Raw genomic sequence first — 115,343 nt, forward strand, 5'->3', positions numbered from 1 at the left:
GCGCCCGTAGTAGTAGCCCTGCGCGTACTGGTACCCGAGCCGGCGCAGCGCCGCCGCCTGCTCCTCGGTCTCGACGCCCTCCGCGACCGCGCGCAGCCGCAGGCCGTCGGCGATGCCGATCAGGGCCTCGGCGATGACCGACCGCTCGCCGGCGTCGGTCACGTTGTCCACAAAGGACTTGTCCACCTTCAGCACGTCGACCGGGCAGGTGCGCAGCAGGCCCAGCGACGAGTGTCCGGTGCCGAAGTCGTCGAGCGCCACCTGCACCCCGAGCCGCTTCACGGCGTGCAGCTCGTCGAGCGCGGACCCGCCGTCGAAGACCGCCGTCTCCGTCACCTCGACCATGAGGCAGGACGGCGGCAGTCCCGCGGTCCGCAGCTCGTCGCGCAGCGTGGCGGCGAACCCGGTCTCACGCAACTGGCGCGGGGAGACGTTGACGGAGACGTACCGCAGAGCATCGGGTCCCAACTCTCTTCGCCACTGCGCGGCCTGGCGCAGCGCCTCGGTCAGCACCCACTGCCCGACCGGCACGATCATCCCGGTGCGCTCGGCCGCCGGGATGAACAGGTCGGGCCGGATCATGCCGCGCTCCGGGTGCTCCCAGCGCACCAGCGCCTCCACGCCGACCGGGCCGCCGTCGTCGAGGCGCACGATCGGCTGGTAGAACACACGCAGCTGGCCGAGGTCGAGCGCGGTGCGCAGCTCGGCCGCGACCCGGGCCTGCTCGGCGCCGCGCTGGTCCATCGCCGAGTCGTACGCGACCTGGCGGCCCTTGCCCTGGACCTTCGCCGCGTACATGGCCACGTCGGCCCGGCGCAGCAGCTCGTCGGCGTCGCTCAGCTCGGACTCGCCGACCGCCACGCCGATGCTCGCCTCGACGACGAGCGCGTGGCCGGCCGCGTCCACGGGCAGGCGCAGCCCCGCGGCCACGGTCCGCAGGACCCGCAGCGCGGCGGGCTCGTCGGCGGCCGGGAATACCAGGGCGTACTCGTCCCCGCCGAGCCGGGCCACGAGCGCCCCCGGCATCAGCTCCCGCAGCCGGCCCGCGACCGCGCGCAGGAGCGCGTCGCCGGTGGTGTGCCCCAGGTCGTCGTTGATGGCCTTGAAGTCGTCGATGTCGACGAGCGCGACCGCCACCCGCTCGCCCCGCCCGAGCTCGTCGGTGATGTGCTGGGTGAGCAGCCGCCGGTTGGCCAGGCTGGTGAGCGAGTCGTGCCCGGCCTGCCAGGCCAGCGACCGCACCAGCTCGGCGTTGTCGCGCAGCGCTGTCACCTGGCGCGCGCCCACGAGCAGCACCTGGGTCACCGCGCCGATGGCGACGCCGAGGATGTCCGCGCCGTGCATCCAGGCGTCGGCGAGCAGCAGCAGGCAGGTGGCGAGGACGCCCGCGTAGGACACGAAGCCGGGCCGCTCGCGCTGCCGTGGCGTCGCCGGGACGACGCGGGCGGCGCGGCGCTGCCGGTCGGCCGCGAAGGTGAGCACGAGGCAGGTGATGGGCAGGAGGATGGGGGTGCCGTTGAGGTACGGCCGCGGCCCCAGCAGCGGTGCCAGCGCCCCGCCGAGCCCACCGACGGCACCGGCCGAGGCGAGCAGGTAGAGCGCCCGCCGGTCCAGCGGCCCGGTGCCGGTGAACGCGATCTTCACGAACGCGAACACGCACACGGCGAGACACCCGAGCAGCGCCATGATGGCGCGGACCCCTGTCACGTTGCCGCCCGACCACGACTGCCAGTCGCTGAGCAGGAAGTGCCAGGCGAACGTGGCGACGGTGACGAGTACCGTGCCGCAGTCCAGACCGAAGCGCAGCCACTCACCGCGGGTCCGCGGCGCACCCGGGATGCGGAACATGGCCCACAGCAGCACCACGAGGCCACCCACGTAGATGCCGGCGGTCAGCGAGCCCACGTGCCCGGTCCGGGCGATCCCGCGCGCCATGTCGGCTCCGTTGCTGACCGCTCCGAGCCCGATGAAGGCCATGGCCACCGCGACGTGCCGCCAGAACCGCGCCGCCCCCGGCGCGATCCCGGGCGCCGCCGCGGCCCGCAGGCAGGCGGCGATGCCGAACCCGACAGCGCAGGGCACGGCGATCCAGCTGACCGCGGCCGGCGTGGGCCGCACGAGCCCCACCGCGAACCACCCCTCGGCCAGCAGGGCCAGCACCGAGGCCGCGATGAGCAGCCGTGTCGGTCGCCAGGGCGCCACCCTCTCCACGCCGCCGAGATCGGCACCACAGCCCCGTTCATGAAACAAACCCGAGATTCGGCGGTTGCCGGGGCCCCTTCGCTCCCGTCCCGGGCGCCGGAGCCGGGCCGGCGCGGGCGCCGCGGGTGCACGGTCGTTCGGCCGGGACCGAACGATCGCGGCCCTACCGTGCCGGCATGGAGTATCCGCAAGTCACCGAGGCCGACGTCACCACCCTGATCGACGCCGCCGTCGCGGAGGTGCTGAGCATCGCGGCGGGCTGGCTCGGGTGGGACGGGCGGCCCGTGGTGTTCGACGGCAATGCGTGGACGCCGCACAAGGCGCTGCGGCGGGTGACCGATCACCTCATCGACCACCTGGCCGAGATCGAGTGCCGGCTGGCCGGGATCGAGCCGCTCGCCGATCACTGGCATGGGCGGGCGGTCACGACGCACGCCGACGTTGCCCGGTTCACGGAGTCCGACCTGGACGAGGCGACGAGCCGGTTGACGCGGCTCGCCGTCACCTACCGGGCGCGGCTGCGGGGCCTGGCCCCTGACCGGCTGGACCTGCGGCCCGACGCCGCGACCTGGACGGTGCGGGAAGTGGTGCACCACGTCTCGGAGGTCACGTACTACGCGCGGACCATGGCCACGGGGTGACGCACTGGCGGACGCCGATCCGGCGCGGGCTAGGTTGGACGGATGGTGACGGCGAAGCCCGCGGCCGGCGGCGGGCGGTGGGTGGAGATCTCGCCGGAGCGGCTGCGCGGGTGGCTCGACGGGTTCTACGGGCGCCATCAGGGTGCCGACGAGTCGGGACTGGTGCTGACCGGGACGAACAACGGCGACCGGGCGACGCTGTTCCCGCCGCCCGGGCTGGACGGCGTGGCCGACATCGACGCGCTGCTCACCGGCGTCGCCACCCCGCCGCGGATCGGGCTGCTCCTCGCGCGCAAGGGTGCCATGGCGGCGGGCATCGTGGACGGCACCGCCATCACCGCCTCCAAGGTGGAGCGCTTCCACGTGCACGGGCGCACCGCGGCCGGCGGCTGGTCGCAGCAGCGCTACGCCCGCCGGCGCGACAACCAGGCCGACCAGGTGGCCGGCAAGGCCGCGGACATCGCCGAGCGGATCCTGCTGCCGGAGGTGGCGACCCTCGCCGCGCTCGTCTGCGGCGGCGACCGCGGGACCGTCGACGCGATCCTCGAAGACCGCCGCCTCGCACCGCTGGCCGCCCTGCGCCACGAGCGGCTGCTCGAGGTGGCCGAGCCCCGCCTGATCGTGCTGGAGGAGGCGGCCGTGGCCGCGCGCAAGGTGCGCATCCACCTGGTGCCGTAACGAAACGGGCCGCCCCGGAGGACGGCCCGTCTCGTGAACACGTGCTGCTTACGGGAAGCTGATCACGTTGTGCGGGACGACCGCGCTCGGCAGCGCCGCATCACCCGTGTCGTTGATGACGTGGGTGATCGAGCCCTTGCCCAGGGACACGGTCAGGATGTTGTGGAACTTGACGTTGGCGTTGACCGGCGTCTCGTACGAGTGGTACGCGGCGATGGACTCGTCGGTCGTGAAGACGCAGTAGCTGCCCATGCCCCACGCCTCGTGCGAGGTGACGGTGTTGGCGACCTTGTACGCGGCGTAGCCGGTGATCCCGTCGTGGGACCAGGCCGCGGCCGACGGCGGGTCGTAGGGCAGCTCGTTCTGGAAGAAGATCGTCTTGCCGCCGTTGCCGTTCCAGATGACGTTGTACTTCTCGAAGTGCTCCACGAACAGCCCGTACGCCGTCACGTTCTGCCCGTTGACGATCAACCCGGTGTCCGACGGGTTGGACGTCCAGCCCGCCCCGGCACCGTGGTCGGCCCGCCACGCCCAGATGTGGTCGATGATCGTGTTGTTGTTGTTCACCACGAGCGCGTTCGTCACCTTCGCCGCGCCCGCACCACCGACCCGCAGGAACACGTCGGAGATGAGGTTCGGAGCACCCGCGTGGTTGCCCGAAGCCCCCGCCGGACCGACCTGCAGCAGCGCCGGGGAGTTCGTCGGACCCGCATCGAACAGCAGCGACGCGATCTTCACCCCGTCGACGTCACCGACCTGCATCGGCAGCACACCGTTGTCGGCCACGATCGTCGCGTAACCCAGACCCAGCACCACCGTGTTGGCCCGGTTCACGTTCACCGTCTGGCTCAGGTGGTACACACCCGGCGTGAACAGCAGGTTCAGACCCTGCGCCACCGCCTGGTTCAGCGTCGCCGCGGTCACACCCGGCTTCGCCACATAGAACTGGCTCAGCGGCAGCGACGTGCCCGGGGTCTGCCCGTTGATCCAGGTCGCACCGCTGCTGTTGGTGCGCAGCGACGGGACGAAGACGCGGTAGCCCGAGGCGTCGGCGTAGAGGTACGGCTTCTCCTGGGTCACCGGCGAGGTGGCCAGGGTGGTGTACGGCGGGTTCGGGAAGCTGTTCGCCGGGGCGCCCTGCACGCCGGAGAACACCATGTTCCACACGGAGCCGTTCCAGCTGCCGATGGTGGAGTCCCGGGTGAACCACTGCTGCTGCGAGCAGGGGTTGATGTTGCCGCTGACCCGCGAGTCGGCGATGTACCCGCCCGAGGCCCAGCCACAGTTCGGGCTGGCCAGGGTCATGCCGCCGTGCACGTCCATCCGGCGGAACGGCGCGGCCTGGGCGACGGCCCAGCGGTCGACGCCGGAGACCGGGTAGACCGACAGGTTCTCGGCCGAGCGCCAGAAGTTCTGGGTCGCGTTGCCCTGGAACCAGCCGGCGTCGACGGTGACGTCACCGTGGATCTGCACGTCCTGCGGGTTCTGCCCGAGGCCGTTGATCGACGTGTAGAAGCCGATCTGGGCGTTCAGGCCGCTGTAGGAGCCCGGCTTGAACAGGAACTGGTAGCGCTCGGTGCCGAACTGGTTGGTCTCCTGCTGGGTGAAGACCTGGTCGAGCTTCGCCTGGATCGTGGCCGACGACTGGCTCGGGTCGAAGACGATGACGTTGGAGCCGAGGTCACCGCCGCCGGGCAGAGCCGGGCCGGTGCTGGTGCTCGGCGTCGGGCTGACGCTCGGCGACGGGGACGTGCTGGTCGGCGTCGTGCCGCCGGTGTTCACGATGAACTCCCAGGCCGAGTAGCCGTATCCGGTACCGCGGGCGGTGCCGTACAGCCGGACCCAGCGCCCGGAGCCGCTGAGGCCGCTGAGCACCTGGTTGCCGCCGGTGCCACCGGTGACCGACTTGATGGTCGTCCACGCGGCGTTGTCGGTCGAGGTCTGGATCTGGAAGTCCTTGCCGTAGGCGGCCTCCCAGTTGATCGTCACCTGGCAGATCGACTGGACCGAGCCCAGGTCGACGCGCAGCCACTGCGGGTCGCTGGCGGCGCTGGACCAGCGGGTGCCGCCGTTGCCGTCGACGGCCGCGGAGGCCGGGGTCCCGGCGTTCTCGGTGCTCGACGCGTCGGCCGTCTTGCCCTGCGCGGCGTTGGTGGCGGTGTTGCACGGGCCGCCGGTCGGGTTGGTGCCGGTGAACGAGCCGAAGACCTGGAACTCCCACAGCGAGTAGCCGTAGCCGGTGCCCCGGGCCGTGCCGTACATCCGCACGTAGCGGCCGCTGCCGGTGACGCTCAGGGTCTGCGTGCCGCCGGTGCCGGTCGTGGTCGAGTAGACGTTCGTCCACGTGTTGCCGTCGGGGGACGTCTGGATCTGGAAGGACTTGCCGTAGGCACCCTCCCAGAACAGCTTGACCTGCGAGATCGTCGCGTTCGCGCCCAGGTCGACGCGGATCCACTGCGGGTCGGTGAAGGCGCTCGACCAGCGGGTGCCGGTGGTGTTGCCGTCGAACGCGGCGGAGGCGGGGGTGCCGGCGTTCTCGTCGGACGACGACGTGGCCGTCTTGCCCTGTGAGATCAGGGTGTCGGCGGCCGAGGCGGACAGGGTCGTCGTGATCGCGTACGTCACCAGCACCACGAGCGCGGCGACGACGGCAATGATCAGATTTCGGCGGCGGTGGCTCGCCGTTGGCGGTGCGGCGGTGTGCATCTCTGCTCCTGATTCAGGGCATGGCGGCAGCCCGGGACCGTCTGCCGCGGGGGTGCGGCGACGGGCCTTGTGTTCCGGCAGCCGGGGTGTCAGGCTCACGAGACCGGGAACGGGCGGCCCGGGAACCGGGGGTGGGGTTGGGAGAGCGCTCTCCAACCACGAGGGTTATCCCCAGCAGCCTCGGTGTCAAGAGGGCTACGGTTCCGGAACTGAAAACTTAGAGAGCGCTCTCTAGGAGAGAGCCTTCGGATCGCACCCTGTATTCGATGCCCGCAGCCCGCGCGAACCGGGCCGCGGCCTCAGCGAACGCCGCTTTGTCCGGCGGCTGCTGGCCGGCTTCCTCCCGCAGCTGCGGGTCGACGATGACCGCGGTGAAGGGCAGAGCCGAGAGCAGGTCCAGCCGTACCGTGCCCGTGCCCGTCTGGTCCAGCGCCAGCCCGAACCCGGCCGCCCGCAGCTCACGCATCACCCGCTGCAGCACCGCGTCGTCGGCCAGCTGCGTCGCGGGCAGCGCCAGCGTCACCCCGTCCGGCGTCCGCCCCGCCTCCGCGAGCAGGCCGGTCAGCTCGGCCGCGAACCCGGGCGCCACCAGCGCCGCCCGCCCGACCTCGAGTGTGTCCGGCGGCCGGGCCGCGGCGATCGCCCGCCGCAGATCCGCCGCCCGGGACTGCGGCGTCAAGAGCAGACCGCTGAGATTCGGTGTGTACCGCGCGTGCGTCCCCTTGCCCCGCCGCTTCGCCGCGTACATGGCGATGTCGGCGTGGCGGAGCAGGTCCTGCGCGCTCTCGCCCTCAGCCCGGGCCGCGACCCCGACGCTCGCCGTCGCGGTGAGCACGTGGCCGTGGGTGTGCACCGGCGCGCTCAGCGCGGCCAGGATCCGCTCGGCCACGGCGTCGTCGGGCGGCCGGTCGGTGGTGAGCACCGCGAACTCGTCGCCGCCCAGCCGGGCCACCAGGTCGCTGTCGCGGACCGCGGCCCGCAGCCGGCGCCCGACCTCGACGAGCAGCCCGTCGCCGACCGGGTGGCCGAGCGTGTCGTTGACCGCCTTGAAGTCGTCCAGGTCGATCAGGACGGCCGCGGCCGCGTGCTCCAGGCGCTCGTTGAACAGCGCCCGGTTGGGCAGGCCGGTGAGCGCGTCGTGGGTCGCCTGCTCGTGCAGCAGCCGCTGGGTCTCGCGCAGCGAGCGGACCAGGTCGTCGTTGTCGTGGAAGGCGAGCAGCTGCCGGGCGACCACGACCCCGGTCGCCGTCACCGCGCCGACGAGGACCGGCAGCGTCGCCGCGCCGCTCACGTAGACGGCCACCAGCAGCAGGTTCACCGCGGCCACGGCCAGGTACGGCAGGACCGAGTAGGGGCGCCGACGCTCGACGGGTGTCGAGGAGGCCCGGCCGGCCCGGCGCGCCTGCAGGATGCCGGCGATCGCCACCATCAGGGCCTCGCCCATGGTGACCAGATCGGAGAGCCCGGCCAGGCGCGGATCGGACAGCAGCGGGACCACCGCGGAGCCGAACGACCCGATCAGCACCACGACCGCGAGCGCCCACAGGGCCCGGGAGTCGACGGCCGCGGTACCGGCGAGGAGCAGCTTCACCACGGCCAGCACGGCGAGCAGGCAGAGCACGCTCAGCACGGCGAGGCCGAGGACCTTCGCCAGCGGCGCCCCGGCCATCGGGCGCAGCAGGAAGTGCCACAGGAACGTCGCCGAGCACACCAGCACCGTGGCCGCGTCGAGCCCGAGCCGCAGCCAGCCGGAGCGCCCGCGGACCCGCGACGGCAGCCGCAGCAGCGCCCACAGCACCAGCAGCAGCGCCACGGCGAGCAGGCCGACGGCGGCGTAGAGCAGCGGGCCGCTCTTGCGCCCGCCCAGGCTCGCCTCGGTGAACGGCCCGGTCGACGGCGCGATGAGCAGCGCGGAGATGGCGAGGTGGCGCCAGAAGCGGCGACCGGCCGGCGTGAGCCCCGGCGCGTTGGCCGCGACGAGCAGATACCCGCCGCCGATCGCGATCCCGGCCGCACCCGGCAGCCAGCCCAGGACCAGCGGCCCCTCGAAGCCGGCCAGCCGGAACAGGGCCCAGCCGGCGGCGATCGTGAACAGGGGCGCGTACAGGGCGATCAGCCGGCTCGTCCTCACCGCCCGTATCACCGCCTTCACCATCGGCCGCGGGAATCCGGCCGCTTTACCTTCGGCCGATCCGGGGCCGAGATGAGCGGTATCGCCCATTGATCGGGGGCAGTGCGGACAGGGTAGCGTCCTGTGCATCCCGCTGAACAGTGCAGCTTGCTCAGCTCGGCCCGCTGTCCGCCGATGGGCAGGCATGAGCGGTACGCAGCGCAGCGGAGTGGCCGCTCATCAGTGTTGCAGCTCGGAGCTCAGGCCGGCGCCGGAGCCTGCGGAGGCGTTGGCATGAGCGGTACGGAGCGCAGCGGAGTGGCCGCTCATCAGTGTCACAGCCCGGGGCTCAGGCCGACGCCTGGGCGCGCGGAGGCGGTGGCATGAGCGGTGGTTTTGGGCTGCCGGGGGCGCTTGACGGGCGGATCCGCTGGTTGTTTCTGATGTTCGGGGTGTGCTGTCTGGTGCTGGTGCCGCCGCGGGTTTTCATGGGCACCGGTGGCGGGTCCGGGCCGGCCCGGGTGGCGGCGGCTGTGGCCGCGGGCGTTCTCGGGGCGTGGTGGCTGTACGGGTACAAACGGGAGGGTTTTCCGCTCTGGTCGTTTGCCCTTGAGGCTTTGGCGCTGGGTGTCATCGGGCTCGGGCTGCGCGAGTGGACGGGCACGCTCGGGCTCGCCGGCGCGCTCGTGGCGTTCCGGGGCCTGTACGGAGCGTGGCCGCAGGTCCTCGGGTACACGCTCGCCGTGCTCGTCGCCGTGACGGGCGTGGTCGCGCTTACCGAGCCCGGGGCGCTCATGCCGATGCTGCGGCAGGCGCCCGGGGTGCCCGTGCTGGCGCTCTTCACCGCCGTCATCGCCGAGACCAGCCGCCGCCAGGGGCGCGCCGCCGCCCGGGAGCGGGTCTTCGCCCGGCTCGGCGCGTCGCTCGGCACCACCACCGACGCCCGGGTCGTGAGCCGGCACACCGTCGAGGCGGCCGTCGGCCTGCTGACCGGCGCGCCGGGCGCGTGGGCGGCCACGGTCAGCCCGGACGGGGAGGTCACCGCCGTCGCCGGTCCGGCCCCGGCGTCGCTGCTGGCCGGCCCGCGGACCGAGCACTTCGCGCTGGTGATGGCCACGGTTCCGTACGGCACCCTGGTCGTCGGCTCGGCGCTGCCCCTCGCCGACGAGTCGCGCCCGGCCATCGCGTCGCTGGCCGCCCAGGCGTCGCTGGGCCTGGCGTGCGCCGAGCGCTCGACGGCGCTGCAGCACCACACGTTCCACGACACGCTTACCGGCCTGGCCAACCGCCAGCTGCTGCGCGAGCACCTGGGCCGGGCCATGGCCCGCGCCCGCCGGGGCAGCCCGCTGGCCGTCCTGCTCATCGACGTCGACGGCTTCAAGAAGATCAACGACACGTACGGGCACATCGCCGGCGACCAGCTCCTCGCCGCCGTCGCCAAGCGCCTCCAGGACACGATCCGCGGCGCCGACATCGCGGCCCGCCTCGGCGGCGACGAGTTCGCCGTGATCCTCGACGGGATGGGCTCCCCCGGCGACGCGGTCCACGTCGCCGGCCGCCTGCAGACCGCCATCGCCGGCCCGCTCCACGTCGCCGGGGTCACGCTGAGCCCGTCGGCCGGCATCGGCATCGCCTGCTGGCGCAACCACGCCGAGATCGACCAGCTCCTGCACGACGCCGACGCCGCGCTGCAGACCGCCAAGCAGGCCGGCCCCGGGCGGCTGGCCGTGTTCGGCTCACCAGTGAAAGCTGCGGCCAAGGTCTGACCCCGTGGTGGGGTCGACCGGCGTGGGGTGGACCCGCAGCAGGGACCGCACGCTGGCGAGCAGGGTCTCCAGGCTGAACGGCTTCACCATGTGGTGCACCGCCCCGGCCATGACGCCGCTGCGCACGACGTCGGGCTGCCCGAGCGCGGACAGGAGCATCACCGGGATGCCCGCGGTCGCCGGGTCGGCCCGCAGCTGCTCGCACGCCGTCAGCCCGTCCTGCCCCGGCATCATGATGTCGAGGATGACGAGGTTCGGCAGGCAGGCCAGCGCGGCGTCGACGGCCGCGAGCCCGTTGTCGGTCTCGATGACCTCGAAGCCGGCCTTCACCAGTTTGTGCGCGACGAGCCCCCGCAGATCCGGATCGTCGTCCACGATGAGGATCCGGGCGGTCTGCTTCTCGGATGCGACAGCGGTACCCATGGCGTTCATGGTTGGCTCCGATCCTGCCCGGGCCGGTCGCGCGGCGGTTGCCATATCGTTCGTTTCAGCGCCCGGATCTTCGCCTGCTGGTCACGGATCAGCGCGTCCGCGGCCTCCTCGATCTCGCGCGCGGTCGGCCGCCCGGTGATGGCGACCCGCCAGGTACGCATGCCGCGGACCTGGATGTGCACGGAGCCGGACTGTCCACATGCGACGATCCCGGCCCGCCGGCGCACGTACTCCTCGGCCCGCCACCCCGCCGGCCGCGGCTCCCGCTCCAGGCCGGCCCGCCCGAGGAACGCCCTCGTCCGGCGGGCCCAGAGCGACCGCCCCAGCCGTTCGAGGTCGCGCTCGTCCACCGGCCCGCGCAGGGTGACCCGGACCCGGTCGCCGCTGACCGCAGCCTCGACGTTCATTGCCATCCGAACAGCTCCGGCCGGTCCCGCACGGTCTGCCCGGTGGTCCGCAACGCCTGCGCCGTGGCCTCCCAGCGCTCGTGGATGCCCGCGCGCAGCCGGGTGACGGCCTCCCGGACGCGCTCGGCCACCTCCACCGGGTCGTCAGCGCTGAACGTGGTCTGCGGTGCGTCCTGCGGTCCGGTGGCCGCCGCGATCTGGGCCAGCCCGGCCACTCCCCCGGCGGCCAGCGCGAGCCCGCCGGTCAGCGGGACCGCGGCCACCGCCGCCACGGAGGCGAGGACGGTGAAGGTGATTGTCCATTCTGTGCGGGTACAGTCGCCGCTTGCCCGCATTGCTCCGAGCCCCTGCTCGCCGATCTGGTCGGCGTCCTGCCGGGCCCTGACCCAGATCTCGCGCTGGGCCTCGAGGGCCTGCCGCAGCACGAGCCCGACGGTGTACTGATTGCGGATGTAAGCCGGCCACGGCTCGAGAAACCCGTCCCGAAACCGCTCGGCCGCAGGCCCCGTCCAGTTCCGCAGGGCGCCGGTGAGATCCCGCAGCTGCGGGTTGGCCCGATGCCCGTCACCACCCGTCGACAGTCCGCTCAGGACACTGTCGATACGATCGATTTTTCCTTGGTACCGCGCCGGGTCCGGCAGATCCAGCAGCGGCCGGAACGCATCGGGCAGGTCGGCGAACTCCCGCTCGACGAGGGCCCGATCCCCTTCGGGCCGCCCACCCATGGCCACGGCCACCGCCACGCGCCGCATGTCCTCGGCGTGCCGCCGCAGCATCTCGTAGGTCACAGCTGACTCCGGCTCTCGTCGCCACGCAGCCGCTCGAAGTCCAGCCCGGCCACCCGATCGGCTTCGGCGTACCGGGCCACCGCGATCCCGACCGCCACCCCCGCCTCCCGCACCTGCCCGGCCGCCGCCGAGAGCACCGCAGCCAGCTCCAACTTCAACGCCACCCAATCGGCGTCGTCATGCGGCACCTCCTGCAGCTCGAGCGCCGCCTCCGCATACACGTGCGCCAGCGCGGGCAGCTGCACCCGCCCGGCCCGCCACAGCTCCAACAACTCCACACCAAGCACAGCGCCGGACGATAGGCCGCCCACCGCCGCGCCGGCCACAGCGTTTCGCCCGTTTTGCGGGCCTAGTCGGCCGGTCCCAGCAGGTCCCAGCGGTTCCCGGCAATATCCCGGAACACGACGATCTTGCCGTACTCCTCTACGCGCGGTGACCCCTCAATCACCACTGTGTGCTCAACCAGCCGAGCAAAGGCCGCATCAAAGTCCTCCACCCGCAGGAAGAACCCCACCCGCCCGGCCGCCTGCTCCCCCACCCCTTGCCGCTGCCGCTCCCCATCCGCCTGCGCGATCAAGATCCCGGTCCGAGCCCCCGGAGCCCGCACCACCACCCACCGCTTGGCCCGCCCCCCGACCGACGTACTGGCGGGCGAGTCCTCGACCAGCTCGAACCCCAGGGCGTCAACGAAGAACGCAATAGCCGGGTCGTAAGCCTCAACCACGATGGTGACCAGCTCAAGATGCATCCGGCGAGCGTAACGACCCTCACCCGCCGGGAGGGGGATACCGCGTGGCCGCCGCGGGAGGGCATAGGCTACGCTGTAGCGGCTGCGGACGGGAACGTCGGCAGCACCGGGACATAGCGCAGCTTGGTAGCGCACTTGACTGGGGGTCAAGGGGTCGTGGGTTCGAATCCCGCTGTCCCGACGTTGCGAAAGGCCAGCCCAGCTGGCCTTTTTGTCGATCCCGATCAATGCAGTGGCCGTGGCATGACACTTGATTTACACGTACGCGCGTACCGTTTCCGCGAAACTCGTGCTGGATAGCCTTTTGATCTTGTGCAGGCCCCTGGCGCATGGGTCTGCGCAAACCGGTCCAGATGCCGTGATGATCGGGCGAACTGCAGCAGGCTGCGCCGGTCGCGGGTCTGCGTAGATTGTGAGCATGGCAGGTCGGCCCAGGCCCGGGTGTTCGAGCGGTTGCTGGCCGCGTGGGGGTTGCCCGAGCCGGACCAAATACAAGGCAACCATCGTTCCGCGAACGCGTCGTACTACAGCGGCGGGCTGCGCCGCAGGGTGTCCATCATGCACCACCGAAGGCAAGGCGAACCGCCCCTACGAGCGCCTCCTGTCCGCGGCGCTCGCCAGCTTGCCGCCAAGCCACCGCCATACCGCATCGAGGCGCCGTAACCCCCTGCGGCCGGAACCAACGCCGCAGCAGGTCAACCACAGCGCGTCAGCCGTTCCCGCACGTCGCGTTGATTATCAGGACTTGCTGCTTGCCGGCGGTGACGTCCTCCGCCTGACGCTTCGAGAGGCCCCAGTTCTCGAACGGAGGCTCTCCGGCTCGCAGCCGGTCCACATAGACTGAGCATTCCCTGCCGTTCGGCGCCTTACCTTTGCCGGCGTACAGCGCCTGCTGGGCCTTCGATACAGTGCCGGCCTGGGCCGGACCGAGGCTGACCTGTCCGCCAGAAATTCGCGACCGCACGTCGTCGACCGGTGTGCCGACGTAGATGCCTTGGGCCGCGTTGTCGACCGTGCCCATCTGCACGCGACTGAAGCCGTCGACCTTGATCTGGCTGAGCATCTCCTCCTGGGCCTGGTACAGCTGGTCCTGCGGGCTCCGCTGGCATGCCGTCAGTGCCAGTAGGCTCGCGGAGACCAATAGGCCGGACAGCCTGGATCTCAACATGTGTACAGCCCCGAATGGCAGATGATCTTGTCAGAGGAACCATAGTAGTAGGACATCGCGGCATTGCCGTAGCTCTGCCCGAGCTTTCCCAGCTCGCCACGGGCGAACGAGTCAGTCATGTTCGTCGTGCGATATGTAGGTGGCCGCGGCGAACTGCTCGGGCGAGTGGTCCCCCATTGATCATGGTTACCGGATCCGACGAGCGGGTGCTGTGGTGGGCCACCCCGGCCGGGCGAAGTTGCGATCGCACGACAGCATGCTCGGCATGGCAGTGAAGATTCGCCCGATCCGGCGACAGGATGCTCCGCGCCTCACCGATCTGATAGGCAGCCTGGGGTATCCGACCACCGAGACGGTCGTGCATGAACGACTCGACTACTGGTTGGACGACCACTCGAGCTGGCTCATCGCCGCCGAGGACGATGGCGACCTTGTCGGCGTCGCGGCGCTCAGCGTCATGCCGTTGCTTGAGGTAACCGGAAAGCTGGGGCGTCTGCTCGCGCTTGTCGTCCACGAGCGCTACCGCGGTCGAGGTGTGGGCCAATCGCTCGTCAGGGCCGCCGAGGAGCAGGCCCGTGCCGCCGGCTGCGTCAAGATGGAGATCACCAGTAGTCGTTACCGCACGAGAACCCAAGCGTTCTATCGGCAACTCGGATACGACGATATATGCACAGCCTCGGCGCGCTTCATGAAGAGCCTGACTGCTGTCAGCTCGGGCTGATGCTGTCCGCGAGTCCATCTCACATAGACATCCGGCTACTCGTAGCGTCCCCATCTGCCGCCGATCGTGCGCCACGGCCGGGTCGAGCTTGTCACCGACGGTGACCAGATCAGCGGGGCCCAGGCACACTGTCGTGCCGATGGGCGCGGACCCGGTTCTGGCTACGGTGCATGGGGACCGAACATCATCCTGTGGATGCGAAGACTGCCGCCGGCTCGCCGAGGCCGTGTCATCATGCTGCAGTGGCTGGGGAGCGGGCTGACCTGAGCAACCTACTTGCCGGCATCGACTGGGCCGGCCCAGCGGACGAATACTGGCCGTCGCACGCCGGCACGCAGGCGTTGCTGCACGGCCTGGCCACTGACGATCCGCAGTCCGTCACGCTGGGCCTGTCGCATCTGTGGACGGCGTTCATCGAGTATCCGAATGTGTTCCCGCCGGCGGCGCCGGCAGTCCGTTACGTGCTGGCGCTGCTGCATCTCCAACCGAACGTCGAGATGGTGATCCGGAGCCCGAGCGGCCGGCTCCGGCCGTTGCGAGCCCATCTGCTGACCTGGCTGTGGGCCGCGGCCAACGCGGTCAGTGACGTCAACGAGCGCGAGTTCGTGGAGCTCGCCGGATACTCGCCGTTGGCGTACCCGTCCTCGGTGTGGCACACGATTCGGCAGCTCCGTCCCCGGATGTACGACACCGCCGCCGCATTTCTGGACGACCCGCACCCGGGCGTCCGGCAGGAGGCTATCGCCGCGGCAGTGGTGCTCGTACGAGTTCCGGAGCTGGCCGTCCATCGTCAGCGCATCGCTGCTGCGGCGCGAGACTTTCTGGACGCATGCACCGACCCGATGCGCAGGCGATGAGCGGAAGAGGCATTCCACGAGCTGAGCCCCACATACGCCGCCGACGAACCGGCACCGACGTAGCCAGAACCGATTGGATGCACTGATCTGCCGCGATTCGCGCGCCGCTCCGCGCCGAGGCCCGGCGCTGCGTTGATCATCTGCCGACGGGTTCGCAGCCAGGCGGTGCCGGTGGTGACGCGCGAATCGCCGCCGGCTTGCCCGCAGGCCGCCCGGACGCAACTGGAACCGGACCGGTCGGGCCGGCAAGCTCCTGATCAGCCGTCGTTGCGCGCCCGGACCACGACCACCGGACAGTCGGCCTTGTGGACCAGGCGGCTGGAAGTGCTGCCGAGCAACAGTTCGCTGATGCTGCGATGGCCGTGTGTGCCGACCACAATGCCCAGGCCGTGCCGCTCCCGGGCGAGCCGGATCAGGGTGTCGGCGACGGTCCGGTCGTCGGCGACGGTGAGGCCCTCGGCGTCGCTGTAGCCGGCCTCCCGGGCGATGCGCACACCCCGTTGCGTGGTCCGCCTCGCCGGCTCGTACAGCTCCAGTTCGGCCTCGATCGCGCCGCGGATGTCCAGCGCGGTCGGCACCTCCAGCCCGGTCATCGGCAGCGTCGCCGTCTCGAAGGCGCGGCCCGCCTCCCACACCGTGACGACGAGGGCGTGCCGAGGCCCGAGCAGTGCCGCGGAGTCCCGCAAGGCCCGCTCGGCGGCAGCCGAACCGTCGAACCCGATGATGACCGGCGCCGCCTTCGTCACGCGTCCCACGGTACCCACGGATCCGGCCTCCGGCAGGGCACGAGGAGGCGCGGCGGGGTGAGGTCAGGGGTGGTCCGAATGATGCGGTACGACGCCACGCCGTCGCGGGAGGCCTGACGGACGCGATCGTCCGGCGCCGGCGCTGAGTTACTCGTCCTCGTCAACACCGTCGGTACGGTGCGGGCTTGAACGTTCGGCAGGCGTATGTTCCGGTGACCGGCGAAGCGGTCGCGGCGCCCCCATCGTCGTTCCGGCGGCTGACGCCGCCAGGACTATGGCCCAGGCGACGGGACCCAGCGGGCGGCAGCCGAAGAACTGGCTCAGCCCGGGGGTCTGCACGACGCCGACGAGCGCCGCCGCGGAGGCGCCGGCCGCGGCGAGGACGACCGGGTCACCGTTGGAGAGCAGCGCGGTCTGGCCAAGTTGCGCGCCGACGAGGGAGGCGAGGGCCACCGTGCTGGCTCGCGCGGTCGTCCCGGTCGCCTTGGCCGTCAACCAGGCCGCCGCCGTTGCCGTCGAGGTCGCGACGGCGCGGCGGGCGATGTCCGCCGTCAGCGCCGCGCCGAGTGATGCCTCCGGTCCTTCGCGGATGAGTTGGTCCGCGGTGACGTGCTTCGCCGGCCTCGCGGCGATCGTGATCGCGGGCAGCAGGTCGGTCATGAGGTTGACGAACAGGATCTGCCGCGCGTTCAGCGGTGGTGTCGTGGAGACCAGGGAACTGCCGACGGTGAACAGGATCTCCCCCAGGTTGCCGCCGAGGAGCAGGGCGAGCGCCTCACGTACTGACGCCCACATGGCGCGTCCCTCGACCACCCCGTCGGCGATCGTCTCGATGCGACCGTCCATCACGATCATGTCCGCTGACTGGCGGGCGGCGTCTGTGGCCCGCCCGCCCAGCGCGATACCGGCGTCCGCGAGCCGGATCGCAGGCGCGTCGTTGGCACCGTCACCGGTGACCGCGACGGCCGACCCGGCGCGCCGCAACGCGCGGACAACCGCGACCTTGTGCCCCGGGCTGAGCCGCGCGAAGACCGAGGCCTTGGCCACCAGCGCGTCGACTGTCGCGTCGTCGGCGCCGTCGAGGTCCGGCCCGGTCACCAAGGTCCCGCCGTCGAGCAGGTCGAGCTCGGCGGCGATGGCCGCCGCCGTGCTGGGATGATCACCGGTCAGCATGAGCACCTTGACGCCGGCGCGTCGCAGCCGGTCGACCGCCTCGGCGGCGGTAGCGCGGGTCGGGTCGGCGAGCCCGAGGAGGCCGAGGAACTCCAGGTTGTCGACGCGCTCGTCGTCGAGGCGGCGCCGCGGCGACGCGGCCCGCTCCGCGATCGCGAGCACCCGCAGGCCCTGCCGGGCCATCCGGTCGACCTCCGCCTCGATCTCCTCGCGGTCGGCCGGCGTGACCGGCCGGGTGGTGCCGTCGCGGCGCCAGGTCGAGCAGCGCGGCAGCGTGATCTCCGGTGCGCCTTTGACGCTGATCACGTGGCTGTTGCGGGCCGTGCCGAGGACCGCATGAAACCCGCGTGCCGGTTCGAAGGGCAGCTCGCGGATGGGCCGCCAATCCTTGACGCCCCCGTCGGTACGGACACCCGCGGCGGCGGCACCAGCCACGACCGCCTGGTCGGTGGGGTGCGGCAACGCTTCCTGCCCGCTGGGCGCCGGGCTCGCACGGAGCCCGGCGGCCAGGATCAGCCGGTGCCGGGGGGTGAGCCGCTCGGTCGGCACCTGCACACAGCCGTCGGAGACGGTGCGCAACGCGATGCGCCCCTCGGTCAGCGTGCCGGTCTTGTCGAAACAGATCACGTCGACCCGCCCGAGCGCTTCCATCGATCGAGGATCGCGGACGAGGATGTTGCGTTCGGACAACCGGCGGCTCGCGCTCAGTTCGGCCGCGGTGGCAATGAACGGCAGCCCCTCGGGGATTGCGGCGAGGGCGAGCGCGACCGAGCTGCTGATCGACTCGGCCAGCCGCCCCCGCAGCAGACCCGTGGCGAGCAGCGCGACCGCGGCGGCACCCGCCGCCGGCAGCGACGCCTTGGTCAGCTCGTGCAGCCGGTGCTGCACGCCGCTCGTCGGCGGCTCCTGCAGCTGGAGCCGGGCGCTGCGGCCGGCCTCCGCCTGCTCACCCGTCGCCACGACGATGCACGTGCCCGACCCGGCGGCGACCGTCGTCCCCGCGTACACCATGCTGCTGCGCTCGGCAACGGCGCTGGCCCGGGTAGCGGCAACGCTCTTGGCGACCGGCACGGATTCACCGGTCACCGGGGACTCGTCCATCTCGAGGCCGGAGGTGGCGATCAGGCGGCAGTCTGCCGGCACCGCATCCCCCGGCTCCAGGAGAATGACGTCGCCCCGCACGAGCTCGTCGATGCTGCCGTCCCGATCCACGCCGGCCCGGCGCAACCGGACCCGCGGCGTCGCCGCGCTCACCAGCCGGCTCAGCGCCCGCCGGGCGGTCACGGACTGCACGCCCGACAGCAGCGCGTTGGCCAGGATGACGGCGACGACAAGCACCGCGTCGCTCTTCGCACCGATCGTGGCGGAGACACCGGCGCCGGCGGCGAGCGGTAGCGTCAAGGGCGTGTCCAGCTCGGCCATGACCGTGTCGAGCAGCCCCCGCGCCCCCGGCGCCGTCTCGTCGTCCGCCGGAGCCTCGGCGCGCCGGCGGTGTTCGGCGGCCTCCTCGCTGATGCCGTCCGGAGACGTGGCCAAGATTCGCATGATCTCGTGGACGGGGAGCGCGTGCCAGGCAACGTCGACCGCGGGCACCGGCGCCGCACGGCGGCCCAGGGTGCGCGCCGACCACACCGCACCGAGAACATTGGCGGCCAGCGCGACACCCGTAGCGAGCGTTCCCCGGTGCGCGCCCCGCGGCGCCAGGTCGGCGTTTCCCAGTAGCGCGCCGGCCACCGACCCGGACGCCGCTACCAGGGTGCTGCGCCTGCTGACCGCCTTGGCCACCGTCGCCGCCTCGAGCAGCAGCCAGGCCGTCTCCAGTCCGGGCCCGCCCATCAGGTGAGCGCCCCACGGAGGTCGACGATCCGCCCGCAGCACGCCGAAGCCGCAGTCGGCCGAACCGAGCGCGGTGTCGTTGTGCTCGCCGATGAGCACGACGACGTGGCCGTCCCGTTGCAACGCGCGGATGGACCCGGCCAGCCGTGAGCCTCCGGGCACGGTACCGTCCGCCGGCACCCGGTGGCGGATCTCGGGCGGCGCTCCGGCGAGCAGCACCCGGCCAACCCGGCGGCCGGCCGCGATCACGGCGGCCGTCAACGGATCCAGCGCTGACTCGGCCAGGACGACCGCTTCGGGCCGCCGGTTGCGGGTCAGCACGTACACCTTCCCCTTTTTGCCGCCGGAAGTGCGTACATCGTCCAGGACAGCCTCCGGGATCGCGGTGTCGAGACGCTGCGGGACGGCGAGTGCCCAGCCGTCGGCATCTTCGTCCGTCGGCAACGTGCCGCGGTGCGCGTCGACAAGGCGGCTCGCGGCCTCCCAAGCGTCCTGCGCCGTGCCGTTGATGGGCGCCACGTGCGTGATGACGTGCCGGCCGCCGGTCAGCGCCCGGGCATCGATCACCACCGTGTCGACCCGGTCCAGCTGGCGCAGCGCGCCTCGATCGCGGACGAGCACGTCCCGGCGAGCGAGAAGCCGGCCCAGCTCACCTGCGTACGTCTCCCGGCCGGCGGGCGCGGGGACCGGTGAACCCGCCGCGAGCACCCGGGCCGCGCGCCGGACGCCGCCGGGGAACAGCGAGACCGCGCCGGAGGCGAGCAGCGTCAGGATGCTGATCCGCTTGGCGTAGCGCTCGATCGGCCCGTCCGGCAATGCAGCCGGCCGCGCGCCGTCGAGGCTGCCGGCGCGGCTCACGCCGGCCTCCCGGGCCAGCCCGGCCGCTCTGCGCTGCCACGTGTCCCGCTGCGCAGATGCCTCCCGCAGCAGCACGACCCGCATGGCGGCGTCCGCAAGTGCGGACAGCCCCGTCTGGCTCGCGGCGCCGATCCCCGCGCTGGCCACGGAGACGGCCAGATCGGTCCAGTTGCGGCCGATGTGCCGGCGCAGCCAGTCGCGCACCCCCGGCACGTGGTCGACCATCGCGATGATGGCGGCCAGCTCCCGCGGCGCCGCGGGTATCCGCAGACCCCGCGCCACAAACCCGCCGGCCGCGCCGAGCAGGTCGAAGGCGAGCGTCACCAGATGACGGGTCTCCGCGTCCAGGTATGGCGCTCCGGCGGCCTGCTCCGCGGGGATGAAGTCGGATTCGACGGACGCCACCAATTCGACGAGGTCGTCGAGCCCGAGTGTGCCCTCGTCGTAGCTGATCAGCAGCTGGCCCAAGGCGGCGTTCCAGGCCGCCCAGTCAACACCGCGCAGCCTTTCAAGCGCCTTCTCCAGCAGTTTTCCGTACTCTGCGCTGATCAGATGGTCTCGGGCGCCGCGCACCTCGACGTGGGCGAGGCCGTCCCGGGCCCACGCCTTCCTCCGCCGCCGAACGGCCGGTCCGTCGCCGTCACCGTCCGGCATCACTGCCACGTGCCATGGTCCGCGTCTCACCCTCCCGCCGATTTCGGCGGTTCGGCACGCCCGCGGCTGTGGGTCGCCACCCACACACCGGCCGCCGCCGCGACGGCAACGGGCCATTCCAGGACGCCGAGCGTTGCCAGCACGCCGACGCCGCCGTAATACAGCAGTTGCTTCGGCTGTGGTACGGCCATGTGGAGAACCGGCACCTTGACGTGCGGCACCGGGACGTCCTGCCAGGTCACCAGCTCGGACTCGCCCGTGGGCTGTCCGGTCGTGCCGGCGGTCGGGAGTTCCTCCTTCGCCGGGCGGCGCCGAGACTGCGTCGTCGACCCCCCGGCAGCACGCTTCCGCGGAAGGGCTTGCGAGCCCGCTGGTGTCACGGTCATGAGTACGCACCTCCACCTGAGTCGTTCCGCAAAGGCGCAGCTACCCGGACGATCCGGAATCAATCCACCGGCCCGGGTTACGACCTCGGCGGCGAGACCACATCCGGTTCAAGTGGCACGCACCCGTCATCGACGCCCTGGGCTGACGGGCCGGAGTACGCCTGCGAGCTCCTCCAGCTCGTGCAGCGCGCCGCGGATGTCCTTCGCCAACGGCTGGATCAGGACGTGATCGGCGCCGGCGTCGTGGTGTGCGCGGACCCGGGTCGCGATCGTCGCCGGGTCGCCCCACGCCACGATCGCGTCGACAAGCCGGTCGCTGCCCGCTCCGGCCACGTCCTCGTCAGTGAAGCCGAACCGCTTGAGGTTGTTCACGTAGTTCGGCAGTCCCAGGTAGAAACTGGTGTGCTCGCGGGCGGTCGCCCGGGCGGTGGCCGGGTCGGTCTCCAGGCAGATCGCCTGTTCGGGAATCAGCAGGCGATCGGGGCCCAGGATCTGCCGCGCGTCCGCCGTGTGCTCGGGCGGGACGAAGTAGCTGTGCGCACCGTCCGTACGGTCCCGAGCCAGCTCCAGCATCCGGCGGCGCAGCGCTGCCAGCACCCGCGGAACCGGCCTGGGAGGCGCGGTGACAGTGGCCCGGTCCATCCCGTCGAGATACTCACGCATACGTTTCAGCGGCTGGTCGTAGGTCATGCCGGTCTTGTCGATGACCGGGCCGTGACTGACACCCACACCGAGCACGAACCGGCGCGGCCACGCGTCGCCGAGGGCCACTGCGGCGGCCTGCGCCGTGGCGGGGTGGCGCGCCCAGATGTTGGCGATTCCGGCCCCGGTCACGATCCGGGAGGTCGCGCACAGCCACGCCGCCTCCTGGGCGAAGACATCGTTGCGGCCGACGATCTCGCCTTCGAAGATCGAGCCGTAGCCCAGTGCCTCGATGCGGCGCGCGGCGGAGCGCTGGGTCTCGGCCGGCTCGCCTTGCAGCGCGCCCAACCAGACGCCCACCGGGCCCAGGGCCTGTCTCGTCTCAGTGACGGTCTCGGATACGGCCACGGCGCACCTCCAGGAATCGCGGCTCTGCGTACGTCAGTCAGACCAGCAGAGCGGCGGGCAGTCCACACCCGATCCGGCCGAGACTCATCCGGTTCGACCCCGGCGGTGGCACCAGATTCACTCGCCACGACCGGCGGGAGGGGCGAAGGTCCGGACGTACAGTGGAAATGTCCGAATCCGGACGACGTCCGGCCGGGGCCCGAGCCCCGGCCGGAGACACTCCGGTCAGGAGACCGTCGCGATGTCCGGTGCCTGGGCCGGGTCGCTCGGCCGGTCGACGTCCCGGACGGCGTCGGCCGTCACGACCCGCAGGAACGGGATGATCAGCACAAGACACGCCACCCCGAACACACCGAACGCCACCCGGTAGGACACGAGCTGCGCCAGCCCGCCGGCGAGCAGCGCCGCGACCGGGGCCATCCCCCACGACACCAGCCGGGTCGCCGCACTGAACCGGCCGAACATCTCGTTGGGCACCAGCGCCTGCTGGATCACCCGCGAGTTGACAGTCCACATCGTCCCTCCGATGCCGGTGAGGAACGCCGCCGCGCCGATGATCCAGGCGCTCTCCGGACGCTGCGGCAGCACGGCCGGCACGCCGACCATGGCCGCGGTGCCGATGATGTCGACGAACATCGACCAGCGCCGGCCCAGGATCCGGTTGACGCGGCCGACGAGCAGGACTCCCACGATGCCGCCGGCGCCGAGACAGGTGAGCAGGAGGCCGTACGCGCCGGGGCTGAGCCCCAGGGTGCCGATCGCGTATGCGGCGATGAGCGCATACCAGACCGCCCAACTGCCGGCCATCACCGCGACGAGCAGCGACATGGTGCGCAGCAACCGGTGCCGGAGCAGGAACCGCAGCCCGTCGCGGAGTTCACCGTGCACCGTGCCGCGTGGTGTGGTGGGCTGCACCGCGAAGTTGCCGACAAGCATCATCAGCAGCACGGCGCCCACCACGTACACGGCGGCGGCGGTACCGAAGGCATAGCCGAAGCCGGCCGCCACGAGCAGACCGCCGAACGGTGCGCCGACGAAGCCGTGGCAGAGGTACTCCACGCCAGTCATCCGCGTGTTGACCCGGTCGCGGCTGCCCAGGGGGACGGCGGCCGGCACGATCGACGCCCCGGCCAGCAGCGCGAACACCTCGGCGACGCCGAGCACGAGGGCGGTGACGAGGATCTGTGGCACGGTCAGGAGGTCGGTGAGGTACCCGGCGAGCAGGGTGCCCACGGCGACCGTCCGGGCGATCTCGGCGGCGACCATGAGTTGCCGCCTGTTGAGCCGGTCGACGACGACTCCGATGTGCAGCGCGCCGAGCAGCCACGGCAGGCTGCGCAGGGTTGCCACGGCGGAGATGAGCAACGGCGAACGGGTGAAGTGCAGCATGAGCACCGGCAGCGCGACGGTGCCGATGGCGTCGGCGATGCTGGTGGTGCCGGTGAAGAACACCAGCAGCCATTCGTTGCGCCGGACCGTGGTCCGGGCGGCGTCCGGTGTGTCCACTGTGGCGGTCACGGGTCACGTCCTCGTGGCGTCGATGAGGGAGCGGATGGCGGCGATCCCGCGCCGCGTCCGCTCCGGCGACTCGGTCCCGACCGAGATCCGGATATGGCGGTCGCACGACTCGCCGTAGGCTATGCCGGGCACGACGCAGACGCCCCGTTCGCGCAGCAGCCGGGTGGCGAACGCGTCGGAGTTCAAACTGGACTCGCCCAGCGAGCCGAACAGGTAGAACGTCGCCTCACCGGGAAGGGTCTCGATGCCCGCGTCGGCGAGCCAGCCCGCGGCGGTGTCGCGCATCGCCACGGCCTGCTGGATCTGCGGCCTGGTCCGGCTGATCAGCTCGTCGAAGTGCCCGGCGAGGTAGCCGGCGAGGATGGTGGGCGCGCAGGTGACGAGGTGCTGGTTGAGTTTGAGTACCTCGTCGACGATCCGGCGGTGCGCGATGAGGTAGCCGATCCGCCAGCCGGAGATGCCGAAGTTCTTCGACATCGAGTTGACCGTGACGGTGTGCAGCCGCTCCGGGTCGCCGACGGCGGCCGACACGAACGCGGTGCCCGGCGCCACGAACTCGTTGTACGCCTCGTCGACGAGCAGCAGCAGCCCGTGCCGTGTCGCGAGGGCGTGCAGGTGGTCCAGTTCGGCCGCGGTGTACACCTTGCCGGTCGGGTTGTTGGGGTTGTTGATGATGATCACCCGGGTCCGGGCGGTGATGTGCCGTTCCAGGTCGAACAGGCTCTCCTGGTGCGCCACCATGACCGGTTCGCCGCGGCAGAGCCGCACGTGCGCGGGGTAGCTCAGCCAGAACGGCTCGGTCATGATGACCTCGTCGCCGGGTTCGAGCACCGCGAGCAGGGTCATGTAGATCGCGGCCTTCGACCCCGCCGTGATGATCATCTCCTGGTCCGGGTCGACTGACGGCCCGAACCGGTCCTCGTAGTACTTGGCGAGCCGCCGGCGCAGCTCCGGTACGCCCCGCGAGTGCGAGTAGTGGTGCAGCTCGGCCACGTCGAACCCGCTGAAGTCCGGCGCTGGGATGTCGAAGAACGCCTCGCCGAGCGACAGCGTGATGATGTCGTGCCCGGTGGCCTTGAGCTCGTAGACGAGGTTGTTGTACTTGATGGAGATCGCCTGGTCGATGCTGCTCATCAGCCGGCTCGGCCGGGTCGCGGCCGGGGTTCTCATGCGACGGTCCGGGTCTGACCGGAGCCCCACACCACGTTCTTGACAGTGGTCAGCGCCTCCAGGCCCATCGGGCCCCGCACGTGCAGCTTCTGTGTCGACACGCCGATCTCCACCCCGTAGCCGAACTCGCCGCCGTCGGAGTAGCGCGGCGAGGCGTTGACGAACACGCTGCCCGAGTCGACGAGCCGCGCGAAGCGGCGGGCCACGTCGATGTCGCGGGCGACGATGCCCTCGGCGTTGGCCGTGCCGTGCCGGCGGATGTGCCCGATCGCGGCGTCCACGTCGTCGACCACCCGCACGGCGAGCACCAGGTCGAGGTACTCGGTGTCCCAGTCCTCCTCGGTCGCGGCCAGCGCCTTCGGCCACGCGTCGCACACCTCGGCCGAGCCGCGGATCTCCACGCCGGCCGCGGTGAGCTCGTCCAGCACGCCGGGCAGCCAGTCGGTGACGAGCTCGCGGTGCACCAGCAGGGTCTCGATCGCGTTGCACACGCTGGGCCGGGAGGTCTTCGCGTTGATCGTCACCGCCGTGGCCATGTCCCGGTCGGCGGAGGCGTCGATGTACAGGTGGCAGTTGCCCGCACCGTCGATGACCGTCGGCACTGTGGCGTCGCGCTCCACCGACTCGATCAGGGCCGGCCCGCCGCGCGGGACGAGGAGGTCGACGAGTCCCTTGGCGCGCATCAGCTCCGTCGCCGAGGCCCGTGACGGGTCCTCGACGAGTTGGACGGCCGCCGCCGGCACCGCCGGGTGCCGGGCGATCGCGGTGTCCAGCGCGGTCATGATGGCGCGGTTGGTGGCGGCGGCGATCGACGAGCCGCGCAGCACGGCGCAGTTACCCGACTTGAGGCACAGCGCGGCGACCTCGGCGGTGACGTTGGGCCGTGCCTCGTAGATGACGGCGACGACCCCGAGGGGTTCCCGGACCCGCTCGATGAGCAGCCCGTTCGGTCGGGTCCAGCCGCCGGTGACCTGCCCGACCGGGTCCGGCAACGCGACAACGGTACGGATCGTGGCGGCGAGCCCGGCCATCCGACGGTCGGTGAGGGTCAGCCGGTCGACGAGCGTCGCGGAGACACCGCTCCTGCGCGCCTCGGCGACATCCTGCCGGTTGGCTTCGAGGATCGCGTCGCGGTGCTGCTCGATGGCGGCTGCCATGTCGAGCAGCACCAGGTCCTTCTGCCGGGTGCTCAACGCCGCGACGGCCGTCGCAGCCGCCGCGGCGGCCTCGCAGGTCTGGGTGGCGGTCATGGTCATGGTGCATCCCTTCTGATGCGTACGTAGTCGGAGCCGACGAGCAATGCGGTGCCGGGTTCGCAGCCGAACTCCACGGCGCTCGCCGGGTAGCGGATGCTGCCGCGGGCGAGCAGCGTGGCATCGGGGCCGGTGATGTCCACGACGTCGCCCGCGTGGAACTGCCCTCGTGCGGTGGTGACCTGGATGCGCCGCAGCGCTTGGCGGTGCTCGATGGCCATCAGCCCGGCGGGGGCGCAGGTGACCGCCCCGCGCGGCGGGGTGCGGAACGCGCGCCACAGCCGGCCCGCGTCCGGCCATGCGCCACGCACCGGCCGCGGGGCGAACGCGGTGCCGATGTCGGCGCCCTCGCGCGCCGCGACGAGGACGGCTGGGTCGGCGGTGTCCGCAATGACCGTGCGGACCCCGGAGTAGGTGGCGATCCAGCAGGCCGACAGCTTCATCTGCATGCCGCCGGTGCCGCCCGCCACGACGGTGCCGCCGGCGAGCGCCTCCAGTTGCGGTGTGAGCTCGGCGACCTTGCCGATCCGAGTCGCCTTGCCGCCGAGTTGCGGGTCCCGGTCGTAGAGGCCGGGCACGTTTGTCAGCAGTACCAGCAGCCCCGCCCGCAGGAACCCGCTGAGCAAGGCGGCGAGCACGTCGTTGTTGCGTACGCCCAGCGCGTCGTTCTCGTTCACGATCGGCACGACGCCGAGGGAACGCATCTCGTCGAAGGTGGCCCGGACCCGTTCGCCGCGGTCGGCCTCGATGAGGTCGTAGGGCGTGAGCAGTACCTGCCCGGTCTCCAGGCCGTACGAGGCGAACGTCTCCTGCAGCGCGCCGTAGAGCAGCCCCTGGCCGATCGCGGCGGCGACCTGCTGGCCGGCCCCGTTCGCATCACCCAGCGCCGCGTGCCGGGTCCGGCCGATGGCGATCGCGCCCGAGGTGACGACGACGGGCGCGAGCCCGGCCCGGATGCCCAGGCGCACCGCCGCACACAGCCGTTCGACCTTCTCCGGCTCCAGCCGGCCGTCCGTCACGAGCGACGTCGTGCCGATCTTCAGGACCACCCGGTCCTCATCGGGGGTCACCACATGAACTGCCCTCCATCGACGATCAGCTTCTGGCCCGTCATCTGGGCGCTGCCCGGGCCGACCAGGAACTCGAGTGCGTCGGCCACCTGCTCGGTCGTGCCGAGGCGCCCCTGCGGCACATCCGCGAGGAATTTCGCGCGCCCGGCCGGGTCGTCCAGGCCGAACCGGGCGACCAGCTCGTCGGTCTCGGTGTTGCCCGGGATCAGGGAGTTGACCCGCACCTGCGGCGCCAGCTCCAGCGCGAGGCACTTGGTGAGCTGCAGCAGCCCGGCCTTGCTCGCGCAGTAGTTCGCGCCATCACGACGGGGTCGGATGCCGGTCGTCGCGCCGACATTCACGATCACCCGGTCGCCGGTCGTCGCGAGCATCGCCGGCAGCAGCGCCCGGGTGAGGTAGAAGACGCCTGACAGGTTGGTGTCGAGCACCCGCCGCCAGTCTTCGACGGACATCGCCAGCACAGGCCGGTCCACGTTCACGCCCGCGTTGTTGACAAGCACCGACGGGCCGCCGTAGATGCGGACGATGTCGTGGACCGCGGCGTCCACGGCCACCGGATCGGCGACGTCGACCTGGACCGGGACGAGCCCGGCCGTCGCCGCGGCGTCCGCAGCCGTCTTGTCGTGCCGGTACAGCGCCACCACCTGGTAGCCGAGCCGCTTCAGCCGGCGGCTGAAGGCCAGTCCGATGCCCCGGGTACCGCCACTGACGACCGCCGTCCTCATCGCAGCGTCCCCGCGCCGGCGCGGATGGCGGCGGCGATGCCCGCCACGGTCGGCGCGGCGTACAGGTCGGCGACCGGGACCGTGACGCCGTAGGCCGCGTGTATCGCAGTCAACGCATCCAGGACGGTGAGCGAGCTGGCGCCGTGGTCGAACACCGAGTGGTCGTGGGGGATGTCCCCCACCCCGAGGATCCTCGACCACAGCGCGGCGAGGTCGCGTTCCAGTGCGCCGAGGTGTACCGGTGGTCGCGCGGCGTCGCCGTGGCCGCCGGCGGCGAGCAGCTCGTCGAGCCGGTGCAGCAGTGCGGCCCGGTCGGTCTTGCCACTCGTGGTGGTCGGCACGGCCGTCACCGGAACAATCCACTGTGGACGCATGTGGGCGGGCAGCGTCGCGGCCAGATGCTCCCGTACCCGCGACGGGTCGGGGGCGGCACCCGGATGGGGCAGCAGGAACAACGCGATCTGCTCGCCGCGCACGGCCGCGACCGCTTGGCGCACGCCGAGCACCCGGGCCGCGACGACCTCGATCTCGCCGAGCTCGACCCGCTGCCCCTGTATCTTCACCTGCGAGTCGAGCCGGCCGAGGAAGACCAGTTCATCGCGGTCGTTGCGGACGACGAGGTCGCCGGTGCGGTACATCAGGCCGCCCGCCGGGCCGAATGTGTCGGGCACGAACCGTGCGGCGGTCAACTCCGGGTCGTTGAGGTAGCCGGCGGCGAGGCAACGGCCGCCGAGGTGGAGCTCGCCCACGACGCCGGGTGGGGCGAGGTGCCCGGTGGCGTCCACGACGTAGGCGGCCACCCCCGGCAGCGGTACGCCGATCGGCACGTGCCCGGGCCACGCCGGGTCGTCGCCCCGCAGCCGGTATGTGGTGACGGCCTGCGTCTCGGTCGGCCCGTAATGGTTGACAAGCGTGCAGTGCGGATGCCGGCGCAGGAACTCCCGCTCCTGCTCGTCGACGGTGAGCTGCTCGCCGGAGACACACAGGTACCGCAGGTCCGGCAGGTGCGTGCCGCGGTCCCCGATCAGCTGCACCATCGGGCGCAGCGCGGCGGTCGGCAGGTAGACGTGGGTAGCCCCGGTGTCGGCGACGTGTCGCAGCACCGCGAGCGGGTCGCGCCGGTCGGCCGGGGCCAAGGACAGCACGGTGCCGCCGCAGAGCAGCGTCGGCACGATCTCCTGGAAGCAGACGTCGGAGCTGAGCGGCGCGTACTGCAGGAACCGGCTGTCGCCGTTCATCGCCAGCGCGTCGATCTGCCACGCCGCAAGTTCGGCCAGCCACGCCTGTCCCATCAGCACACCCTTCGGCGCGCCGGCCGAGCCGGACGTGTACATCACGTACACCGGTGCGTCCGGGTCGGCCGCCGAGGCGACGGCCGCCGCGGTGGCCAGCTCAGCGACCGGGACCGCGGGCGCCGCCGACGCCACCGGCGCGCCGATCACCAGGCGGCACGAGGCGGACCGGACCATGTCGTCGAGCCGGCGCCGCGGCACGGTCGCGTCCAGCGGCAGGAACGTGGCGCCCAGGCGCAGCACCGCCACGATGGCGGCGACGCTGTCGGCGAGCCCGCTGTCGACGGCGAGGCCGACCACGTCGCCGGGGCCGACGCCGCGCGCTGCGAGGCCGCCCGCCATGCGGCCGGCCGTGGCCAGCAGGTCTGCGTAGGTCAGGTCGCGGCCCGGCTCCCGCACGGCGACCGCCGTGGGCTGCTGCCGCGCCACTGCCTCGACGGCCTCGTACAGCCCGGCCGTGGCCCGCGGGTGCCGGCCGTCGGAGCGGACGCTGGCCGCCGTCGAGGCGTCGGTGAACAGCTCGGCGAGAGTCCGCGTGCGGTCGTCGACGGCGCGTCGCACGGCGGTCCGCAGCGATGCGAGCAGGCCGTCGGCGACCGCGGGCGCGATCAGCTCCCGGTCGTACTCCAGCTCGACAAGCCAATGCCCGTCCTGCGGGGTGACGCCGAGCCGCAGGTCGGATCGCACGGTGCCGTTGCCGAGGCGGCGCACAGCCCGGACCGCGGCGTACGCGCGGTGCGGTTCCGTTGCCGCGACGGCGAGCACCGCCGCGTGCAGCGGGCCGCGTCCGGTTTCGGCGGTGAGCTGCGCCAGGCTGATGTCGGCGTCGGCCCGGGCCGCCTCGACCGCGGGTCCAACCACTGTGGACAGGTAGGCGTCGACGGTGTGGGCCCAGTCCACCTCGACGATGACCGGCAGGGGGTCCGCGGAGCGGCCCACCTCCGTGCCGATGACGACCTGGGACGTGTTGGCGTGCCGGGCGAGCGTCGCCGCGTAGAGGCCGGCGAACAGCACCTGCGGCGGGAAGCCGAGGCACGCTCCCGCGTCCACCTCACCCCGCACCTGCCCGCCGGTGAGTGAGGTCCGCGCCGGACGCCCCGGCACCGGGGCGAGTTCCAGCGAGGGTACGCGGCGCAGCCGCCGCGCCCAGGCGGCGGACCGGTCCCGGGCCGTCGGCGCCGGGGACGCCTCCAGGTGCTCGACGTGCGCAGCCTCGCGATCGGCGACCCGCATGGCCAGTTCGGCGGCGGTCGGCGGCGCCGTGAGCAGGTCGGCGAGGTCGTCGGCGAACGGACCGATCGAGACCGCGTCGAGCAGCAGACAGTGCACGGCCAGCAGCACGGTGCAGGCAGTGCCCTCCTCGGCCCGCACGACGGCGCACCGGTGGGCCGGCTCGGTCCCGGGGTCGAACGCGGGCTGGCCGATCTGCCCGGCCACCGAGCTCACCGCGTCCGCGAAGTCGACTGCGGCGACGGCCACCTGGAGGGTCACCACGTCGGCGACCGGCGCCACGAGTCGCGCGTGCGGGCGGGGCAGCAGCCCGAAAATCTGCCGCATGGTGGGCCGGAGCGCGACGGCGCCGCTCAGTGCCCGAGAAACCGCCTCGGCGGAGTACCGCGGGTCGAGGTCGAGCCGATAGAGCGTGTGGTAGGCCGACGGGCCGGCGGCCCGGGCGTGCGCCACGAGCAGACCGAGCTGTGCCGGGGTAACCGGCAGCTCCGTCCGCACGGTGCGTTCGAGAGTGGCATCCACTGTGGTCAGTCCCTCCGGTCGCCGGACGTCAGTTCTGCGGCGAGGCGGCTGCGGTCCACCTTGCCGCTGGCGTTGACGGGGAACCCGTCGACCCGCAGGTACCGCCCCGGCAGCATGTAGCTGGGCAGCTGCCGCTGGAGCGTCATGGCGACGTCGGCCTCCTCGACCCCGTCGCCGCAGTAGAGCGCCTGCAGCGCGACGGAGTCGTTGCCGTCGGGCAGCGCGAGCACGACGGCGTCGAGCACGCCGGGGTGCCCGCGCAGCACCGCTTCGATCTCGGCGAGCTCGATGCGGTAGCCGCTCACCTTGATCTGGTCGTCGATGCGTCCTACGTGGACCCAGGCACCGTCCTCCAGGCGCACCCGGTCGCCGGTGCGATACCAGTCGGTGGATGCGGGTGTGGGCGCGGTCGATGGGACCGACAAGCCGTCGCGGACGGTGACGAACCGGCCGACGTCGTGTGCCGGGTCGAGGTACCCGTCGAACCGTTGCGGGCCGCGTACGCACAGCTCACCGTCGTCGCCGACCCGGCCGTCCTCGGCCAGCGCGATCCCCTCCAGGTGCGGGTAGGGTCGCCCGATCGGCACGGTGCCGTTGGACGTGCGTGGCCACGCCGCGACCTCGGCGGCCAGCCGGTAGCCGACACAGGTGATGGTCAGCTCGGTCGGGCCGTAGAGGTTCTCGACAGTGCTGCCGGGCGCGGCGGCGGCCCAGGCGGCGGCCTGGTCGAGGGTGAGCTGCTCGCCGGCGAACAGGCTCCACCGCAGATCTGGCATGCTGTTCGGGCGCAGCTGACGCATCCGGCGGGCGAGCGAGACGACCGAGGGCACCGAGAACCAGTGCGTGATCCGCTTGTCGCGGACGAACCGGGCCGGTTGCAGGATCTCGTCCGGTTGCGGCACCACCAGCGTCGCGCCGGCGCTCCACGCGACGAACAGGTCGAACACGGACGGGTCGAAGGTCAGGTCGAACGTCTGCGAGAGCCGGCACCCCGGGCCGACCGCGTAGCGCTCGACGCAGTGTCGCAAGTAGGGCCCGACGTTGCGGTGCCGGATCGGCACCCCCTTCGGCACGCCTGTCGACCCGGAGGTGAACAGCGTGTACGCGACGTCGTCCGGGGTGCCCTGGTAAGGGTCGGCACCGGCGGCGGGCAGGTCGGCATCCCACCGGTCGCCGACCAGCGGGACCGCGGTACCCACCGTGAGGTCGGTCTGGGCGTGGTCCAGGACCAGCACGTCGACTGTGGACTTCGAGCAGATCAGCTCGTTGCGCGCCAGGGGGAAACGCGGATTCAACGGCACGACGACGGCACCCAGTCGCAGCGCGGCGAGGTACCCGGCGTAGGCCGCCAGGCTGCGCGAGGCGAGCAGCCCCACCGCCGTCGGGGGGCCGCCGACCGCCGCGCGCAACCGCGCCGCCAGCCGTTCGCTGACGTCGAGCAGCTCGCGGTAGGACAGGGTCCGACCCGCCACCTCGAGTGCCGGCGCGTCCGGCTGGGCCAGGGCCTGGTCTCGGAACCAGGTGTGGAGCGTGCCGTCCGGCGTCATCGGGTCGCCGCCGTCAGCCGCTGCAACGCCTCGGCGACCTGCCCGGTGAAGGGCGCCCGCAGCACGCCGTGGTGGTCGGCCGCCACCCGCAGGATGTCCGGTGGCCGCCGCAGCCGCTGCGCCCACTCGTCGAGCTGCACATCGAGCAGCCCCGCCCCGACGACGAGCGCCGGCGCGTCGACCTGCTCGGTCGTGACGAAGGACGCCACGGCGACGGCGTGGCGGTGGTACGTGGCCCAACGTTCGAGAAGCACCGCGGTGGGCACGGGCTGCCCGGCGGCGGACAGGTAGGCGGCGAGCGCCCGCAGCGCGAGATCCGCGTCGGGCTCGTCGTCGCCCGTGCTGGGTGCCGGCCCGGTGAGCTCCACCGCGCGCAGTACTCCGGTGATGAACGCGTCGAGCCGGAGCCGGTCGATGTCGGCCGGGATCTCGTACCCCACCGGCGGCGTGGAGTCCAGCAGCAGCAACGCGGGCGCCTCAGCGCCGTACCCGGTGGCCATCGCGAACGCGATCTGGCCGCCCATCGACCAGCCGCCGAGCACGTCCGGCCGGGCGCCGGTGGCGTCGAGGTCGGTGCGGTAGCGGGCCGCCATCGCCGGCACCGATTCGTGCGGCTCACGCTCCTGCGACAGGGTGACCCGCCAGTCGGCCGGCAACGCGGCCAGCAGGTCGCGGTAGTCCTGCACCGCGCCACCGGCCCCGTGTACGAGGTGCAGGTGCGGTCCGGTGCCGGGGCGCAGCAGCACGACGGTGCTGTTCGCCGGAGTCGTCTCCGCGGTGCCCGACTCGAGCTGAGCGACGGCCCGGCGGGGTGACGGCTCGGCGAGCCAGGTCACCACGTCCAGCGGCGTGCCGGCCTCGGCCTCGACGGCGGCGGCCAGCTCCAGCACCTTGAGCGATCGGCCGCCGGCCGCGAAGAAGTCCTCGTCCGGTCCGCGCGGTGGCGCGCCGAGCACCTGCGTCCACGCCCGCGCCACCTGGGTCATGGCCGCCGACGCGGGCAGCTCCTCGGTGTCTGGCGCGGCCTGGCGGTGGTCGAGATAGCCCGCCGTGGCCCGGGTCTGGACCGGTAGCGAACCCACCAACCGGTCCGGGTCCGCGCCACCCGCGGCGAACACCGCGTCGAGGTCGTGCAGCAGCCGCAGCACGGTCTGCTCGTCGTAGCGCCCGGTGTTGTACTCGATCTCCATCAGCAGGGTGCCGTCGTCGTCGAGCAGGCCGAGCCCGATGTCCGCCCGCGCCGCACGGTTGGGCGTGGGGTGGACCGTCATGGCCACGTCCCCTATGGACAGTCCGCGGCCGATGGGGCCCAGGTAGTTCAGCAGCAGGGGAACCGACTCGCGGAGCATCGTCTGGGTGTCGTCGCTGAGCGCCGCGAACACGACCGGGTAGGGCACCGCCTGGTGTACCAGCATCTCCCAGCCGGCGTCGCGGGCTCGGCCCACCACGTCGCCGATGGTGTCCCCCGGCGAGACAGTGGCCCGGGCGACACACAGGTTCGCGAGGTACCCGACGAGCTGCTGGTCGCGCGGACCGTTCCGGTTGGCGGCCACCACCCCCACCGAGATGTCCGCGTCGGCGTGCGGCGCGCAGGCCCGGGCCAGGACGATCTGCACCCCGGCGAGCACCACGGCGAACGGCGTGGCGAACATGCTCTTCGCGAGCGCGGCGATGCCGTCGGCGGCCTCGCCGCTGAACGCGTACCGCAGCATCGCCCCAGCGGCACCGGTGCTCGCGTACCGCTGCCGGTCCGCCACCACCGTCGTGGCGGTCGCGCCCTCGAGCACCTTGCGCCAGTGCTGCAGGCTGTCCTGCCACCGCCCGTCGTCCCGGGCCTGCGCCACCTCGCGGGCGTACACCGAGAACGGCACCGGCGGCTCGGCCGGCCACGGCGGCGCCTCGCCGCGCAGGGCCGCGGCGTAGGCCACGGACAGGTCGGCGACGAGCAGCTGGATCGCCCAGCCGTCGGCCACGACGTGGTGCACGGTCAGCACCAGCTCGTGCTCGTCGCCGACCCGGACCATCGTGAGCCGGGCGAGCGGCGCCTCGTCGAGCGCCGTGGTCCGTTCCTGCAACTCCTCCGCGATCAGCCGCAGCAGCACGCCGACCGGTACCGAGCCCGGGTCGTCGAGTGTCACGAGCTGGACCCGGGCGGTGGCCTGCGGCACGACGATGAGGGTCACCACGTCGTTGTGCCGCGCCACCCGGGTCCGCAGCGCCTCGTGCCGGTTCACCAGCTGCTGCCACGCGGTCCGCAACGCGTCAGCGTCGAGCGGTGCTGCGCACCCGAGCCGCCAGGTGATGTTGTAGACCGACTTGTTCCTGGCCCGCTGGTGCACCCACCACAGCGCCTCCTGCATGGGCGTCGCGGGGACGGTGAAGGGTTCTGTGGTCACGGCAAAGCGCTCCCTGTCTGCGGTGGGCCCGGCAGCTCAGCCGGCGGCGGCGGTGACGAGGTCGTCGGCGAGGCGCCGGCGGTCGACCTTGCCGGAGGTGGTGAGCGGGATCACGCCCCGGTGGTGGAATGCACGCGGCCGCATGTAGAGCGGCAGCTCGGCCAGCAGGTGGTGGAAGTCGGCGTCGGGCACCGGCGTGCCGGTGTAGACGGTGTGCAGGTCGACCTCGCCGTCGGGGGCCTTGACGGTCACCACGACGACGTCGCCGACCGCCGGGTGGCGGCGCAGCGTCGACTCGATCTCGCCGAGCTCGACCCGGTTGCCCCGGATCTTGACCTGCCCGTCGATGCGTCCCAGGTGGACGAGCTCGCCGTCCTCGACCCGGATCCGGTCGCCGGTGCGATACCAGTGCGCGGCGGTGAGCGGTTCGCTGCCGTCGTAGAGCGTCGCCCGGCCGCCGGGCTCGTAGCTCACGAACCGTCCCCGGTTCTCCGCGGCGTCCAGGTATCCGGGGAACCGCTGTCCACCTCGGACACACAGCTCCCCGTCGGCCCCCGGCAGCAGGTTGTCGTCGAGCAGCACGTATTCGAGGTGCGGGAACGGGTGCCCGATCGGCAGCGCCCCGGTGGAGGTCACCGGCCAGTCGGCCCGGTCGCGCGGGAGCCGGTACAACGTCATGATCACCGTGGTTTCGGTGGGGCCGTAGCCGTGGTAGACGGACCCGTTGGGCGCCGCGGCGGCCCACGCCTCGGCCTGCGCCACGGTGAGCGACTCGCCGCCGAACATGCCGTGCAGCAACGTCGGCATGCTCCCGGGCGGCAGGGCCCGCAGCCGGGTGGCGAACGAGATCAGCGACGGCACCGACATCCAGTGCGTCAACCGCTTGTCGTTGATGAACCGCACCGGCGTGTACGTCTCACTCTGCTGAGCGACGCACAGGGCCGCGCCCGCGCCCCAGGCGCTGAAAATTTCCAGGATCGAGCCGTCGAAGGAGATCTCCATCGTCTGACCGACCCGGCTGTCCGGACCGACCTGACCACGCACCACGATGTCGGTGATGAACGACGACACGTTGCCGTGCGTCGTCGGCACCCCCTTGGGGCGGCCGGTGGTCCCGCTCGTGAAGATGATGTAGGCGATGTCGTCCGGACCGCGGACCACCCGGGGTGGCACCGGGACGTCGGCGCCCCGGTCCAGCAGCGGCAGCCACCGGTCTCCGGTCAGGTCCAGCACCGGGATGCCAGAAGTTTCGCGGTACTCGGCCAGGCCGGCGCCCGACGTGTCGTCGATGACGGTGAGGTCGAGGCCCGCGGTCTCGGTGACCGTCACCATCCGCACGGCCGGCGCGGCCGGGTTCAGCGGCACGGACGCGGCGCCGAGCCGCTGTGCCGCGAGGTAGGCGATGTAGCTGACGAGGCTGCGCGAGGTGAGCAGGCCGACCCGGACCGGGTTGTGGCCGAGCACCTGGTGCATCCGCGCCGACATCTGCTCGACCGCGGCCTTCAGCTCGGTGTACGTCAGCTCGGTCCCGCCGACGTCGAGCGCGACGCCGTGGGGGTTGGCCTCCGCCGAGGCCAGGAACCAGTCGTAGAGCGTGCGGTCGGTCATCGGTTCTCCCTTTCCGAGGTACTTCGTTCGGCAGATGCTGTGTCCTGGAGGGGTCGGTGGGCGCAGCTCAACGGCGGCCCGGCGCGGTCGCGCAGGCTGTGCCACCGGTAGCCGCGCCAGGTGCCGTGGTGCCCGTCGACCGGGACCGGAACGGTCCACGGCCGGCCGGCGAGGCCGGTGCCCTCGGCCTTGACGCACGCCTCCTGAACCGTCCAGATCCAGGCGAACGCGAGGTCACGATCCAAAGTGGGCAGCGCATCGAGCACCCGCGCCGCGTCGGGGGTGCAGCAGCGCCTGATCAACGCCGGTGTGACAGGCGCGGGCAGCTGCACGTCGACGCCGACCGCGGCGTCCACGCCGACCGCCACCGCGACCCAGCCGCCGTCGTGCGACAGGCTCACCCCGAGGTCGGGCCGGTCCGGCAGGTAGGGCCGTCCGTTGTCGGTGGCCGCCACCGGCAGCGCAGCGGCGGCCGGACCGGCCACCTGGGCGAGCAGGCCGCGCAGGAGCGCCCGGGCGGCCAGCGACTGGGCGGCACGGGCGGCCGCCGGATCGTGGCCGCCGGCCGCAGTGTCGCCGGCCCGGGCGATCGCCACGTGGATGCCGGGCGCCACGGAATGGCTCGCCGCCGGCCGTCCGTCAAGCAGCGTCCTCATCGCGGGGATCCGGCGGGCGACCCGGCGACGCGGGCGAACGCGGCGCACAGCGAGTCCACGTCCCGCAGGCTCGCGGGACCGAAGTCATCGGGGCCGAGCTCGACGCCGAGCCGGGCCTCGACCCGCTCGATCACGTCGACGAGCCGGAAGGAGTTGAAGTTGGGCAGGTCCCGCAGCAGGCCGCCGGTGGTGGCGCCGGCCGGGAGCCGCAGCACGGCGGCGAGCGCCTCGACGACCGCGAGCCGCACCCCGGGAACCTCGTGGGCCGCGGGCCCGGGCCCCGAGGCGGTGGGCGCAGGCCGGACGGTCGTGGCGTCGGCCAGGCGGGCCGCGAGGGCCACGTCGCCGTGCAGCAGCCCGGCCAGGTGGTCGACGAGGAGCGCCGCCGGGCCGCCGCGTGCGGCCGCTACGAAGACGCGGGTGGCCAGGTCCCGCCAGGACTGTGCGTGGGCCTCGGCGTCCGACAACGCGTCCGGCGTGAGGTCCGCCGCCGCCGCGAGCCAGGCCGCGTGCAACGCCCGGGACCGGCTGAGCGTCCAGGTGTCCAGGACCAGCCGGTCGACCCCGGCAGCACCGCTGACGGCGGCGAGGTAGCGGTCGATCGCCGGCCGCCCGTCGGTCAACGCCCGGGCGTTGGCCGCGAGCACCGCCCGGACGTCGAGGCGCGGCCGGTCCCCGGACTCGAGGACGACAACTGTCGCGGCTCGCACTGTCGCGTCGAACCGGGCCGCGGGCAGCCGCCACACCCCCGGCCGGGCCGGGCCCCACCGGGTGTCGTCATGGTAGGCATCGACGACCGTTACCGCCGCGCCCACCCCGGCGACGAGGAAGCCGTGCCGCAGGTGCTGACGCTCGACGAACGGCAGCCACCCCATCGTGTACGCGTCGGCCACGACGTAGAGCGGCGCGCCGCCACCGGCGCCGGCCAGGTCCCGGATCGCGGGCCCGTCGAGCCCGTCGTGCCGTGCCACGGCCCGCAGGCCGAGCAGCTCCGCCGCCTCGGCGAGCCGCTGCTCCAGCGACGCCTCGACCGACGGCTGTCCTGCGGCGTCGGCGAGCGTCGCGAACCGCAGCGGCGCACCGAGGTCGAGGTGGCTGCCGGCACCGTGCCACAGGTCGGCGAGGGCGGCGACGCCGGTCTGCAGGCAGTCCAGCGCGTCGGCGCGCAGCCCGGCGACGACCGGTGACCATACTGCGCTGCGGGTCGGGATGGGTGCGAGGTGTACCACGGGTCAGCTCACTTCCGCGCGGCCCGCCGCGTCAAGCGCGAGGAAACCGTCGAGCGCACCGGTCAGTTGCGCCAGGTGCTCCGGGTCGAAGACCGCGTAGTGGCCGGCGTCCAGCCGGTCCTCGCGGAGGTCGGCGGCGAGCATCCGCCACCTGCGTACGGCGGCGGGCCGCACGTCGGTGCTGTCGTCCTGGCACATCAGCAGCAGGACCCGGCCGGCGTAGGTGCGCTGGGCCGAATAGCCGGCCAAGGCGTCGCCATGCGCGCGGAACGCGCTGCGGACCCGCTCGCGGGTGCGCGGATCGGGCCGGGGCCCGAGCATCGCCACGATCTGCTCTCTGACCAGCGCGTCCGCCTCCACGTCGGACACCCGGGGCAGCGGTGAGCTGTCCACGATGACGAGGTCGGGCCGATGCCCGTCGCCGGCGAGCCGCACGCACATCTCCCACGCCACGGCACCGCCCAACGACCAGCCGAGCACGAGCCGCGGCACGATCGCGGGGCGACCGGCCGGGGCGAGCGCTCGAAGCGCCGAGTCGGCCATCACGGCGATGTCGTCCTCCGGCTCCTCGCCCTCGACGAGCCCCGCGCCGCGGACCGCGAACACGTTGTAGAACCTCCCGAGATGCCCGGCGAGCCGCAGGTAGGGGTTGATCCCGCCACCGGCGCCGGGGAGCAGCACGCAGGCCGGCCGATCACCCCGGCGCACCAGCGGCACGAGCCGCCCCATGTCGACGGCCGCGCTCACGACGCCACCGCCGGGCCCTGGCCGGCGCGCACGAGATCGCCGAGAGTCGCGATCGTCGGTGACCGGAAGAACGCCAGCATCGGGACGCTGACGCCGTACCGCTCGTCGATCCGCGCGAACGCCGTGAACATGTTGAGCGAGTGCGCGCCGTACTCCAGCAGCGAGCGGTCCCGCGCGATGCCCTCGACGCCCAGGATCTCCGCCCAGATGGCGGCGAGCCCACGCTCGAGCTCGTCGAGGTGCTCGACCCGGGGTGCCGGCTCGGCCGCGCGCTGCGACACGAGCTCCTCCGCGAGGGCGGCAAGCGCGGCGCGGTCGGTCTTGCCGGTGCCCGAGACGGGCACCAGGTCGACGTCGAAGCAGCGGGCGGGCACCATGTAGGCCGGCAGAGCCCGGCCGAGCGCGGCCCGGACCTCCTCGTGGTCGACTGCGCCGCCGCCGGTGTGCTCCGCGACCAGGAACAGGACCAGCTCGCGGTCCGCGCCGGTGCCGCGCACGACCGCGACGGCCTCCCGGACGCCGGGCACGGCGTTCGCCACCGCTTCGAGCTCGCCGAGTTCGACCCGGTTCCCGCGGATCTTGACCTGGTTGTCGTTGCGGCCGAGGAACACCAGCTCGCCGTGCGGGCGGCGGACCACCTGGTCGCCGGTGCGGTACATCACCGCGGTCGGCCCGGTGACGAACCGGTCGGGCAGGAATCCGGCCGCCGTCCGCTCGCTGTCGCCGGCGTAACCGTCGGCCACGCAACGCCCCCCGAGGTGGAGTTCGCCGGGGACCCCGGCCGGCGCGAGATGGCCGGTGGCGTCGACGACGTAGGCCGCAACGCCGGCGAGCGGCATCCCGATCGGTGCGTGCGCCGGCCAGTCGACGTCGGTGCCGCGCCGCCGGTACGTGGTGACAGCCTGGGTCTCGGTCGGGCCGTAGAGGTTCGTCAGCCGGCAGTGCGGGTGGTCGATGAAGAACCGGTGGATCTGCTCGTCGAGCATCAGCTGCTCGCCGGAGACGCACACGTGTCGCAGCGCCGGGAACAGCGTCCCGCGCCGCTGTGCACTCTGGACGAACGGCCGCAGCGCCGCCACCGGCAGGTAGACGTGGGTGACCCGGGTGTCCGCGACCCGGTCCACGAGGGCCGCGAAGTCGCGGCGGTCGGCCGGTTCCCGGGACACCACGGTGCCGCCGGCCGCGAGGGTCGGCACGATCTCCTGGAACGACACGTCGAAGCCGAGCGGCGCGTACTGCAGGAACCGGGTGCGCGGGGTCATGTCGAGCGCCGCGAACTGCCAGCCCGTCAGGTTGAGCAGTGCCGGCTCGCCCATCCGGACGCCCTTCGGCTGTCCGGTGGAGCCGGACGTGAAGCTGATGTACCCGCCGGTCGCGGCCGTCCCCGCGGACGGTGCTGCACCGGCCGGCAGGTCGTCGAGGCCGACGACCCGCACACCGGGCAGCTCGGGCACGGTGCCGAGCACCAGCCGGCAGTCGGCCCGGCCGACCATGTACCGCAGCCGGTCCACCGGCAGCGTCCGGTCCAGCGGCAGGTAGACGCCGCCGACCCGGAGCACCGCAACGATCGCGGTGGCGGTGTCGGCAAGCGTGTCGAGCGCCAGGCCCACCACGTCGCCGGGCTTGATGCCATGGGCCGCGAGGGCACCGGCGAGCCGCCCGGCGGCCGCGTCGAGCGCGGCGTAGGTGAGCGTACCCGCCGGGTCCTCGACAGCGACCGCTTCCGCGGTGCACGCCGCGGTGGCGCCGATCCAGCCGGCCAGGGTCGCCGCCGGGACGACTGCGGGAAAGCCGTCGGTGCGCAGGCTCGCGAGCGCCGAGGCGTCCTCGAACAGGTCGGCGAGCGGCCGGGATCCGTCGGTGATCGCCCGGTGCAGCGCGGCGCGCAGCGAGTCGAGCAGCCCGTCGGCGACCTCGGGCGCGATCAGCTCCCGGTCGTACTCGACCTCGAGCAACCACCGCTCGTCGACGCGGGTCGCGCCGAGCCAGAGGTCGAACTTGGCGGTGCCGTTGCCCATCTCCCGGACCCGGGTGATGGCGCCGCCGCCCACCGTGTCGATGGTGTCCTGCATGGCCAGCATGCAGGAGAACAGCGGGTTGCGGGTGCCGGTGCGGTCGGGCCGGGCGCGCGCGACGAGCTGGTTGAACGAGACGTCCACCGCGGCCCGGCAGAAGTCCACCGAATCGCGGACGACCTCGCCCAGGTGGGTGTCGACGCTGCGGGCCCAGTCGACCTCGACGGTCACCGGCAGCGTGTTGACGAAGAAGCCGCACAGGTCGAACGCGCGGATGGTGCGCCGGGCCGTGAACGGGCTGCCGACGAGCACCGTCGACACCCCGCCGTGCCGGGCGAGCACGGCGCCGTATACGCCGGTGAGCAGCACGAACGGGCTGATCTTCAGCCGCTTGCAGGTGTCCTGGAACGCCGCGGAGTCAGCCTCGTCGAGCGTGAACGACACCCGGGCGCCGCTGAACGCGGTCTCCGTCGGACGGCCCGGTCGCGGGTCGAGCACGAGCGGCGGCACCTCACGCAGCCGCTCGGCCCACTCCTTGACCCGGTCGGTCGTCTGTGCCGATGCGGAGCTGCGTTGCTGCGCCTCGAGCTCCTTGCGGAACGCCAGCTCCCGTCGCTCGCGCAGAGCCTGCACCGCGTCCGGTGCGGCCGGGTCGGTCAACGCCGACTCGAGGTCGCGGCGGAACGCTGCCAGCGACACACCGTCGCCGACGATGTGATGGGTGCACAGCAGCATTGTCGCGGCGGTGCCGTCGGTGGTGCGGACGTACCCGAATCGGTAGGCGGGCCGGGCCGCGAGCGCGAACGGGGTACGCCCGACCCGCCCGCTCAGCTCGCGCACGGCCTGTTCGAAGTCGGGCGGGGCCACCTCGAGGTGCTCCAGCGGCAGCTCAGGGAGCGCCGGCGGGTCGGTGAGGCGGGCGTGCGGGTGCGGGAGCCGGCCGAAGACCTGCCGCAACGACGGCTGTACGGCAACCACAGTGGACAGGGCCGCGGTGATGGCGGCCAGCGTGACGGTGGGATCGAGGTCGAAGCGGGTCACCTGATTGTAGAGCTCCGGGGTCGGCACGAGCTCGTCGACGACGAGCAGCCCCTGCTGCGACTCGGTGATCGTCAGCAGGCCGGCGGCGGTGTCGGTCCTCACCGGACCACCTCGGGCTCGACGAGTTCGCGGAGCCATACCTTGAGGTCGCCGACCGTGCGGACGTCGACCAGCCGGCTGGCGTCGATCTCGGCGTTCTCGTCGGTCGCGACCTCGACCGCGAGGCGCAGCAACGACAGCGACTCGAGGCCGGCCTCCAGCAGCGGAGTCGAGTCGTCGAACGCGACCGTCGCATACCGGGCGATCATGGGGTCCAGGTCGAGGGTCGTCATGCCCGTGCCTCCACGTCGTGCCTGTCGGTGGCCGGCTCCGCCGGGAGTTCGCGGGGCAGCTCCTCGATGACGGAGATGCCGGTGGAGCCGTCGAAGCGGCGCCAGTGCTCGTACAACCGCACCCGGGCGTCGGGCAGGAGCTCGGGTCGGCTGGTGCAGACACCGGCGACGACCTCGCCGTCGTCGAGGACCTGGGCGTAGGCGAGGCTCAGCACACCGTCGGCGTCGCAGGTGCCGGTCAGGCTGCCGCGCTGGACCCGGCCGCCGACGAACTCGGCCCACACGATGTGGCCGTCCTGGTGGTAGTGCCCGATGGGGCTGCCGCCGGCGACGGCGGTCTCCGCCGCGGTCGACCGGAACTGCCGGCCGTTGTAGTCGATCACTGGATATCTCCTTGCCGGCTCAGAGCCACTCGGTGTGGACGTGTTCGTCGCGCAACTGGTAGACCGTGCGCTCGAAGAGCGAGTTGATGACCATGGCGCTCCGGGTCGGCAACAGGCTCAGGTTGGCGTCGGCCGGTCCGTGGCTGTCCCGCGCCCGGTTGAGGGCGAACATCCGGTGCTGGCCGCTGCGCTTCCAACGCACCGAGTAGTCCGGCTCGACGATCACCTCGCCGTCATCGGTGAGCTCGATCTCGCTGAGCAGTTCCTCGGTGACCGGCAGCGCGGCCGAGGTGCGGCCGGTGGCGAGCACGGCCCACCGCACGGGTACGACCTGCCGCCGGTCGTCGGCGGCGCAGGTGAGCCGCAGTTCGCCGGCGGCGGCCTCGGCGCCGACCACCGTGCGACCGGGCATCAGGCGCAGCGGGGCGTGCTCGTCTGCGAGCAGCCGGTCGTAGTTGAGCTGGTAGATGCTCCGCAGCGTGTGGGCCGAGACGCCGTCGCTGGTCAGCACCTGCGCCTGGGCCATCTTGCGGTAGTGCACCCGAGGAACGGTGTGCAGATGCTTCTGGTACGCGGGCCGGTAGAACTCGTTGGCGGGCGGGGACTCGTCCAGCGGCGCGAACCACGGCCGGCGCCCGATCCACCGCACGTCCTGGAATCCGCGTCCGAGCAGGCTCAGCACCGCCTCCGCGCCGGTCTGGCCGCCGCCCACCACCGCGACGGGCTGGTCGCGCACGTCCATGAACGCGCCGACCCGTTCGGCGAGCCGGTCCGCCACGACCACCAGGTTCTGGTCGGTCTCCCGGAAGAACGACGGCACCGAGGGTACCGTGCCGATGCCGAACACGACGTGCTCGCAGGTGGCGAGGGTCTGGCCGCCAGCGCGCAGCACGAACCGGTCGTCGCAGAAGGCGACCTCGTCGACCCGCTGGCCGTAACGGACGGTGCGGAGCTGCTCCGATGCCCATCCGAGGTAGCGCACGTACTCCTGCCGTGGCAGCGAGTCGTACTGGGCGTTGAGGTAGGCGTAGAGCCGCCCGGTCGACACCATGTAGTTGAGGAACGACAACCGATGGGTAGGGTCCACAGTGGACACCAAGTCCTTCATCCAGGACGTTTGCATGCGGACGCCCTCGTGTAACAGCCCATCGTGCCAACCAGGCCCGCTCTGCTGCTCGAAAAGGACGATCCGGGCCGGGGCGACCGCCTCGAACAGGGCCGCCAGGCTGAGGTTGGCCGGGCCGGCACCGATGCCGATCGTATGGACGTGCGGTGATCCGGTCAGAGGCTGCGTTGGCATTCGTCCACTTCCCGTCGAAGTGAGTGGCTGATCCCGGCCGACTGCGGCAGCCGGGCCGAGCTGAGATGCCTCGCCGCGGCGAGGCTCGCCGCCAACGCGGTCTTCGCCGAACCGCCGCTGCCGCCGGTGAACGTGTAGAGACCGTCCTGCGACCCGAGCGGTCGCAGGGTGAGGTGACCGTCCGGGCCGTAGCAGTCGACGCCGACCACGGTGCGGCGCAGCGCCCCGAGCCGTAGCCTCGGCAGCCGCGCGGCGGCGAGGCGCTCGGTCTCCCGTTGCAGGGCGGGGATAGCGACCGGCCGATCCGCTGGATCCCAGCTCGTGCTCGGTACTCCGAGCAGCATCCCGCCGTCCGGCGTCGGCCGCCCGTAGAGCCCGGTGAGGTCGTCGATGAAGGAGGGTGGCCGGGTGCCGGTGGCGGCGTAGAGGCCGTACTGGATGTGTTTGCGGCGGAACCCACCGTCGGGCAGCCCGCTCGCGGCGAGCAGCGCCACCGTACCGGCGCCGGCGGCGAGCACCACGACGTCGTGCGCGCCCGCGCCGGGCACCAGCCCGACGGTCTCCCGCCGCACAGCGACACCGAGGCCGGGCAGCGCGTCGAGCACGGCCCGGCGCAGCGCGGCCGGGCTGAAGTAGCCGGCGGCGCACTCGACCACGGCGTGGCTGCCGTCCGGCAAGCCCGCCCAGTCCGGCAGCGAGGCGCCCGGCACGACCTGCGCCGTCGCCGGTGCCAGCCGATCGAGGTCGGCGCGACGCACGTCGGCACCGCACAGATAGACCGAGCCCACCTCCTGGTACTGCGACCAGGCCCGCAACCGCGGGTCGGCGACGAGTTCGGCCAGGCTCTCCGCGGCGAGCGCGGCGGCTGCCGGGTCCACCTCGAAGCCTCGCACCAGGCCACCGGAGGCGGCCGTCGCGTCGGCCCCGTCGCTCGGGCCGGTGATGAGGTCGACACGCAGGCCAGGAGACAGCGTGGCCAGGCGCCACGCGAGCAGGCTCCCGGCCAACCCCGCACCGACGATCGTGATCCGCATGTCAGGCCCCGGCCGGCTCATCGCCGGCAGTCGCCGGCAGGCGGCCCCCGGCAATCAGTTCCAGCAGCGGCCTGACCCGCTCCGGCCGGTACGGCAGCACCGGAAGCAGGCAGCGCAGGGCCAGCCCCGGGTCGAAGGACGTGAGCCGCAGCGCGTGCCGGCCCCGGGTCAGCTGCTGGTCGACGAAGACGTCCGGAACCGTCGCCCGGTCGTCGGCACCGCTGTGCAGCGCCGCCGCCAGGTAGCCGGCGAACGCCGACAGGCCCGCGTGGGTGAAGTCGCTCTCGTAGCGGTCGGGCCGGTCCCAGCTCAGGTACATCCGAACGAGGCCCGGGTCGAGGTCGCCGGCGAGCGCCTCGTGCGCCCAGATGGCGTGGTTGCGGCTGGTGGAGAACTTCTTGCCGTCGAGGCGGTAGAACTCGTTGACCACCATGCCACCGAGCCGGTATCCGGGCACCTGCGCGGCGATGGCGAGGGCCGGGAACAGCACGGCGTAGTAGAAGGCGTTGTCGATGCCGAGGAAGTGCCACAGCGGGCCGGCCTGTTCCCACGCCCGGCGGTATCCGTCGAGGTCGCTCGCCCCCGGGTCCAGATGTCGCCCGATCGCGTGCAGGTAGCCCAGGCCCATCTCCGACCAGACGTCGACCCGCAGATCCCCGCCCAGATGGGAGTCGGTCGCGATGCCCCAGTCGGTCGGGTAGGCCAGCGGGACGTCGGGCAGCCCCTCGGTGACGTAGCGGCCGATCAGTTGCCGGACCCGTGGCGAAAGCACAGCCGCCGACCACATCGCGGTCAACTCCTCGCGGTACCGTTCGAGCCGCAGGACGGGCAGCATTGCGGACCCGGCGACGGGTCGGCCGCCGCAGCCGCACACCGCGTCGAGCAGGTCGCCGGCAAGCAGGTAGCTGCCGCAGCCCTCGCAGGTGCCGCCGCCGGCGGGCTGGCCGCAGCAGCCGCACTTCCCCGACACGTAGGCGTGGTGCATCGTCCGTCCACAGTCGACACATCGGTACAGCGCGATGTCGGCCAGGTCGACGGCCTTGCGGTCCACCAGCTCGGTCAGCAGGCCGCTGACGCCGCGCCGGTATGCAGGGTCGTTGGCTGGGTCGACGAACACGTCGTAACCGACCCGGGCCCGCTGCCACGCCTGGGTGATCAGGCCCGAGTACTCCGCGGCGACCTCGCCGGCCGGGCGGACCGCCTTGTCCGCCCGGGCGACGACGTAGTTCTGATGCGGGTCGAGGCCGCCGACGGCGAGCACCGGCGTGCCTGCGGCCCGGGCCGCCCGCACGGCGATGTCCGCGGCGACATAGGGCCCGGACAGGTGGCCGAGGTGCAAACCGCCGTTCGGGGTCGGTGCGGTCGCCGTGACCAGCAACGGCTTCGCGTCCGTGCCGGTCATCGGGCGTCCTGCGCGGTACCGTGCCAGTAGATCGACAGCAGCACCAGCGGGTCGGTGCTGGACGGGTTGCGGATGACGTGAGCCTCGTCGGAGTCCAGCAGGAACGACTCTCCGGCTGCGACAGCCACCTCCCCGGACGCGGTGCGCACCGTACCGGCGCCCCGCGTCACCGTGACCAGCTCCCGCTCGGGGTGGCGGTCCTCATCGGTCGACGTCCCGGGCGTGACCAAGCACCACATCGCCTGGAACGGCACGTGCCCGAGGTCGCCGTACTGCTCCCAGCGCCCGGCCAGGATGCCGAACTCGGGGGACAGGTCGGCGGCGTCACTGCTGAACTGGCGCACCGGAAACCTCCAAAGGGAAACGTCGACGACGATGCAGGGCATTGGCACAGCGCACCTCCTGGCCCGTCGGAGGTGCCGTTCGACGCCCGGCCGGGCGTGCCATGCACAGGAATGAGTCAGGGCAGCCGCGGATCAATGCCTGTCTTTGCTGACAAAAATTCGACCGTCGTCGAGCGGTCCTGTGACAGCAGTTGCGCAAGGCGTCGCAGCGCCCGCCGGCGGGCGGGGCCGACCGTGCCGACGGCGATCGACATGCGCCGTGCGACATCGTCGTAGGACGTGTCGGGGTCGGCGAACAGCACCCGGACCAGTTGTCCCTGACGGTCGGGCAGGCGGTCGACCGCCTGCCATAACTGATGGTCGCGCTCGGTGCGCAGGAGGCGGTCCTCGACAGTCTCCACCTGCTCGGCGCGCTCGCGGTCGGCCCACTCCACGTCGGTCCACTCCGCGACCGGTAACTCCCTGCGGGCCCTGCGTACGAGCCGCAGGCAGTTGCGTCGCATCGAGGTGGCAAGCCAGCCGCTGACCCGGCTGGGGTCGCGCAGGGTGTCGAGGTTCTGCAGCAGCCCCAGCCAGGTCGTCTGCGCCGCGTCCTCGGCGTCCCCGGCTGCCATCCGCAGGCCGGCCGCGACCGACCGCAGCAGTCCCGTGTATTGCCGCACCAGCTGCAGCCACGCATCCTGGTCACCCTCGGCGGCACGATCAAGCAGGGCGGCCGGGTCGACATTGTCGAGTGTCAGATCACTCACTTCGGCTTCCTCTCTTGCGCCGGACCGGGAAGGCCGGCCGGCAATCGGTGTCATCGACGCGGGGCAGCCCGCCCACCTTGTCGTCACCCCTGAGGCAAGTCCGCCACCCTTGCGGTGCCGGCTGACCCCGGTCGGATCGTTGCTCGCCGGGCTGTTTCAGGTCCTGCCCCGGAGGCTCGCGGCGCGATTGAACGACAGCGCATTTGTCGGTGGAGACCCGCGTTCCGCGCGATGCCATGGCGGGCATGGCATGGTGCCGGCGCACGGTGACGGCGATCGTAGCAAAGATCGAAATATGGCAATATGTAAATATCTGACTTGTCGCACCCTCCCCCGGTGGTCGCCGGAAGGGATCCGCGATCCGGTCGGCATCGTGAACCGACGTCGCGCCGATCGTGAAGGAACTGCCGTCGGGCGCGAGCAGGCGAGGTCGTCCGACCGAACCAGCTGGGCCAGGTGGACGCCGCAGCACATCACTCGCTCGAATCCGGCGTCGAGCTCCGCAGGGGGCGGCGGTATGGTCACGCCGGCTCCGGGCGCAGTCCGTTGACGACCTCACGGGCGTAGCCCCGCGGCTTGCAGCTGCAAGCCGACTCCCGGCCGAGCTGTACCAATGCCGAGCCGGCGAGCTGGGACAGCCGCCCGATCAGGCCAACCGGCGCGGTCGGCCAAGGCCTTCGATGTCCGTGAAGGTGAACCGGTCGGGGTCTTTTCCCGGTCCGGCGCGGGAGCTTACGTTGCCCCTCGTTGAGCAGCGCGTCGAGCGGGCCGGAGCGCATCCGCAGCGCCTGCCGGGTCCACCCTACGACCTTTCGCTTGACCATCAACGGCTCGCGGAGGTTGCTCCTGGCGATCACGTAGACAGGCCTCCTGGCTCACCTCGGGCGCTCGTCCGGAGCTCACCGACCCGGGCGCGCGCCGGTCAGGAAGTTCACGCTGGACGGGCGTACGGACGCACTGACTTGGCATGCGAATATGACCCACTTTCACCGTCACGGCGGTCACCGGCCGGCGGTGGTTGATTCCGATAGTCGGGCGTTCCAAACCGTTCCATTGAGCTCTACTCACTCGACCCGGTCGCGATTTGTCAAATGATCGACAAACGGCAATATTTTTCTTGCTTTGCCCGCTGTCGGACTGCCGACAGCAACCGCCGCGATTTGCCTCAACCGCATCATCGGCGCACAGCACGACCTGTTCGTGAGCCTGGACGGTCACCACGTTTCCAGAGCTGCCAACGAGCTGGCTAGATCGATGACTCATCCACGCGAACTCGAATCAGCGCGGACAAATTGGTCATCTGGGAATTGGTACAGCCCACCAGGAAATTCGGGCGCACCTCAGACGAGGAGGCCTTGGCCTGGGTCATGATTTTCAATTCGCGGGCGATATGGTTGATGACCGGCCTGCGCCGGCCGACTGCGTCTGCGCTCATCCAAGAGCGTTCACGGGGTCACCGAGTCGGCGGGCCCTCAAAGGGCGGAAGCCGAGCGCGCGCGGATGCAGGCCGGACGCAGCAGGATCGTCACCGACCAGGCCGCCCTGGCCGAGTACCGGCGGCTCAGCCGGCAACGCGACGCGCGTAGACCGCGGCCACGGCTGTAAGCGGCGGTGCTCACAGCGGACGGGGACGCTACGGCGCTGAGCGACTCGGCGGCGAGCCGGCGCAACTTGTCGATCACCGCGCACACCTGGGTCCAGCGGCTCTTGTCCGCGCGGCCTTTCCTGACGCCTAGCCCCCGTGAGCACCGAAACCTGACCACACTCGGTGCATCACCACAAGATTCGAAGGTAAGCGACAGGAGTCAGGCCCGGCGACCTCGACATCAGTGATCGTTATTGTATTTACGTCGGCTGATGTCAGAGGCTTTGGCCCGGAGCGACGGCCGCTATCTTGCCCGACGGTACCGGCCGGAAGCGAGCTCGCCTGGCGCGGACTGATGTGATCGAGTATTCCTTGCCGAACGGAAGGCTTGCGGAGACTCGCCCGGTGCAGAGCCCGCCTTCGACGGCCACGACATGAGCAATGTGTTTGAAGGACGATGTTCGATCAGCCATGGGGGAATCATGCGAAGCCGCGTATTCGGACAGCCATGCCCGGAAGGTGCCATGTGGAATCCTCGTCGACTCGGGACGCCCCAATCCGAAATTGCGGCTCATCAGCCGCTTCGCCGGCGAGGCAATGCGGTGGTCACAGCTCCTGACAGCGCCGGAGCGCAGTTCTCATGAGGACAGCAGCAGTGAACGCTGGAGAGCTCGACCTTGAGCGGCGTCATATCTCCATGTGGCAGTCCGTCTTCGACGCCACCTACACCTCGTCGTCGGTCGGCCTCGGCGGCGGCTTCGACACGATCGTCCTGATCCGCCCGCGCACCGCGATGGCCCGGTTCCGGTACGACGTCGCCCTGACCGTGGACGGCCGTCGGCCACGGAGCACCGACGCCTCCCGGGCGTGGCAGACGGCCGATGTGATCGTGGTGGTGGATCGCGGACGGATCGTTTGAGGTCGGCCGCCACGCCGATCTCATGGACAAGGGCGGGCGCTACGCCGAGCTGTACGGCATCCAGGAGAAGGGCTACGCCACCTCGTGATCCGGCGGTGTCCGGCATTCTCCTGAAGGTCGAGCATGCAGCTCATTCTCGTGCGTCACGGTCTGTCCACCAACAACGTCCGGCTCGCCGACGCCGTGGCCGCCAGAGCCGGTAGCGCCATGAACGACGAGCAGATCCGCGCGGACGCGAGTGACTACCCGGGCCGGGTGCCCGATCCCGGGCTCTTCGCTCTCGGCCGGCGGCAGGTCGAGGCATTGGCAGGGGCGCTGCTCGACGATCGGTTGGTGCGGGCGGTCGACCAGAGCTCGTCACCGCCAGTGACCCGCGTGGCGAGGTCCCCGCTCACGGACATGCCGATGCTCAGCCACTCCTCCAGCGCCGGCAGCACGGCGCGTAGGTCGCCACCTTCGACCGAGACATGCGCGGCCTGACGGGCCTGCGCTGATGCGTTGAATGCGACCGCGAGCCCAACCACCCCGAACAACGGGACATCCGAACGGCCATCACCGACAGCCGCACAATGCAGGACGTCCACACTCATCTCAGCCGCCAAGGCCAGCCCGAAGTCCCGCTTGTCTGATTCGTCAAACAGTTCGGCGACCTCCCCGGTAAAGCGGCCGTCTACCAGTTCCAACCTCGGACCACATGCGCGAACAAAGCCAAACCGATCACACAGATACCGGCTGACCGGCTCCCAGGCTAGCGTGGCGAGCACCGGCACGAGACCTCGCCGACGGCACCATTGCACCGTCTCCGCAACACCGTCCACCAACGGAAGCGATTCAAGGAACCCCCAGACTTGGGCAGGGGCAAAGGTGGCCCAGCCGCGAGCCTCGAGGATGGCAGCCTCTCGGCTGCTCAAGGTACCGGCGCCGTATCCGGCGTGCACCTCCTGAACTACCTCGGCCGACCCAAACAACTCCGCCAGATACAGGCCGCTGCTCGTCGGCGCCAACGTCCCGTCAATGTCAAAAAAGACCAGGCCTAAAGCCACGATCGAACATCTTATCCATCAATCGATGGCATGAAGCCTGTTCCAGGTCCAGTGTGGTCTGGGCGACGGCGGACAGCAGTCAGCCCACGCGGCCTGCCCGTTGCAAACCCGGACCAGCGGACGGGCACGGTCGACATCGGCCTCGGCCGGACGGCGTGACTGCGAGCGGCAGTCACCCGAAGCGGCCCCATGGCGGGGCGTCCCGGTGATCGCGGACGTCTTCCTCCTCATCGGCGCCTTGATCGCTTTCCTGTCCACAGCCGCCAGCGATCGCCGGAGAGTTGCCCGCGAGGACCGCCGCCAATGGGACAAAGCGATCCGCGATGCCGGCGTGGACATCGCAGCCGAGGGCAGATGAGCTCTCCTCACCATCAACATGACCGCAGGCGGGCGCTCACGAGGTGCCGCCGAGCCAATGCCCGATCCGCGGGCACGCGTCGGCCCACGGCCGTCAATGTATGGGCGTGGCATATTTCCGCAATCTGCGATTTGACCATTCACTCCCTTGACATTTTCGTCGCACGTCTGAAATTCTGTCTGGCTCCGCGCCGTCGCTAGACGTCAATGTATGCGCTGAGCATCGTCCGACGATTCGCGGAGGAGTGAACTGCGTGGTGGAGTCCGGAAGCGCACAGCCTGAGACGCTCGCGACCCGGTCCCGGAGAGCGCCACGGCCGATGCCGGTGATCGTGCTGGCCGACGCCAGCGGCAGCATGGACGGCGATAAGATAATCCGGCTCAATGAGAGCATCGGAGCAATGATTCGCGCCTTTGCCATGGAGGACTCCGGGCGAGGCGAGATCCACGTCGCCGTCGTGGCCTTCGGCGGCGCTGAGGCCGTCCTGCACCAGCCCATGACACCGGCGTCACGAACCGCATGGAACGACCTCGCCCACGGCGGACGGACGCCCATGGGCAGCGCGTTCCGGTTGGCTCAGGAGATCCTCGACGACCCGGAGCTCGTTCCGGACCGGGCCTTCCCTCCGGCTCTGGTGCTGGTTTCGGACGGCATGCCGACCGACGCGGACTGGGATTCCCGCCTGGATGCGCTGCTTTCGTCGAAGTGGGGCAGCCGCGCGCTGCGGGTAGCCGTCGGCATCGGAACCGACCGGACGGACGAGGCCGAACAAGTGCTGCGCACGTTCAGCACACCCGGCGTCGGCGTCCTGCGCACGGACCAGGTTCACGACATCAACGGCCTGTTCCGGTGGGTGACGGCCACTGTCACAAGCGCGCTGCACGAGCGAACGGGTCAACGGGCCGTGCGGCTGGAGGAGTTCGACTGATGGCCGTTCAGTCGCCGGCGCCGTGGCCGGCGCGAGTGCGGACGGCGCGCACCGGTCGCCACTTGAATCTGGTCGTCGATGCGCCGCTCGGACGGGGCGGTGAGGGCGTCGTGTTCCGAACTCACCACGGCGGGCTCGCGGTCAAGCTCTGTACCGGCGCCTCGATGGAGCACCTCGAGGACCGGCTGGCGCGGCTGCGCTGGCTGCCGCTGCACGACGTGCCGATCTGCCGGCCGCTCGAACCCCTCGCGGAGCCGCACGTCGGCTACGTGATGGAACTGCTGGAGGATATGGTCGCGTTCCGGGAGATCTGCGGGCCGACGGCGGACGACGTTGCGCGGTGGTACGGCCAAGGCGGCGGACTGCGTCGCCGACTCCGGCTGCTCGCCAAATGCGCCACGATCCTCGGCGTTCTGCACGACCGGGGCATTGTCTACGGCGACGTCTCACCCGGCAACGTACTCATCTCCGCTCAACTGGCCCATGACGAGGTGTGGCTCGTCGACGCGGACAACCTGCAAACGGAGAGCGTCCCGGGCCCCTATCGTCTAGCCACCGCGATGTACACGGCGCCCGAGGTGCTGCGCGGAACATCGGGCAATACGGTTTTCAGCGACGTGTTCTCGTTTGCTGTCCTGGCGTACGAGACGCTCACCACGAACCACCCGTTCATCGGCGACTACGTCGACCAGGGCCCGGCGGACCTGGAGGAGGACGCCCAGCGCGGGCTGCTGCCGTGGATCGGGCACAGCACCGACAACCGCAACCATACTTCGTTCGGCTACCCGCCCGAGACGGTGCTGACCCGGCAGCTGCTGGCCCTGTTTCGGCGCACCTTCGAAGACGGACTGCACGACCCGCGGGCACGGCCGGGTGCCGGAGAGTGGGCCGCTGCCCTGCACAGCGCGGCCGATCGATGCGTCAACTGCTCGAACTGTCCGCACAGCTACATCGTTGCCAGGGAGCAGTGCCCCTGGTGCCGAACCGCCCGCCCCCCAGTCGTCCCGGTGCTCGTGTGGGAACAGCTCACGTTGCCCGGCGACCACCGGCCCGTGACCGTCGAAGACAAAGGCCTGACGCTGTTCGTTCAGGCCGATCGGCCGCTGCAAGTCTTCGCCCGAACCACACACCGGGGGACGCCGGACCCGCTGGCGATGGTCGCCGAGATCGACTGGGACGGCGGCGATGCGCTGGTTCTGCGCAATCGGGGCACTGATGTGATCCGCCGGGTTCCGCGGAAGGGCGGCCTGGGCAGACTGGTCCTCCCAGGCAGCCGCGTTGACGAGTCCGTGTCTGAGGCGTGGACGTGGCACTTCGGTGACGAGCGCCGATCACATCGGATCCTGGAGGTGGCGAGTGTTCGCTGAGGAGCTCCGTCCGGGTGAGATTCGCATCGTGTCGCTGTCCTCCGGGCCGGCCGGACCTGTTCCGAACTGGCTGAGGCGACTTGCGAACATGAAGGCCTCAACGGATCCGACGGATCCGACGTCGTCGCGAGAGGTCGTGCTCCGGCACCGGCCGGCCAGCTCGGAGTTCGACTTGGCGCCCGCCTTCGGCGGTGAACGTCCGATCCGGCTGCGGGTCGCAGACCGCGACAACGTTGACTGGCTCACCGCCTTCGGTAGCACCTTCGTGTGCTGGATCACCGCCGCCACAGACCAAGAGGTCGATGTGCAGTGCCACGCGTTCATCCCCGCAGACGTAGGCCCGAGCATGACGGTCGGCGTCGATGACCGTGTCGCCGAGCAGGTCCGAGTCGCGGGGCACTTGGCGTCAGCCGGTTTCGAACAGATCCGGAGCTGGCTGCGGGCGGAGTTCGCCCTCCCCGCGGTTGCGGGCCAGCCCACCCCGCGATACGTCCACAGTGGCGGACCGAACGGTGACTCGGCGGCCGGCATCCGCTCGCTGACGCTGCTCGGCCGGAGGTGGGTCGCCGACGTCGCTCTCGTCGACAGCGCCCTGCGCGTCGTGCGGCTCACTGACGCGCCGTCACGGCAGCGTGACCGCTGGGTCCGGCTCAGCCCGGTCGACCTGCGGTTCGTCGATCGCGGTGACGAGGCCGCGGCGAGCGAGGCCATCAAGGCTGCGCTGCAGGGCCTCTCGTCGGACGGACACCGGTACCTCGACCTGTGGCAGCAATACAACGAGATCGAACGCGAGTCTCTGGTCGAGGACGCCCAACGGATGAAGTCGGCCCGGTACCACTCGTGCCACGTGACCGCCGGTGGTCTCTGGCGCTTCCAGCTGCAGCCCGACGAACGAGCCGCGGTGTTCTTGCACGCGGTGTCTGCAGTCTCCGGGAAGCTTCAACTCGAGGCGTCGACTGAGCTGCCGCCCGAACTGCAGGAAGGACGCGGGCGACCCGCCGCCGGAGTGCACGGCGAGGTCCGCGACGCGAACAAGCCGAACTGGACGGTCGACCTCGCGGTGGACGGGGACGAGGCCCCGCCATCGGCCGGGCACCTGTTCCGCTCGCTGTCCGGGGACCGCACTCGCCTGCGCCGACGCGATGTGGCCCGAGAGCGCATCGCGACGGATCAGGCCGAGTTGCCCGGGCTGCGGCTGCTCATCGAGGGTGAGCAGCGGCCCGGCGCGAAGCAACGCGAGGGCAACCGCTTCCGCAAGGTCATCAGTAAGGTCGTCAATCCCTCCGGAGACGCGGCGTCGTACGGGCCGCAGGCCGACGCGCTTGAATTGGCGCTGCGGACACCGGACATCCTCCTTGTCCAGGGACCTCCCGGCACCGGCAAGACCCGCTTCATCGCGGACCTGCTCCGCTGCCTGGACGAGCTCGGGGAACGAACGGTCACCATGCAGCGCACCCTGCTCTCCAGCGTCCAGCACGACGCGGTGGACAACGTCGCCCGAAAGGCGCGCCGGCACGGCCTGCCACCGTCCCGGGTCGGTGCGCGACGCGGCCGGGACTGGGAGAGCGCCCGCGAGTGGCGCGACGAGGTCGTCGCATCGCTCGATCAGTACTTGCGGGAGCACCGTCCGGCGTCGGCCCGCAGTGACGCCGCCCGGCGGCTGCGCGAGCTGGCAGCGTCGTACGAAGGGCACCCGATGACCGGTCCCGATCTGGTCGGGCTGCTTCGCACCGTACGGGAGCTGGCCGGCCCCCGGCTGCCGGGTGAGCTGCGTGACGAGCTTGACCGGCTGCTCGCCGACCGGTCGGTCGTGGACCGGGTCGCCGCTTCGCTGGCCGACGCCGAGCGGCAGCGCTTGTCCCGAGAGGCACGATCGATTCGGGTCACGGCAGCCGCATTCGCCGACGACGGTCCACAGCGCGCCGCCCGCGCCCGGCAGGAGCTGGACCGATTACTTGACGACCGGGCCCGTCTGGCGCTGCGGGCGGCCGTGGAGGCCGGTCCCGAACCGGCCGCCGACCTGCTGACCGAGCTGGCCGAGATACGGGTCGACGTCCTCGGACGGCTCGCCGACGACGCGTCGGTGCTGCACACACCGACATACGATCCCGACGTTGAGGCACTACTGCATCTCGTCGCGGAGGCCGCGGCCGAAGAGGTGGCCGGCACGGCCGACAGCGCCGACGAGGTCCTCCTCGCCTACCGCGAAGATCTTCGACAGGACCTGCCATTGGTCGAATCGACGCTGGCGCGGTACAACGCGGTACTCGCCTCGACCGTCCAGCACGCGAACTCAGATGAAATGTCGCGACTCATCGATGCACCGCTGCCCGTGTTCGACACAGTCGTCGTCGACGAGGCGGCTCGGGCCAACCCGCTCGACCTGATGATTCCGATGGCACTCGCCCGCCGGCGCATCATCCTCGTCGGCGACCACCGCCAGCTGCCGCATGTACTGGAGCAGAAAATCGAACGAGAGCTGCGCCGCAACCGCACGCTCGAGGGCTCCGAGCTGGCCAAGAGCCTGTTCGAGCGGTGGTTCGAGCTGTTCGAGGGAACGACGCCGGTGCGGACCATTCAGCTGAGGACGCAGTTCCGGATGCACCCTGAGCTCGGCCGTTTCGTCAGTGAGGTCTTCTACGGCGGCCCCAACATGATCGACTCGGACCCGTCGACGAAGCGCCTGACGCATGAACTGTCCACGTATGCCGGCAAGCTGGCGGCATGGATCGACGTGCCGGCCGCGGCCGGAGGCGAGGAGCGCAACGGAACGAGCTGGACCCGACCGGCTGAGGCGAAACGCCTGGTCCGGGAGCTTTCAGCGCTGTCCGCCCTGGACTGTGACCGGAAGCTTTCGTTCGGGGTGATCACGTTCTACAAGGCCCAGCAGGAGCTGTTGGAGGCGGAGCTCCAGCAGGCCGGGCTGGCCGTGGCTGACGACGACGGAGCGTTCGTGCCCGTGCCGGCGATGGAGCTCACCGCCGAGGATCGGCCGCGGCCTCGGCTGCGGGTCGGCACCGTTGACGCGTTCCAGGGCATGGAGTTCGATGTTGTCCTACTGTCCGTGACGCGCAGCAGCACGGCACAACAGCCGCTCGGCAGTCCTGCCGACGCCGTTCGACGGTACGGACATCTGCTCAGCGACAGCCGGATGTGCGTGGCGATGAGCCGGCAGCGGCGCTTGCTCATCGCCGTCGGCGACGCGGCCATGGCTGAGCGTTCGGCCACACCGGAGATGCCGGGCCGGCCGGGCCGGTCGGTCGCCGAGGGCATCGTCGCGTTCCGCGAGTTCTGCGAGGGGGTGCACGGTGCCGGCATTCGGTCCTGAGTGTCCAGTCGTCCGGCCTGAATTTGCCGAGGTTCGCGGCGCACAGCGGTGGCTGCTCTGGCCCGCGCTGCGGTACCGAGTGGTATCGCCGCTGGTGTACCAGGATCGGCTCAACGTATTCCAGGTCGCCGTGCTGGGCCTGGCTCGGGCCGGATTCCGCGAGCCGGGCGACATCGGACCGCTCCTGGGTCTGGATGGTGAAATCGTCAAGCTGGTCCGCTCGGACCTGCAGGTACTGGGCCACCTCGACAGGTACGGCGTGCTGACGGCCAACGGCCGCAACGCCTTGCATGACGGGTTTCCCGACCCGACCCGGACCATTACGACGTACGTCTATCAAGACGTCACCACGGGCACCCTGTGGCCGGCCTCGACCGTCGAGCCGGAGCACTGCCGGTGCGACTGGCGGAGCCCGCGTTCGGCCACACTCCAGCTGCGCACTGCCGGGGCGCCGCTGCGGGTCTCGGCATTCGCCGTCCACCCTGAGGGTACAACCAATACCGAGCCGCCGGCGCACGAGCAGGTCGTGGAGGCGGTCGCACGGGGCGAGGCAGCGAAGCGGCAGGGTAGCGGCCACACCCGGCGGTTGCGGACCGACGCACCGCAGCGAATCGTTTCCCGCGTATCGGTGATGACCGAGGGGCAGCCCGTGTGGATCCCGCTGCCGCTACGGACGCACAGCCAACGTGGCGGCGCCGACAGCGCGGTGACATGGGACGCGATCAGCCCGTTCGGCGGACACGCCAGCCCGTACCTTCGGCGGCTGGTGGCGATCCAGATTCAGCGGTCGCCGTCGCTGCGTGAGCACGTTGAGCGGTTCATCGGCCGACGGACCGAGGGCCTGCTGTCCGAGTTCGACCTCCTGGACGTCAAGCTGCGGCGCAGCATCGGCGAGACGCTCGAACAACGCTTCACCGACCGCATACGTTCCGAGAAGGAGCTGTTCGAGGTGCTCACCCTGCTGGAACAAGCTATCGACCAGGCGCGCCGGCACGGTGACGGCAGCCGCGAGGTCGCCGAGGCCGCCCGGTTCGCCTGGAGCGTTCACGAGCTCGTACTGCGCCGCATCGTGGCCCAGCATCGGCCGCCGCAGAGCGAACTCGACCGGCTCCGCGACCCGCTCGTGCGTCAGCTCGGCGAGTGCTGCCAGCGGCTCGGTATGTCGTTCGGCGAGCAGGCTCCCCTTCGACTCATGAAGGCCAGTCAGGTGAAGGAGCTGTTCAACGCCGGAGCCGAGAAACGGCCGCCGACGGCCCCCTTGTTGCTGGCTGCCTCACTCGTCAGCGCCGCACACGGTGGACCCGACCATCCATTTCGTCAGATAGCGGCCGCCCGGTCGACGTTGATCGGCGACCTGATTCACCTGTCAGGGGACCGGAACAGCGGGTCGCATGCCGCCCCGAAAGCCATGAATCTCGAGTTCGGCGAGACCGCCTGGCGGCTCGCCCAGGACACCGCAGCGGCCTACCTCGGCATGCCGCTGCCGGATCTGAGCACACGCAGCGAAAGGGACAGCTCTACGCATGGGCGGTAGGCGAAAGACGTCGAACATCCCTCCGGGCCAGCGGCGGCCGGCGCTGCAGCCGGCTGCCGACAAGCTGGATCTCGCGGCGGCGGCCAAGCGCGCCGCGGACGACACAGAGGTCCGTGCGGCACTCGCCGAGCAGGGCATAGAGCCTCCGGCGAACGACGACAAGGCGGTGCTGTCTGCGTACGACGAGCTGTTGCGCCAGGCATCCGCATACGAGCGGGCAGCGGCCGCCGCACGGGAGCGGACGGGCGCCGCCGCTGATGCCGAGGCCGTCGCCCGCGAGAGGGAGCAGTTGGCCGCGGATGCCAGAGCGGCCGCGGAGGCTGATCGCCGCCGGCTCGCCGCGGCCGAGGACGAGCTCAAGGGGCGCCTGTCCCGGTTCACCGCCGACGAGGCGCACCTCAAAGTGCGCGGCGATGAGGTGACGGCCCTTGAGCGGGAAGCCCGGGACGGCTTCGCCGCGCAGGCCCGGGCGGCACGGCTCGAACTCGAGGCCGAGCTGGACCTCCGTCGGCAGACCGCACAGCTCGAGGCCGAGCAGCAGCGGCGTCAACTCGCCGAGGAACACGCCAAGCAGACCGCGCTACTTGAGCGGGACCGCGCGGCGCTGCGCCGGTCGGAGGAGGAGCTGCGCTTCGAGAAAGGGGCGTTGCGGGGACAACAGATCCTGCTGGAGCGCAAGCTCGACGACCTGGACAAGGAGATCCAGGCCCGTGCCGCAGCTGACATCGCCGCCCTCGACCGCGACCTGCAAGTCCTGCGGATCCAGCACGACGCCCAGGTCGACACGATCGCCGAGCTCCGCAAGCTCGTATCCGAGCGCGACGAACAGTTGCTGCGCGTCGGCGGCACCGACCCTCGCTACCTGATCGACGAACGCGACCGGCTGGCCGCGGACAACGCCGAGCTGCGTGGGAAATTGGCCGAGCGGCTGTCCGACGACGACCATCACCGGCTGCGCTGGCTGGAGCAGCAGTACCGCGAGGCCGCCGGCGACCGCGACCGCCTGGCCTATCGGGTACAGGAGCTGGAGGCGGACGTTCTCGCCGGCCGCATCAACAACCTGCAGATGAAGCAGCTCAGCGACGCCGAAGCGCATTACGCGTTGCTAACCCGCGGGTACGAGAGCCGCATCGCCGAGCTTCAGGGGGTCCTTGAGCAGCTGACCCAGGACCGCCCCGACCCCGGTACGCCGCTGTTTCCACGCTGCGTCGCGATGGACGACGACCCGTTGCTGAGCGAGCGGGGCGCGATAAGTGCCGACCGGCCTGACCTGTCGCGGCTCGCGCGGTCGCTGCAGACGGTCATGTTCGCCGACAGCCAGCGCGCGTATCGGCTCAACGACGTATGTGTCCTGCTCGGCGGGCTGGCGATGAGCCGGTTGCACCTGCTGGAGGGTATGAGCGGCATCGGCAAGACGTCGCTTCCGGTCGCACTGGCCAAGGCTCTTGGCACCGAGTGCGCCGTCGTGGAGGTACAGGCCGGCTGGCGCGACCGGACAGATCTATTCGGCCACCACAACACCTTCGAGCGGCGATTCGAGGAGTCCGAGTTCCTGCAAGCGTTGTATCTGGCGCAGACGCCGCGTTACCGGGAGCGGCCGTTCTTCATCGTCCTCGACGAGATGAACCTGGCCCGGCCAGAGCAGTACTTTTCTGTGCTGCTCTCACAGCTGGAGCGGGCGGGTGCCCCGATCCAGCTCGTCACCCGAGGCGCTGGTCGGGCACCGAAGGGGCTGGTGAACGGCACGCACATCAGCCTGCCGGACAACGTGTGGTTCATCGGCACCGCGAATCAGGACGAGTCGACGCTTGAGTTCGCTGACAAGACCTACAACCGGTCACATGTGATGGAATTGCCGGCGCAGCGCCCATGGTTGGCGTCACATGGAACGATCCCGGACATCGAACGGTACAGCGCCGAAGAGCTGCGCCGAACCTTCCGAGAGGCGAAACGGCAACACATCTCGGATGTCCGCGAGGTGCGCGGATTCCTGGGCGAGGTCGCCGACGATCTGCGCGAGCACGGCCGGCTCGTTGTTGCGCCGCGACTCCAGCGGCAGCTGGAGATGTTCGTGCCCGTCGTCGTCGCGGCACACGCCGGCAACCCGGTCGAAGAGCGGCCCGACGCCGAGGACGCCGCGCAAGACGGTCGGTCACTTGCGGCCGACCACTTTCTGGCTCGCAAGGTTCTCCGGTCTTTGCGGGGTCGCTACGACGTCACCCCGGGCGGCCTGGGCAAGATCCGTGACACCATCCGCACCGCGTGGGAACTGTGCGGCCTGAGCGGCGTTCCGGTACGGTGCGTCGCGCTTCTCGACGACGAGCAGCGGCGCCGGGAAGGCTGATGGGCGACCGACCGGCTGATCCGGATCCGCTCGTTGTGGGCACCGTCGTCGACGTCGCCCGAGCGCTGCGCACGGCCGCCACGATCGACACGTGGTTGGGCGCCACCATGTTCGTGCCCGACGCGTCTCGTCACGCCGAGTTGAGCTCGCTGGAGAACGCCGTCCTCAACGGGCTCGACGTGCTGACCGATGTCTGCCTTCGGCCGCATGACCGGCTAGACCGGGTCGACGAGCTGGTGCGGGTGGACCTGGCCCGTCGAGTGCCGCCCGCTGGGCTGATACGGCTCGCGGGGCACACCGAGGATTGGGCCGGCGTCGAGCATGGGAGGATCCAGCCCCAGCGAGTCCTGTCGCAGCGGTTCGCAGAACACGTCGACTTCTATGAGAACCGGGTCGCCGCGCAACTCGTCGACCGGCTCAACGAGCACCTGACCCGGCGCATCCGCGAATTGAGCACCCTCGCCGACGGGCTCAGCGATTTCGACGAGTACAACCAGGCGCTCACGCAGGCCCAGTCCTGGCGCCGCCTCGAGCGGGTCGCCCGGCTCGTCGCGCAGGCGATCGTCGACACCACCCCGTCACGGTTGGTGCTCGCCGACACTCTGACGGTACTCCGCAGGGCTCGCGCCCGGCTGTCGGCCCTGCATGGATCGCCGGTACTGCGGCGGGCCAATCGCCGCGTCCTGGTCCCGATCCGGCTCAGGCACACCAACCTATTTGTAAACGACGGACGATACCGAAAGATTGGTGCGCTGTGGGAACAGTGGGCCGTCGCCGAGTCCGCCGCCGTGGCCGACGCCCGGTCGGCACAGGAGGCGTTCCCGGCGGCGTACGCGCACTACGTGGCCGCGCTTTCACTCCGGGCGCTGGCGGTGCTCGGCTACAAGCCAGTGGCCGCCGAAGACGCGCTGCCGGCACCGGGTTCGGCAGTGGTCCTCCGTAGCCCGGCCGGCGAGATCACCTGGTCGCCCGCGGAGGACGGCACGCTGAGCATGACCGCGAACGGGCGGCGACTCGCCCGGGTCGAGCCGATCGTCGACGACCTTGGCAATGCAAAGGCGGAGCAGACCCGATCTGCCGTACTCGCACGGTCGGACTCTCGGACGATCCTGGTGTACCCAGGGCTCCGCGCCGGACGGAGCGTGGCGGCGCACCCGTCCGGGTTCGGTTCAGCGGCGTGCCTGGTGCCGGTGACACCATTGGAGATCGAGGGCGAAGAGCGGCTCGCGCGAGCGCTGCGCTGGGTGCTGCAGGGCCGTCGGTTTCTGGAGGAGTACCCCCCGACCGCCGATCTGTCCGCCAGCGTCCCGGCCGGTGAGGCCGACTGGTGGCAACTGGACGGCCCGACGCGCATCGCAGTAACGCGCCGGCCGACCGCGGAAGAAGCCGACGCGCTCGTCTACGCGACGGTCGGACGCGACAGGGATCCACGACGGTCAGCGGTGGCCGTACGGTCGCATGCGGCGGCAGCGATCGAAGCCGCTACGCGGTCATTCAGCCTGTTCGAGACTTGCCCGGTCTGTCACGCCACCGAATCCGAACTGCTTGCGCGGGACAGGAACACCTTTCAGTGCCGATGCGCGGCATGCAGCACTGGGTGGGGCGTCCGCCTTTGCGGTTCCTGCCGGCGGACTTACCCGGTGCTGTGGCTGCGCAACGTCCGCCCCGACGGGTATGACGGCGACCGGCTGGATGTGACGGCAGGGGCCGACCTTCTGGCCGTACCATGCGCCGACGACGATCTTGAGCCCGGTACCCGATTCCGCTGCCCCTGGTGCCAAGTCTGCGCGGGCCAGCCCAACTGCGGCTGCCCGACCGCAGTACCCGAGCAGGAATAGCGTTGTTTGCTGAGCGTCTCGGCCCTCGACACGGGCATACCGCCTGCATCTTCGAGCCGAAGGCGAGGTGATTTCGCGGACCCCTTTTGCTCGGTCGGTCAATGCTTGTGGCGGCCTGAAGGAACGTCGGTCGAACCACGTTCGTAATCATCATTATCGGCCGATGGGCGGATGGCTCAACCCAGTCGCAGCAGTCGTGCGAACTCCCCGAAGTCCGATGCGGCTTCGACCCAGTGGCTGCCGTCATGACCCCAGGCCAGACGCAGGACCGGGGGCTCGCTGGGGTTGCGTCGATAGTCGAGAACGATGGCCGCGTCTGATCCCAACCCGAAGTCACCGATGACCAGGGCGAGTTCAGGATCGATCTCATCCAGGGCACCGTATTCGGCCCAGAATCTGCGGCTCTTGCGGATCTTGCTGGCCAGCGTTTGGAACGGCGGCGGGTACAAGAAGAGCGAGGTCTCGCTCGGCGCGAGTCGATCTATGTCCTCCAGAGCTGCCAACGGGCGCAGGTTCTGCGCATGCGCGGAGTCGATCGTCGGCCAGAGCCCGCTCTCGATGAGGCTGCTGAGCCCGGGCGGAACCGCAAGACCATCGCTCACCGACCGAGTATGCCGGAGCAAAGGGCTGGGCGCGCTCGGCTGACGATTGCACGGAACCGTGCGACGGCTGCGCGTATCTCGGCAGCATCGACGGCCGTCGTCATCGGTGGGCCGTGCTGCGCCACATACTCGGGGCATGAACAAGGTCATGGCGGGGGTACTCACGGTGGCGCTGGCCTCGGCGGTCGCCGGGTGTGCGAAGGTCGACCCGGCCGGGGGTACGCCGGCCGGCGCGGCGCCGCAGCCCGGGCTCGCCGTCGCGGCCGCGGAGGCGGTCGTGGCCGCGTTCGACCAGTCGGACTCGGCCGCGTCCAGCGCCGCCGACCCGGCCGGCCTCAAGGCGCAGGAGGTGCCGCCGTCGCTGGACATCAGCCTCGCCGCGGCCAACCGGGCCAAGGCCGCCAAGCGTACGCCGCCGGGATTTCGGCACACCCAGCCCGGGTTCGCCATCCCGGCCGGGGACGCCACGTGCTTCCTGGTCGTGGCGGGGCTGCAGGTCAGCGGCGCCGAGCAGGCGCTCGCCGACGTGACCCAGTTCGTGCGCCAGGACGGGGGCGGGTGGAAGGCCAGCCACAATGTCAGCGTCAGCCAGGCCACCGCCACCCAGGCCCGCGCGCTCGCCGGGCGCCCCGCGGTGCCGACCACGAGCGTGCTTGACGAGCAGCGGCGCACCGAGCTGCAGAACGAGGTGTTCGCGCGCACGACGGGGGCGGGCACCGCGGCGCTGACCGTGCTGGCCTCCAGCAACCTGCTCGACCGGCAGTTCGCCGCCGGGTGGGCCGTGTATCAGCAGCAGCTCGGTGCCGTCGGCATGAGCGCCAAGCGGGAGCTGCGCGGGGCGGAGTGGTCGCAGTGCGCGGCGAGGACCGACTCGGGGGTGTTCACGTTCCTGACCGTCCGGGCCGCGGACACGGTCGCGGGCAGCCCGGGCAAGCCCGCGACGCTCGTGCCGCAGAGCCCGGACCTGCAGGGGCTGGGCAAGTCCGAGGCCGTCTCCGGCGACCGGATCACGATCTCCCGGGTGCAGGTGTTCCTGCTGTTCGTGCCCTCCGCCGCCGGGCAGCCGGCGACGCTGCTGGGCCTCGGCGACGCCCCGACGGCGCTGACGACCGCCTGAATCCGTGCCATCGATGGCCTGCGGGCCCGCCACCTCCTCAGACTGAGTGCCCACCACCAAGGAGATGGCCGATGCGGCGTCCCAGATTCCGAGCGGACTACCGTCCGGTGCGCCTCACGGCCGCGGGCGGGGACTACCTGGTCGTGGCGGGCGAGCACCGGCACCTGCTCATCGAGGACCCGATCGCGGCGGCGCTCGCCGGCCGGCTCGACGGGCACACCGAGACCGCCGCGGTCGTCGAGGGCCTTGCCGGCGCGTACCCCCGCAAGAAGATCGCTCTTGCCCTTCGCCTGCTGACCCGGCTCGGGCTGCTCGCCGACGGCGCCACCGCCGCCCCCGTGGCCGCCGCGGCCGCCTGGGACGCGCGCGGCGTGGACCCGGACCGGGCCGCCGAGCCGCAGCCGGTGCACCTCGTGGACGCCGGGGCGCCGGACTTCGCGGCCCTCGAGGCGCAGCTGCCCGCCCTGGGGATCAAGCCCGGCGCCGACGGGCCGGCGGTCGTCGTGGTGCGTGACCCGGCCGACCCGCGGCTGCGGGCCGTCAATGCCGGGCACCTCGCCGCCGGGACGTCGTGGACTATGATCCGCCCGCACGGGACGGTCCTGCTCGTCGGGCCGCACTTCGTGCCGGGCGAGACCGGGTGCTGGGAGTGCCTGCAGCGGCGCTGGAGCGACAACCAGCCGGTCCTGGCCTACCTCGGCAACGTCGTGGACCCGGCCGTGGCGAGCATCCCGGCGACCGTGGCGATCGCCGCGGGCCTGCTCGCCGCCGAGCTGCCCCGCATCGCGCTCACGGGCCGTGGCGCACTGACGGGGCGGATGCTCACCTACGACACGGTCGCGCTCACCGGCGAGGGGCACGACCTGGTGCGGTGGCCGCACTGCCCCGCCTGCGGCACGCCGCCGTCCGGCAACCCGCGCGTCGAGCTCGCGCCGAGCCCGGTCGCGGTCACGGCCGACGGCGGGTCGCGGGCGGCGGCGGCCGAGGCCACCTACCGGCGCCTGGCCCATCACGTGGACCGGGTGCTGGGGGTGGTGACCCGGCTGGAGCCGATGGAGGACTACCACAACGGGCTCACGTACAGCTACGGCGCCGGCCACAACTTCGCCCTGCCCCGCGGGCCGGCGATGCTGCGCACCAATTTGCGCGGGCTCTCCGGCGGCAAGGGGCGCACCGAGGTGCAGGCGAAGGTGTCGGCGATCGGCGAGGCCATCGAGCGCTACGCCGGCGTGTGGCGCGGCGAGCAGCCGGTGACGCGGGCGCGGTTCGCCGAGACGGCTCACGCGGTACACCCGCGGGACCTTCTGCTCTTCTCCGAGGAGCAGTACGACAGGCGCGAGCCGAGGGGCCACTTCCACCGGGTCCCACGGCGGCTCACCGAGGACCGCGCGATCGACTGGACACAGGCGTGGTCGCTGACCCACGACGAGCCGCGGGGGCTGCCGGCCGCCTACTGCTGGTACGGCCACCCCGATCTCGCCGACGCCGACGTGTGCGGGGCCGACTCCAACGGCTGCGCGGCCGGGGCGAGCCTTCCGGAAGCAGTCCTGCAGGGACTGTGCGAGCTGATCGAGCGCGACGCCGTGGCCCTGTGGTGGTATCACCGCAGCCGCCTGCCGGGCGTCGACCTGGCCTCCTTCGCCGACCCCTGGATCGACGCGCTCACCGCGTTCTACGCCCGTGAGCTCGGGCGTGGCCTGTGGGCCCTGGACCTGAGCGCCGACCTGGGCGTGCCGGTGTACGCGGCGGTCTCCCCGCGGCCGGGGCGGGCCGCCGAAGACATCCTCGTCGGCTTCGGCGCCCACCCCGACCCGGCGGTGGCGCTGAGCCGGGCGCTGTCGGAGGTCAACCAGTTCCTGCCGATGGTCGCCGGGAAGCGCTACGCGGTCTCCGACGCCGAGACGCTCGCCTGGTTCACCACCGCGCGCATCGCCGAGCAGCCCTGGCTGTCCCCTTCGGACGCCGCACCGTCGACGGTCCGCACGCACCTGTCGTCCGCGAGCGGCGACGCGGCCCAGGACGTGCGGGCGATCGTGACCACACTGCAGGCCAAGGGCCTGGACACCATCGTGCTCGACCAGTCCCGCGCCGACCTCGGGCTGCGGGTCGCCCGGGTGGTCGTACCGGGCCTGCGGCACTTCTGGCGGCGCCTCGGTCCGGGCCGCCTCTGGGACGTCCCCGCGCAGCTCGGCCGGGCCGGCCGGGCGGCGGACGAGTCGGCCATGAACCCGCTCAGCGTGTTCTTCTGAAACAATCTTGGGAGCGGCGATGGTACTGGCACAAGTCCCCGTCAAGCGGCCGACCGGATTATCGGAGTCGATGCGCCTGCGCCGCGACGCCACGCTTTCCGCATCGGACGGCGGTGGCCTCATCCTGCGCCAGAGCCGCTTCGAGCTCGTCATGGCCAAGCCCGGCGTCGGGCGGCGCGCACTGCTCCTGCGCCTCGCCGAGCACTGGGTCAGCCACCTCGACGCCAACCGCCTGGTCAGCGAGATCGAGGGCGAGGCCCAGATCATGCGCACCCAGGTACTGCTGCGCCGGCTCGTCATGCACTGCTGGCTCGACCGGCGCATCGCACTCGGCGACCGGCCGCTGCTGGAGGTCATGCCCCAGGGCCTCGGGCAGGCCGGGGCCGAGCCGGAGCGGCGCCACCAGCCCGGCTGCGCGTACCGGCTCTCCCGCTTCGCCGCCCTGCGCGCCCAGGACGGCCGGATGGTCGCCGGCACCCCGCTGTCCACTGTCGACATCGGCCTGCCCGACCCGCGCGTGCTCGGCGCGCTGCTGGCCGCCGCGGCGCAGGACGGCTGCGACGCGGCCTCATTCGCCGCCGCGGCCGGCATCGACGATGTCGCCGCCGGGCGAGTCCTCGACGAGCTGCTCGCCGCCCGGGTCGTCGTCTCCGCCGCGGACCGGGCCGCGGAGAGCGCCCAGCCGCCGCAGGCCCTGTGGTCGCCGGAGGACCTCGGCGTGCACGGCCGGTCCCGGCCCGGGCGGCACGCGCTGCCGATCGGCGGCACCTACCGCTTCACGGGCCGCTTCCCCGCCCCACCCCTGCACGCGAGCTTCCCCGGCCGCCCGTCGGTCGCCCTCACGGTGCCCGAGGCGCGGCCCGGACCGTCGTTCGGCGACGTCCTCGCCGCCCGGCGGACCGTCCGCGAGCACGACGACGAGCACCCGATCACCCTCGCGCAGCTCGGCGAGTTCCTGTACCGCGTCCAGCACACCACCGACATCCGCACGCTCGACGGGCACGAGGTCGGGCGCCGGCCGTACCCCAGCGGCGGCGGCCTGTGCGAGCTGGAGCTGTACCCGATGGTCACCGCCTGCGCCGGGATCGACGCCGGGCTGTATCACTACGACGGCGTCGAGCACCGCCTCGAGCGGGTCGCCCCGCGTGACGCCGCCGCCGAGCGGCTGCTGGGCTACGCGGCCGCGGCGGCGTCGCTGACCCGGCCGCCGCAGGTGCTGCTCGTCGTGACCGCGCGGGTGCAGCGGCTCATGTGGAAGTACGAGGGGCTCGGGTACGCGATGATCCTCAAGAACTGCGGGATCATGACGGAGCTCATGTACCTCGTCGCCGCCGCGATGGGCCTGGCCCCGTGTGCCCTGGGCGCCGGCGACTCCGCCGCGTTCGCCACCCTGTCGGGCCTCGACCCCCTGGTGGAGCCGAGCGTGGCCGACTTCCTTCTCGGATCGAGGGTCCGCCCATGATGTTCCGCCGGCAGGCGCTCAAGCAGCTCGAGGCGCCCGAGGAGCTCGACGACGTCGTCCGGCTCGCCACCGTCCCCGGGTGGCTGCTGACGATCGCGCTGATCATGACCATCGCGGCGACCGGGACATGGGCGGTGTACGGCACCGTGGCCCGCACCGTGCGCGCCGCCGGCGTCCTCGTGCACTCCAACGGCGTCTCCGGCCTCGACGCGACCGCCAGCGGGCAGATCGTGAAGGTGTGGACGGCCGCGACCGTGCGCGTCGCCAAGGGCACCCCGATCTACAGCGCCCAGAAGGCCGACGGCACCGTGGAGACCGTCGGCGCGCCCTGGGACGCCTACGTCGTCAGCCTCGCCATCAACGAGGGCCAGCTCGTGCAGCCCGGCACCCGGGTCGCCGAGATGGAGCGCCTCGACGCCCCCGGCGACGCGCTGCAGGCCGTCGTGTTCGTCCCGGCCAGCTCCGCGCCGCTGCTGCGGGTCGGCAACACCGTCGCGGTCTCGGCGGCCGCGGCGCCGTCCACCGTCTTCGGCACGATGATCGGGGTCGTCAACTCCGTCGGGGCGTTCCCGGAGACGCCGGAGTCGCTGCGCGCGTTCCTCGGCAGCGGGCCCGACGTGCAGGCGCTGCTCGCGGGCGGGGCCGTGGTCCGGGTCGTGGTGCCGCTGCAGATCGACCCGGCCTCCCCCAGCGGCCTGCACTGGACGAAGGCCTCGCCCCCGTTCCAGCTCAACTCCACCAGCCAGATCCAGGCCGTGTTCACGATCGCCGAGGAGCACCCGATCACCTGGCTCCTCGGATGACCGCCGTGATCGACGCGCCGTCCGCGACGGCGCCGCTGCGGCCGAAGGCCCGCCGGGTCAAGACCCCGACCGTGATCCAGATGGAGGCCGTCGAGTGCGGGGCGGCCTCGCTCGGCATCGTCCTGGCCCACTTCGGGCGGCACGTGCCCCTGGAGGAGCTGCGCCAGACCTGCGGCGTGAGCCGGGACGGGTCGACCGCCGTGAGCGTGCTGAAGGCGGCGCGGACTTACGGGCTGGAGGCCAAGGGCTACCAGATGGACGTCGGGGCGCTGGCCAAGACCGACCTGCCCGTCATCCTGTTCTGGCGCTTCGCGCACTTCCTGGTGCTGGAGGGCTTCGGCCGCCGGGTGCACCTCAACGACCCGGCGACCGGGCCGCGCACGACGAGCTGGGAGGACTTCGACGGCTCGTACACCGGTGTCGCGCTCGTCCTGCGCCCCGGGCCCGACTTCCGCCGGGGCGGGCAGCGGTACCGCGTGATGCGCGCCCTGGCCGCCCGCTGGCGCAACCTCGGCTCGATCGTGCCGCAGACGATGCTGCTCGGCGTCATCACCGCGCTGGTCGGCCTCACCATGCCGGTGATGACGTCGGTCTTCGTCGACCGGGTGCTGCTCGGTGACGGGCACGGGGCGATGGCCGGGCTGGTCGCGGCGATGGCCGTGGCGGTGGTCATGACGGTGCTCGCCGGCCTGCTGCAGCAGCGGCTGCTGGTGCGGGCCGAGGCCGCCGTCGCGCTCGGCAGCGCGGCGCGGTTCATGCGCCACCTGCTGCGGCTCCCGCTGTCGTTCTTCGACCAGCGCCAGGCCGCCGACCTCACGAACCGGGTCCGCAGCAACGACACGGTGGCCGCGCTGCTGACCCGGCGCGTCGCCATCACCGCCGTCGACCTGCTGCTGCTCGTCACCTACGGGGTGCTGCTGTGCCGGTACGACATCGTGCTCGGCCTGTGCGCGGTGGCGTTCTCCGGGGCCAACATGGCCGTGCTGCGCTACGTCTCCGCGCAGCGAACCAGCGCCGTGGCCGGCCTCGTCGCCGACCGCGGCAAGCTCTTCGGCACCGTCTACACCACGATCCAGATGGTGGAGTCACTCAAGGCCGCCGGCGAGGAGCAGAAGGGCTTCCAGCGCTTCGCCTCCCGGGCCGCGACAGTCATCTCCGGCCAGCAGAAGCTCGGCGTGCCCACCGCGGCCCTCGCGGTCGTGCCCGCCGTGCTCGCCGCCGCCAACACCGCGGTGCTGCTGAGCCTGGGCAGCTACCGGGTCCTGTCGGGCAGCCTCTCGGTCGGCATCCTGCTGGCCATGCAGGGTCTCATCTCGCTCATGAACCGCCCGGTGGCGAGCCTCACCGCGCTCGGCTCGCAGCTGCAGGACATGAGCGCCGACCTGAGCCGGCTGCGCGACGTGGAGAACTACCCGCTGCCGGGCATCCTCCCGTGGGGCGAGCAGCTGGCGCCGATGGAGGGTCACCTGCGTATCCGGGGCGTCACCTTCGGGTACAACCCGCTGACCAAGCCGCTGCTGGACGGCTTCGAGCTCGACGTGCCGCCCGGCTCCCGCGTCGCGCTCGTCGGCGGCTCCGGCAGCGGCAAGTCGACAGTCGGGCGGCTCGTCGCCGGGCTCTACAGACCCTGGTCGGGCGAGATCACCATCGACGGGCAGGGCCGCGAGGCCGTCGACCCGGACCTGTGGTCGGCCACCGTCGCCCTGGTCGACCAGGACCAGCTGCTCTTCGAGGGCACCGTGCGCGACAACGTGACCCTGTGGGACCCGACAGTCCCCGACGAGGTGCTCATCGAGGCGCTCACCGACGCCGGCATCTACGCCGAGGTCGCGAGCCGCCCCGGGGGCCTGGCCAGCAAGGTCGCCGAGGGCGGCAAGAACTTCTCGGGCGGGCAGCGCCAGCGGCTGGAGATCGCCCGTGCCCTGGTCCGCCAGCCCAGCGTGCTCATCCTCGACGAGGCCACCAGCGCCCTGGACGCCGAGACCGAGCGGCTCATCGACCACAACCTGCGCCGCCGCGGGGCCACCTGCCTGGTGGTCGCGCACCGGCTGTCCACGATCCGTGACGCCGACCTCATCGTCGTGCTCGACCGCGGCGGCGAGGTGGAGCGCGGCACGCACGAGGCGCTCATGGCCGCCGACGGCGTGTACGCGTCCCTCGTCCGCGACCAGTGACCGGAGGAATATCCATGGTGGACGGTGACTGGGAGCGGCTCTTCGGCTTCGGCGAGCCCGCACCCGAACGCGTCGTCACGCTCGGCGGCAGCCATCCCGCGTTCCTGCTCGACGGGCCGGCCGACCTCTTCGCGGTGCGGGCCCGCCCCGACGGCGCCCCGTCGCGACGGCACTTCGTGGCCCGCCTGCCCCGCCACTCGCTCGCGCCCGGCACGGGACTTCCGGGGCAGTGGCGGCTCATGCTGGTACCGCTGCCCGGCACTGAGGTCCGTCACCTCACCGCCGAGCGCCTCGGGCTCGCCGAGCGCTCCGCCGCCGATCCCGCCACCGCGCCGGCCGCGCGCGCCCTCGCCGCCTGCGTCGAGGTGACCCTGCTGGCCCTCGCCGACGCCGTGCGGGAGGGCCGCACCCCGCGCGCCGCGCTGACCGTGCAGCCCGGCCGGGAGAAGGCGCTCGCCGAGGGCGACGCGCTCACCAGCAACACCGACGTGCTGTGGGTGCGCCCGGCCGGGGCGGGCCTGAGCCACAACGGCGGCACCGCCGGCACCATCGGCGACGGCGAGCTGGCGCCGCTCGCCGGGCGCGACTGGGTCGTGGCCGCCGGGGCGTGCACCGTCACCACCGAGACCACCTGGCAGTTGCTGGCCGCCGGGGCGCTGCGCCCGGCCCTGGACGCGCACGTGCGGCGGCTGCTCGGCGTCATCGAGGACCGCATCGAGCGCCTCGCGGTCCGGTTCGTCGGCGGGATCGGCGAGCGCAAGCGGGTCAACGCCGCCGCCCTGCGCGGCGCCGCCCGCACCGCGCTGCGGATCGTCGGCGGCGGCGCGAAGGTCGCCGACGACGAGGCCGAGTACCACTTCGCCCGCTACCGCCGCGCCGCCGAGACCCTGGAGGCGGTCGTGCCCGGCGAGCACGTCGCCGTCCTGGAGCCCGCCGACCGCCGCCACCCGCCCGCCGACGACCGCGAGGCCGTGCAGGCCGTCGCGCGCAGCTCCGCCCTGCACCTGCGGCCGGTGAAGCTGCCCAGGGACTGGTGGCGCCATGATCTGGGCCCCCTCGTCGCGTGGCGCGGCGACACGGCCGTGCCGATGCGCTTCATCGCCGGGAGGTACCACGAGGTCGAGCCCCAGACCCGCACCACCACCGCGCTCACCGCCGCCACCGCCGCCCCCTACGACCCGACCGCGACCCAGGTGCAGGCCCCGCTGCCCCGGCGCGCGACGATGCGCGACGCGTTGCGCCTCGGGCTCGGCGGCGGCGGGCGCGACCTGCGCGGGCTGCTCGTCGTCGGGCTCGTCGTGGCCGGGCTGGGCCTGGTCACGCCGCTCGTCGTCGGCCGGGTCCTGGCCTCGGTGAGCGACACCGGCGGGACCGGCGGCATCCTCGCCCTCGCCGCGCTGCTGGTCTGCTCCGCGGTCGTGGCCGGGCTCGTCGGCGTCAGCCAGGGCCTGCGAATGCTGCGGCTGGAGGGCCGGGCCGAGATCGGCACCCAGCTGGTGCTGTGGGACCGGCTCATGCGCCTGCCGGTGCGCTTCTTCCGCGCCACCAGCAGCGGCGAGCTGGCCAACGCCGTGCTCGGCATCTCCTTCGTCCGCCAGGCCCTCAGCGGCCTGCTCGCCCAGGCCGTCACCGCCGTGCTCACCGTCGCCGCGGAGCTCGTGTTCATCTTCGTGCTCAGCGTGCCCCTGGGCCTCGCGGTCATCGCGGTCATCGCCGTCGCCGGGGTCATGGTCTGGGTGTTCGGCGGCCTCGTCGTGCGCCGCCAGCGCCGCGCCCTGCCCGCCGAGCACCGCGCCGCTGCGCTGACCAACCAGCTGCTCGGCGGTATCACGAAGATCAAGCTCGCCCGCGCCGAGGACCGCGCGTTCAGCCGCTGGGCCGAGACCAACGCCGGCGCCCGCGCCGAGCTCAACCGGGTCCGCGACGTGCAGAGCGTCCTGGTGGCGGTCGCGACGGCGGTGCCGATCGCGGGCCAGCTCGTGCTGTTCGCGATGCTGGCCGGGCCGCTGGCGGGCCGGATCACCCCGGAGCGGTTCTACACCGTCAACGTCGCCTACACGCTGCTGCTGGGTGCGGTACTCGTCGTCGTCGGCGGCAGCGTGGAGCTGCTCGCCGCCCTGCCCCGCCTGGAGGTCCTCGCCCCGGTGCTGCGGGCCGACCCCGAGCGCCTGCCCGACCGGGTCGACCCCGGCGACCTGCGCGGCGAGATCCACATCAACGACGTCACGTTCGCCTACTCCCCCGACGAGCCCCCGGTGCTCAGCGGCGTGTCCCTGCTGGTGCGCCCGGGCGAGTTCGTGGCGATCGTCGGGCCGAGCGGCTGCGGCAAGTCGACGCTGCTGCGGCTGCTGCTCGGGTTCGAGCGGCCCTCCAACGGGGCGGTGCTGTACGACGGGCAGGACCTCGCGGAGCTCGACGTGCAGGCCGTGCGCCGCCAGTGCGGGGTGGTCCTGCAGGACGGCATGCTCTTCGCCGGCAGCCTGCGCGAGAACATCGCCGGCGCCGGCACGTATCCCCTGGAGCGGCTGTGGGAGGCAGCCCGGATGGCCGGGCTGGACGGCGACATCGCGGGCTTCCCGATGGGCATGGGCACGAATGTCCCGTTCGGCGGCGGGACCCTGTCGGTCGGGCAACGGCAGCGGGTGCTCATCGCCCGGGCGCTGGTGCACCGCCCGCGGATGCTGTTTTTCGACGAGGCGACGAGCGCCCTGGACAACCGTACCCAGGAGATCGTCACCCAGAGCACCCGTGCCCTGGCGGCGTCTCGGGTGATCATCGCGCACCGCCTGTCGACGGTGCTGAACGCCGACCGGATCGTCGTCATGGACAAGGGGACCGTGGCCCAGCAGGGGACGTACTCGGAGCTGATGGCCGACCGCGACGGGCTGTTCCACCGCCTGGCCCGCCGTCAGCTGCTTGTCGCCCCGGAGCACGCCCCGGACGGCGGCGAGCTCAGGGCCGCGTCGACGTCCGACGCCCATCACGCTTGACCGCGGTATCGGCTCGACGCGGCCTGGCCCCGCCTTGTCCGAAACGAACACGTTCCCGGAACACGCCTGCGCGGGAAGCCGCCGCCGGCCGACTGCGCTGCCACCGACGAGGCCTGTGTCGCCTGATTGCGCTGAATTGCACGATGCGGGGAAAGTTGCATTCAGCCGTTGTCGATGGTGGCACTGCCCTCGAGGCGCAGCTGCGTGCCGCCGATCGCGCTCTCGGCCAGCAGCTCCGGCAGAGCCGTCGGGCCGAAGTTCTCCAGGGCCACCCGGAACGCCTCCGTGAGCAGGCCGATCATGCTGTTGGTCAGCGCCTCCGCCTTTGTCTCCAGCTCGTCCCAGTCGACCGCCGGGCCCGGGCGCAGGGCGGGTGTGGCCCCCACGATGCGCTCGCCGGTGGAGCGGACCAGATCCTCGGCGATGAGCCGCAGGCGGTCCAGGACCTCGGAGAGCACCTGCAACGACGGCACGGCGTGCACGCCGGCCCGGTGCAGGCCCAGCACGGAGCGCATCAGCCGGGCCCGGACCATCTGCACGCCGCCGTCCTCGCCGCGCACCAGCACACCGTGCCGCGCCAGGGCGTGGACCAGGCCGGGCTGCTCCCGCCCGAGGCGCGCCAGCAGCTGATCCAGGGCCTCCCCGACCGGCTCCGGGCTGCGCACGCCCAGGATGGCCTCGATGGCCACGAGGTTGTACCCCTGCCGCTGCAACGATTTGATGGCCTCCAGCCGCCGCACGTGGCTGTCGTCGTAGTACGCGGTGCGCCCGCGGCGGATCGGCGGGCCCAGTAAGGACCTCGTCTGATGCGCGCGGATGTTGCGAGGCGACATGCCGACCTTCGCGGACAGCTCCTCGACCGTGTAGCGCAGACCTTCGGCCGCCATGTAACGCCTCCCACTGTGTTCGGGTGCATGCGAAGCGTAGTGATCGCCCACCGGCTCAAACACCCGCCGGTTCGGGTGGGAAAAATCTGCCGACATTGTCTATGGCGAATGTGAAACGTACTCATTACAGTGACATCCTCCAATGCAAGATCAATTGCATCGATCGGCCCGCGATTCCCGTGCGGGCTGCGCGGCTCGGTAGAACCCGGCCGTGAATGCGCCGCGCGGGCGCACGATGGGGCTTTCCGAATCCCACAGAGGGAGGAAGCCCATGAACCCCGGAGACCGGGCGGTGTTCATCGCCGCCTACGGCCGGCTGGTGGTCGAGGTCTGGAGCGACCCGGCCCGCGAGGCCCTGCTGGAACGCGATCCCCGCCGCCTGCTCGGCGAATACGGCATCGCCGTGCCCGAAGGCGTTCCGGTCACCGTGCGCCGCGACGCCGCCGGCGCCGAGCCCGACCTGGAGACCCAGGTCGACGCCTGGCGCAACGCCTCCGACCGGGGCGAGCTGGTGCTCTTCGTGCCCGCCCTGGAGTCCGAGGGCGAGGTCGAGATCGACGAGCACGAGCTGGAGGCGGTCGTGGCCGGCCTGGAGCCCGGCACCGCCTGCTGCTGTCCGTGCTGTTGCACGTGAGCATGTAATCCGCCGCCGGTGAAACATCCACGGCGGCCGGGAGTTCTGCCTTTCAGCAACGATCGGCGTCAATGCTCGTAGCGTCTGCAACCACCACTCCCCGCAGCAAACAGAAATGAGGGTCCGACATGACCGACATCGAGCACACCGAGTTCACCCGCAAGTACGTCGACCTGCTCGTGACGGTGTGGCGCGACGAGGACGAGCACCGCCGCCTCGTGGCCGACCCGACCGCGTACGCCGTCCAGGCCGGCCTGCCGGTCGCCCCCGGCGACGTCGTCGTGCTCGACCGCAGCGAGCTGGAGCACCTGCCGACCCGCACCGACGTCATGGCGAAGTGGGACGAGGGCGCCAAGACCCACGTGCTGATCGTGCCGGAGACCCCGCTCATCGACACCGCCGAGCTCAGCGACGCCGAGCTCGACCTGGCGGCCGCCCAGGGCGACAACAACGTCAAGAACAACATCTCGCTCTGCGTCTTCGCCGAGTCCGCCTGACGCTGCGGCACCGCGGGCCGCCCGGCACAGGGCGGCCCGCCGAGGGGAGGGAGGGCGCCGTGAGCGTCGTGCGGGGTCTCAACACATACCGCAGCACCACCGCCGAGCAGACCTGGGAGCGCGTCCAGCCGCTCCTGCCCTCGCTCGGCATCACCCGGGTCGCGGACCTTACCGGCCTCGACGACATCAGCCTGCCCTCCCACGCCGCGTACCGCCCCGTCAGCCGCACCCTCACCGTCAGCCTCGGCATCGGCCTGACCCCTGTCACGTCGAAGGTCAGCGCCGTCATGGAGGCCGCCGAGGCCTGGCACGCCGAGAACCCGGTCCTGCCCGTCGTCGCGCGCTGCGGCGCCGCGGAGCTCGACCTGCCGTACCACGTCCGGGACCTGCAGCTCGCCGCGCACTCGCCGCTCACCGACCGCACGGTGCTGCACTGGGTGGCCGGGCACGGCCTGCTCACCGGGCGCGCGGTCCTGGTACCCCTGGAGACGATCCGCCTCGACTTCGCGGCCCGTCGCGACTGGGCCCGGGTACTGTTCCGCCCGACAAGCAACGGCCTCGCCGCCGGCAACACCCTGGCCGAGGCGACCCTGCACGGGCTGCAGGAGCTCATCGAGCGCGAGTGCGTCACCGAGCACACCGAGACCGACCCGGCCCGCCGCGTGTACATCGACCCGGCACTGGCCACAGTGGACACGACGGTGACGGTCGTGGAGGCGCTCGCCGCGGCCGGCTGCTGGACCGAGGTCTGCGACGTCACCAACGACCTCGGCGTGCCCTGCTACGGCGCCACCGTGTGGTCGCCGAGCCTGCCGCTCATCTTCGGCGGCTTCGGCTGCCACGTCGAGCCCGAGATCGCCCTCGGCCGGGCCCTGGCCGAGGCGGTGCAGTCGCGGATGGCCGCCGTCTCCGGCGTGCGCGACGACCTGCATCCGCAGATCTACGAGCGCGCCGACCCGCTCGCCCGCCCGCCGGCGCCGGTGGTCCGGCCGATGCGCCCGCTGCGCGCCGCCGTCGAGGTGCCCGCGAGCATCGAGGCGGTCATCGCCGACTACGCCGCACGCGTGTTCGCCCGCACCGGCGTCGAGCCGTTCGCAGTCGACCTCAGCCACGAGCGCCTCGGACTGCCGGTGTGCAAGGTGTACGCCCCGCGGCTGCGCATGTTCTCCGACTCCAAGATGACAAGGCCGGGCCGATGACCGACCACGTGTTCGTCGGGCCCTCGCTCGACGCCGCCACCGTGCACGCACTGCTGCCCGGCGCGCACGTCCACCCGCCGGTCGCGCACGGCGACCTGCTCGCCCTGCCCGCCGCCCCCGGCGACCGGGTCTTCCTCATCGACGGGCTGTTCATGCAGGCCGCGCCGGTGCGCCACCGGGAGATCCTGGCCCTGCTCGAACGCGGCGTCGCGGTGGCCGGCTCCAGCAGCATGGGCGCGCTGCGCGCGGCCGAGCTGTGGCGCTTCGGGATGCGCGGCATCGGCGAGGTGTTCCGCCTCTACGCCGAGGGCGTCATCGACGGCGACGACGAGGTCGCGATGGCCTACGCCCCGGCCGACGAGGGCTACCGGGCGCTGAGCGAGCCGCTTGTCAACATCCGTCTCGCCCTGCGCGACGCGGGCGCCGCCGGTGTCATCACCGCCGAGGAGGAGCAGTCCCTCGTGGACGCCGCCCGCGCGCTGCCGTTCCGGGCGCGCAGCTACCGGGCGCTCGCGGGATCGGGCGGCCCGGCCTCGGACACCTTCCTGGACTGGCTGCACCACCACCCCCGGGACGCGAAGGCCGCCGACGCCCGGCTGCTGCTGCGCAGCGCCGCGGCCATCGCGCCACCCGGGCCGGCGGACGACCCCGCGCTGCACGTGCACTCGAGCTTCTACGTCGCCTGGCAGGTCCGCAGCACCGGGCGGCAGGTCGACGACGCGTGGATCAGCGAGCACGACATCATCGTCGTGCTGATGCTGCTGCACCCGCAGTACCCGCAGCTGCACCGCCGCGACACGCTCGCCGCCGTCGCCGGGGTGTCGCCCGCCGACCCCCGCGCGGAGCGCCTCGCCCTGGACGCGGCCCGCGAACGCGGCATCCTGGACCCCGCGTGGTCGCCGGAGCCGGGCCTGGACGCCGACGAGCGGCTGCTGCGGGTGCTGGCGCGCGGCTTCGGCACCGTCGGCGACCAGGCGATCGCCGGGCACCTGCTGCCCGCGGCCCTGGACACCGAGGAGAACCGGCGGATCGCGGCGGAGTTCATCGCCGGCGCGGAGCTCGTCAACGCGCGGCTGCCGCGGCCCGACCCGCACGTGCCGCAGACCCGGCGCCGCTTCTCCGACGAGCGCATCGACGGCGCCTTCGCCAAGGCGTGGGGCGTCGACGCGGCCGGCTTCGAGACCGCGGTCTGGGACCGGGGCCTGCGCAGCGTCGAGGAGTTCCGGGTGGTCGCGGAGCGCTTCGTGGCCGGGCTGCGCATGTTCGGCACCCCCAAGTTTCCGAGAATGGAGCCGTGATGGCGAAGGTCGCCCTGCTGTACCCCCCGGTCACCGACCCGACCTCCGGATACCACTCGCTGTCCTACATCGACTCCTACGCGCGGGCGCAGGGCCATCCCGCGGCCGACCTCGTCGACGTCAACATCGAGGCGTTCCACTACTCCTACTCCCCCGCCGGGCTCGCCTGGCTCGACCAGGAGCTGGCGGCGCCGCGCGACTACCACACGTACGGCAACTACACCCTCAACCCCGAGGTCGTGGCCGCGCACATGCTGCGCGTCGGCGACCCGGACCCGCAGCGCGTGCGCGACGCCGTCGCGACGCTGCAGGACCCGGAGCGCTTCTACGACTACGGCCAGTATCAGGAGGCCGTCGACGGGATCATCGCGTGGCAGAACTGCATGTCGCTCACCGGGTTCCCGGGCCAGTTCCGCGAGGGCTTCCACCTCGAGGCGCCGCCGATGCTGGGCGTCGGCTCGGCCAAGGCGCTCACCGACCACGCGCTGCTGAGCCGGCTGAACCGCCCCTACCAGTCGTACTACGAGACGGTCCTGCTGCCCCGCCTGGCCCGCGGCGGCTACGACATGATCGGGCTGAACATCACCTACCAGTGGCAGCTGCCCTTCGCGCTGTGGCTGGCGAGGCTCGTCCGCGAGCGGCTGCCCGGGGTGTTCCTCGTCGCCGGCGGCACCGAGGTCTCCGACGTGTTCAAGTCCGCGGCCGAGCGCAGCGTGGTGTTCCAGGTCTTCGACAGCCTCGATGCGATAGTCGTCGGGGAGGGCGAGACCGCCTACGTCGAGCTGCTGGAGGCTCTGGACGCGGGACGGCTGCCGACGATGCACCCCAACATCCGGCTGCATCCGCGCTACGGGGCCGTGCGGGCGCTGCCCATGCTGCACTACGAGAAGCTCTCGACGGTCCCGACGCCGGACTTCAGCCGCCTGCCATGGGACCAGTACCTCAGCCCCGAGCCGTTCGTCTACTACTCCCCGAGCCGCGGCTGCTACTGGAACAAGTGCACGTTCTGCGACTACGGCCTCAACACCGACGGCCCGACGAGCCCGTGGCGGCAGGACACCGTCGATACGATGATCCGCGACGTCACGGAGCTGTCGAAGTTCGCGAAGTTCATCTACTTCTCCGTCGACGTGCTCGCCCCCGCCACGATCCTGCGCTTCGCCGAGCAGGTCGTCGACCGCGGGCTGGACTTCCGGTGGGGGGCCGAGATCCGGCTGGAGAAGTACTGGTCGGACGAGCGGTGCGCGCTGCTCAAGCGCAGCGGCTGCACCGCCATCTCGGTCGGGTTCGAGTCGGCCAACCAGCGCATCCTGGACCTCATCGACAAGGGCACCCGGCCCGACCGCGTCCACCAGACCATCACTGCGATGTCGAAGGCGGGCATCGGCGTACAGATGATGGGCTTCACGGGCTTCCCGACGGAGACCCGCGAGGAGGCGATGGACTCCATCGACTTCCTGCTGGAGCACCGCGACCTGTGGACCTTCGGCGGCCTCGGCGACTTCGTGCTCACTCCCGGCGCGATCGTCGCCAAGCAGCCGGAGCGCTTCGGCATCACCAACATCCGCCGGCCCCCCGGCGGTGACATCGCCCCGGCGCTCATGTACGACGAGCCGATCTCCGAGGCCGCGAAGGACGACGTCACCGAGGCCAAGCGGCGCCTCGGCGCCGGGCACTACGACCGGCCGTGGCTCGGCGCCGTCGACACCCCGCACACGTTCTTCTACCACGACCGCTACGGCACCGCGGTGCGCAGGCACCTCGAGCGCGACCGTGAGATGAGCCCCGAGGACGAGGACACCCCGTTCGTCGTCAACGGCCGGTTCATCCCCCAGCCGGACCCGGCGGTCCTTTCCCGCTACTGCGACCTGTACGCCGTCCCGCGCAGCGCCTTCCCCGCGGGCCGTCTCGCGTTCCGCCGCGACGACGGGCCGATCTTCCTGCTGCCGAAGAGCACGAAGTTGTACCTCAACCTCTTCTCCGAGCCCACGACGCTGGCCGAGGCCCGCGCCCGCGCCTGGGTCCTCGCTACCACGGACATCGCCCGCACCTGGCAGACCCTGATCCGGCTGCGACTGATCCGGCGACACACGACCGCCCGGGTCGGCGGCTGCTTCACGGCGCCGATCCCGCTCCGGCCAGCTACTTGATCACGCCAGCGCCCTTGACGGCAGCGGGCGCCGGCTGATCATCACCCGAACACGGCGGGGCCGGGTGCGGCCGCGCCCCTACGTGTTGTCGAGGCGCTCCAGCGCCCACAGCGCCCATTCATGAACCGTCTGGAAGTAGCGCGCGCCGAGTTCGGCGGCGAAGAGCGCGACCGGGGGCTGGCCGGTGTGACTGGCTTCGTCGATCGCCGCGCGGAGGCGTTCGTGCTCCTTGAGGCTGCTCTCGGCCTGCTGCTGCAGCACTTGCCGGGCTTCTTGGCTGTCCAACGTGGACAGTAGGAAGAGTTTGAGGGTGTGCTCGTTGCGCACGATCGGCTCGTCGTTGGGGTCCAGTATCCAGCGGCGCAGTTCGATCCGCCCGGCGTCGGTGATCGCATAGGTGCGCCGTCCTCGCGGGCCTTGCTCGACGAGCGTCGCGAGGCCGTCGGCGGCGAGGCGGTTCAGTTCGGGGTAGATCTGGCTCTGCTGGGCGTGCCAGGCGTAGCGGCGCAGGTTGCGTTCGAACTTGCCGGCCAGGTCGTACCCACTGGCCGGCTCTTCGGCGAGCAGCCCGAGCAAGGCATAGCGCAGCGACATGACAACCTCCTCGACGCACCATACACACCTAGATATTGACAGGTAGATTTTGACATGTCATGTTCTCCCCATGATGTGGATAGTGCTCGCGGTGGCCGCCGCGATCGTCACGCCGCTCGGACTCCTCGCGCTACGGCGCCGGATGACCGCCCACCGACTCGCCCCGCCCCCTGACGGAATCGACGAGCACGGATATGTACGAATCGGCGGAGTGGACCAGTGGGTGCAGATCCGAGGGGCCGACCGGACCAACCCGGTGCTGCTGATGCTGCACGCGCACGGCGCCTCGATGATCCCACTCACCCCCGTGTACTCCTCGTGGGAAAAGCACTTCACCGTGGTGCAGTGGGACCGGCGCACGGTCGGGCGGACCCGGCGCGCGGCCGGCCAGGCCGGCGACGCCGACTGGACGTTCGACCGCTTCATCGCCGACGGCATCGAACTCGTCGAGCACCTGCGCCGGCGACTGGGACAGGACCGGGTCGTCCTCGTCGCGCACTCCCAGGGCACCGTGATCGGCATCGGCATGGCCCGCCGCCGACCCGACCTCATCCACACCTACGTCGGACTTGGCCAAATGGCCGACATGCCACGCAACGAGTCGATCGCCTACCAGCGCCTGCTCACCCAAGCCCGCACGGACGGCCACCGCACGCTGGCCGACCGGCTCGTCGCGCTCGGCCCGCCACCGTATCCGGACCCGGCGACCTGGACCCGGCGACTGCGCTACGCCATGGCGCTCGACCCCGAGGCGCGCGCCTGGCAGAAGGTCGCCATCGTCCGGGCGCTGCTCATGCCCGGATACACCGTGCGGGACATCCTCGGCCTGTTCACCGATGTCATGGCCTTCCCGCAGCACCTGTACGACGAGACCATGGCGGTCACCCCGCAGACCCTCGGCACCCGCTTCGAGATGCCCGTGCTGCTCCTGCACGGCGCACAGGACACCTACGCCATACCGGAACTGGCACAGGAGTACATCGAACGGATCGAGGCGCCGGCCAAGGCATACGTAACGCTGGACGGGCTGGGGCACATGGCGCCCTTCCTCGCCCCCGACCGCATCCTCGACGAGTTGAACACGTTGATCCCCGCACCGCCGGCTCGTTAGGCCAGGTCTACGGAGCCGATGGGCCTTCGCCCGGGCCTGCCTCGATCAGGGTTGGCGTGGTGTCTGACGGCCCGGCATGATCTCTGCGCGGGAGCGGACGACGCCAGGGCAGGGAGACGGTCATGACAACCCGGAAGACCTCGATCACCGAGGTGCCATACGACGAGCGCGGGAACCTGCTCTTCTATGTCGAAGGCTCGTGCGGCTACTCGTACCTCGACGACGATTCGTACGTCGTGGCGTACAGCATGCGACCCAACGTCGCGTTCACCGCGACACTGACCCTGGACTCCATGCGAACCGGACGATCTGCGAAGTACCTGATCTGGCGCGACACCGACGGCCATCACTATCCGATGTTCATCTCCGACCTCACGACGATGCTGCCCCTGGTCACGGTGCGCCGCGGCGTTGTGTCCGGCACCTGGATCGTGCGCAAGAAGGGTCAGAACTTCGGCATCGCGCTCGACATGAGCAGCTGAGTCGCGCATCGGCGCGCTTGCACACCGTGCGGCCCGAGCGCGGTCCGGAGGCCATCGCCGCGGCGGCTGCCCTCTTGATCGCGGCGAGCTCTCCGAGTAGTTGACCTTGTCCGGTACGCTCCGGAGGTGACGGCACCACGACGCTCGACTGTGTCCCACTGGGACGATCTGCTCGGCCATGCGTTCGGTCTGCTGCTCGGCCGCCCGTTGACGGAGTTCGACCCGGCGGCGACGTACGCGGTCTTCCACTACGACGACGAGACAGCCGGCGAGGCTCTCGGTGCGCTCGACCCCGCCGAGCTGGTCGCTGAGGTGTCCGGGCCGTCCGAGGACCGGGGCGGCGCGTGGCTCGGCCCGGAGCGGTGGGTGCCGGACCTCACCGGGTCGGCGTTCGTGGCCAAGAGCGTGCGGCCGGCCGCGCTCAAGGCGTTGCTCGCCACACCGGCGGACAGTGGCCCCGCCGTGGTGTTCGGCAGAGACCTCGGCCGAGCGCTGCTCGAGGGTGCACTGCGCCGCGACGAGCTCAGCCCCGACGCCTTCAGGCTGTACCCCGTGCTCCTGCTGCGGCCAAGGACGGACGGCTCCCTCCTGGACGCGATGCGGGCGGCGACGTTCACCATGAGCGCCCCGAACGGCCTCACCGACATCGAAGAGACCCTCGCCAGGCACGGGTACCTGCAACCCGGCGCGAGTGCGGTGGACCCACGCTGGGAGCCCGTCCTGAACCAGCTCGACGACGACGCCCTGCGGCGGCACCTGCGCGGGCTGTGCCTCAACGCGCACTTGGCACGAAGCGCCGGCGCGTACTACCTCGGCCCCGGCGAGTGCCCGGCCGACCTGCAACCGATCGCCGACCTGCCGGGCAGCACCGCCATCGCCGGCTGGGAGTTCGGCGAAGGCCAGGGCGCAACACTCGTCGTGGCTGTCAAAGATCCGCACAGCCGGTAGCGCATCGGCTCGCGTTCGACCGGCAGTCCAGAGATCACCCGTGCCCCACGCGGTCGAAGACACCTCTGATCACGGCTACCGGATTTGCCGATGTGCGTGCGCCCAAACTCTGCTTAGATTCGGTGCGCATTCTTATTGTTGACGGTTCGTGGTTCGCTTCGCGCGCCGGTTCGGGTCTGTCGGCCGGGAATTGCGGTTGCCCGAGCGTAATCACTGGTCAGCAGCACGTTCGAACGAGTCCGATATCGTATGGGAGGCCGTGTGCTGGGGGGTGTGGATGCGGATCGGTGCCCCTGCGAGGGCGTATTGCTGTGGTGGCGTGGCGACTTGGGGAACCGGGCGGGGCATTGGCACGGCGCTGGTCGAATCGGGCGACCGTCGTCTGCACTGGGCGCAGCGGCGTGGTCGGCGCCGACGGCTCGGACTACAGCCGCGCGGAGACCGTCGAGAAGACTGCCGAGCTTGTCACCCGGATCGGTGGATTGCATTCCAAGTCGACCACCTCGAGCCGAACCAGGTACGGCTAGTTACGCGAAGCTGACAGTCGTCCCGCAACATCATTGATCAGCAGCTGGCAAACGTCCATCATCTCCACGACGTAGCCGCGAACTTCCGAGGCATTTCGAGTGCGCTGAATTTCATCTAGCGGATCGCCGCTACTGCGTTCCCATGACCTCACAATGTCGAGGTCATGGGCCACCTCATTCCGGGCAATGAACGCCTTCTCAAGCGTCGAAGTCCTTGTTTTGGTTGCCTTGAGGCGTTTTCGAATATCTGGTTCGACAACACCGAGAGCGCCCGCCAGTTCTTCCAGTCTTTGCGTGGACTGCGCGCTGCCCGCCGTTAACGACTTTACCCAATTGTCGGCGAATACGTCGCGCGGAGAAGAGCCTGACCCCAGGAGAAACTTGACGAGAGCGGCCGGGCTTACACCAACACCACCCGCATCGGCGATAGCCCCCTCGGCGAAGGTGAATAGTTTCTCCTGCACCGCCCCATCAAAGTTCACTAATGCTGGAAGTGCGTCGGCAATTAATGCCTTAAGCGCTCGGTCGAGCCCTGCGCCAGCGAACATGATGGCTGCTCGATAAAGATCCTGCGAGTCTGGGTGCAGGCTCTTCCGATCAAACTCCTTCAGGCCGAACTTCAACAGTCGATCAATTGCGTTGGCGTACACGAGCATATGGTCTGCGGCGTTTTCTGCCGCGCGCTTGGTGTTCTGGGCCTCGGTACACTCTTCCGGTAGGTTGGAAGCCGGAGGTACGAGTTGACTTCGCAAGTCTGCCGGCATGTCCACTGTCAGGAAATTGTGCGCCGCCAAGTGCAAGGCTTCGTCGGCCAGATCAGTCACCATTAGAGCATACTTTTCCTCGTAGGGCCCGCACAAGCACATCGACGCTTGCCCTAGACTATCCGCGCGGGATCCCAGCGAGTTCGGGAGTTCCGGCGGATCTCGGATGGGTTGGTTAGGGCAGCAGGGAGACATTATATGGCGAACCGAGGGCTAGCTGATCAGTTTTCCCATCTCATTCCACCGACTACCGAAGACCAAGACTTGGCCATATCGGAAGGAATGGTCGCCGTGGACGCGAGCGTCCTTCTAACTCTATACCTATACGGCCCGGAAGCGCGAGCCAATTTCCTGTCAGTGCTAGCCAAATTGGGCGATAGGCTATGGTTGCCGCATCAGGCGGCGCTGGAGTTTTTCCGTAACCGACTTCTCATTATTGGCGAGCAGGGCAAGTCATATCGCGAAATGTCAGCAATAGTGCAGGCGTATGGCGCCGAAGCGCAAAAACTAGAAACGCGGGTACGGGCATTTTCTAATAGGGTAGGCCTGTCGGCATTCGATCGCGACCGCCTAATCGGCGTACTGGCGCCTGATATTGAGTCCGCAACCCAAATGCTAAACGATCTTGAGTCGACTCAAGAGGAATTCGACCCAGCCGCTCCGGATCCCGTCCTCCGTCAGTTAGAATCGGTTTTCGCCGGGAAGGTGGGCGAGCGTTACGGCGCGGGAGACCATGAGAACGCAGTCAGGGAGGCGGAGAGACGGATCGAGGCCCGGACCCCGCCAGGCTACATGGACTCGAACAAGGAGAACTCGGCTGGAGACTACTTGCAATGGGCGCAAACCCTGACCGAAGCGTCCCGGAAAAAGCCGAGGTACCTGTTATTCGTTACGGGCGACCAGAAAGAGGATTGGGTGCTTAGGGTTCGCGGCAGAACGCTAGGGCCGCGCCCAGAGCTTGCACTCGAGGCGCAGCAACGCGCAGGCTGCCGACTCGTCATCGCTAGTCCGAATCAGTTTTTCCGCCTGGCAAGCGCGCATTTGCACACCGAGATAAGTGAGGCAACTCTAGAAGAAGGTGAACGAGTTGCTGATCGCGTCAAAGACCTTGAGAAACGTCTAGGGCGACATTATCAACCCGAATGACTAACGTGGTGTTGCAGCGCAAGATTACCACTCGACGCCGCTGACGATTAACCTGCGCCGGCCGCGTTCGGTTAGCAGAGCGCGACGTAGCGGCTGCTGCCAGAGGCTCTGCGTATACTGCTTTTCGCAGGCTGTCGAGCGTCACGGCGTTTGATTCGGCTCGGATACTTTCTGCCGATGCTGCATAGCGGTGGATCAGTCAACAGTCACCTGTGAGCCGAGTTTGAGTGGCACAACGACGCGCATGAAGCACCCGCGCGTGACGAGCTTGATCAGGTGTCCGCCTCTGCCGCCGTTCGTGCGCGGCAACCAAACAAGGTTGTCACGGTCGGTCGCGGTGATGCTGGTCGGCCGGCTCGCGACTCTGCCGATGTGCGGGCGCACTTTCGCCCTCGAAATCGGTGTCGGGGTGCAGGAGCCGGGTCAGCGTCTGTCGCAGGTGTTCCATGTGGTCGCGGCCTACGATGTCCGCCCACGCTTCCTCGACCTGCTCGCCGGCCGCTCGCGAGGCCGGCCGGAGCGCCCGGCCTTTGTCGGTGAGAAAGATCAGGCTGGCTCGTCCGTCGTTGGGATCGGGACGCCGCGTCACGTGGCCCGAGGTCGTCAACAGGTCAACCGAGCTTGCCATTGACTGTTTGCGCACCTTGGCCAGTTGCGCCAGTTCACCGATCTGGATGCCCTCCGGCGGGACGAACGGGATGACCTTCGCGTGTGCGGGGGTCAGACCGGAGACGCCATGCGCCTGCAGCGCGGCGTCCATGTCGGTTGCCCACTGCTGCGCGGCAAGGCGTAGCAGCAGTCCGAGAAGCGGCGTCGCGGATTCGTCCACCGACATGATTGACAGCCTCCTGTCTAGTTTATAAGTTGGACAGACACCTGTCTAATCCTGGAGGACGATCATGACACAAGCAAGCAGGCTGCCCTTCGGCACCGCACTCGCGCTCGCCCAACGTGTGCTGACCGCCCCGCTCGTGGCGGTACTCAACGCCGAGGACGTGACCATGCCGCAGTGGTTCACCCTCAACGCGCTCGGACTGCATGGCCCCACCCCGGCTCCGGTGCTGTCGGGTCTGCTCGCCACCAACGGCCTGGACCCGGCAGCCGTCCAAGACCTCCTGACCACCCTGGAGGGCGCAGGACTCATCGAGCACGACGGCGTCGTGTCGCTGACCACAGCCGGCACCGCTCGATACGCCGAACTGCGCGACCGGATCGACGTGGTCACCACCCGGATCTTCGAACGGTTCGACGAGGCCCGCGTCGAAAGTGCTCGCATCTTGCTCCAAGAAATCGCTGAGACCGATCCCGAGCAGCTCACCCGTCATTCCGTCCAGGCCGGTCGCCCATGACGGAGCAGGGCCGCCCGGCAGATGAGGGCCCGGCCGGCGGAAACATGCCGACCACCACGACACCGCTGACCCGCACGGTGATCGCCGGTGTCGCGGGTGGGCTCGCGTTCATCGTCGGCAACGTGCTCACATTCGGGCTGCTCGGCGGTTCGCAGCGCGGCCGGCAAGGGCTGCTGTTCGATCCGGACACTCAGCACCCGAAGGTCATCACCGTGTGGAAGGTACTCGAGCCGCTTCCTCGCGTCATCGAAACACCCGCCTGTATTCTGACCGGCCTGCTCATATTCGGCATCGGCTACGCATTCCTATACCAATCGATCGCCACCGCGTGGCCGCGGGGCCTGCACCGGCATGCCCTGCGACTCGCGGTCATCGTATGGCTCGCCGCCGCGTTCGCAGAGTTCATGGGACCGTTCAACGTCCTGCATGAACCCGTCCCGCTCGCCGCCCTGAGCTTGGGATTCTGGGCGTTGTCGGCACTCGCCGAGGCGTACGTGCTCGTCCGCGTCGCCCGCTGCTACTGAGAAGTCCGCATCCGCGCACTGGGCGGTCGTCGTGACGGCGTTCGCCCATGCCGCGGATGATGCGTGCGGTAGATACCGGCGGCCGCTTTGGCACCATCGCGAGACGTCGCCATGTCGACGCCCCTATCTATGCCGTCCCAGCCTCACGGCGGCGTTGCATCGACAGTAAGCAGTCGACTCAAGCCCATGCCCAGATGGTCGAACGCGACGGCTTCGCGCACAGGAGCCCACATGAGTACAACTACCGGATCTGCCGCCGTGCGGATGATCGTGCTAGCGTCGCCCCCGTGCGATCCGGGGTTGTGGTGGCGGGTTGTGCGCTCCTCATAGCCGTTCTCGGTAACGGGCTGGCCGATGTTGCAACATTCGTGGCAGCGCGGTTCGCCGGCGGCGCCCGGGGGTGCGATGTGGACCTCGACGCCGGCGGCCGGTTTGCGGTGCTGTTCGTCATCCTGTTGGTCTACCCTGCCGCCCACATCGTTCTCGGCGGCGTTGCCGCGGGCCTCTCTGCACTCGCACGGCCGGCGGCAAGTTACTGGGCCGTCCTCGGCGGTGCGTGGGTTCTGCTCGCCGTCGTCTCGATCGCGGCCGTGTTCTATCCCGGCTGCTGAGGCTCATCGGACGGGTACCGCCCGTACCAGCCGTCCAGCGCCCGAGCCTGATACGAGCAAGATCGCGTGCGCACTCATGCCGCCGATCGCGCGCTGCGGTCGACGCGGAGATCGTCAGGATTCGTGACAGCGGCCCGGTATGCCGATCCGCTGCCGCAGTGCTCGATCATGCCGATGACCGTGCGTTCGTTTCGCTCGTGTCGACCATGATGGGCGTATGGAGTTCGTGGAGGTCTGGCCGGTCGTCGGGCTGCAGGTCCGGACACCGGATGTCGAGTTGTTCGTTCCCGGCGAGGGCACGCTGGTGGAGGTCGCGCGGCTGGCCGCTGCCGGTATCTACGATCCGCAGAATCACTATCTGCCGCGCACGCCGGTCGGCGGATGGGAGGATTGTGAGTCCCCCGAAGCGGAGCGCCGGTTCCTGCGCTACTACTGGGCGGCCTTCGCCGACTGGCGACCGGAGCGGTGGAACCTCATGCTGGCCGCGAAGGTGGGTGGTGTGCTCGTCGGCGTGCAGGAGATCGGCGCGCAGGACTTCGCCGTCACGCGGGTGGTCTCCACGGGGTCGTGGATCGGCCGCGCATATCAACGGGCCGGACACGGCAAGGCCATGCGCAGGGCTGTACTGCATCTCGCGTTCGCCGGCTTGGGCGCCGAGCGTGCGGACACCGCCGCCTGGGCGACAAATGAGCCCTCCTTGGCGGTATCGGCAGCGCTGGGCTATCAGCCCAACGGGACGACCACCCGGGCGGCCGAAGGTCGACGAGTGGACCAGATCAACCTCACGCTGCGGCGCGCAGATTGGCGAGGCTCGTCCGACGGCTGCAGCATCACCGGCCTGTCGCCCGGGGCACGTGCGATGCTGGGTGCGCCGATGCCGTGAACCCGAGACGCGCCGGGGACCGCTGCCGCGGACCGCCGACCAAGCCCGCGTCAGCACCGGCCAGGATGCTCGCGCATGCCGCCGTTCGTGCATGGTGGCTTCCAAGCTTGACCACCCCCGGACCGGGTGTGCTCGTGCCGAGCTGCGGACTCGCACTGGTGCGAGGCGGAGGTGCGGCTGCTGGCTGAGCTTCAGGGCGTGACGTCCACCAGCACCTTGCCGACCGTGCCGTTCTCCACTGCCCGGTGAGCGTCGGCGGTGCGAAGCAGCGGGAAGCGGACCAGTGGCAGGCCGTGCTCCTCGCCGACCGGCAGGGCGGCGTCGCGGACCGCTGCGGCTACGTCCTCGACGGCGGCGGCGCGCGCCTGCGGGCCGGCCGTGTAGAGCACCAGGAACTGCAAGCGCGTGTTCAGCACCATGTTCTGCCCCACGTTCAGCTCGACCGCCTGTCCGCCCTCGTTGGCGTAGGTCGCGATCGTGCCGCGGGTACGCAGCACGGCCAGGTCCAGCGCGAGGTTCGCGCCCAGCGCCACCTCTGCGACGATGTCGACGCCGTCCGGGGCGATCGCACGGATGGCGGCGGCCGGGTCGTCCTCGTGATAATTGATCACATGGTGGGCGCCGACTGCGGTGGCCAGCTTCGCCTTCTCCGGGCCGCTGACCGTGCTGATGACGGTGGCGCCGGCCCATCGGGCGAGCTGGATGACCGCGTGCCCGACCGCGCCGGCCCCGCCGGCGGCGAGCACGATGTTGCCGTCGAGTGCGCCGGGGTGCAGGCGGCGCGGCCCGTCCTCGGCGACGGTCAGTGCGCGGTGTGCGGTGAGCGCGGGCACGCCGAGCGAGGCGCCGACGTCGAAGCCGGCTTCGTCGGGCAGTGGCACGGCCTGGTTGGCGGGCACGACGGTGAACTCGGCGGCGGTGCCGGTGGGCCGCCCGGCGGCGGCCATGTACAGCCACACCCGTTGCCCGACCCGGCCCAGGTCGACGCCCTCACCCGCGGCGTCGATCACGCCGGCGCCGTCGAGGTGCGGGGTTATCTCAGGGAAGAGCTTGCGGTGGGCGTTGCCGGAGCGGGCCTGCCAGTCGGTCGGGTTGACGCCGGACACGGCGACGCTGAGCAGCGTGCGCTGGGGGTCGGTGGACTGGTCCGGGTCAGCGCCGCAGGCCGGGCACGGTGTCGGCGCGTCCGGACCGGTCACCGTCGGCGCTGAGCGGGCCCACCGGGCAACGACGCGCTCGGCCACGGAGTCGAACCCATCGTCGGCCACGTCGAGCGGCCGCGCGGCGGGCGGGCCGCCGCGACGAGCCGGTCGGGGTCGTTCGCGACCGCCGCCCGCGTCCTGGCCGCCTACGACCTCCTGCAACCGACTGACCGTGGCCGGTCCCGGTGGTCCCGGGCACGACGCCGTAAGCGAGACTGGGAGCAATGCCGCTTCTACGATCTGGAGCTTTCCTATGCCGCAGGGGATCGTCCGCTGGTTCGACGCCGAACGGGGGTTCGGCTTCCTCGCGCCTGAGGACGGCTCGCCAGACGTGTTCGTGCACGCCTCCGAGATCGTGGGTGAAGGCGGCCCGAAGGTGCTCCGTGAGGGCCAGGCCGTCGAGTTCGAGGCCGGCGAGAACGACCGCGGTCCCCAGGCGCTGCGCGTGCGTGTCACCGCCGAGCAGGCCGCCGGCGGTGCCGTGGGCCTGCTCGGCACGGTCAACTGGTACGAACCGGCCAAGGGGTACGGGTTCGCCTCGCCGGACGGCGGTGGCCCTGACATCTTCGTGCACAGCTCGGCCATCGTGACCGGTGGTGTGGTCACCGACGGGCAGCGGGTGGCCTTCGTCGTCGTCGACGGCGAGCGCGGCCCGCAGGCCGCGCACGTGGTCCCGCTCGGTCCCGGGGCCGGCCTGTCCGCCACGGCCGGCGGTGCCGACGGGGCGGACGGAACCGTCTCCTGGTATGACGAGGACAAGGGCTTCGGCTTCATCGCTCCCGACTCCGGCGGCGGGGACGTCTTCGTCCACGCCCGGTCCCTGGTCGAGGGCCTCACCTGGCTGGACGAAGGCGACCGCGTGGCGTACGAGGTGGTCAGCGGCGACAAGGGCCCGCAGGCCCGCGATGTGCAGCTGGTCCGAGGGGCCGAGCCCGTACCGCCACCACGACGCCCGGCACCGGCCGGACCGGCACCCGCCAGGAGGGAGCCGCCGTCACGGGGCGCGCCCGCACGCGCGGGCGAGGGCGTCGTGGCACGTTACGACGGCGACCGCGGGTTCGGGTTCATCACCCCGGACGCCGGAGGTGACGACCTGTTCGTCCACGTGTCCGTGGTCGCAGGGTCGGAACCGCTGCAGCAGGGCGACCGGGTCCGGTACACGGTGCGTCAGAGCGACCGGGGTCCGCAGGCCGACCGCGTGGAGCGCCTCTGACACCTCTGAACACATGCTCATCTGCCGGGAAACGCCCGAGCAGCTTGGAGCGGGTCAATCCCGATCCGGGAGATCCTCGTCGCCGTCGAGCTCCCGCTCGACCTGTGCGGTGCGGTCGGCGCGCTCCTCCGACTCCTTCTTGAGCTGGTCGAACTCCTCGTCTGCCCGCTGGATTGGGTCGTTCACATTGGCGGCCTCTGACTCAGTCATGCCCGGTTTCGTACCCGCAGTCCTGCGCCTACAAACGATTCGATCCGACCGGTTCACCTGCGTGAAATCTGCCGGGGCGCCGCCGCCTCGCGGAGGCGTTCGTGCCCGCGTCCGTACGTTCTGAAAGATCGCTGTGCTTCGGCTGCCCGAGTGCCGGCGGCTGGTGCCGGAAGCTCGCCAGTGGCGGTCAGCTCTTGCAATCGACGCGCCGTGGTCCTATGCGCCGCGTAGGTCCGGGAAGTGGTGGAACCGTGAGCCGTTCAGGTGATCGGCAGCGGTTCAGGCGGCGGCCGTGGTGTCGAGTTGGTTGAGGCGGCCGGTCTCCAGGTGGGCGATGTTGCTGCCGGAGTCCATGGCGGCGTCGAGCAGTATGGCGAGGGATGTGCCGAGCAGCGGGACGTCGGCCGGGTCGTCGGCCAGGCGGTACCGGGGCGTGGACTGTCCGGGCTCGCCGACCTCCACCACCCGACACAGCACCCAGTACGTGAGCTGCGTGGACACGTCGCTCACCGCGGCGATGGTCCGGCCGTCGGCCAGCTCGATGAGGGTCTCGGTCCACAGGTCCAGGATGCCGGTGTCGAGGTAGCGGCGTTCGTGTGCCGGCACCAGCCGCCAGCGGCCGCCGAACAGGGTCGCGGAGCCGACGCGCTGGTAGAGCGCGGTGACCTCGACGGGCGCCTCGCCGGGTATGTCCTGCGGCGGGGTGGTGTCGTGCTCACGTACCAACCGGTCGATCACGTCGTCGAGCTCGATGGTCGCCGGCGTCAGGTGCCAGCCGGCGACCGGCCGCAGCGCGCCGTCGGGGTCCTGGGCGACGCCGACGAGGCCGGCGTGCAGGGCCACCACCCGATTGTCGCCGCAGATCCGATCGTTGACGTTGACGACCACGCGCGACAGTGCGGCGGGGATCGAGGAGCTCTGGACGCCTGGGCCGGTGTAGGGGCTGCTGGGTCCGGCGGTCACGTCGCGTGGCTCGCCGATCGGGAGTTCCAGCAGCGTGTTCGGCACGTCGGCCGTGGTGTCCGTGAGGTACGGATAGAAGCGGGCCGCCCAGCCGGTGATCACATGACCGCCGTACGCGTCGATCGGGTTGTAGATCCGCTGCCAGAACTCCGGGTCGGGGTCACCGGCCGCGGCCCGGACGAATTCGTCGGCGATCGGTGCGAGCGATCGGCACCACGTCTGCAGGCCGAAGCCGGCGATCGCGTCGATCCGCGCGCGGATGCGTCGCCAGTCCTCGACCGTGCCGGTCAGCGTGACGGAGGGGATACCACAGATGCACACCCACATCAGCGAGAAGTACGGCGAATAGACATCGAGCAGCACCACCCGCCCCGCCGTGCGCTCGACGTCCGTGCTCGTGGAGAAGTCACACTCGAACAGGTCCGCGTCGTCGATCTCGGCGGCGAGCAACTCGGCGAACACCTCGATGGCGTGCGCCCACGAGACGGTGTCGTGTGGCAGCGCCCCGTCGGTGAACACGGTAAGCCGCTTCCTGCCGGCGTGCCGGGCCAGCCGCGGGCGCAGCTCATCGGCGTGCAGCCGGACGTGCTGGGCGACGCCCTGCGCGATGGTCAGCCACACCGCGTCGGGCGACAGCACCAGCGGCCGATGGCCGGCGAACGCCCGGGCGACAGCACTGAGCAGCGGGTGCACCCCGTCCGGGTCGAGCACCGGCAGCGCCGGGTCACCACCGAACGCCAGGGCGTCCGGGAACAGCCCGCCAAGCGGCCGCGTCGGCAGCAGGGCGCCAGCAGGCGTCACATCATCGACCGGAAAGGTGATCACGCCCCAACCGTAGGCCCCGCTGCAACACGGCGACCGCGCCGGCCCGGCGTCCGAAACCGCAACGCCGCCGCGTCCCGACGTATCCCCGCGGAGACCTCCGAGCCCCGCCCTGCCGGCTTGATCACGTTTCCGGACCTGCCGCCGATCGTGCGCGCCATCTCGGGTGGGTTGGTCACGTCGAGTGTGACGGACGTCGTCGCCAGCTGGCGCGCACCGGTGCCGAGAATCGGGCACGAGCCGGGCGTTGAGTTTGAACCGGTTGCGCCACGACTCGTCGGGAACGCTGCCCTCCCCGGTCCCGTCGATCTGTCGACCGGAAAGCTCACTGCCCGGCGCCACCGCTCTCGATTTGATCGCGGACCGGTCCGGCGATGCGGGCGAGTGCGGCGCCGAGATGGCGTTGCTGGGCGGCGCTGAGCGGGTCGAACACCAGTTGCCGGACCCGCTCGACATGAGCCGGTGCGCTCTGCTCGACCTTCCGCAGTCCCGTGTCCGTCAGGGTCGCCAGGGTGTACCGGCCGTTGTCCGGATCCGGGTATCGGACAACCCATCCCTGACGCTCGAACCGGACCATCAGCTTGGACAGCCGCTGCTGAGTGCTGTTGCACTGCGCGGCCAGGTCGCTGAGCCGCATGGTGTGCGCCTCCGTCATGGACAGTCGGGCCATCACGCTGTACTCGAAGTTGGAGATCCCCTCGTCGCGCTGTAACTGACGATCCAGCAGCGTGGGCAGTGCGATGACGACGGTGAGCAGGTCCTGCCACAGTCGCTGCTGCTCGTCGTCAAGCCAGCGGGCGTCGGTCATGAGCCGATCTTACTTGCCCAGGCAACTCGAAACCTGAGCAATACCGCACACGTTGACTTGCCCAGGCAAGTGAGGAACACTCGTCATGACTTGCCTGGGCAAGTGAGGCCGTGCTCGTTCACCACATTGGAGATGGCATGAAGGCGATTCGTTATCACGAGTTCGGCAGCGCCGAGGTCCTGCGCCGGGAAGACGTCGAGCGGCCGGTTCCCGGGCCGGGCCAGGTATTGGTCAAGGTGGCGGCGACCTCGTTCAACCCCGTCGACGACCACATCCGCCTCGGCGTGCTCGCCGAGGCCATCCCCACCGCTCTGCCGATCACCCCCGGCCTCGACGTCGCCGGCACCGTCGCCGAGCTCGGCGCCGGGGTCACCGGGCTTCGGCCGGGCGACGAGGTCATCGCCATGTTCCCGCTGGACGAGCACGGCGGAGCTGCCGAGTACGCGCTCGTCGCGGCCGACCTGGTCACGGCCGCGCCCCACAGCATCGCGTTGATGGACGCCGCGGCCTTGCCGTTGACCGGACTGGCCGCCCGCCAAGCGGCCGTCGAGCTCGCCAGGATCGAGGCCGGTCACACCGTGCTCGTCAACGGAGCCGGCGGCGCCGTGGGCAGCATCGTGGTCCAGCTCGCCGTCGATGCCGGCGCCAAGGTGACTGCCGTCGACGGGCCGCAACATGTCGACCGGCTCAGCGGCTACGGTGCGGCGCGCGTCGTCGGCCCGCTGGACCTCGACGCCGGTCCGGCCGCCGTCGATGGCCCCTTCGATGTGGTGATCAACCACGTACGCCTGGCTCCCGGCGATCTCGCGAAGCTGACCGCTTACGTGGCCGACGGCGGCATCGTCGTCAGCTCCGCCGGACAGGTGCCGGCCGACGATGCACGCTCCGTTCGCACGGCAGGTGTGTGGGTCGCCCCCGACGCCTCCCACCTGGCCGACCTGGTTGCCCGTATCGACAGCGGCGTACTCCAGCTGCACATCGCCGACCGGCGCCCGCTGGACGACCTGCCGGCCGTTCACCGGGATGCCGGCAACGGCGCGCTGCCCGGCAAGACGGTCATCGTCGTCGACTGACACCCGGACCTGGTGATGTGGCCACCCGACGCCGAGGTGCTACACGGGCAGGGCCTCGACCATGCCGCTACCCCGGGAGTAGCCGGGGTAGCCGGTCTCGCTCCGCGTTGGATCAGCGGTCCGGCCGATCCGGGTGCCAGAGCCAGAAGTTGGTGATGGTCTCGCCGGCCTTCAGCTTCTCCAGCTCCATCGCCTCGAACGCTGCGATCGCCGATGCCTCGCTGGCGAACTCCTCGTCGAGTGTGGGGTTGACGCTGCCACGGACCCACCGGTTTCCCCAGATGCCGACCGCTGTCTGATCGTCGTAGCTGCGCATGACTGCCCCGTGCCTGGCGTCGGACCAGACTGGCAGCCGTTTGAAGCCTTTCGGCGCGGAGGCGGCGATGTCGCTCATCAAGGCCGACGCCTCCCGCGCAGAGGGCGGCGACAGCCACACCACGCCGGTCATCTCGGCCCCGTCGCGGGAGGTGAAGTACTGGCTGTTCATCAACAGGACGTGGCGGCCGTAGCGCTGCGCCACCCGGTAGGTGTGCCGGCCGGACCAGCCCACGACGCGCTCGTCGCAGCCGGTGGCCCCGGCGACGAAGTCGGCGTCGGACGCCGGCCAGGTCGCACACGGCAGCGTAGGCGGCTGGATCGACGTACCGTCGAAGACGATGGGCTCGTACCCGTAGCGCAGGTCGGTGTACCACACCAGATTGCGGTCGCGCTGGGCAAACAGGCGCTTGCCCGGGTGGCGCCCCGCGCTCACCCACGCGATGAGTGCGACCTCGTCGTCGGTGTATGCCTCGGCGGGCCGGCCGGCGCGCACCAGCTGGGCGCAGGCGTCGTCGAAGCCGCCGGCCGCCAGCGTCTGCATGTCCCGCACACACTGCGGGCAGTCGTCGACCACGCCGTCCATGAACGACCCGAGCCGGCTGTGCTTGCTTGACGGACGGCGCGAGTCGCGGCGGCGCCACTCGGCATACAACGCCGGGGCCAGCTCCTTGTCGTACAGGCGCACAGTCGCGCGGATGCCCGCTTCCAGGACGCGGAGGTCGGAGCGGTCGCGTGACTCCGCGGGCCGGTCCTCGCCCGCGCAATGCCGCGCCCAGAAGGCCGCGGCCTCGGCGACCTCGGCGTCCAGACACGCGCCGACGCCGCGCCAACGGCCCCGCGAGCCTGACTCGATCCGCTGCAGTGCGTCGACGTACTCGCGTATCTCCAAGGCCTGCGGCGCCGGGCCGGCCACCAGCCTGGCCATCGTGTGCCGGTGCAGGCCAGACACCCACCTGCCCGTGCGGGGGTAGCGTCCGTCGCCGCTCGCACGCGCACCGGGCAGATCGTCGACGAGATCCCGGAACCTGTCGTCGGCCACGAGCGCAGTGAACGCCGGCTCATCGAGCACGGCGGCGACCTCCCGATGCGCATTGTGAGCGCGCGCCTTCCACAGCATGGCCAGCACCTGGTCGACCTCACCGAGCCGCAGGTAGATCCGGGCGGCATCCAGGAGGATCTGCGACCCGGTCGTGGCGTGCGGCAGCGCCGCCGCCAGGAACCGCCGCATCCGTTCCGGTTCGACCTCGACCCCGCCGACGACGATCACCAGGCCCCGCAGTGCCGCCTCGCAGGCGTCGTCGCACCCCGGCCACGCGTCCGGCCGGTGGTGGTCGAGCACCCGCTCGTAGGACTCCAACGCCTCGACGAAACGACCCGCCCTCAGCGCCGCCTGACCCGCCAGAAGGGAGGCATCGGTGCTGCTGTCGGACATGGAAAGGCCCCTTCCGCGCGAACGCGTCCCGAAGCATTGCACAAGTTTGGCCCGGCCGGGCCGGGGTAGCGGCCCCGGCATCCGAAGGAGGTGTTCGATGTCGAGTGCTCCTCGCGCGGTCACCGAGCCGGCCGGGTCGCCGGCGGCCCGGGGCCGCAACGTGCTCGCCGGAGTGCTGCTCGGCGTGGGTGTCGCGGCGTTCGTGGACGAGGCGGTCTTCCACCAGCTGCTGCACTGGCACCACTTCTACGACCGGTCGACGCCCGCGGCCGGCCTGGTGTCCGACGGCCTGTTCCACGCGTTCGGCTGGTTCAGTACCGTCGCCGCGCTCTTCCTGTTCGCCGACGTGCGCCGCCGCCAGGCGTTCAGCGCGCCCGCATGGTGGGGCGGCCTGCTGCTCGGCGCCGGCGGCTTCCAGCTCTACGACGGCACCGTCCAGCACAAGCTGATGCGGCTGCACCAGATCCGCTACCACGTCGACATCGCACCGTACGACTGGACGTGGAACATCCTCGCCGCCGTCCTGATCCTCATCGGCGCGGCCCTCGTGCTCCGCGCAAGGCGCCGTCCTTGATCGCCTGGCTCCTCGGGGCCGCGGCCGGCGCCTACCTGGCCGGTGTCGTCGCGGTGCACCACCGGGGCCGGTCGTGGCCGCCCGAGCGCGCCGCCGCCTGGATCGCCGGTGTGGCGGCCGCGGCGGCCGCCCTGACCGGCCCGCTGCCGGAGTCGGCCCACCACCACTTCACCGCGCACATGGCCGTCCACCTGCTCCTCGGGATGATCGCACCGCTGCTGCTGGTGTCCGCCGCCCCCGTGACACTGGCCCTGAAAGCGTTGCCGGTACACCCCGCCCGCACCCTGGCCCACCTGCTGACCAGCACCCCGGCAGCGGTCCTCGCGCATCCCGTGACCGCAGCGGTCCTCGACGCCGGCGGCCTGTGGGCGCTGTACACCACCGGCCTCTACCGCGCGATGGCCGGGCACCCCTGGCTGCATCTGCTGGTCCACGCCCACATCCTGGTCGCGGGCTACCTCCTCACCGCCGCCACGATCGGCGTCGACCCCGTCCGGCACCGCCCGAGCCGCGCGATCCGGACGGCCGCGCTGCTGGGCTTCCTGACGGCCCACGCCATCCTCGCCAAGTACCTCTACGCCCACCCACCGGCCGGCGTACTGCCCGGCGACGCCCGGGCCGGCGCCCAGCTGATGTACTACGGCGGCGACATCGTCGACGCCGTGCTCATCGCGCTCTTCTGCCTCCAGTGGTACCGCGCCGCCGGGCCCACCAATCCCCTGCAGCGCGAGCCGGTCTGGCGCACCACCCGCGTCACGGGACGAAGCCGCCGGGCTCGTTAAATCTATGAATTCCCATATTTGACTTTAACGGAAAGCGCCGACAAAATCGGTTGCAGATCGACGTTCGTCCGTCGCTATTCCTATCATGCAAGTGGGTCCAATGGGTATTCCGACAGAGACGTCGGAGCGGCTCTCGCCCTCGGTGACCGGGACCGTCCGGCGCGCGCTGCGGCACGATCGCTGGGCGCTGGCCGGCGCGGTCACCATCGGGCTGCTGGGCCTGCTCGCGGCCGGCGCCGACGTCCTGTGCGCGATCGAGGGCCAGGACCCGTACACGTACGACACCGGCGCTCTCGATCCGAGCACCGGCGCCCCGCCCGGCTCCTTCGGCGGCGCCGGCGGCGCGCACTGGTTCGGGGTCGAGCCGCTCACCGGGCGCGACCTGTTCGCGATCGTCGCCCACGGCGCGCGGACCTCGCTGCTTATCGGGCTCGCCGCGACCGCCGTGTCGGTCGCGCTCGGCGTGGTGCTGGGCATGGTGGCCGGCTACCGCGGCGGCTGGACCGACCGGCTGGTCAGCCGGACCGCCGACGTCATGTTCGGCTTCCCGTACCTCATCTTCATGATCGCGCTCGGGGCGGTGACGCCGCTCAGCTTCCCCCGGCCGCTGCTGCTCATCCTGCTGCTGGGCTTCTTCGGCTGGCCGCGGGTGGCCCGGGTGGTGCGGGCGCAGACGCTCACCCTGCGCCGGCGCACGTTCGTGTCGGCCTCGCGGGTCATGGGCGCGAGCACCGGGCAGGTCCTGCGCCGCCAGATCCTGCCCAACCTGCTGGTGCCGATCATCGTGGTGGCGACGCTGCTGGTGCCGGAGCGCATCGGCGCCGAGGCCGCGCTGTCGTTCCTCGGCGCCGGGATCCCGCCGCCCCGGCCGAGCTGGGGCCGGTCGATCGGCGACGCCGTCGACTGGGTCTCCACCGACCCGATGTTCCTGCTGTTTCCCGGCGGCGCACTGTTTCTGGCCACCCTGGCGCTCAACCTGCTCGGCGACGGCCTGCGCGACGCGTTCGACCCGCGGATGACGATCCTGACCGGCGGGCGGCGCTGATGCGGGCGGTCCGGTTCGTCGCCGGCCGGCTGGGCGGGATGCTCGTCGTGCTGCTGATGATCGCGCTGATCAGCTACCTCGTGTTCTACCTGCTGCCGGCCGACCCGGCCCGGCTCGCCTGCGGCCGGCCCTGCACGCCGGAGAACCTCGCGGTGGCCCGCGACTTCATGGGCTTCGGCGAGCCCTGGTGGCGCCAACTGCTGGACTTCCTCGGCGGCATCGTCGCCGGGCGCACGTTCGGCGAGGGCGCCGCCGCGATCCACTGCCCGGCCCCGTGCTTCGGCTACTCCTTCCAGCAGAACGCCCAGGTGATCGACCTCATCGGCAGCCACGCGCCGGTGACCGCCTCGCTGGCGCTCGGCGCCGCGGTCCTCTGGCTGGTGCTCGGCGTCGGCACCGGCGTCCTGGCGGCCACCCGGCCCGGCACCGCCGTCGACCGGATCGTCATGGCCGGTGCGGTGGCCGGCGTCTCCGCCCCGACCTACCTGCTCGGCCTGCTCGGGATCCTGGTGTTCGGGTTCACGCTCGACATGGTGCCCGTGCACGGCTACGTGCCGCTCACCGAGAGCCCGGTCGACTGGGCCTGGCACCTGATCCTGCCCTGGCTGGTCCTCGCCTACGTGCACGCCGCGCTCTACGCCCGGCTCACCCGCGGGCAGATGCTCGAGGCGTTCGGCGAGGACTACATCCGCACGGCCCGGGCCAAGGGCCTCACCGAGCGCCGGGTCGTCGGCCGCCACGCGCTGCGCAACGTCCTGCTGCCGGTCGTCACGCTCTTCGGCATCGACCTCGGCTCGCTGCTCGGCGGGGCGGTCATCACCGAGCGCGTGTTCGGCCTGCCCGGCATCGGCGCGCTCATCATCGGGGCCGTGCACGAACTGGACGTACCACTGCTGCTCGGCTTGACGCTCTTCGCCGCGCTGCTCGTCGTCTTCTGCAACTTCGCCGTCGACATCGTCTACGGCCTGCTGGATCCACGGACCCGTTCCTAGCCCGAGGGAGGGCACATGCGTCATCGCGCACTGCCGGCCGCGATCGCCCTGGCCGCGCTGAGCACCGGACTGCTGGCCGGCTGCGGCGCCAACGAGGCGACCCCGGCCGCCGGCGGCTCGGCCAAGGCCGGCGGCACGCTCTACGTGCTGTCCGACCGGGCCACCAACCTCTTCGACCCGGGCAAGAGCTCCAGCCTGCCGATCACGTCGCTGGGCCTGGTGCACCGGCGGCTGACCGCCTGGGACGCGGCGCCCGGCAAGACGACCACCGTCGTGCCCGACCTGGCCACCGACACCGGCAAAGTCTCCGACGGCGGCAAGACGTGGACCTACACGCTGCGCGACGGGCTTAAGTTCAGCGACGGCTCCCCGATCACGTCGGCCGACATCCGCTGGGGCGTGGAGCGCTCGTTCACCCCGGCGTTCTCCGGTGGCCTGGCGTATCACAAGGCGCTGCTGGACAGCGCGGCCACGTACCGCGGGCCGTTCGAGGGCAAGGACCTGGCCTCGATCGAGACGCCGGACGACAAGACGATCGTGTTCCACCTGGCCCGCGCGTACGGTGACTGGCCCTGGGTGGTCAGCACGCCCGCGTTCGCCCCGGTGCCGAAGGGCAAGGGCAGCGAGGCGACCTACGGCGAGCACCCGGTCGCCTCCGGCCCGTTCCAGGTGGCGAAGTACCAGTCCGGCGTGGAGATCCGCCTCGAGCGCAACCCGAACTGGTCACGGGCGAACGACCCGATCCGCACCGGCCTGCCCGACGCGGTCGTGTTCCAGCTCGGCCAGCAGTCCTCGGTCATCTCCAAGCGGCTCATCGACGACTCGGGCAACGACAGGTTCGCGTTCGGCCTGCCGTTCGTCGCCCCGGCGCAGCTGGCCCAGGTGCAGGGCAACGCCGCGGCCAAGCAGCGGGTCGTCACCTCGAAGTCGGGCGCGCTGGCCTACCTGGCCATCAACACGACCCGCGGCAAGCTGACCGACCCGAAGGTCCGCCAGGCGTTCCAGTACGCCGTGGACAAGGGCGCCTACCAGGTCGCCTCGGCCGGCAGCGCCGCGCTCGCCGGCGACATCGCCACCACGCTCATCACCGACGGCATCGCCGGCCGCGAGCAGTTCGACCTCTACCCGGCGCCGCCGGCGGGCGACCCGGCCAAGGCCAAGGCGCTGCTCGCCGAGGCCGGCCTCCCCAACGGTCTGGACAATCTCGTCCTGGTGGCGTCCAACGCCAACGACTACGCGGCCAAGGCCCAGGCGATCCAGGCCGGCCTGTCCCGGGCCGGCATCAAGGTGACCATCAAGGCCCTGGACTCCGACGCCTTCGAGGAGGCCACCACCGGCAACAACCCCGACTACGACCTGGTGCTCACCTCGTGGCAGCCCGACTTCCCCAGCCCCAACGCCAACCTGCAGCCGCTGTTCGCGACCTCGGAGATCGGCAACGGGGCGTACAACAGCTCGCGGTACAGCAGCCCGGAGGTCGACCGGCTGATCGAGGAGGCGCAGAGCACCGTCGACCCGGCCGCGGCGGCGAAGCTGTGGGCCCAGCTCGACCGGCGCATCATGCAGGACTCACCGGTCGTGCCGCTCATCTTCACCCGCAACTCGTTCCTGCACGGCTCGGGCGTCACCGGCTTCCAGATCCCCGACTTCCCGGCCTACCCCAACTACCTGCAGGTCGGGCTCAACCGATGACCACCGGTCCGCTGCTGGCGGTCCGCGGGCTCGGGGTGAGCTTCGCGGGCCGCCCGGTGGTCCGCGACGTGAGCTTCACCGCCGGCCGCGGCGAGGTGCTCGCCATCGTCGGCGAGTCCGGCTCCGGCAAGACCGTCACCGCCCTGTCGCTGCTGGGCCTGCTGCCCGGCAACGCCGAGGTGACCGGCTCGGCGCTCCTGGACGGCACCGACCTGTTCACGGTGTCGCCGGCCCGCCGCCGGGCGATCCGCGGCAAGGACGTGGCGATGGTCTTCCAGGAGCCGATGAGCGCCCTGAACCCGGTGTTCACCTGCGGCTATCAGGTCCGGGAGGCGCTGCGGACGGCCCGGCTCGCCCGGGCGCGCACCCTCGAGCTGCTCGAGCTGGCCGGCCTGAGCGACCCCGCCCGGATCGCCCGTTCGTATCCGCACGAGCTTTCCGGCGGCCAGCTCCAGCGGGTCGTCATCGCCATGGCCATCGCCAACGACCCGGCCCTGCTCATCGCCGACGAGCCCACCACCGCCCTCGACGTGACGGTGCAGGCCGAGGTCCTGGGGCTGCTGCGCGACCTGAAGGCCCGGATCGGCATGTCGCTCCTGCTCATCACCCACGACATGGGCGTCGTGGCCGACCTGGCCGACCGCGTGGTCGTGATGCGCGACGGGCGCATCGTCGAGCAGAACGACGTCACCACCCTGTTCGCCGCCCCCTCGGCCGGCTACACCCGCGAGCTGCTGGGCGCGGTGGCGGCCGCACCACCGTCGAAGAAGCCAACCCCGCAAGCGGCGCCGGTGGTACGTCTGATCGGCGCCACGGCCACCTACCGCGGACGGTTCCGCAGCCCGCCCGTCCGCGCGGTCGACGACGTGTCCCTGGAGGTCGGTGCGGGCGAGGTGCTGGGCCTGGTCGGCGAGTCCGGCTCCGGCAAGAGCACCCTGGCCGCCCTCATCACCGGCCTGCTGACCCCGGCCGCGGGCCGGGTCGAGCTCCTGGGCACCGACCTGGCCACGCTGAGCCGCCCGGCGCTGCGGGCGGCCCGGCGCCGCATAGGCGTCGTGTTCCAGGACCCGGCGTCCACGCTGAACCCGCGCAACACCGTGGGCGCCGGCGTCGCCGAGCCCATCGAGCTGCACCGCGTCCTGTCCGGCCCGGCCCTGACCGCCCGCGTCTGCGAGCTCCTGGAGGCGGTCGAGCTCCCCGCCGCCTTCCGCTCCCGCTACCCGCACGAGCTGTCCGGCGGCCAGCGCCAGCGCGTGGCCCTGGCCCGCGCCCTGGCCCTGGACCCCGAGCTGCTCATCGCCGACGAGCCGACGAGCGCCCTGGACGTCTCCGTCCAGGCGAAGATCCTGGCCCTGTTCCACCGCCTGCAGGACGAACGCGGCTTCGCCGCCGTCTTCATCAGCCACGACCTGTCGGTCATCCAGCGCGTGGCCGACCGCGTGGCCGTGATGCTCCGCGGCCGCGTGGTCGAGCTGGGCCCGGCCGCGGACGTCCTCACCGCGCCGGCCCACTCGTACACCAAGCGCCTCCTGGCCGCCGCTCCCGTCGCCGACCCCGCCGAACAACGACGCCGCCGAGCCGCCTGGACCGCCCTGCGGGCCTAGGCCGGAGGGGCCTGGCACGGCCGTGCGATGGTGGACGGGTGTCGACGATCACCACCGACGGGCGCCCGGTCGATCTCTTCGCGGTGCTGCCCCACAGCGGTGAGCCGGCCTTCGTGCACGCGAACATCGAGCCGGGCGCCGCAATCCTGGATCTGAGCCGCGCCGGCGGCCGCGTCGCCGACCCGCTCGTCGCGCTGGGCCATCCGGTGACCGCCGTCGACGACTCGGCCGCCATGCTCGCCCTGGTCCACGACGCCGCGACCGTCGAGTCAGGCCTTGCGACGTTGCAACTCGACGAGCGCTTCCCGGTCGTCCTCGTGGTCGGCACCCAGATCAACGCCGCCGACACCGCGGTGCGCACGGTCCTGCTCGACGCGTGCCGCCGCCACGTCGCCCCGGACGGCCAGGTCATCATGCAGTGGCTGCCCCCGTCCTGGTTCGACCGCGCCGCATCCTTCACGGGCGGCCGGATCGGGCCGCTCGAGAGCGACTTCGACGTCGAGTCCTTCGACGGCACGCTGCTGCGGGGCCACTCGACCTACCGGCTGGACGGCGCGCAGTGGGAGCTGCGCTCGACCGTCCGCCGCCTCGGCCGGGCCGACCTGCACGCTGCGCTGGCCGCCGCCGGCCTGCGCTTCGCCAGGCACCTGCGGGGCGGCCGCCAGTTCTTCAGCGCCGTTGCGGTCCCCGAATAGCGGCCGGGCGGTCTACGGTATTGCACCGTGACCGAAATGCGACGGTCGTGTATCAAACCGGCGGCGCGCACCGTCAACTCACGTGCGGCCGATCCGGCCGACGGGATGGCACGGCGACCGACCGAGGCGCGAACGGGGTGATCGGCAATGGCGCATGACGAAGTCCCGGGGTGGCAGGACGAGATGCTGGCCGAATACCGGCGGGTCGCGGCGGCACTCGACCCGCCGCCGCCCGACCTTGCCGCGGCCGCGAAGGCGGCGTTCGCGGCCCGGGACCTGGACGCGGAGATCGCGCTGCTGATCGCCGACTCCCGGACCGAGGCCGGCGCGGCCCTCTACGAGCCGGTGCGGGCCGAGCCCGACCTGATATCCGGCCGCTGGCTGCTCTCCTTCGACGGCGGCGGCATCCAGGCCGAGATCGAGGTCGAGGCGGTCGACGGGCATCTCCGCCTGCTCGGCCTGCTCTCGGGCGCGTCGGCCGAGGACTGCTACCTGGAGACCGCCGGCGCCCACCATCGGGTGGACGTCGACGACCTGGGCCGCTTCATCGTCGAGCACATCGCTCCCGGCCCGATCCGGCTGCGCTGCCGCTCCACCGAGGGCATCCGGGTCACCACCGCCTGGGTGACAGTGTGATCGGTGGCGCTTCCTCACTCGCCGAGCGCGACGAAGGCCATGGCGGTGGCGAGGGCGACCGGATCGCCGGCGGCCCGCGCCCGCACGTGGGCCAGCGCCGCACCGAAGGTCGCACCGGAGCGCAGGCCGGCGTGCAGGTCGACCATGAGCGGGCCGGTGGCGGCGTCGTTCACCGGCCCGACGCTGGCGAGCAGGCTGGTGGTGCCCAGCGGGACCAGGACGCTGATCATGCCGAGCAGTTCGTCGCCGGGCATGGCGGCGGCCAGGCCCGACTCGCAGCTGGACAGGATGAGCCGGCGGGGGGCGCGGCGGAGCCGGCCGAAGTCGTAGACCGTCAGCGTCCCGTCGGCCAGCCGCAGCGACGAGAACAGCGGGTTGTCGGGCCGGAAGACACCGTGCGCGGCGATGTGCGCGGTCGCCGCACCGTCCACCGCATCGAGCACCCGCGCCGCCGTCGCCGCGTCCCCGTCCAGGATGACCGGCCGCCGGTATCCGGCCGCGATGCGCTCCGCCTCCGCGCGCGTGCCCGCCAGCCCCGGCCCGACGACGATCACGGTGCGCCGCCGCGGCTGCGGGGGCAGCTCCCGGGCGCGCAGCCACAGCGCCGCGGACGGCACGACGCACCAGTCGACCTCGCGCAGCCCGGGCAGCATTCCCCAGGGAACGGCGTGCAGCGGCCCGGGCGGCACGATGACCACCGGCCGCCCGTCCAGCTCCGCCGCCACCGGGCCGAGAACGGCGGCCTGCAGGCGCTCCCCCGCCCGGCGCAGCATCTCCTCGGCGCCACCCGGCACCCGCCCGCGGGCCAGCCGCCGCAGCAGAAACCGCGCCAGCTCGACCTCCCGCGCCGCCGCCGCGGCCGCCCCGACCTCATGCAGCCGAGCCCGCCCGCCCCGCCCCGTCACCGCATGCAGCACCCCGTCCACCTCGACCAGCTCCACCAGCAAACGGCCGTCGAGCCGCCCGAGGACCTCATCGGCCGGCCGCCCCGCCCCCGCTTCCTCGCGCCCACCCGCCATCGCTTCCCGGCGCCCACCCGCCATCGCTTCCCCGCGCCCACCCGCCATCGCTTCCCCGCGCCCACCCGCCCCGACGCGCCCGTCCGCGGCACCCGCACGCCGGCCCGCGGGCTGCGCGCGCCCGGCCACCGGGTGCCGGCCCGCGGCGGCGGCACGGCGGGTGCGGGAGCGGATCGTCGCCTCGAGCCGGCGCCGTTCCTGCTCGAGCGGGCCGGTCGCGGCGCCCGTCGCGCGGGCGGTGTCGAGACGGCTCATGACCCGGCGCAGGGCCGTCAGGTCGGCGGTGAGCTCGTGGTCGTCGGGCTGCGGCGGCGCGGTGCGGGCGAGGGCGCCGGCGCGCCAGTGCTCGCTCCAGCGCAGGAGCATGCCCGGGTTGTTGTGTCGAACGGCGTGGCGCTGGCCCATCGCGGCCAGCTCGGTGCCGTGGCGGGCGGCGTGGACGCGCAGTTCGACGGCGCCCAGGCGCTGCTGGTGGGCGGCCGCGGCGGCCAGGCCGCGGCGGCAGGCGGTCAGCGCGGCGGAAGTGTCGCCGCGGGCCCGGGCTCGCAGGGCGCGGGCCAGCCAGCCGGCGGCCAGGCCGTATGCGGGGCCGCGCCGGCCCAGGCGGGCGGCGCGGGCCAGGTGCCGGTCGGCCGCGGCGAGGTGGCCGGCCGCGGTGGCCAGGCGGCCGGCCAGCATGTGGGCGGCGGCCGCCTCCTCGGCGTGCAGGTCGTCCAGGCGGTCGGCGATGCGGGCGGCCGCGGTGCGGGTGCGGGCGTCGCGGCGCCCGGCGTCGTAGCGGGACTGGATCAGGATGAAGTCGGCCCGGGCGGCCCACCACTCGCGGTGCTGGGCGCGGAACAGGTCGCGGGCGGCCCGCGCCCGCGCCGCGGCGTCCTCGGGGCGGGCGGCGGCCTGGGCGGCGCGGGCGGCGGCGAACAGCAGCTCGGCCTTGTCGGCGGTGCGGCCCGGGAGGCGGGCGACCCCGGCGTCGGCCATGGCCAGTGCCTCGTTGGCCAGGCCGGCGGCGATCAGGACCTTGCAGCGGTCGAAGACCAGGTCGGAGATGTACGCGCCCAGGCGGTCGTACCGGCTCTCGGCCTCGTCGAGGTAGGCCAGCGCGGCGGGCAGGTCGCCGGCGAGCACGGCGAGGTCGGCCCGGTTGTGGACGGTGAAGGCCAGCTCCAGCTCCTGACCGGCCGCGGCGAAGAGGCGCTCGGCGACCGCCAGGTCGCGCTCGGCCCGGCCCGCCTCGCCGAAGTTGACGAGCACGCCGAACCGGTGGCTGCGCGCCCGCGCCTCCCAGACGAGGTCACCGGCGCGGTGCAGCAGGGGTATTGCGCGGTTCAGGTCGGCCAGCGCCTGCTCGCGCCGGCCCATCGTGGCCAGGTGGCTGGCCCGGCGCAGCAGTGCCCGCCCGGCCGCCGGGCCGGAGCTGGACGCCACCGCCGCGTCGAGCGCGGCCAGGCCCTCGGCGGTGCGCCCGGCCATCGCGAGCGTCACCCCGAGGGTGGCCTGGACGTCGGTCACCCGCTCGCCGTCGCCCGACGCCTGCGCGAGCCGCAGCGCCTGCCGCAGGTGCCGGATCGCGTCGCGGAACCGTCCGCCGTCGCGCACCACGATCGCGCGCGCCTGATACGCGACGGACTGCAGCCGCGGCCCCGCGCCGCCCGCGATCAGCCGGTCGGCCTCGGCCAGCGCGTCGCGCGGACGCGACAGCGCCAGCCGCAGCAGCTCATCGCCCTCGGGCACGCCGCCCAGTCTACGAACGCCCGCTGAGCTCCGATGCCGCACATACCCGAAGGAGCGTCCGCGATGGCCGCCGACGGCAGCCGACCGGCCGGGCTCCGCCCCGACCGGCGCGTCGCGCGGACGCGACGGCGCCGGCAACACCGCTGGCATCCCGCCCACACCCACAAGGAGGCAGTGCTCGATGGTCGTCAATCGTGAGGACAGCTGGCCCCGCTCCGCCAACGCGCGCACGCCGGCCGAGGCGCAGACCGCCATGGTGCTCGAGGAGTACGGCGACTACCTCGAGCCCGGGCCGCCGGACTGGCGGGAGTCCGGGGGCATCCGGCACTTCGTCCGCCGCGGCTTCGTCCTCGTCCACGACGGGTACGCCGACCGCGCCCACGAGATGCTGGTGGCCGCCGGGATCAGGGGCGAGCGGGCCACCGAGCGCGCCGCCGCCCTGCTGCCCGGGGGAAGACGCCGCCCGGAGGAGCCCGTCGACGGCGACGTCCGCTACGGGGTGCGGTATCTGCGGGTCGGGCCGGAGCGCACGGTGCCCGAGGCGCTGCGCGTGCTCCACGAGGGCCTGCACGACGGGGGTGGCCGGCGCCTGCACGACCCCCTCGGCCCGGACATCGCGAGCGCCGAGCACCTCCTGCACCTGGCCGACCACTCCGGTGTCTGCCCCGCCGACGAGCCCGGCTTCGTGCCCCCGCTGAGCCCGCCCGACCCGCCGATCGTGGCCGACCGCAGCGCGGGTCAGGGCATCCGCATCGTGGTCATCGACACCGGCCTGGACCCGGCCGTGTCGGCACCGTGGCTGGCCGGCGTGACCGGCGACCCCGACCCGGGCGTCGCCGGCGGGGTGATCAACCGGTACGCCGGCCACGGCACCTTCATCGCCGGCGTCATCCGGACCGTGGCCCCGGCGGCCGAGGTCATCGTCCGCGCCGGACTGCCCGGCGTGCTGTTCCAGACCGGCCGGGCGGCCACGAACCCGCCGGGTACCGTCTTCGAGCGGGACCTGGTGAGCGCGCTCGAACGCTGCCTGGTCCAGGACAGCCCCGACATCATCAGCCTGTCGGCCGGCACCTACAGCGACACACCGGGCGGCCCGATGCTGCTCAACGCCTTCAACGACCGGGTCCTGCACCGGTACAAGGGCGTGGTCCTGGTCGCCGCGGCCGGCAACGACGCCGCCCGCACCCCGTTCTGGCCGGCCGCCGCCCGCGGCGTGGTCGGCGTCGGCGCCCTGGCGGCGAACCGGCGCGACCGCGCGCGCTTCAGCAACCTCGGCGCCTGGGTGGACGTCTACGCACCCGGCGACCAGCTGATCAACGCGTTCCCCACCGGCGTGTACACCTACACGGAGCCGCCGCGCCGCGGGGCCACCCAGCGGTTCGAGGGCCTGGCCCGGTGGAGCGGCACCTCGTTCTCCACGCCGGTGGTGGCCGGGCTGATCGCCGCCCGCATGTCCCGCACGGGCGAGAACGGCCCCGACGCCGCCGCGGCCCTGATCGCCCGGGCCCGCAAGGACGCGATTCCGGGCGTGGGGGCGATCCTCGTCCCCGCGTGAGCGTCAGTCCGCCGGGTCGAGGTCGGCGGCCAGGAGCTCCTCCAGCGCGGCGGCGAGCTGTTCGACGGTGGTGTTGACGAACAGCAGGGACAGCGGGACCTCGATGTCGAAGGCGGTGCGCAGCCGGGCGGCCACGCGGGCGGCGAGCACCGAGTGGCCGCCGATGGCGAAGAACTCGTCGTGTACGCCGACCCGCTCCACGCCCAGCACCTCGGACCAGATGCCGGCCACGTACTCCTCCGCCGTGCTCCGCGGCGCCGTGTACCCGGGCGCGGCCGGGGCGGGCGTGGGCAGGGCGGCCCGGTCGAGCTTGCCGTTGGGGGTCAAGGGCAGTCCTTCGAGGAAGGTGAAAGCGGACGGCAGCATGTATGCCGGCAGCGTGCGGGCCAGCTGCGCGCGCAGTGCGGCGTCGGGTGGGCGGGGGCCCTGAGGAAGTACGAGATAGGCCTGGATCTGGGCTTGTCGCACTGTGACGGCGGCCCGGGCCACGCCCGGGAGGGACTCGAGGGCCGACTCGATCTCGCCGAGTTCGATGCGGTGGCCGCGGATCTTGACCTGGTTGTCGGCGCGGCCCCGAAACTCCAGGCGGCCGTCGGGGCGCCAGCGGACCAGGTCGCCGGTGCGGTAGAGGCGCGACCCCGGCGTGCCCCACGGGTCGGGCGCGAAGCGGTCGGCGGTCAGGCCCGGGCGGCGCAGGTAGCCGCGGGCCAGGCCCACGCCGCCGATGTGCAGCTCCCCCACCACGCCGATCGGCACCGGGCGGCCGGCCGCGTCCAGGACGTGCAGCGTGTTGCCGGCCAGCGGGGTGCCGATGTGGTTGTCACCGTCGAGCTCGCGCATCGCCGACCAGATCGTGGTCTCGGTGGGGCCGTACATGTTGAACAGCCGCCGCACCCGCCCGTGCAGCGCCTGGACCAGCTCGGCCGGCACCGCCTCGCCACCCACGAGCGCTGTCACGTCCGGCGCGCGGAAGCCCGCGTCGAGCAGCAGCCGCCAGCCCGCGGGCACGGCCTGGACGTGGGTCACCCCGTGCCGGCGGATCAGGTCGCACAGGTCGTAGCCGTCCTTGCTGCCCGCGATGACGACCCGCCCGCCGGTCGCGACGGGCAGCAGCATCTCCAGGAGCGAGATGTCGAACGCGGGGCTCGTCTGGTGCAGCCACACGTCGCCCGGGCCGCTGCCGAGGCGATCGGCGACGGCGTCGATGAGGTTGCGCAGCGCGCGGTGCTCGACCTGTACGCCTTTCGGGCGGCCGGTCGAGCCGGAGGTGTAGATCGTGTAGGCGACGTCGGCCGGCTCCGGAGGGTCGGACGGGGCCGGCGGGGCCGGCGCGCCGGGCGGCGGGAAACTCAACGGCGTGGCCCGCGCGTCGCCGAGCACGAACTGCCGCCGCTCCTCGGGGTGGTCCGGGTCCAGGGGCAGGAACCCGGCCCCGGCCTTGAGCACGCCCCACACGGCGACGTGCAGCTCCAGCGAGCGTTCCAGGCCGATCGCCACCAGCGAGCCGCGCCCGATCCCGGCCGCCCGCAGCGACCCGGCGACCCGATCGGACCGGGCGTCCAGCTCGGCGTAGGTGAGCGACTCGTCGAGGAACACCAGCGCGGTGTCGGACCCGCTGCGGGCCACCTGGGCCCGGAACAGCTCGAGCACGGTGCCCGGAGCACCGGGATCGGGCCCGCGCCCGAAGCGCTCGACGGCCGCCAGCGCGGCCGGCGGCAGGACCGGCAGCGCGTGCAGCCGCTGCTCCGGGTCGGCGACGGCCGCGCCGAGCAGCAGCGCGAAACTGTCGGCGAGCCGCCCGATCGTGGCGGCGTCGAAGAGCTCGGTGCTGTAGTACAGCCAGATCTCCAGGTCGTCGCCGGTGTCGACGACCTCGCAGTCGAGGTCCATCTTCGCGGTGCCGTTGCCGAACTGCCCGCGTCGCGTGCCGGGGAGCAGGTTGAAGCCGGCCTGGTACAGCGCCGGCCGCGACAGGTCCCGCGCGGGCTGCAGCGCCTCGACGAGCTTCTCGAACGGCACGTCCTGATGGTCGAGCGCGTCCAGGACGGTGCCGCGGACCCGGACCAGCAGCTCGCGGAAGGTGGGGTCGCCGCCGAGGTCGGTCCGCAGCACCAGCAGGTTTGTCAGCATGCCGATGACCGGGACCAGCTCGGGCCGGTCGCGCCCGGCGACAGGGGTGCCGACGACGATGTCGGTGTGCCCGCAGAGCCGGCTCAGCAGGGCGCAGTACCCGGCCAGCAGCGCCATGAACAGCGTCGCACCGTGCCGCTGGGCCAGCAGCCGCAGGCCCTTGCCGACGGCCGGCGGCAGCACCAGGCGGTGCTCGTCACCGGCGTGGCTGCGCCGGGCCGGGCGCGGCCGGTCGGTCGGCAGGCCGATGTCCGCGGGAGCACCGACGAGCCGGGCCCGCCAGTGCTCGAGGCTCGCGCCGGCGAACTGCTGCCGCTGCCAGACGGCGTAGTCGGCGTACTGGATCGGCAGGTCCGGCAGCCGCGCCGGGCGCCCCTCGCCGAGCGCCGCGTAGCACTCCATGAGCTCGGCGTCGAAGTTGCCCGCCGAGTAGCCGTCGAACACCGCGTGGTGGATGACGTGCACCAGCCGCCAGTCGTCGTCGGCCAGCCGCACCAGCCGGGCCCGCCACAGGGGTGCCCGGTCGAGCGGCAGCGGCTCCCGCGCGTCGGCCCGGGCGATCCGCGCGAACTCGGCCTCGCGCCGCTGCGCCGGGACCGGGCCGAGGTCGGACCGGGCGATGGAGCACGCCGGCGCAGCCTCGATGACCTGCATGAGCTGCCCGTCCTGGACCGCAAGTGCCGTGCGCAGCGCCTCGTGACGCCGCACGACCGCGGCGAAGGCCCGCTCGAGCCGGTCGGGATCGATCCGGCCGGGCAGGAGCGTGAGCACGTTCAGGTTGTACGGCGCCACGCCGGGGTCGAGCTGGGCCAGGAACCACAGCCGCTCCTGCGCGAACGACGCCGGGAAGCTGTAGCTCATCGGCGCAGGCTGCGGGGGCGCATGTCGGTCCAGACCTCGTCGATGTGGGCCAGGCAGTCCTCCTTCGGCCCGGCGAACCCGTCCTCGTGCCAGCCGGCGGGCACCGGGTCGGCGGCGGGCCAGATGGAGTACTGCTCCTCGTCGTTGCGCACGACCCTGTACTGCTCCGTCACTGCGGGCGCTCCAATCGCGGGATGGTCGAGGTGGGCGGCGCCGGGTCCGCGGCCGCCGCACGGACCCGCTCCACCGTGGCGGCCATCCCGGCGATCGTCGGCGCGTTGAAGACGTCGCGCATCGGCAGGCGCACCGCCAGCCGCTTGCGGACCAGCGCGATGAGCTGCACGGCGACGAGCGAGTTGCCGCCGAGCTCGAAGAACTCGTCGTCGCGGCCGATCGCGTCCAGGCCGAGCACGTCGCCCCAGATCTGCATCAGCGCCGCCTCCAGCTCACTGGTGACGGTGGCCGCGGTGCCATCGGCCCGGGCCGCGCCGGGCCGGTCGGCGCCCGCCCCGGTGGCCGCACCCGTGTCCATGCCGGTCTCGACGCTGTGCTGGGTGACCTCGCGGATGTGCGGGATCAGCTCGTCGAGCGGCACGACAGTGATCGAGACCTGCGCGCCGAGGTCGTTGGCCAGCAGCCGGTGCAGCGCGTCCGCGCCGTCGCTCGGGCGCATCAGCCGGTCGGCGTCGGCCTCGTCCGGCGGGCGCGCGGCGGCCTGGATCCCGCGGCTGACGGTCGAGGTGACGCTGTCCGGGTCGATGCGCCGCCACAGGTAGTCGGTGATGCCGAGGATCTCGGTGCCGTCGTCGTCCATGATGGACAGGTCGGCCGCCACGACCTCGCCGCCGCCGGCGTCGTGGTAGCGCCAGTGGCTCCACATCCGCTCGCGCAGCGGCCCGCGCACGACGATGCGGCCGTAGCCGATGGGGAGGTACTCCCCGCTCATCTGCCCGAACGACGTGGCCTCGTCGAGCATCGCCGGGTGCAGGCCCCACGCGGACAGCTCGCCGGCCACGACACCGGCCGCCTCCAGCCGGGCCAGGGCCTCGCTCTGTCCCCTGTGGACGGTCCGCAGGCTGTGCCAGCGCGAGCCGAACGTGATCAGGCCGGAGTTGGACACGTCGCTGAGGCCCTGGACCTCGCGCACGGCCAGCGAGCACCGGGCCCGCACGCCGGCCAGGTCGGCCGTCGGCGCGGTGCCCGGGTCGGCCCAGGCCGCGCTCCCCCGCACGTGCACCCGCTGGATGCCGGCGGCCAGGCTGCGCACCTCGAAGTCGAGCCCGTCGGTGTTGGGCGCGAACGTGACCCGCAGCTCGACGGCCGTGTCGTCGGGGACGGCCAGCCACTCGACGAACGCGACGTCGCGCAGCTCCACCACCAGCCCGGGCCGGGTCGCCGGCGCGACGGCCGTGAACGCCCGCCGGGCCAGCTCGAGGTAGCCGGTGCCGGGCATCAGCGGAGTGTCCATCAGCCGGTGCTCGCCGAGCACCCACTGCGTCCGCGGGAGCACGACCGCGCTGCACCACGGCAGCCGGTCGGCGTCACCCGCGTGCAGGGCGGTGAGCATCGGGTGCTCGATCGGGCTGACCCGCTCGCCGCGCTGCAGACCGCGGAACGCCTCGGGCGCGGCGACCTCGGCCGACATGCCGACCTCGGCCCAGCCGCTCCAGTCGATGGACACGACCCGGGTCCGCCAGCCGTGGGCGCTGTGCGCGTAGGCGTCCAGGAAGCTGTTGGCCGCGCAGTAGTCGACCTGGCCGAAGCCGCCGGCCATCCCGGCGACCGACGAGCAGATGGCGACGAAGTCCAGGTCGAGGTCGCCGAAGACGGCGTGCAGGGCGAGCGGGCCGAGGACCTTCGGGGCCAGCACCGACTCGGCCGTCGCCCTGGTCTTGATCTCGGTCATGCCGCCGCCCGGGACGCCGGCGGTGTGCACGATCCCGTCGATCCGGCCGAACCGGGCGAGCGTCGCCTCGCGCAGCCGGTGCAGGTCGGCCGGGCGGGTGACGTCGGCCGCGAGCACCAGGACCTCGGCGCCGGCCGCCTCCATCCGGCCGATCGCGCTGATCGCCCGCCCGGTCCGGTCGATGGTGCCGTGCACGTCGACGTAGGCGCTCCACTCGGCGCGCGGCGGCAGGTCGGAGCGGGAGGCGAGGACGAGCCGCGCCCGGACCCGCCGGGCCAGGTCCTCGGCGACGGTGATGCCGATGCCGCCGAGCCCGCCGGTGATGACGTACACGCCGCCGTCGCG

The 115,343-nt window shown here is 71.7% G+C and carries 92 protein-coding genes, 1 tRNA gene and 1 pseudogene (2 of these 94 cut by a window edge); 45 read left to right on the forward strand and 49 right to left on the reverse strand.

Annotation, left to right across the window (positions count from 1 at the left end; translation table 11 throughout):
• Nucleotides 1-2,202 carry the 5' portion of a putative bifunctional diguanylate cyclase/phosphodiesterase gene (locus Dvina_RS40620; protein WP_223095401.1) on the reverse strand. It extends 63 nt beyond the left edge of the window, so 2,202 of the gene's 2,265 nt are visible here — the first part of the coding sequence; it begins with the start codon at nucleotides 2,200-2,202; its stop codon lies off the left edge, out of view.
• Between the two features lie 176 nt (nucleotides 2,203-2,378).
• Between Dvina_RS40620 and Dvina_RS40625 the strand changes: the two genes are divergently transcribed.
• On the forward strand, nucleotides 2,379-2,843 hold the full coding sequence (locus Dvina_RS40625) for a DinB family protein (RefSeq protein WP_246655634.1): 465 nt from the start codon (nucleotides 2,379-2,381) through the stop codon (nucleotides 2,841-2,843).
• Between the two features lie 42 nt (nucleotides 2,844-2,885).
• Nucleotides 2,886-3,521, forward strand: coding sequence for an acVLRF1 family peptidyl-tRNA hydrolase (locus Dvina_RS40630; protein WP_223095403.1), 636 nt, complete (start codon nucleotides 2,886-2,888; stop codon nucleotides 3,519-3,521).
• A 48-nt stretch (nucleotides 3,522-3,569) separates the two neighbouring features.
• On the opposite strand, the gene Dvina_RS40635 is transcribed toward Dvina_RS40630, so the two are convergent.
• Both Dvina_RS40635 and Dvina_RS40640 read right to left on the reverse strand, forming a co-directional pair.
• Complete coding sequence (locus Dvina_RS40635; protein WP_223095405.1) at nucleotides 3,570-6,227, reverse strand: discoidin domain-containing protein; 2,658 nt, start codon at nucleotides 6,225-6,227, stop codon at nucleotides 3,570-3,572.
• 217 nt (nucleotides 6,228-6,444) lie between these two features.
• Nucleotides 6,445-8,370 (reverse strand): sensor domain-containing diguanylate cyclase, encoded by a 1,926-nt coding sequence (locus tag Dvina_RS40640; RefSeq protein WP_223095407.1) that lies wholly within the window; start codon nucleotides 8,368-8,370, stop codon nucleotides 6,445-6,447.
• Nucleotides 8,371-8,720: 350 nt separating this feature from the next.
• Here Dvina_RS40640 and Dvina_RS40645 point away from each other — a divergent pair, with 350 nt between their 5' ends.
• Nucleotides 8,721-10,103 carry a GGDEF domain-containing protein gene (locus Dvina_RS40645; protein WP_223095409.1) on the forward strand — a complete coding sequence of 461 codons (1,383 nt, stop codon included), beginning with the start codon at nucleotides 8,721-8,723 and terminating at the stop codon, nucleotides 10,101-10,103.
• Here the strand turns inward: Dvina_RS40645 and Dvina_RS40650 are convergent.
• From Dvina_RS40650 to Dvina_RS40670, 5 genes are all read right to left on the reverse strand, one after another.
• On the reverse strand, nucleotides 10,074-10,526 hold the full coding sequence (locus Dvina_RS40650) for a response regulator transcription factor (protein ID WP_223095411.1): 453 nt from the start codon (nucleotides 10,524-10,526) through the stop codon (nucleotides 10,074-10,076). The genes Dvina_RS40645 and Dvina_RS40650 overlap by 30 nt on opposite strands.
• Before the next feature lie 5 nt (nucleotides 10,527-10,531).
• Nucleotides 10,532-10,948 (reverse strand): hypothetical protein, encoded by a 417-nt coding sequence (locus tag Dvina_RS40655; protein WP_223095413.1) that lies wholly within the window; start codon nucleotides 10,946-10,948, stop codon nucleotides 10,532-10,534.
• On the reverse strand, nucleotides 10,939-11,730 hold the full coding sequence (locus Dvina_RS40660; protein WP_223095415.1) for a hypothetical protein: 792 nt from the start codon (nucleotides 11,728-11,730) through the stop codon (nucleotides 10,939-10,941). Before Dvina_RS40660 ends, Dvina_RS40655 begins: the two co-directional genes overlap by 10 nt.
• A complete protein-coding gene (locus Dvina_RS40665; protein ID WP_223095417.1) occupies nucleotides 11,727-12,017 on the reverse strand; it encodes a hypothetical protein in 291 nt (96 codons plus the stop codon). Before Dvina_RS40665 ends, Dvina_RS40660 begins: the two co-directional genes overlap by 4 nt.
• A gap of 62 nt (nucleotides 12,018-12,079) precedes the next feature.
• Nucleotides 12,080-12,478 (reverse strand): VOC family protein, encoded by a 399-nt coding sequence (locus Dvina_RS40670; RefSeq protein ID WP_223095419.1) that lies wholly within the window; start codon nucleotides 12,476-12,478, stop codon nucleotides 12,080-12,082.
• 107 nt (nucleotides 12,479-12,585) lie between these two features.
• On the opposite strand from Dvina_RS40670, the gene Dvina_RS40675 reads away from it, so the two are divergent.
• Nucleotides 12,586-12,659 (forward strand) — tRNA-Pro (locus tag Dvina_RS40675).
• Between the two features lie 528 nt (nucleotides 12,660-13,187).
• Here Dvina_RS40675 and Dvina_RS40680 read toward each other — a convergent pair.
• A complete protein-coding gene (locus tag Dvina_RS40680) occupies nucleotides 13,188-13,541 on the reverse strand; it encodes a hypothetical protein (protein WP_223095422.1) in 354 nt (117 codons plus the stop codon).
• A 370-nt stretch (nucleotides 13,542-13,911) separates the two neighbouring features.
• On the opposite strand from Dvina_RS40680, the gene Dvina_RS40685 reads away from it, so the two are divergent.
• Both Dvina_RS40685 and Dvina_RS40690 read left to right on the forward strand, forming a co-directional pair.
• Nucleotides 13,912-14,367 carry a GNAT family N-acetyltransferase gene (locus Dvina_RS40685; RefSeq protein ID WP_223095424.1) on the forward strand — a complete coding sequence of 152 codons (456 nt, stop codon included), beginning with the start codon at nucleotides 13,912-13,914 and terminating at the stop codon, nucleotides 14,365-14,367.
• 170 nt (nucleotides 14,368-14,537) lie between these two features.
• Complete coding sequence (locus tag Dvina_RS40690; protein ID WP_223095425.1) at nucleotides 14,538-15,224, forward strand: hypothetical protein; 687 nt, start codon at nucleotides 14,538-14,540, stop codon at nucleotides 15,222-15,224.
• A gap of 257 nt (nucleotides 15,225-15,481) precedes the next feature.
• Here Dvina_RS40690 and Dvina_RS40695 read toward each other — a convergent pair whose 3' ends face one another.
• The 25 genes from Dvina_RS40695 to Dvina_RS40815 form a co-directional block, all read right to left on the reverse strand.
• Nucleotides 15,482-15,970 (reverse strand): universal stress protein, encoded by a 489-nt coding sequence (locus tag Dvina_RS40695; RefSeq protein ID WP_223095427.1) that lies wholly within the window; start codon nucleotides 15,968-15,970, stop codon nucleotides 15,482-15,484.
• Between the two features lie 147 nt (nucleotides 15,971-16,117).
• Entirely contained in the window at nucleotides 16,118-20,491 is a 4,374-nt protein-coding gene (locus Dvina_RS40700; protein WP_246656647.1) for a cation-translocating P-type ATPase, read from the reverse strand.
• Between the two features lie 26 nt (nucleotides 20,492-20,517).
• Nucleotides 20,518-20,877 carry a hypothetical protein gene (locus Dvina_RS40705; RefSeq protein ID WP_223095430.1) on the reverse strand — a complete coding sequence of 120 codons (360 nt, stop codon included), beginning with the start codon at nucleotides 20,875-20,877 and terminating at the stop codon, nucleotides 20,518-20,520.
• A 126-nt stretch (nucleotides 20,878-21,003) separates the two neighbouring features.
• Nucleotides 21,004-21,927 carry a TIGR03620 family F420-dependent LLM class oxidoreductase gene (locus tag Dvina_RS40710; protein ID WP_246655635.1) on the reverse strand — a complete coding sequence of 308 codons (924 nt, stop codon included), beginning with the start codon at nucleotides 21,925-21,927 and terminating at the stop codon, nucleotides 21,004-21,006.
• A gap of 225 nt (nucleotides 21,928-22,152) precedes the next feature.
• Nucleotides 22,153-23,445: an MFS transporter gene (locus Dvina_RS40715; protein ID WP_246655636.1), complete on the reverse strand. Its 1,293-nt coding sequence runs from the start codon at nucleotides 23,443-23,445 to the stop codon at nucleotides 22,153-22,155.
• A gap of 3 nt (nucleotides 23,446-23,448) precedes the next feature.
• Nucleotides 23,449-24,579 (reverse strand): pyridoxal phosphate-dependent aminotransferase, encoded by a 1,131-nt coding sequence (locus tag Dvina_RS40720; RefSeq protein WP_223095431.1) that lies wholly within the window; start codon nucleotides 24,577-24,579, stop codon nucleotides 23,449-23,451.
• A 32-nt stretch (nucleotides 24,580-24,611) separates the two neighbouring features.
• Complete coding sequence (locus Dvina_RS40725) at nucleotides 24,612-25,865, reverse strand: glutamate-5-semialdehyde dehydrogenase (protein WP_223105986.1); 1,254 nt, start codon at nucleotides 25,863-25,865, stop codon at nucleotides 24,612-24,614.
• A gap of 2 nt (nucleotides 25,866-25,867) precedes the next feature.
• Complete coding sequence (proB, locus tag Dvina_RS40730) at nucleotides 25,868-26,941, reverse strand: glutamate 5-kinase (RefSeq protein WP_223095433.1); 1,074 nt, start codon at nucleotides 26,939-26,941, stop codon at nucleotides 25,868-25,870.
• Complete coding sequence (locus tag Dvina_RS40735) at nucleotides 26,935-27,663, reverse strand: SDR family NAD(P)-dependent oxidoreductase (RefSeq protein WP_223095435.1); 729 nt, start codon at nucleotides 27,661-27,663, stop codon at nucleotides 26,935-26,937. The genes proB and Dvina_RS40735 overlap by 7 nt, the downstream gene beginning before the upstream one ends.
• Nucleotides 27,660-30,707 carry an amino acid adenylation domain-containing protein gene (locus Dvina_RS40740; protein ID WP_246655638.1) on the reverse strand — a complete coding sequence of 1,016 codons (3,048 nt, stop codon included), beginning with the start codon at nucleotides 30,705-30,707 and terminating at the stop codon, nucleotides 27,660-27,662. The genes Dvina_RS40735 and Dvina_RS40740 overlap by 4 nt, the downstream gene beginning before the upstream one ends.
• Nucleotides 30,708-30,712: 5 nt before the next feature.
• Nucleotides 30,713-32,254, reverse strand: coding sequence for an amino acid adenylation domain-containing protein (locus Dvina_RS40745; protein ID WP_223095436.1), 1,542 nt, complete (start codon nucleotides 32,252-32,254; stop codon nucleotides 30,713-30,715).
• The gene (locus Dvina_RS40750; protein ID WP_246655639.1) at nucleotides 32,251-34,650 is read right to left on the reverse strand and encodes a condensation domain-containing protein; all 2,400 of its coding nucleotides are present in this window, start codon (nucleotides 34,648-34,650) and stop codon (nucleotides 32,251-32,253) included. The genes Dvina_RS40745 and Dvina_RS40750 overlap by 4 nt, the downstream gene beginning before the upstream one ends.
• A 36-nt stretch (nucleotides 34,651-34,686) precedes the next feature.
• Entirely contained in the window at nucleotides 34,687-36,258 is a 1,572-nt protein-coding gene (locus Dvina_RS40755) for an AMP-binding protein (RefSeq protein ID WP_223095438.1), read from the reverse strand.
• A complete protein-coding gene (locus tag Dvina_RS40760) occupies nucleotides 36,255-36,914 on the reverse strand; it encodes a 4'-phosphopantetheinyl transferase family protein (RefSeq protein ID WP_223095440.1) in 660 nt (219 codons plus the stop codon). Before Dvina_RS40760 ends, Dvina_RS40755 begins: the two co-directional genes overlap by 4 nt.
• Complete coding sequence (locus tag Dvina_RS40765) at nucleotides 36,911-38,143, reverse strand: acyl carrier protein (protein WP_223095441.1); 1,233 nt, start codon at nucleotides 38,141-38,143, stop codon at nucleotides 36,911-36,913. The genes Dvina_RS40760 and Dvina_RS40765 overlap by 4 nt, the downstream gene beginning before the upstream one ends.
• A 3-nt stretch (nucleotides 38,144-38,146) precedes the next feature.
• Nucleotides 38,147-38,890, reverse strand: coding sequence for an alpha/beta fold hydrolase (locus tag Dvina_RS40770; RefSeq protein WP_246655640.1), 744 nt, complete (start codon nucleotides 38,888-38,890; stop codon nucleotides 38,147-38,149).
• Complete coding sequence (locus Dvina_RS40775; RefSeq protein ID WP_246655641.1) at nucleotides 38,887-42,048, reverse strand: non-ribosomal peptide synthetase; 3,162 nt, start codon at nucleotides 42,046-42,048, stop codon at nucleotides 38,887-38,889. The genes Dvina_RS40770 and Dvina_RS40775 overlap by 4 nt, the downstream gene beginning before the upstream one ends.
• Nucleotides 42,045-42,278, reverse strand: coding sequence for an acyl carrier protein (locus tag Dvina_RS40780; RefSeq protein ID WP_223095444.1), 234 nt, complete (start codon nucleotides 42,276-42,278; stop codon nucleotides 42,045-42,047). Before Dvina_RS40780 ends, Dvina_RS40775 begins: the two co-directional genes overlap by 4 nt.
• Nucleotides 42,275-42,661, reverse strand: coding sequence for an avidin-fold protein (locus Dvina_RS40785; protein ID WP_223095446.1), 387 nt, complete (start codon nucleotides 42,659-42,661; stop codon nucleotides 42,275-42,277). Before Dvina_RS40785 ends, Dvina_RS40780 begins: the two co-directional genes overlap by 4 nt.
• Before the next feature lie 19 nt (nucleotides 42,662-42,680).
• Nucleotides 42,681-43,961: a lysine N(6)-hydroxylase/L-ornithine N(5)-oxygenase family protein gene (locus Dvina_RS40790; protein ID WP_223095447.1), complete on the reverse strand. Its 1,281-nt coding sequence runs from the start codon at nucleotides 43,959-43,961 to the stop codon at nucleotides 42,681-42,683.
• Nucleotides 43,943-44,995, reverse strand: coding sequence for an NAD(P)/FAD-dependent oxidoreductase (locus Dvina_RS40795; protein WP_223095448.1), 1,053 nt, complete (start codon nucleotides 44,993-44,995; stop codon nucleotides 43,943-43,945). Before Dvina_RS40795 ends, Dvina_RS40790 begins: the two co-directional genes overlap by 19 nt.
• A gap of 1 nt (nucleotide 44,996) precedes the next feature.
• On the reverse strand, nucleotides 44,997-46,397 hold the full coding sequence (locus tag Dvina_RS40800; RefSeq protein ID WP_223095450.1) for a class I tRNA ligase family protein: 1,401 nt from the start codon (nucleotides 46,395-46,397) through the stop codon (nucleotides 44,997-44,999).
• Nucleotides 46,394-46,741 carry a cupin domain-containing protein gene (locus Dvina_RS40805; RefSeq protein ID WP_223095452.1) on the reverse strand — a complete coding sequence of 116 codons (348 nt, stop codon included), beginning with the start codon at nucleotides 46,739-46,741 and terminating at the stop codon, nucleotides 46,394-46,396. The genes Dvina_RS40800 and Dvina_RS40805 overlap by 4 nt, the downstream gene beginning before the upstream one ends.
• Nucleotides 46,742-46,857: 116 nt before the next feature.
• The gene (locus Dvina_RS40810) at nucleotides 46,858-47,490 is read right to left on the reverse strand and encodes an RNA polymerase sigma factor (protein ID WP_223095453.1); all 633 of its coding nucleotides are present in this window, start codon (nucleotides 47,488-47,490) and stop codon (nucleotides 46,858-46,860) included.
• A gap of 1,246 nt (nucleotides 47,491-48,736) precedes the next feature.
• Entirely contained in the window at nucleotides 48,737-48,925 is a 189-nt protein-coding gene (locus Dvina_RS40815; protein WP_223095455.1) for a hypothetical protein, read from the reverse strand.
• 847 nt (nucleotides 48,926-49,772) lie between these two features.
• Here Dvina_RS40815 and Dvina_RS40820 point away from each other — a divergent pair.
• Nucleotides 49,773-49,994: a hypothetical protein gene (locus tag Dvina_RS40820; RefSeq protein ID WP_223095456.1), complete on the forward strand. Its 222-nt coding sequence runs from the start codon at nucleotides 49,773-49,775 to the stop codon at nucleotides 49,992-49,994.
• Between the two features lie 242 nt (nucleotides 49,995-50,236).
• Here the strand turns inward: Dvina_RS40820 and Dvina_RS40825 are convergent, their stop codons facing one another.
• Nucleotides 50,237-51,037 carry an HAD family hydrolase gene (locus tag Dvina_RS40825; protein WP_246655642.1) on the reverse strand — a complete coding sequence of 267 codons (801 nt, stop codon included), beginning with the start codon at nucleotides 51,035-51,037 and terminating at the stop codon, nucleotides 50,237-50,239.
• 205 nt (nucleotides 51,038-51,242) lie between these two features.
• On the opposite strand from Dvina_RS40825, the gene Dvina_RS40830 reads away from it, so the two are divergent.
• The 7 genes from Dvina_RS40830 to Dvina_RS40860 all read left to right on the forward strand — a co-directional run bounded on the left by Dvina_RS40830 (nucleotide 51,243) and on the right by Dvina_RS40860 (nucleotide 62,734).
• Nucleotides 51,243-51,395: a hypothetical protein gene (locus Dvina_RS40830; protein ID WP_223095457.1), complete on the forward strand. Its 153-nt coding sequence runs from the start codon at nucleotides 51,243-51,245 to the stop codon at nucleotides 51,393-51,395.
• A gap of 319 nt (nucleotides 51,396-51,714) precedes the next feature.
• Nucleotides 51,715-52,323 (forward strand): vWA domain-containing protein, encoded by a 609-nt coding sequence (locus tag Dvina_RS40835; protein ID WP_223095459.1) that lies wholly within the window; start codon nucleotides 51,715-51,717, stop codon nucleotides 52,321-52,323.
• Nucleotides 52,323-53,690, forward strand: coding sequence for a protein kinase domain-containing protein (locus Dvina_RS40840; RefSeq protein ID WP_223095460.1), 1,368 nt, complete (start codon nucleotides 52,323-52,325; stop codon nucleotides 53,688-53,690). The genes Dvina_RS40835 and Dvina_RS40840 overlap by 1 nt, the downstream gene beginning before the upstream one ends.
• On the forward strand, nucleotides 53,680-57,018 hold the full coding sequence (locus Dvina_RS40845) for a DEAD/DEAH box helicase (protein WP_223095462.1): 3,339 nt from the start codon (nucleotides 53,680-53,682) through the stop codon (nucleotides 57,016-57,018). Before Dvina_RS40840 ends, Dvina_RS40845 begins: the two co-directional genes overlap by 11 nt.
• Before the next feature lie 94 nt (nucleotides 57,019-57,112).
• Complete coding sequence (locus Dvina_RS40850) at nucleotides 57,113-58,552, forward strand: hypothetical protein (protein WP_223095463.1); 1,440 nt, start codon at nucleotides 57,113-57,115, stop codon at nucleotides 58,550-58,552.
• Entirely contained in the window at nucleotides 58,542-60,896 is a 2,355-nt protein-coding gene (locus Dvina_RS40855; protein ID WP_223095464.1) for an AAA family ATPase, read from the forward strand. Before Dvina_RS40850 ends, Dvina_RS40855 begins: the two co-directional genes overlap by 11 nt.
• Nucleotides 60,896-62,734, forward strand: a complete 1,839-nt coding sequence (locus Dvina_RS40860; RefSeq protein ID WP_223095466.1) for a DUF2357 domain-containing protein — start codon at nucleotides 60,896-60,898, stop codon at nucleotides 62,732-62,734. The genes Dvina_RS40855 and Dvina_RS40860 overlap by 1 nt, the downstream gene beginning before the upstream one ends.
• 176 nt (nucleotides 62,735-62,910) lie before the next feature.
• Here Dvina_RS40860 and Dvina_RS40865 read toward each other — a convergent pair whose 3' ends face one another.
• Nucleotides 62,911-63,336, reverse strand: a complete 426-nt coding sequence (locus Dvina_RS40865) for an SMI1/KNR4 family protein (RefSeq protein WP_223095468.1) — start codon at nucleotides 63,334-63,336, stop codon at nucleotides 62,911-62,913.
• Nucleotides 63,337-63,472: 136 nt separating this feature from the next.
• On the opposite strand from Dvina_RS40865, the gene Dvina_RS40870 reads away from it, so the two are divergent.
• From Dvina_RS40870 to Dvina_RS40895, 6 genes are all read left to right on the forward strand, one after another.
• The gene (locus Dvina_RS40870) at nucleotides 63,473-64,453 is read left to right on the forward strand and encodes a hypothetical protein (RefSeq protein WP_223095470.1); all 981 of its coding nucleotides are present in this window, start codon (nucleotides 63,473-63,475) and stop codon (nucleotides 64,451-64,453) included.
• A gap of 71 nt (nucleotides 64,454-64,524) precedes the next feature.
• On the forward strand, nucleotides 64,525-66,702 hold the full coding sequence (locus Dvina_RS40875) for a TOMM precursor leader peptide-binding protein (protein ID WP_223095472.1): 2,178 nt from the start codon (nucleotides 64,525-64,527) through the stop codon (nucleotides 66,700-66,702).
• Between the two features lie 70 nt (nucleotides 66,703-66,772).
• Nucleotides 66,773-68,164 (forward strand): SagB/ThcOx family dehydrogenase, encoded by a 1,392-nt coding sequence (locus Dvina_RS40880; protein WP_223095474.1) that lies wholly within the window; start codon nucleotides 66,773-66,775, stop codon nucleotides 68,162-68,164.
• Complete coding sequence (locus Dvina_RS40885) at nucleotides 68,161-68,967, forward strand: HlyD family secretion protein (RefSeq protein ID WP_223095476.1); 807 nt, start codon at nucleotides 68,161-68,163, stop codon at nucleotides 68,965-68,967. Before Dvina_RS40880 ends, Dvina_RS40885 begins: the two co-directional genes overlap by 4 nt.
• Nucleotides 68,964-71,141 (forward strand): NHLP family bacteriocin export ABC transporter peptidase/permease/ATPase subunit, encoded by a 2,178-nt coding sequence (locus Dvina_RS40890; RefSeq protein ID WP_223095478.1) that lies wholly within the window; start codon nucleotides 68,964-68,966, stop codon nucleotides 71,139-71,141. Before Dvina_RS40885 ends, Dvina_RS40890 begins: the two co-directional genes overlap by 4 nt.
• Nucleotides 71,142-71,155: 14 nt before the next feature.
• Nucleotides 71,156-74,131: an ATP-binding cassette domain-containing protein gene (locus tag Dvina_RS40895; RefSeq protein ID WP_223095480.1), complete on the forward strand. Its 2,976-nt coding sequence runs from the start codon at nucleotides 71,156-71,158 to the stop codon at nucleotides 74,129-74,131.
• Nucleotides 74,132-74,292: 161 nt separating this feature from the next.
• On the opposite strand, the gene Dvina_RS40900 is transcribed toward Dvina_RS40895, so the two are convergent.
• On the reverse strand, nucleotides 74,293-75,018 hold the full coding sequence (locus Dvina_RS40900) for a MerR family transcriptional regulator (RefSeq protein WP_223095482.1): 726 nt from the start codon (nucleotides 75,016-75,018) through the stop codon (nucleotides 74,293-74,295).
• Between the two features lie 271 nt (nucleotides 75,019-75,289).
• Between Dvina_RS40900 and Dvina_RS40905 the strand changes: the two genes are divergently transcribed.
• The 5 genes from Dvina_RS40905 (at nucleotide 75,290) to Dvina_RS40925 (ending at nucleotide 80,796) form a co-directional block, all read left to right on the forward strand.
• Nucleotides 75,290-75,652, forward strand: coding sequence for a hypothetical protein (locus Dvina_RS40905; protein ID WP_223095484.1), 363 nt, complete (start codon nucleotides 75,290-75,292; stop codon nucleotides 75,650-75,652).
• A 128-nt stretch (nucleotides 75,653-75,780) separates the two neighbouring features.
• On the forward strand, nucleotides 75,781-76,149 hold the full coding sequence (locus Dvina_RS40910; protein ID WP_223095486.1) for a hypothetical protein: 369 nt from the start codon (nucleotides 75,781-75,783) through the stop codon (nucleotides 76,147-76,149).
• A 59-nt stretch (nucleotides 76,150-76,208) separates the two neighbouring features.
• Nucleotides 76,209-77,348, forward strand: a complete 1,140-nt coding sequence (locus Dvina_RS40915; protein ID WP_223095488.1) for a YcaO-like family protein — start codon at nucleotides 76,209-76,211, stop codon at nucleotides 77,346-77,348.
• Nucleotides 77,345-78,646, forward strand: a complete 1,302-nt coding sequence (locus tag Dvina_RS40920; protein WP_223095490.1) for a TfuA-like protein — start codon at nucleotides 77,345-77,347, stop codon at nucleotides 78,644-78,646. Before Dvina_RS40915 ends, Dvina_RS40920 begins: the two co-directional genes overlap by 4 nt.
• Nucleotides 78,646-80,796 (forward strand): B12-binding domain-containing radical SAM protein, encoded by a 2,151-nt coding sequence (locus Dvina_RS40925; RefSeq protein ID WP_223095492.1) that lies wholly within the window; start codon nucleotides 78,646-78,648, stop codon nucleotides 80,794-80,796. The genes Dvina_RS40920 and Dvina_RS40925 overlap by 1 nt, the downstream gene beginning before the upstream one ends.
• Before the next feature lie 78 nt (nucleotides 80,797-80,874).
• Here Dvina_RS40925 and Dvina_RS40930 read toward each other — a convergent pair whose 3' ends face one another.
• Nucleotides 80,875-81,390: a PadR family transcriptional regulator gene (locus Dvina_RS40930; RefSeq protein WP_223095494.1), complete on the reverse strand. Its 516-nt coding sequence runs from the start codon at nucleotides 81,388-81,390 to the stop codon at nucleotides 80,875-80,877.
• A gap of 70 nt (nucleotides 81,391-81,460) precedes the next feature.
• On the opposite strand from Dvina_RS40930, the gene Dvina_RS40935 reads away from it, so the two are divergent.
• The 3 genes from Dvina_RS40935 (at nucleotide 81,461) to Dvina_RS40945 (ending at nucleotide 83,931) form a co-directional block, all read left to right on the forward strand.
• Nucleotides 81,461-82,501, forward strand: a complete 1,041-nt coding sequence (locus Dvina_RS40935; protein WP_223095529.1) for an alpha/beta fold hydrolase — start codon at nucleotides 81,461-81,463, stop codon at nucleotides 82,499-82,501.
• 122 nt (nucleotides 82,502-82,623) lie between these two features.
• The gene (locus Dvina_RS40940) at nucleotides 82,624-82,983 is read left to right on the forward strand and encodes a hypothetical protein (protein ID WP_223095531.1); all 360 of its coding nucleotides are present in this window, start codon (nucleotides 82,624-82,626) and stop codon (nucleotides 82,981-82,983) included.
• Nucleotides 82,984-83,109: 126 nt separating this feature from the next.
• Nucleotides 83,110-83,931: a hypothetical protein gene (locus Dvina_RS40945; protein ID WP_223095533.1), complete on the forward strand. Its 822-nt coding sequence runs from the start codon at nucleotides 83,110-83,112 to the stop codon at nucleotides 83,929-83,931.
• 523 nt (nucleotides 83,932-84,454) lie between these two features.
• On the opposite strand, the gene Dvina_RS40950 is transcribed toward Dvina_RS40945, so the two are convergent.
• Nucleotides 84,455-85,285, reverse strand: coding sequence for a hypothetical protein (locus Dvina_RS40950; protein WP_223095535.1), 831 nt, complete (start codon nucleotides 85,283-85,285; stop codon nucleotides 84,455-84,457).
• A 228-nt stretch (nucleotides 85,286-85,513) separates the two neighbouring features.
• Between Dvina_RS40950 and Dvina_RS40955 the strand changes: the two genes are divergently transcribed.
• The gene (locus Dvina_RS40955; protein ID WP_223095537.1) at nucleotides 85,514-86,368 is read left to right on the forward strand and encodes a PIN-like domain-containing protein; all 855 of its coding nucleotides are present in this window, start codon (nucleotides 85,514-85,516) and stop codon (nucleotides 86,366-86,368) included.
• Between the two features lie 322 nt (nucleotides 86,369-86,690).
• Here the strand turns inward: Dvina_RS40955 and Dvina_RS40960 are convergent, their stop codons facing one another.
• Nucleotides 86,691-87,203 carry a MarR family winged helix-turn-helix transcriptional regulator gene (locus tag Dvina_RS40960; RefSeq protein ID WP_223095539.1) on the reverse strand — a complete coding sequence of 171 codons (513 nt, stop codon included), beginning with the start codon at nucleotides 87,201-87,203 and terminating at the stop codon, nucleotides 86,691-86,693.
• Nucleotides 87,204-87,339: 136 nt separating this feature from the next.
• On the opposite strand from Dvina_RS40960, the gene Dvina_RS40965 reads away from it, so the two are divergent.
• The 4 genes from Dvina_RS40965 (at nucleotide 87,340) to Dvina_RS40980 (ending at nucleotide 89,735) form a co-directional block, all read left to right on the forward strand.
• A complete protein-coding gene (locus Dvina_RS40965; RefSeq protein WP_223095541.1) occupies nucleotides 87,340-87,717 on the forward strand; it encodes a MarR family winged helix-turn-helix transcriptional regulator in 378 nt (125 codons plus the stop codon).
• Nucleotides 87,714-88,241, forward strand: a complete 528-nt coding sequence (locus tag Dvina_RS40970) for a hypothetical protein (protein WP_223095543.1) — start codon at nucleotides 87,714-87,716, stop codon at nucleotides 88,239-88,241. The genes Dvina_RS40965 and Dvina_RS40970 overlap by 4 nt, the downstream gene beginning before the upstream one ends.
• A gap of 194 nt (nucleotides 88,242-88,435) precedes the next feature.
• The gene (locus Dvina_RS40975; RefSeq protein ID WP_223095545.1) at nucleotides 88,436-88,852 is read left to right on the forward strand and encodes a hypothetical protein; all 417 of its coding nucleotides are present in this window, start codon (nucleotides 88,436-88,438) and stop codon (nucleotides 88,850-88,852) included.
• Between the two features lie 217 nt (nucleotides 88,853-89,069).
• Nucleotides 89,070-89,735, forward strand: a complete 666-nt coding sequence (locus Dvina_RS40980; RefSeq protein ID WP_223095547.1) for a GNAT family N-acetyltransferase — start codon at nucleotides 89,070-89,072, stop codon at nucleotides 89,733-89,735.
• 191 nt (nucleotides 89,736-89,926) lie between these two features.
• Here Dvina_RS40980 and Dvina_RS40985 read toward each other — a convergent pair whose 3' ends face one another.
• Nucleotides 89,927-90,979, reverse strand: a complete 1,053-nt coding sequence (locus tag Dvina_RS40985; RefSeq protein WP_380027887.1) for an NADPH:quinone reductase — start codon at nucleotides 90,977-90,979, stop codon at nucleotides 89,927-89,929.
• A 211-nt stretch (nucleotides 90,980-91,190) separates the two neighbouring features.
• Between Dvina_RS40985 and Dvina_RS40990 the strand changes: the two are divergent.
• Nucleotides 91,191-91,388: pseudogene (locus Dvina_RS40990) on the forward strand (cold-shock protein); the annotation flags it as partial.
• Between the two features lie 30 nt (nucleotides 91,389-91,418).
• Nucleotides 91,419-92,150: a cold-shock protein gene (locus tag Dvina_RS55845; protein ID WP_425516573.1), complete on the forward strand. Its 732-nt coding sequence runs from the start codon at nucleotides 91,419-91,421 to the stop codon at nucleotides 92,148-92,150.
• Between the two features lie 54 nt (nucleotides 92,151-92,204).
• Here Dvina_RS55845 and Dvina_RS41005 read toward each other — a convergent pair whose 3' ends face one another.
• The 3 genes from Dvina_RS41005 to Dvina_RS41015 all read right to left on the reverse strand — a co-directional run bounded on the left by Dvina_RS41005 (nucleotide 92,205) and on the right by Dvina_RS41015 (nucleotide 94,953).
• Nucleotides 92,205-92,360 carry a hypothetical protein gene (locus Dvina_RS41005; protein WP_223095549.1) on the reverse strand — a complete coding sequence of 52 codons (156 nt, stop codon included), beginning with the start codon at nucleotides 92,358-92,360 and terminating at the stop codon, nucleotides 92,205-92,207.
• A gap of 279 nt (nucleotides 92,361-92,639) precedes the next feature.
• On the reverse strand, nucleotides 92,640-94,148 hold the full coding sequence (locus Dvina_RS41010; RefSeq protein WP_223095551.1) for a DUF4419 domain-containing protein: 1,509 nt from the start codon (nucleotides 94,146-94,148) through the stop codon (nucleotides 92,640-92,642).
• 322 nt (nucleotides 94,149-94,470) lie between these two features.
• Nucleotides 94,471-94,953 (reverse strand): MarR family winged helix-turn-helix transcriptional regulator, encoded by a 483-nt coding sequence (locus tag Dvina_RS41015; protein ID WP_223095553.1) that lies wholly within the window; start codon nucleotides 94,951-94,953, stop codon nucleotides 94,471-94,473.
• A 137-nt stretch (nucleotides 94,954-95,090) separates the two neighbouring features.
• Here Dvina_RS41015 and Dvina_RS41020 point away from each other — a divergent pair, with 137 nt between their 5' ends.
• The gene (locus Dvina_RS41020; RefSeq protein ID WP_223095554.1) at nucleotides 95,091-96,026 is read left to right on the forward strand and encodes an NADP-dependent oxidoreductase; all 936 of its coding nucleotides are present in this window, start codon (nucleotides 95,091-95,093) and stop codon (nucleotides 96,024-96,026) included.
• 112 nt (nucleotides 96,027-96,138) lie between these two features.
• Here Dvina_RS41020 and Dvina_RS41025 read toward each other — a convergent pair whose 3' ends face one another.
• On the reverse strand, nucleotides 96,139-97,776 hold the full coding sequence (locus Dvina_RS41025) for a hypothetical protein (RefSeq protein WP_223095556.1): 1,638 nt from the start codon (nucleotides 97,774-97,776) through the stop codon (nucleotides 96,139-96,141).
• Nucleotides 97,777-97,873: 97 nt separating this feature from the next.
• Here Dvina_RS41025 and Dvina_RS41030 point away from each other — a divergent pair, with 97 nt between their 5' ends.
• The 8 genes from Dvina_RS41030 to Dvina_RS41065 all read left to right on the forward strand — a co-directional run bounded on the left by Dvina_RS41030 (nucleotide 97,874) and on the right by Dvina_RS41065 (nucleotide 105,796).
• Nucleotides 97,874-98,350: a DUF2243 domain-containing protein gene (locus Dvina_RS41030; RefSeq protein WP_223095558.1), complete on the forward strand. Its 477-nt coding sequence runs from the start codon at nucleotides 97,874-97,876 to the stop codon at nucleotides 98,348-98,350.
• Complete coding sequence (locus tag Dvina_RS41035) at nucleotides 98,347-99,132, forward strand: cytochrome c oxidase assembly protein (protein ID WP_223095560.1); 786 nt, start codon at nucleotides 98,347-98,349, stop codon at nucleotides 99,130-99,132. The genes Dvina_RS41030 and Dvina_RS41035 overlap by 4 nt, the downstream gene beginning before the upstream one ends.
• A gap of 100 nt (nucleotides 99,133-99,232) precedes the next feature.
• Entirely contained in the window at nucleotides 99,233-100,177 is a 945-nt protein-coding gene (locus tag Dvina_RS41040; protein WP_223095562.1) for an ABC transporter permease, read from the forward strand.
• On the forward strand, nucleotides 100,177-101,169 hold the full coding sequence (locus Dvina_RS41045) for an ABC transporter permease (protein WP_223095564.1): 993 nt from the start codon (nucleotides 100,177-100,179) through the stop codon (nucleotides 101,167-101,169). The genes Dvina_RS41040 and Dvina_RS41045 overlap by 1 nt, the downstream gene beginning before the upstream one ends.
• 15 nt (nucleotides 101,170-101,184) lie before the next feature.
• Nucleotides 101,185-102,861, forward strand: coding sequence for an ABC transporter substrate-binding protein (locus Dvina_RS41050; protein WP_223095566.1), 1,677 nt, complete (start codon nucleotides 101,185-101,187; stop codon nucleotides 102,859-102,861).
• Nucleotides 102,858-104,465 carry a dipeptide ABC transporter ATP-binding protein gene (locus Dvina_RS41055; RefSeq protein ID WP_223095568.1) on the forward strand — a complete coding sequence of 536 codons (1,608 nt, stop codon included), beginning with the start codon at nucleotides 102,858-102,860 and terminating at the stop codon, nucleotides 104,463-104,465. The genes Dvina_RS41050 and Dvina_RS41055 overlap by 4 nt, the downstream gene beginning before the upstream one ends.
• A 38-nt stretch (nucleotides 104,466-104,503) precedes the next feature.
• Nucleotides 104,504-105,160, forward strand: coding sequence for a class I SAM-dependent methyltransferase (locus Dvina_RS41060; protein WP_223095570.1), 657 nt, complete (start codon nucleotides 104,504-104,506; stop codon nucleotides 105,158-105,160).
• A gap of 147 nt (nucleotides 105,161-105,307) precedes the next feature.
• The gene (locus tag Dvina_RS41065) at nucleotides 105,308-105,796 is read left to right on the forward strand and encodes a hypothetical protein (RefSeq protein ID WP_223095572.1); all 489 of its coding nucleotides are present in this window, start codon (nucleotides 105,308-105,310) and stop codon (nucleotides 105,794-105,796) included.
• A gap of 14 nt (nucleotides 105,797-105,810) precedes the next feature.
• Here the strand turns inward: Dvina_RS41065 and Dvina_RS55410 are convergent, their stop codons facing one another.
• Nucleotides 105,811-108,546, reverse strand: a complete 2,736-nt coding sequence (locus Dvina_RS55410) for a CHAT domain-containing protein (RefSeq protein ID WP_223095574.1) — start codon at nucleotides 108,544-108,546, stop codon at nucleotides 105,811-105,813.
• A gap of 181 nt (nucleotides 108,547-108,727) precedes the next feature.
• Between Dvina_RS55410 and Dvina_RS41075 the strand changes: the two genes are divergently transcribed.
• Nucleotides 108,728-110,101: a S8/S53 family peptidase gene (locus tag Dvina_RS41075; RefSeq protein WP_223095576.1), complete on the forward strand. Its 1,374-nt coding sequence runs from the start codon at nucleotides 108,728-108,730 to the stop codon at nucleotides 110,099-110,101.
• 3 nt (nucleotides 110,102-110,104) lie between these two features.
• On the opposite strand, the gene Dvina_RS41080 is transcribed toward Dvina_RS41075, so the two are convergent.
• The 3 genes in view from Dvina_RS41080 to Dvina_RS41090 are tightly spaced (each overlapping or abutting the next) and all read right to left on the reverse strand, a layout consistent with a single transcriptional unit that may run on beyond the window.
• Nucleotides 110,105-113,092 carry a non-ribosomal peptide synthetase gene (locus Dvina_RS41080; protein WP_223095578.1) on the reverse strand — a complete coding sequence of 996 codons (2,988 nt, stop codon included), beginning with the start codon at nucleotides 113,090-113,092 and terminating at the stop codon, nucleotides 110,105-110,107.
• Entirely contained in the window at nucleotides 113,089-113,265 is a 177-nt protein-coding gene (locus tag Dvina_RS41085) for an MbtH family protein (protein ID WP_223095581.1), read from the reverse strand. Before Dvina_RS41085 ends, Dvina_RS41080 begins: the two co-directional genes overlap by 4 nt.
• Nucleotides 113,262-115,343, reverse strand: partial view of a type I polyketide synthase gene (locus tag Dvina_RS41090; RefSeq protein WP_246655644.1) — the end only. Its footprint extends 3,357 nt past the window's final position; 2,082 of the gene's 5,439 nt are visible here — the last part of the coding sequence; its start codon lies off the right edge, out of view — the gene reads right to left on this strand; its stop codon occupies nucleotides 113,262-113,264. The genes Dvina_RS41085 and Dvina_RS41090 overlap by 4 nt, the downstream gene beginning before the upstream one ends.

This window comes from Dactylosporangium vinaceum (genome assembly GCF_019904175.1).
Taxonomy (GTDB): Bacteria; Actinomycetota; Actinomycetes; order Mycobacteriales; family Micromonosporaceae; genus Dactylosporangium; species Dactylosporangium vinaceum.

Bases quoted from the DNA above. Each gene is read 5' to 3' on its own strand.
- Dvina_RS40950 (WP_223095535.1), bottom strand. From the start codon at position 85,285: ATGGTGACTGATCTGGCCGACGAAGCCTTGCACTTGGCGGCGCACAAT.
- Dvina_RS40745 (WP_223095436.1), bottom strand. From the start codon at position 32,254: ATGACGCCGGACGGCACGCTCCACACCTGGTTCCGAGACCAGGCCCTG.
- Dvina_RS41075 (WP_223095576.1), top strand. From the start codon at position 108,728: ATGGTCGTCAATCGTGAGGACAGCTGGCCCCGCTCCGCCAACGCGCGC.
- Dvina_RS40795 (WP_223095448.1), bottom strand. From the start codon at position 44,995: ATGCGGATCACGATCGTCGGTGCGGGGTTGGCCGGGAGCCTGCTCGCG.
- Dvina_RS40685 (WP_223095424.1), top strand. From the start codon at position 13,912: ATGGCAGTGAAGATTCGCCCGATCCGGCGACAGGATGCTCCGCGCCTC.
- Dvina_RS40855 (WP_223095464.1), top strand. From the start codon at position 58,542: ATGGGCGGTAGGCGAAAGACGTCGAACATCCCTCCGGGCCAGCGGCGG.
- Dvina_RS40930 (WP_223095494.1), bottom strand. From the start codon at position 81,390: ATGTCGCTGCGCTATGCCTTGCTCGGGCTGCTCGCCGAAGAGCCGGCC.
- Dvina_RS41030 (WP_223095558.1), top strand. From the start codon at position 97,874: ATGTCGAGTGCTCCTCGCGCGGTCACCGAGCCGGCCGGGTCGCCGGCG.
- Dvina_RS40890 (WP_223095478.1), top strand. From the start codon at position 68,964: ATGACCGCCGTGATCGACGCGCCGTCCGCGACGGCGCCGCTGCGGCCG.
- Dvina_RS41020 (WP_223095554.1), top strand. From the start codon at position 95,091: ATGAAGGCGATTCGTTATCACGAGTTCGGCAGCGCCGAGGTCCTGCGC.
- Dvina_RS40720 (WP_223095431.1), bottom strand. From the start codon at position 24,579: ATGAGCAGCATCGACCAGGCGATCTCCATCAAGTACAACAACCTCGTC.
- Dvina_RS40735 (WP_223095435.1), bottom strand. From the start codon at position 27,663: ATGAGGACGGCGGTCGTCAGTGGCGGTACCCGGGGCATCGGACTGGCC.
- Dvina_RS40960 (WP_223095539.1), bottom strand. From the start codon at position 87,203: ATGTCGGTGGACGAATCCGCGACGCCGCTTCTCGGACTGCTGCTACGC.
- Dvina_RS40885 (WP_223095476.1), top strand. From the start codon at position 68,161: ATGATGTTCCGCCGGCAGGCGCTCAAGCAGCTCGAGGCGCCCGAGGAG.
- Dvina_RS40630 (WP_223095403.1), top strand. From the start codon at position 2,886: ATGGTGACGGCGAAGCCCGCGGCCGGCGGCGGGCGGTGGGTGGAGATC.
- Dvina_RS40895 (WP_223095480.1), top strand. From the start codon at position 71,156: ATGGTGGACGGTGACTGGGAGCGGCTCTTCGGCTTCGGCGAGCCCGCA.
- Dvina_RS40910 (WP_223095486.1), top strand. From the start codon at position 75,781: ATGACCGACATCGAGCACACCGAGTTCACCCGCAAGTACGTCGACCTG.
- Dvina_RS40920 (WP_223095490.1), top strand. From the start codon at position 77,345: ATGACCGACCACGTGTTCGTCGGGCCCTCGCTCGACGCCGCCACCGTG.
- Dvina_RS40645 (WP_223095409.1), top strand. From the start codon at position 8,721: ATGAGCGGTGGTTTTGGGCTGCCGGGGGCGCTTGACGGGCGGATCCGC.
- Dvina_RS40900 (WP_223095482.1), bottom strand. From the start codon at position 75,018: ATGGCGGCCGAAGGTCTGCGCTACACGGTCGAGGAGCTGTCCGCGAAG.
- Dvina_RS40975 (WP_223095545.1), top strand. From the start codon at position 88,436: ATGGTCGAACGCGACGGCTTCGCGCACAGGAGCCCACATGAGTACAAC.
- Dvina_RS40905 (WP_223095484.1), top strand. From the start codon at position 75,290: ATGAACCCCGGAGACCGGGCGGTGTTCATCGCCGCCTACGGCCGGCTG.
- Dvina_RS40755 (WP_223095438.1), bottom strand. From the start codon at position 36,258: ATGACCGACCGCACGCTCTACGACTGGTTCCTGGCCTCGGCGGAGGCC.
- Dvina_RS40820 (WP_223095456.1), top strand. From the start codon at position 49,773: ATGTGGCAGTCCGTCTTCGACGCCACCTACACCTCGTCGTCGGTCGGC.
- Dvina_RS40705 (WP_223095430.1), bottom strand. From the start codon at position 20,877: ATGACCGTGACACCAGCGGGCTCGCAAGCCCTTCCGCGGAAGCGTGCT.
- Dvina_RS41050 (WP_223095566.1), top strand. From the start codon at position 101,185: ATGCGTCATCGCGCACTGCCGGCCGCGATCGCCCTGGCCGCGCTGAGC.
- Dvina_RS40870 (WP_223095470.1), top strand. From the start codon at position 63,473: ATGAACAAGGTCATGGCGGGGGTACTCACGGTGGCGCTGGCCTCGGCG.
- Dvina_RS41005 (WP_223095549.1), bottom strand. From the start codon at position 92,360: ATGACTGAGTCAGAGGCCGCCAATGTGAACGACCCAATCCAGCGGGCA.
- Dvina_RS41025 (WP_223095556.1), bottom strand. From the start codon at position 97,776: ATGTCCGACAGCAGCACCGATGCCTCCCTTCTGGCGGGTCAGGCGGCG.
- Dvina_RS40940 (WP_223095531.1), top strand. From the start codon at position 82,624: ATGACAACCCGGAAGACCTCGATCACCGAGGTGCCATACGACGAGCGC.
- Dvina_RS40625 (WP_246655634.1), top strand. From the start codon at position 2,379: ATGGAGTATCCGCAAGTCACCGAGGCCGACGTCACCACCCTGATCGAC.
- Dvina_RS40655 (WP_223095413.1), bottom strand. From the start codon at position 10,948: ATGGCAATGAACGTCGAGGCTGCGGTCAGCGGCGACCGGGTCCGGGTC.
- Dvina_RS40980 (WP_223095547.1), top strand. From the start codon at position 89,070: ATGGAGTTCGTGGAGGTCTGGCCGGTCGTCGGGCTGCAGGTCCGGACA.
- Dvina_RS40935 (WP_223095529.1), top strand. From the start codon at position 81,461: ATGATGTGGATAGTGCTCGCGGTGGCCGCCGCGATCGTCACGCCGCTC.
- Dvina_RS41045 (WP_223095564.1), top strand. From the start codon at position 100,177: ATGCGGGCGGTCCGGTTCGTCGCCGGCCGGCTGGGCGGGATGCTCGTC.
- Dvina_RS40670 (WP_223095419.1), bottom strand. From the start codon at position 12,478: ATGCATCTTGAGCTGGTCACCATCGTGGTTGAGGCTTACGACCCGGCT.
- Dvina_RS40925 (WP_223095492.1), top strand. From the start codon at position 78,646: ATGGCGAAGGTCGCCCTGCTGTACCCCCCGGTCACCGACCCGACCTCC.
- Dvina_RS40835 (WP_223095459.1), top strand. From the start codon at position 51,715: ATGCCGGTGATCGTGCTGGCCGACGCCAGCGGCAGCATGGACGGCGAT.
- Dvina_RS41065 (WP_223095572.1), top strand. From the start codon at position 105,308: ATGGCGCATGACGAAGTCCCGGGGTGGCAGGACGAGATGCTGGCCGAA.
- Dvina_RS41055 (WP_223095568.1), top strand. From the start codon at position 102,858: ATGACCACCGGTCCGCTGCTGGCGGTCCGCGGGCTCGGGGTGAGCTTC.
- Dvina_RS40690 (WP_223095425.1), top strand. From the start codon at position 14,538: ATGGGGACCGAACATCATCCTGTGGATGCGAAGACTGCCGCCGGCTCG.
- Dvina_RS40780 (WP_223095444.1), bottom strand. From the start codon at position 42,278: ATGACGACCCTCGACCTGGACCCCATGATCGCCCGGTATGCGACGGTC.
- Dvina_RS40860 (WP_223095466.1), top strand. From the start codon at position 60,896: ATGGGCGACCGACCGGCTGATCCGGATCCGCTCGTTGTGGGCACCGTC.
- Dvina_RS40635 (WP_223095405.1), bottom strand. From the start codon at position 6,227: ATGCACACCGCCGCACCGCCAACGGCGAGCCACCGCCGCCGAAATCTG.
- Dvina_RS40840 (WP_223095460.1), top strand. From the start codon at position 52,323: ATGGCCGTTCAGTCGCCGGCGCCGTGGCCGGCGCGAGTGCGGACGGCG.
- Dvina_RS40815 (WP_223095455.1), bottom strand. From the start codon at position 48,925: ATGAGCGCAGACGCAGTCGGCCGGCGCAGGCCGGTCATCAACCATATC.
- Dvina_RS40700 (WP_246656647.1), bottom strand. From the start codon at position 20,491: ATGCCGGACGGTGACGGCGACGGACCGGCCGTTCGGCGGCGGAGGAAG.
- Dvina_RS40650 (WP_223095411.1), bottom strand. From the start codon at position 10,526: ATGGGTACCGCTGTCGCATCCGAGAAGCAGACCGCCCGGATCCTCATC.
- Dvina_RS40875 (WP_223095472.1), top strand. From the start codon at position 64,525: ATGCGGCGTCCCAGATTCCGAGCGGACTACCGTCCGGTGCGCCTCACG.
- Dvina_RS41080 (WP_223095578.1), bottom strand. From the start codon at position 113,092: ATGAGCTACAGCTTCCCGGCGTCGTTCGCGCAGGAGCGGCTGTGGTTC.
- Dvina_RS40760 (WP_223095440.1), bottom strand. From the start codon at position 36,914: ATGAGGACGCTGCTTGACGGACGGCCGGCGGCGAGCCATTCCGTGGCG.
- Dvina_RS40790 (WP_223095447.1), bottom strand. From the start codon at position 43,961: ATGCCAACGCAGCCTCTGACCGGATCACCGCACGTCCATACGATCGGC.
- Dvina_RS41015 (WP_223095553.1), bottom strand. From the start codon at position 94,953: ATGACCGACGCCCGCTGGCTTGACGACGAGCAGCAGCGACTGTGGCAG.
- Dvina_RS40800 (WP_223095450.1), bottom strand. From the start codon at position 46,397: ATGACCGGCACGGACGCGAAGCCGTTGCTGGTCACGGCGACCGCACCG.
- Dvina_RS40970 (WP_223095543.1), top strand. From the start codon at position 87,714: ATGACGGAGCAGGGCCGCCCGGCAGATGAGGGCCCGGCCGGCGGAAAC.
- Dvina_RS40725 (WP_223105986.1), bottom strand. From the start codon at position 25,865: ATGACCGCCACCCAGACCTGCGAGGCCGCCGCGGCGGCTGCGACGGCC.
- Dvina_RS40880 (WP_223095474.1), top strand. From the start codon at position 66,773: ATGCGCCTGCGCCGCGACGCCACGCTTTCCGCATCGGACGGCGGTGGC.
- Dvina_RS41040 (WP_223095562.1), top strand. From the start codon at position 99,233: ATGGGTATTCCGACAGAGACGTCGGAGCGGCTCTCGCCCTCGGTGACC.
- Dvina_RS40680 (WP_223095422.1), bottom strand. From the start codon at position 13,541: ATGCTCAGCCAGATCAAGGTCGACGGCTTCAGTCGCGTGCAGATGGGC.